We start from the raw sequence: 113079 nt of genomic DNA, 5'->3' as shown, positions 1-113079 counted from the left end.
ACCTATGTGTCGCTGCTGTTCGTGGCGATCGCGGTGGACCCCTTCCTGCGCTGACGCCCCCTGTGACGCCCGACGGGCGGGGTGCGTGGCCAAGGCCACGCACCCCGCCCGTCGCCGTTTGATCTACTCGTCGGTAGCATCCTGGCCATGGCAGACACGCAGCAGGTTGACGCGAAGGCCGAACGCAAGGTGGCGAGGCTCGCCAAGCGGATCGGCGCCTTCTCCAAGGCGCACGGCGGAGCCGAGGGGCAGGTGGCCCACATCGGCGAGCGCGGGGCGCGCATCGTCCTCGTCGGCGAGGACGGCGGCTGGGGCGACCTGGTGGCGCCCTCGTACGCACTCGCCGAGAAGGCCCTCCAGAAGGCCGGCATCACCGTCCACGAGGACTTCGACGGGGAGTTCGCGGCGAAGGTGCGCACCGGGCGGTACGAGTGGACGCGGATGGCGGGGATCCAGCTGGGCGGCCCCGCGAACGCCTGACCTCTTCCGGCGATTTCGCACGGGGTGTGTCGCACCAACACCTCTGACCGGTTCACCCGTTAGGACCTGTTAAGGAGCAACGGTCCAGTAAACGGAGATCCCGGATGATCGAAACGCCGTCCCTCGTGGACCAGTACTGCCACGGTGTACTGAGAACCGAACTGGGCCTCGGCACCTTCGAGGCCCAGCTGGCCCGAACCGAGGGCCCGCCCGCCCCGGGCACCACGCTCTTCGACACCCAGACGGGTTTCGCCGTACGGCGCTGGTGCCCGCCCCTGCTGGGCATGGAACCGCACTGCCATCCCGCCCGCTATCTCGCCCGCCGTCGTGAACTCGGCGTGCTGGAGGTGGGCCGCAGGCTCCTGCGCGGCAGCGGCATCACCACATATCTGGTCGACACGGGCCTGCCGGGCGACCTCACCGGGCCGGACGAACTGGCCTCCACGAGCGCGGCCGACGCGCGGGAGATCGTCCGGCTGGAATTACTGGCCGAGCAGGTCGCCGACACCTCCGGCACCGTCGAGTCCTTCCTCGCCAACCTCGCCGAGTCGGTGCACGGCGCCGCCGCGGGCGCGGTCGCCTTCACCTCCGTCGCCGGCACCCGCCACGGTCTGGCCCTGGCGCCCGAGCCGCCGGGACCGGGGGAGGTGCGGGGCGCGGCGGGCCGCTGGCTGTCCGGCCGCCGGGTCGGCGGCCAGCTGAGCGACCCCGTCCTGCTGCGGCACCTGCTGTGGATCGCGGTCGGCTCCGGCCTGCCGCTCCAGCTCCACGCGGGGCTCGGCGAACCGGGCCAGCGCATCGACCGCACCGACCCGGTGCTGCTCACCGACTTCGTCCGCGCCACGGCCGGCCTCGGCACGGACCTGGTCCTGCTGCACGGCTACCCCTACCACCGGCACGCCGCCCACCTGGCGGGCGCCTTCCCGCACGTCTACGCCGACTCGGGCGCCGCCCTGGTGCGCACCGGCGCCCGCGCGGCGACCGTGCTCGCCGAGATCCTGGAGCTGGCGCCCTTCGGCAAGATCCTCTTCTCCAGCGGGGCCCAGGGGCTGCCCGAGCTGCACGTGGTGGGCGCCCGCCTGTTCCGCGAGTCGCTCGGACGGGTGCTGGGCAGCTGGGTGGCCGAGGGGGCGTGGTCGCTGACGGACGCCCAGCGGGTCGCGGGGCTGGTGGCGGCGGGGAACGCCCGGCGGGTGTACGGGCTGGAGTGAGCGGTCCGGCCTAGGCGCGTGTGCCGACCGTCATCTCGGCCGAGGGCCCCGGCAGGTCGGCCACCACCTCCGGCCGCTCGCGCAGCGCCAGCAGCACCCGCAGCACGCCGATCCACACCAGGCAGGAGCCGAACATGTGCAGAGCGACCAGGGCCTCGGGGAGCTTGGTGAAGTACTGGACGTAACCGATGACGCCCTGGCCGAGCAGGATCAGGAAGAGCTCACGGGTGCGGGCGAGGGGGGCCGCGGGCGCGTCGACCGCCTTGAGGACGAACCACAGGGCGAACGTCAGCGTCACCACGATCCAGGCCAGCACGGCGTGCAGCTTGCTGACCGTCTCCCAGTCCAGCGGCATCCGCTCGACCTCGCGGCTGTCACCGGCGTGCGGGCCCGCGCCGGTGACCACCGTGCCGACCGCGATGAGCAGCACGGCGGCCAGCACCAGGAACCACACCATCTGCTGCACGGGCTTGCCGACCAGCGGCCGGGGCGCCCCGTCGCCCTCGCGGGTGCGCTGCCACATCACCACGGCCACGGCGATCAGGGCGGTGGAGAGCAGGAAGTGCGCCGCGACCGTGTACGGGTTGAGGCCGACGAGCACGACGATGCCGCCGAGGATCGCGTTGCCCATCACGATCCAGAACTGCGCCCAGCCCAGCCGGGTCAGACTGCGCCGGAACGGCTTCTGCGAGCGGGCGGCGACGATCGCCCAGCCGACGGCCGCGCACAGCACGTACGTCAGCATGCGGTTGCCGAACTCGATGACGCCGTGGAAGCCCATCGCACTGGTCGTGGTGAGCGAGTCGGCGGTGCACTTCGGCCAGGTCGGGCAACCGAGCCCGGAGCCGGTCAGGCGCACCGCGCCGCCGGTGACGACGATGACCACCGACATGACGAGCGCGGACAGGGCCGCCCGCCGGACCGTCCGGGGATCCGGGGTCCAGCGTGCGGCGATGAAGGCGAGCGGGTTGCGCACGGCCGCGAGGGCGTCGGCGGGGGTCACGTTTGGCACGGCACCCATGGTAGGCCGCCGCTTGTGCACGCTTTCACGAGGGTCCACGACCCCTCACCTTCCTGCTACTCCCAGCGGAAGAACGTCCCCGCCGCGGCCAGCCCCGCGACCGCCCACACGGCCAGGATCCCCAGGTCGCCCCACGGCATGCCGGCGCCGTGCTGCAGCACGTCCCGCAGGCCGTCCGACAGGGCGGAGATCGGCAGCAGGCCCAGCACGTCCTGCGCTCCCTGCGGGAACTTGTCGAGCGGCACGATCACCCCGCCGCCCACGAGCAACAGCAGGAAGACCAGGTTGGCGGCGGCCAGGGTCGCCTCGGCCTTCAGGGTGCCCGCCATGAGCAGCCCCAGGCCCGAGAAGGCCGCCGTGCCCAGGACGAGCAGGAGGACGACGGCGAGCGGGTTCCCGTGCGGGGACCAGCCGAGGGCGAAGGCGATCACCGTCAGCAGGATCACCTGCAGGACCTCCGTGACCAGCACCGACACCGTCTTCGCGGTCATCAGGCCCCAGCGAGGCAGCGGCGAGGAGGCGAGGCGCTTGAGGACGCCGTAGCGGCGCTCGAAGCCCGTGGCGATCGCCTGGCCGGTGAAGGCGGTGGACATGACCGCCAGCGCGAGGATGCCGGGGGTGAGGAAGTCCACGGCCTCGCCCGCGCCCGTGTCGACGATGTCGACGGAGCTGAACAGGACCAGCAGCAGGGTCGGGATCACCACGGTGAGCAGCAGCTGCTCGCCGTTGCGCAGGAGCATCTTCGTCTCCAGCGCCGCCTGCGCCGCGATCATGCGGGGCAGAGGGGCCGCGCCCGGCTTCGGGGTGTAGACACCAGTGCCCACGGTCGTCACGAGCGCAGCTCCTTGCCTGTGAGCTCAAGGCTGTGTCGTCCCGGGGGACAACCCCCGGACCCCCGGCAGGTCCTTGTGCGACCCGGAATCATGCGCGCAACTCCTTGCCCGTGAGCTCCAAGAAAACGTCTTCGAGGGTGTGCCGTTCCACCGAGATCCTGTCCGGCATCACGCCGTGCTGCGCGCACCAGGAGGCCACCGTCGCCAGCAGTTGCGGATCGACCTTGCCGACGACCCGGTAGGAACCCGGCGTCAGCTCGGCGGCGGAGCAGTCGGCCGGCAGCGCCTTGAGCAGCGAGCCCACGTCGAGGCCGGGGCGGCCGACGAAGCGCAGGGTGTTCTCCGCCCCGCCCCGGCACAGCTGCTCCGGGGAGCCGTGCGCGATGACCCGGCCCGCGTCGATGATCACGACGTCGTCGGCGAGCTCCTCGGCCTCCTCCATGTAGTGCGTGGTGAGGATCACGGAAACGCCGTCGGCGCGCAGGTCACGGACCAGGTCCCAGGTGGCGTGGCGGGCCTGCGGGTCGAGGCCGGCGGTCGGCTCGTCCAGGAACACCAGCTCGGGACGGCCGACCACGGCCATCGCCAGCGCCAGGCGCTGCTGCTGGCCGCCGGACAGCCGGCGGTACGCCGTTCGGCCGCAGGAGCCGAGGCCGAGGCGCTCGATCAGGGCGTCCACGTCCAGCGGATCGGCGTGCAGCCTGGCCACGTGGCGCAGCATCTCGTCGGCCCGCGCACCCGAGTACACGCCCCCCGACTGGAGCATCACGCCGATCCGGGGGTGCAGGTCACGGGCCTGGCGCACCGGGTCGAGACCGAGGACGCGCACCGTGCCGGAGTCCGGTCTGCGGTACCCCTCACAGGTCTCCACGGTCGTCGTCTTGCCCGCGCCGTTCGGACCGAGCACGGCGGTCACGCCCGCCTCGGCCACCAGGTCGAGGCCGTCCACGGCGGTTTTCGTGCCGTACCGCTTCACCAGGCCCTGAACCTGGACCACGGGCTCACTTCGCATGGGCCCGAGTCTAGGTACGCGGCGCCCGGCTCCGACGGGCGGGTGCGGGATCCGCACCCGTCGCCATCTCCTCCTCACGGGAGCGGTGCAGCGGCAGCCACCGTTCGGCGTACGCCACGGCGTCCGCCACGGGGAACAGCCGCACCTGCGCCGCGCCCGCCTTTCCCCGTACGACGGGACGGTCCCGTTCGAAGTCCTGGCCCAGCTCGTCGAAGCGGGCCGAGGTGATCGACACCTCGATCACCGTCTCCCAGCCGCCGCCCTGCACGGGCCGGCCCACGCCGACGAGCGGGGAGGGGATGCGGTACTCGGCGAGGTGGAAGCTCGTGCAGGAGGCGTAGCCGGCGCCCAGGAGCAGCACCCGGGCGCCCATCTCCTCCAGCCTGGCCAGCGGGCTCTGCTCACCCAGCCGGCAGTCCGTCGCGTGCCCGTCCACGATCCGCGCCGCCCGGGGGCCGAGCGCGGCGAAGGAGGTCTGGGGGTGCGCGCTGCGCAGGGCGCCCGGCCAGGTGCGCACGGTTTCCGGAATCACGCCGACCCCGCGGGTGGGGGTGATCAGGGGGTCGTAGGCGGGCATCGCGGCCCTGATCCGCGACCACCACTCCTCGGGCACCGGGGGGCTGTTCCACAGGGCCGGGTCCGAGATGTCCCCGGTCTGGGTGGGGACGACGATCGTGCCCTGCGGCCCGACGGCGTCCAGCAGTGCCTGGACCACCGCGACGGCGCCTCCGCAGACCCAGCCGAGACTGCGGAGGGAGGAGTGCACGAGGAGGGTCTCACCGCTGCGCACGCCGAGCTCGCGCAGCTGCGCGGCCAGGGTGTCGCGAGTGACGAGTGGGCCGGTGGGAGGGGGTGTCGCCATGCTCGGGAGTCTTCCCCACGGGCCCGCCGTGTACCACCTGTTTGATCGATCAAAGATCGTTTGCGCAGGTGGGATTAGGTGAGCCTAAGTGACGCAGGGCACCGTCGGGCCTTCCGGACGCCGCTTGCCCGGTCCTGAGGAATTACGCAACAATGGCGTTGTGAAAAACGTCGGCGAGGCTCGGGAGACCCCCACGGGGACCCCCCAGGAGGAGCTCGCGACCGGGGAGCGGTCCACCCGCAACCGGGTCGCGCGGTCCATCCTGGACCACGGGCCGTCGACCGTCACCGAGCTGGCGGGCCGGCTGGGCCTGACCCCGGCCGCCGTACGACGGCATCTGGACGCGCTCGTCGCCGACGACGTCGTCGAGGCGCGAGAGCAGCGGGTGTACGGCACGCGCACGCGTGGCCGTCCCGCGAAGGTCTTCGCGCTCACCGACTGCGGCCGCGACGCTTTCGACCAGTCCTACGACAAGCTCGCCGCGGACGCCCTGCGCTTCATCCAGGAGCGGTTCGGCGGGGACGAGGCGGTCGTCGCCTTCGCGCGCGCGAGGATCGCCGAGCAGGCCGACGCCTACCGCAGGGCGATCGAGGCCGCCGCCCCCGAGGAGCGCACAGAAGCCCTGGCCAAGGCCCTGAGCGCGGACGGGTACGCTGCTACGGCGCGCAGCGCACCGGTCGGCGAGCAGCTGTGCCAGCACCACTGCCCCGTCGCCCATGTCGCGGAAAAGTTCCCCCAGCTCTGCGAGGCGGAGACCGAGATCTTCTCCCAGCTGCTGGGTACTCACGTCCAGCGACTGGCGACCATCGCGCACGGCGACGGCGTCTGCACGACGTTCATCCCAAAGATTTCCGAGATCACTCACAACGCATCTGCAAGCACGGCCGGGAGGAACCCCGCATGACTCTCCCCATCGAGGAGACTGCCCACCCTGAGCTCGAAGGCCTGGGCAAGTACGAATACGGCTGGGCGGACTCCGACGAAGCCGGTGCCTCGGCGAAGCGCGGTCTGAGCGAGGAAGTCGTCCGGGACATCTCCGGCAAGAAGAACGAGCCGGAGTGGATGACCAAGCTCCGTCTCAAGGGCCTGCGCCTGTTCGACAAGAAGCCCATGCCGAACTGGGGCTCGGACCTGTCGGGCATCGACTTCGACAACATCAAGTACTTCGTGCGCTCCACGGAGAAGCAGGCGGAGTCCTGGGAGGACCTGCCCGAGGACATCAAGAACACGTACGACAAGCTCGGCATCCCCGAGGCGGAGAAGCAGCGCCTCGTCGCCGGTGTCGCGGCCCAGTACGAGTCCGAGGTCGTCTACCACCAGATCCGCGAGGACCTGGAGGAGCAGGGTGTCATCTTCCTGGACACCGACACCGCCCTGAAGGAGCACCCGGAGCTCTTCAAGGAGTACTTCGGCACGGTCATCCCGGTCGGCGACAACAAGTTCGCGTCGCTGAACACCGCGGTGTGGTCGGGCGGCTCCTTCATCTACGTGCCGCCGGGCGTCCACGTGGAGATCCCGCTCCAGGCCTACTTCCGGATCAACACGGAGAACATGGGCCAGTTCGAGCGGACCCTGATCATCGTCGACGAGGGTGCCTACGTGCACTACGTCGAGGGCTGCACCGCGCCGATCTACAAGTCGGACTCGCTGCACTCCGCGGTCGTCGAGATCATCGTCAAGAAGAACGCCCGCTGCCGCTACACGACCATCCAGAACTGGTCGAACAACGTCTACAACCTGGTCACCAAGCGCGCCGTCGCCTACGAGGGCGCCACCATGGAGTGGATCGACGGCAACATCGGCTCCAAGGTGACGATGAAGTACCCGGCCGTCTACCTGATGGGCGAGCACGCCAAGGGCGAGACCCTGTCCATCGCCTTCGCGGGCGAGGGCCAGCACCAGGACGCCGGCTCCAAGATGGTCCACATGGCGCCGAACACCTCCTCCAACATCGTCTCCAAGTCGGTGGCGCGCGGCGGCGGCCGCACCTCCTACCGCGGCCTGGTCGAGATCGGCGAGGGCGCCCACGGCTCCAAGTCGAACGTCCTGTGCGACGCACTGCTCGTCGACACCATCTCCCGCTCCGACACGTACCCCTACGTGGACGTCCGCGAGGACGACGTGTCCATGGGCCACGAGGCGACCGTCTCCAAGGTCTCCGAGGACCAGCTCTTCTACCTGATGAGCCGCGGCCTCAGCGAGTTCGAGGCGATGGCGATGATCGTGCGCGGCTTCGTCGAGCCCATCGCGAAGGAGCTGCCCATGGAGTACGCCCTCGAGCTCAACCGGCTGATCGAGCTGCAGATGGAGGGCGCGGTCGGTTAAGGCCCGTCCCCAGGTAAGCAGCCAGCAATTCTGACGTAGGAAGAGAGCAGACCGACAGCCATGGCTGAGGCTCAGAACATCCCGGTGGGCAGCACGACCGCCGGCCAGATCGCGGTGGCCGCCGAGTCGACCGTCGCCACGCGCATGAGCGCGCCCCCCTCCTTCGACGTGGCGGACTTCCCGGTCCCGCACGGCCGCGAGGAGGAGTGGCGGTTCACCCCGCTGGAGCGCCTGCGCGGCCTGCACGACGGCACCGCCGCCGTGACCGGCGAGGGCGTCACGGTCGCCGTCGAGGCACCCGAGGGCGTCACGGTCGAGACCGTCGACCGCGACGACGCCCGGATCGGCAAGGCGGGCACCCCCGTGGACCGCATCGCGGCCCAGGCGTACTCGGCGTTCGAGAAGGCCGGCGTGGTCACCGTCCCCAAGGAGACGGTCCTCACCGAGCCCATCCGGATCGCCGTGCACGGCGAGGGCGGCGTCCGCTTCGGCCACCAGGTGATCGAGCTCGGCGCCTTCGCCGAGGCCGTCGTCGTCATCGACCACACCGGTGACGCCGTGCTCGCCGCCAACGTCGACTACATCCTGGGCGACGGCGCCAAGCTGACCGTCGTCTCCGTCCAGGACTGGGACGACAAGGCCGTGCACGTGGCCCAGCACAACGCCCTCATCGGCCGGGACGCGAGCTTCAAGTCGGTCGTGGTGACCTTCGGCGGCGACCTCGTGCGCCTGCACCCGCGCGTCACCTACGCCGGTCCCGGCGGCGAGGCCGAGCTGCTCGGCCTGTACTTCACGGACGCCGGCCAGCACCAGGAGCACCGCCTCCTGGTCGACCACAACGTCCCGCACTGCAAGTCCAACGTCGTCTACAAGGGCGCGCTCCAGGGCGACAGCGCCCACGCGGTGTGGATCGGCGACGTGCTCATCGAGGCCGCGGCCGAGGGCACGGACACGTACGAGATGAACCGCAACCTGGTCCTCACGGACGGCGCCCGCGTCGACTCGGTGCCGAACCTGGAGATCGAGACCGGCGAGATCGTCGGCGCCGGGCACGCCTCCGCGACCGGCCGCTTCGACGACGAGCAGCTGTTCTACCTGATGGCCCGCGGCATCCCGGCCGACGAGGCCCGTCGCCTGGTGGTCCGCGGCTTCTTCGCCGAGCTCGTCCAGCAGATCGGCGTGGACGACATCGAGGCCCGCCTGCTGGAGAAGATCGACGAAGAGCTGGAGGCGTCGGTCTGATGTCAGCGTTCGTACGCGCCTGTGGACTGAGCGAGCTGGAGGAGGACACCCCGAAGCGGGTGGAACTCGACGGCACGCCGGTCTCGGTCGTGAAGACCGAGGGCGAGGTGTTCGCGATCCACGACATCTGCTCGCACGCGAACGTCTCCCTCTCCGAGGGCGAGGTGGAGGACTGCCAGATCGAGTGCTGGCTGCACGGCTCCAGCTTCGACCTGCGCACCGGCAAGCCGTCCGGCCTCCCCGCGACGCGCCCCGTCCCCGTATACCCCGTAAAGATCGAAGGGGACGACGTTCTCGTCTCCCTCAACCAGGAGTCCTGAGGCACCCATGGCAACGCTTGAAATCCGAGACCTGCGCGTCACCGTCGAGGCCGACAACGCCACGAAGGAGATCCTCAAGGGCGTCGACCTGACCGTGAAGCAGGGCGAGACGCACGCCATCATGGGCCCCAACGGCTCCGGCAAGTCGACGCTCGCCTACTCCCTCGCGGGCCACCCGAAGTACACGATCACCGGCGGCACCGTCACCCTCGACGGCGAGGACGTCCTGGAGATGTCCGTCGACGAGCGCGCCCGCGCCGGTCTGTTCCTGGCGATGCAGTACCCGGTCGAGGTCCCCGGCGTCTCGGTCTCCAACTTCCTGCGCACCTCCGCCACCGCGATCCGCGGCGAGGCCCCCAAGCTGCGCACCTGGGTGAAGGAGGTCAAGGAGGCCATGGAGCGCCTGCACATGGACTCCTCCTTCGCCGAGCGCAACGTCAACGAGGGCTTCTCCGGCGGTGAGAAGAAGCGCCACGAGATCCTCCAGCTCGAACTGCTCAAGCCGAAGATCGCCATCCTCGACGAGACGGACTCCGGCCTCGACGTCGACGCGCTGCGGGTCGTCTCCGAGGGCGTCAACCGCGTCCGCGAGTCCGGCGAGGTCGGCACCCTGCTGATCACGCACTACACGCGCATCCTGCGCTACATCAAGCCCGACTTCGTCCACGTCTTCTCCGGCGGCCGCATCGTCGAGTCCGGCGGCGCCGAGCTCGCCGACAAGCTGGAGAACGAGGGCTACGAGGCATACACGAAGGGTGGCGTATCCGCGTGACACAGCTGCCGGGCCTCCTCGACACCGAGGCGATCCGCAAGGACTTCCCCATCCTGGACCGCCAGGTCCACGACGGGCAGAAGCTCGTGTACCTGGACAACGCGGCGACCTCGCAGAAGCCGCGCCAGGTGCTGGACGCCCTCGCCGAGTACTACGAGCGCTACAACGCCAACGTCCACCGCGGTGTGCATGTGCTCGCCGAGGAGGCCACGGCGCTGTACGAGGGCGCGCGCGACAAGGTCGCCGCGTTCATCAACGCGCCGAGCCGCGACGAGGTGATCTTCACCAAGAACGCCTCCGAGTCGCTCAACCTCGTGGCGAACATGCTGGGCTGGGCCGACGAGCCCTACCGGGTGGACCACGAGACCGAGATCGTCATCACGGAGATGGAGCATCACTCCAACATCGTGCCGTGGCAGCTGCTCGCGCAGCGCACGGGCGCGAAGCTGAAGTGGTTCGGCCTGACCGACGACGGCCGCCTCGACCTGTCCAACATCGACGAGATCATCACCGAGAAGACGAAGATCGTCTCCTTCGTGCTGGTGTCGAACATCCTGGGCACGGTCAACCCGGTCGAGACGATCATCCGGCGCGCGCAGGAGGTCGGTGCCCTCGTCTGCATCGACGCCTCGCAGGCCGCTCCGCACATGCCGGTGGACGTGCAGGCCCTGCAGGCCGACTTCGTGGCCTTCACCGGCCACAAGATGTGCGGCCCGACCGGCATCGGCGTGCTCTGGGGCCGTCAGGAGCTGCTGGAGGACCTTCCTCCGTTCCTCGGCGGCGGCGAGATGATCGAGACGGTGTCGATGCACTCGTCGACCTACGCCCCGGCGCCGCACAAGTTCGAGGCGGGCACGCCGCCGATCGCGCAGGCCGTGGGCCTGGGCGCGGCGATCGACTACCTCGACGCGATCGGCATGGACAAGATCCTCGCCCATGAGCACGCGCTGACGGAGTACGCCGTCAAGCGGCTGGCGGAGGTCCCCGACCTCAGGATCATCGGCCCGACCACGGCCGAGGACCGGGGCGCGGCGATCTCCTTCACGCTCGGCGACATCCACCCGCACGACGTGGGCCAGGTACTGGACGAGCAGGGCATCGCGGTCCGCGTGGGTCACCACTGCGCCCGCCCCGTCTGCCTCCGGTACGGAATTCCCGCGACCACGCGAGCGTCGTTCTATCTGTACTCCACGCCGGCCGAGATCGACGCACTGGTCGAGGGGCTGGAGCACGTACGGAACTTCTTCGGCTGATGGGACGAGCGATCGCATGAAGCTGGACTCGATGTACCAGGAAGTCATCCTGGACCACTACAAGCACCCGCACGGGCGTGGTCTCCGGGACGGCGACGCCGAGGTGCACCACGTGAACCCGACGTGCGGCGACGAGATCACCCTTCGCGTGAAGTACGACGGCCACAGGATCGAGGACGTCAGTTACGAGGGCCAGGGCTGTTCGATCAGCCAGGCCTCGGCCTCGGTGCTGAACGACCTGCTGGTCGGCAAGGACCTGTCGGACGCGCAGAAGATCCAGGAGACCTTCCTGGAGCTGATGCAGTCCAAGGGCCGGATCGAGCCGGACGACGCGATGGAGGAGGTGCTGGAGGACGCGGTCGCGTTCGCCGGTGTCTCCAAGTACCCGGCCCGGGTCAAGTGCGCCCTCCTCAGCTGGATGGCGTGGAAGGACGCGACGGCCCAGGCGCTGGGCGCCGACGCCGAAAGGAAGACGGCATGAGCGAGACCGTTGAGATGAAGCCGGCCTCGGAGGAGGAGATCCGCGAGGCGTTGTACGACGTCGTCGACCCCGAGTTGGGCATCGACGTCGTCAACCTCGGCCTGATCTACGGCATCCACATCGACGACGCGAACATCGCGACGATCGACATGACCCTGACCTCGGCGGCCTGCCCGCTGACGGACGTCATCGAGGACCAGGCCAAGTCCGCCACGGACGGCCTCGTCAACGAGCTGCGCATCAACTGGGTCTGGATGCCGCCGTGGGGTCCGGACAAGATCACGGACGACGGGCGGGAGCAGCTGCGGGCGCTCGGGTTCAACGTCTGAGGCTCCCCCGGGACAGGAAGCGGCGGCACCCCTCGCGGGTGCCGCCGCTTCGTGCTGTGGTGCCGCCGTTTCGGGGCGTCAGGCGACTGGGCCCACCAGCCGGAACGCCGAATCGGCCAGGTAGAGCGAGCTGTTCTGGAACGGGTCGAGCTTCAGCTGGAAGTTCTGGTGGCGCAGGAAGCGGCCCGGGTAGTTGACCGACTCCAGCATGACCGCGCCCGAGTAGGCGGAGGCGCGGGGGCAGAAGGTCGCGTCCTGCCTAAACAGGGTCGAGCCGTCGTTCGGCTCGTCGCGCAGCAGGAAGTTGCGGTGGCGCAGATAGCCGCCGTCCTCCGTGGCGAAGGAGTAACAGGAGCTGTCCGCCAGGCCTTTGACCAGTCTGAACGTGGAGTCCTGGCGGGACTCGGAGCCGCCGAGCGGGTCGAGCTTCACGTAGCCGCCGCTCACGTGCCAGTAACGGTCGGGGTAGTTGACCGATTCGACGGACCGCCAGGTGGCCGACGGCTTCGGCTTGCTCGTCGAACCCGGGTGCGAGCCGGTCGACTTGGAGGGTTTCGCGCTCCGCGCCGCGGACGGCGAGCTGTTCTCCTGGGGTTCGGGGGAGGCGCTGGGACGCGTCGACGACATGCCGCTCTTGCCGTTCGGGGGCATCGACGCGCTCTTCACGGAGGGCGAGGCGAAGGAGATCAGGCCGGGGACGGTCTCGGCGGACGACGGCTCCTGCGACGCCTTCGAGTCACGGTCGGCGCCCGTGTCCATGACGGCCACCGCCATCACGCAGGTGATGACCGTGGCGATGGCGAGCCCGCCGGCCAGCCACAGCCTGCGGGTGCCCGGTGCCCGGGACGTGTCGGGGGCCCAGCCGTTCTCCCAGGGTTCGCGGGAGGGGTCGGGCGTGGTGTCTGGCATGCGCGGTTCCTCCAGCGGCGCCCATGGCGGCGGCCGGGGGTGTGAGGGTGGGGTGGTTGAGCGGTGAAACACTAGTGGAGCCAGGGCGAGTTGGGGGAGATGTTTCGGCAAGCGATTTCAGCGAATATCCAACGTCCCTGAAAAAACCTGCCTACAGGACAGTGAAGCCTCTCCCGTCGCGCACAAAACTTCACACCCTCTCCCCGGCGCCTTCCCGGTCCTGCCTCGAATCCGCCTGTGTACACCCGTACGCATCGTTGTGTACGCTCGTACACATGGGCTACCTCCTGCTCGGCGCGGCCATCGCCGCCGAGGTCGGCGCGACGACCGCCATGAAGTTCAGCGAAGGCTTCAGCCGGCTCGTGCCGTCGCTGGTGACCGTCGTCGGATACGTCGTCTCCTTCGCCCTGCTCGCGCAGACCCTGAAGACCGTCTCCGTCGGCACGGCCTACGCCATCTGGTCGGGCATCGGCACCGCCGCCATCGCCGTCATCGGCCTGCTCTTCTTCGGCGAGGGGATGACGGCGGCCAAGGTCGCCGGGATGGCCCTGATCATCGCCGGAGTCGTGGTGCTCAACCTCGGGGGCGCGCACTGATGCCCCGCCGCTACGACCCCGACCGGCGCCAGCGGATCATCGACGCCGCGATCCGGGTGGTCGGGGACAAGGGCCTCGCGGGACTGACCCACCGCACGGTCGCTGCCGAGGCGGATGTGCCGCTCGGCTCGACGACGTACCACTTCACGACCCTCGACGAGCTGATGGTGGCCGCGCTGCGCCAGGCCGACGAGGGCTTCGCCAAGGCCATCGCCTCCCGCGGCGGGCTGACGGACCCGGCCGCCGACCTGGCCGCCGAACTCGCCGGCCTGCTCGGCGACTGGCTCGCGGGCGACCGCACCGGGGTCGAGCTGGAGTACGAGCTCTACCTCGCCGCCCTGCGCCGCCCCGCCCTGCGCCCCGTCGTCGCCGAGCAGATGACCGCCCTCGCCGACCGCCTCGCAGGCCGCACGGACCCCGTCACCGCCCGCGCGCTGGTCGCGCTCATGGACGGCATCTGCCTGCAGGTGCTGCTGACGGGGACGCCGTACGACGAGGGGTACGCGCGCGAGGTGCTGGCACGGATGATTCCCTGACGCGCCGGCGCGAGGTCCTGGCGCGGGTGATTCCCTGACGGGCCGTCCTGTGCCGGAAGACCGTGAACTCTCCGCCGCCCACCGGGGAACAGGGGGTGACACGCACGCACCGACGAACCCAGGGGGAGCCTTGTGAGCGGACCACCGCCGTCCTGGCCGACGGCGTGGTCGCGGTGGCGGCCGGACGGCAGGCGGTCGCGCTGGAGTACGGCCGGACCGTCGACCCCAAGATCGGCAAGGTCATGCGGGACCAGTGGCTCATCGACCCGCGGACGTACCGGATCGTCGGCATGCGCCTGGTCTCCGGCGACCAGGCCCTCGGCGGCGACTCGCTCGTCGCGACGGCCGTGGTGGACGAGGCCGGCGAGCGCGGCTGACACCCCCGGCCCGGGCGGCCCGCACCACGAGGGGAGTGCGGGCCGCCCGGGCCGTTCACGCTTCGTCCCCGCGCACCGCCGTGAGGGCCGCCGCCACGCTGCCCGCGATGTCCGTCACCGGATACAGCACATGACGCACCGTGCGCTCCCGGTCCACGACCAGCGTGAGCCGCTTCAGCCGGCCGGCCCCCGCCGCACGGAAGGTGGGCAGCCGCAGCGCGGCGACGAGTGACAGCTCGGCGTCCGACAGCAGCGGGAACCGCAGGCCCTCCTTCTCGGCGAACGCCCGCTGCTCGTCCGGGCGTTGGGTGGAGACACCGTGCACGGCGGCGCCGGCCGCGGTGAACTCCTGAAGCCGGTCGCGGTAGGTGCAGGACTCCAGGGTGCAGCCCGCCGTGCCGGGGATGTCCGTCCAGCCCGGCGGATAGGAGTCGGCGCGGGCGTAGGCGCCGGGGAAGCAGTAGAGAACGGTGTACGGGCTGTCGGCGGCGACGGGATCGCGCAACTCGCCCCGGTCGTCGAGCAGTCGGAGCTCGGGCACCCGGGTGCCCACCAGCTCGTGCACCCGCCGCGCCTCCGCCGAGGCATCCTCGGCCGTGGCCGTCGTGCTGCCGTCGCCCAGGACCCAGGTGTCGCCCCAGTCCTGCAGCGCGACCAGGACGGGGAGCAGGGCGCGCCCGCGCGGGGTGAGGCGGTACTCGTAGCGCGGCGGGTGCTCCTGGTAGGGCACGCGGGTCAGCACGTCCGCCTCGACGAGAAGGCGCAGCCGCTCGGTCAACACCTTCCGGGAGACGCCGAGTTCGGCCTGCAGCGCGTCGAAGCGATGCACTCCGCGGGCGGTGTCGCGCACGATCAGCAGGGTCCACCAGTCGCCGACGACGTCCAGGGCCTGGGCGATGGCGCAGGTGGCGTCCTGAAGGCTCGTCCTGCGGGCCATGGCTCTCGTCCCTTCGCGCACCGGTCGTCGTTGACCTGAGGCTGTCATGCGTCCATAGTAAGTTCCCAAAAGGAACTGACCTAAGGGTCGGCCGGTGACGGGGGGACGCGTGCGAGGTCTGCGAGAAGTGCCGAGGCCGGTCTGGCTGCTGGCCTGCGGGACGTTCGTGAACATGGTCGTCAGCGTGAGCTTCGCCTACACGTTCCTGTACCTGACGGGGCCGCGCGGGCTGGGCGCGGGCGAGGCGGGGCTGCTGAGCGGCATCGCCGGGATGGGGCTCGTCGCGGGGAACTTCACCGGCGGCTGGTACGGCGACCGGTTCGGCCATCGCCGGGTCCTGCTCGCGGCCGCCGCGGCCTCGGGGCTGCTGCTGGCCGTCGTCCCCCTGCTGCCCACGCCCGCCCTCTTCGCCGCGCTGCCGGCGGCCCAGTACGCTTCCGGGGCGCAGCGCGCCTCGGCCTCCGCGCTGGTCGCGGCCGTCGTGCCGGAGGGGGCGCGGCGGCCGGCGTTCGCGGTGATGCGGGCCGCCTCCAACGGGGGCTTCACGCTGGGGCCGCTGCTCGGGGCGCTGGTCGCGACCCGGTTCTCCTACGACTGGCTGTACCTGGCGGAGGGGATCGGAAGCCTGGGGCTGGCCCTGTGGACGGCCCGGGTGGTGCCGCCGTCGGCCGTCCGGGGCGGTCGGCCGCGCGCCCACGGCGACCGGCGGAGCGGGGTGTGGGCGGCGCTGCGGGCACGGCCGGCGGTGCTGGTGCTGCTGCCGGCGATCGTCGTCGTCGACGTCGTGTACCGGCAGCAGTACTCCACCTTCCCCGTCTTCCTCGCCGACCACGGCATGGACGCGCGGGTGTACGGGGCGCTGCTCGCCGTCAACGGGGGCCTGCTGCTGTGCCTGGAGCTGCCGGCGGCGCTGGCGCTGCGCCGGAGGTCGCCGCTGCGGATCGTGGGGACCGGCCTGCTGCTGGTCGCCGCGGGGTACGCGGTGCTGCTGCTCGGGGCGGGCGTCGGCACGGCGGTGGTGATGATGGCGGCGCTGACGCTCGGGGAGGCGCTGTACAAGACGACCGCCACGGCGTACGTCGCCGACCAGGCGCCGGAGCATGTGCTCGGGCGGTTCCAGTCGCTGTACGCGGGGGCGTCGATCAGCGGGGTGGTGCTCGCGGCGCCGCTGGGCGGGGCGGTGTACGAGGCGGCGCCGGGGGCGTTGTGGCCGTTGTGCGCGGGGCTGGGGGCGCTGGCCGGCTGCGCGGTGCTGCTCGCCGCGGGTCCGCGCATCTCCCGCACCTCGCCCACGGAACCCTTGACGGCCCGGCCGTCGACGGTGAGCGCGTCCTGAACGCCGGCCGGCACAGTGGCCGACCGCCGTGGGGATGTCAGGTCGGAGGAGTGCGGCGCTCGCCACCTGAGACGTCGGTGGTGCTGGTTGGCCTGGGTGCCCTCCGGCCGGTTAGGTTGCCCTCATGACCGACACGACTGCTCCTCGTACCACCGGCGCCGTGGCCGCCGGGCTCGCCACCCTCGCCGCCGACGGCACCGTCCTCGACACCTGGTTCCCCGCGCCCGAGCTGATCGCCGAGCCCGGTCCGTCCGGGACCGCGCGGCTGACCGCGCAGCAGGCCGTGGAACTGCTGGGCGAGGGCGCGGCGAAGGCGATCGGTCCGGACGCCCGGCGCGGCGTCGAGGTCGTCGCGGTCCGTACGGTCATCTCCTCGCTGGAGGAGAAGCCGATCGACGCGCACGACGTCTACCTGCGGCTCCACCTCCTGTCGCACCGGCTCGTCAAGCCGCACGGCCAGAGCCTGGAGGGCATCTTCGGCTTCCTCGCCAACGTCGCCTGGACCTCCCTCGGTCCCGTCGCCGTCGACGACGTCGAGAAGGTGCGGCTCAACGCCCGCGCCGAGGGCCTGCACCTGCAGGTGACCTCGATCGACAAGTTCCCGCGCATGACCGACTACGTGGCCCCCAAGGGCGTCCGGATCGCCGACGCCGACCGGGTCCGCCTCGGCGCCCACCTCGCCGAGGGCACCACGGTCATGCACGAGGGCTTCGTCAACTTCAACGCCGGCACCCTCGGCACCTCCATGGTCGAGGGCCGTATCTCCGCGGGCGTCGTCATCGGCGACGGCTCCGACATCGGCGGCGGCGCCTCCACCATGGGCACCCTCTCCGGCGGCGGCAACGTCATCATCTCCATCGGCGAGCGCTGCCTGATCGGCGCCGAGGCCGGCGTCGGCATCGCGCTCGGCGACGAGTGCGTGGTCGAGGCGGGCCTGTACATCACCGCCGGCACCCGCGTCACCATGCCCGACGGCCAGATCGTCAAGGCACGCGAACTCTCCGGCGCCTCCAACATCCTCTTCCGCCGCAACTCGGTCACCGGCACGGTCGAGGCCCGCCCGAACAACGCGGTCTGGGGCGGCCTGAACGAGATCCTGCACAGCCACAACTGAGCACCGGCGACCGGCAACCCCGGTCACCCAGGGACAGCGCCCTCCCGCGGCCGACGCCGGCCCGGGAGGGCGTCCGTGCGAGCGGGACCGGCGCGGGCCGTCAGGTCTTCAGGCCCGTCGCGAAGTCCGCCAGGGTCGTGAAGTCCTTGTCGCGCAGGCCGATGCGGGGGTCGACGTGGTGCAGCAGGGCGGCGTTCGGGTGGGTGCGGCCGACGTACTCCTCGTCCGCCGGGCTCTGTTCGTCGTCCACCCAGGCGAAGGGGCGCCCGGCGGCGTACGCCACGATCGCCTCCGTCTTCCAGTGGACCCCGTCGGGGCGCAGGGCGAACAGGCCCGCGCCGAAGTCGACGTACGGCAGCTCGGGCAGGCCGACGACAGGGGCGATCCAGCGGTTGGCCGCGTCCATCCACGTCGTGGCCCAGCACAGGTCGTAGTCGAGGGCGAGGAGGGCCTCGCCGTGCCCGGGGTTCAGATACACGGGCAGGGCCCGGCCGGGCTGGAGGGCGACGACGATCGACGTGTAGCCCTCGGGGCGCCCGTACGGCTGGGCCGCCCACGGGTTGAGGGGGCCGTCGACGTCGAGGAACAGCAGCGGGCGGCGCACACGGACAACGTACGGCAGATCCCGGCGCGGGCGTCGGAGAATTCTCCGGAGCGCAGGCATAGCGCGCGGCGGCCGCACGCGTCACCCGGGGCAGGGGCGGACGGCCGGTCCGCCCGGGGGAAGGCGAAGGTGACGATGGATGCCGAGGCGCAGGACAGCTTCCGGGAGTTCGTGGAGCACCGGTCGTCCGCGCTGCTGAAGACGGCGGTGCTGCTGAGCGGCGGCGATCGGCACGCCGCCGAGGACCTGCTGCAGAACGCGCTGCTCAAGGCGGCGGGGCGGTGGCACCGGATCGAGGAACCGGAGGCGTACGTCCGGCAGGTGCTCTACCGGCAGCAGATCAGCCGCTGGCGGCTGAAGTGGCGCAGACGGGAGCTGACGGTCGCCGAACCGCCGGACAGCGGGGCCGGCCGGGACGGCGCCGCCGACGCCGATCTGCGCCTGCTGATGCGCGGCGCGCTCGCCCGGCTCACCGCCCGGCAGCGCACCGTCCTGGTGCTGCGCTACTTCGAGGACCTCCCGGAGGCCGACGTGGCCCGGATCCTCGGCTGCTCGGTCGGCACCGTACGGTCCACCACCCACCGCTCCCTCGCCCGGCTGCGCGCCCTCGCGCCGGAGCTGGCCGCGCTCGGCCGGCCGGACGCCGGGGAAGTGCCGTCCCGTGACCGCTCGCCCGTGGAGGTGCGTCCGTGAACGCCGAGGAACTGCTGCGCGACTCCCTGCGCGAACTCGCCGCCGAACAACCGCCGGCGGACGCCGGGTTCGCCGACCGGGTACTGGCCGCCCGCCGGCGCCGCCGCGCCCGCACCCTGGCCTCCGTCGCCGCGGCCACGGCCGCCGTGGTCGCCGTCGCGGTGGCGGTGCCGCTGCTGGAGTCCGGCAAGAGCGACGTGCGGCCGTCGGGCGTCGTGCGGAAGGACGGCATCATCGGCCACCCGGACCAGTCGCCGCCGCGCGAGCTGGTGGCGGCCGGGCAGACGGCGCTCGCCGCGTACTACACCTGGCGGACCGTGCCGCAGACCGCGAGCCGGGCCATCGGCGTCCGCACGTACTGGCTGCTCGACCCGGCGACCGGCAGGTATGTGAAGGACGCCCGGTGGTCCTTCGTCGCCGTCGCGCCGGGACTGCGCACGGCCGCGGTGCTGGAGCAGAACCAGCCCGTCGCCCGGATCGGCCTGCTCGACCTCGCGACGAGGAAGGTCGTGCGCTGGATCCCGGTCGCGCACCCGGTCGCCGGGCTGGCGTTCTCGTACGACGGCACCCGCCTGCTGGCGACCACCTACGACGACAACCCCGACGTGCGCGGCAAGGTGTACGACCTCAAGGGCGGCTGGGACTGGGGGCCGGCCTTCGGGACGTCCACCCGGACCGGTTTCTACGACCTCGACGTCGCGTCCGGCCGGGGCGCCTGGACGGCGGTCGCCTCCGACCGGAGCACCCCCGCGCGCGCCGACTTCTCCTTCAGCCGCACCGGCCACGCGGTGTACGCGCAGGTGATGGGCGACCGGGACGGCAAGCAGCAGTTCTACGACCTCGACGGGAACAGGATCGCGGCCCCGGCGGACGAGGCGTTCCTGCGGACGGACGTCGCCGCGCGGCTGTCCCCGAACGGCCGGCTCGCCGCCCTCGGCCTGACCAAGGAGGTCGCCCCCGGCAAGTCGTACTCCTCGATCCGCGATCCGCGCACCGGCCAGGAGATCACCAAGGTCCGCGGCGGTGATCTGCTCGCCTGGGCCGACGACCGGCGGCTCGTCGCCTGGGAGCGGGCGAGCGGCCTGGACGAGCCGTACCGGGCCCGGCTCGTGGTGGTGACGATCGGCAGCGACAAGGTCGTACCGCTGAGCGGTGTGCAGAAGCAGATGTTCGACCAGCTCAAGGCGTGGCAGCCGGTCTTCGCCCGCCGCTGACCGCCCGCCGCCGGCCGGCCGCCGCTTCAGTCGTCGGTCAGCTCCCGGTACGCCGCCAGCAGCCCGTCGACCGCCGCGCGGCCGGCGGGCCGCATCGGGGCGCGGACCGGGCCCGCGGGCAGGCCGAGTTCGCCCAGCAGGGCCTTGGCGGTGACCGCGCCGGGCAGACCCGCCGACATCATCGCCTCGATGAGCGGCGTGGCGCGTTGCTGGAGGCGGGCGGACACGGGGGTGTCGCCCGCCTCGAACGCGTCCAGGACCGCGCGGAGCCGGTCGGGCACGACGTTGGCGACCGTGCTGATGTATCCGGCGCCGCCCACCGCGTACAGCGCGAGGTTGTGCTCGTCGCAGCCCGCGTAGTACGCCAGGTCCGTGCGCGCCAGGACCTTCTGGGCGGCGAGGAAGTCGTAGGAGCAGTCCTTGACCGCCACGATCCGCGGGTGCTCGGCGAGCCGGAGCATCGTGTCCGGCTCGATACGGGTGCCGGTGCGGCCCGGGATGTCGTAGAGGACGACCGGCAGCCCCGAGGCGTCGGCGACTGTGCGGAAGTGGTCCTCCAGCGCGTCCTGCGGGGGCCTGCTGTAGTAGGGGCTGACCACCAGGACCCCGTCGGCTCCCGCCTTCTCGGCCGCCAGCGCGAGCTCCACGGTGTGCCGGGTGTCGAAGGTGCCGACCCCCGCCACGATCGACGCCCGGCCGCCCACCGCCTCCCGCACCGCCTCGACGAGCGCCGCCTTCTCGGCGTCCGTGGTGGTCGGTGACTCGCCCGTGGTGCCGGAGAGCACCAGGCCGTCGCAGCCGAGGGAGACCAGACGGTCGGCGAGCCGCTGGGCTCCGCCGAGGTCGAGCGCCCCGCCGTCGGTGAACGGGGTGATCATCGCGCAGAGGGCGCGGCCGAAGAGCGGGGCGGAGCGTGCGGTGGTCGTCATGGCAGCAGTCTTCGGCAGAACGACAGTGAAGCTCCACTTAAATCTTCTACGAGATAAAGATAAGGCTTCCTACGGCGTACTGCTTTGGGCCCTATGTCCATCGCGGCCCTCTTGAGTCACCATGGCAGGACGGTGACAGACCGCTGGTCATGGGAGGCGTCATGAAGCTCGGCAAGGCACTGGCGACCGGAGTGGCGGAGGAACGGCCGCAGATCCACGAGGAAGAGCCCGAACTGCCCGAGGAGATCACCCAGGAACCGAAGGCCCCCGAAGAGGTCCCGGCGGCCCGATGAGGCTGCGGCTTCCGGAGGAACGCCCGACGGAGCCGCCCACCGGATACAAGATCGCCCACCCGGTGCTGTCCCAGGACGGCACCCGGGCCGGGTTCACCGGTGTGTCGCTGGGCGGCGCGCTGCCGTACGGCGTCCTGGCCGACGCGTCCTGCGTCTACGGCCTGCGGCACGGCGCACCGCACCGCCGCTGCGACTGCGGCTTCCACTGCGTGCACGACCGCCGAACCGCCGAGGCGCTGCTGTGCACGGCCGAACACCGGGCCGCCGTCCTGCTGGAGGTGGTGGTCCTCGGCCGCTACATCCGCTTCGAGCGCGGCTTCCGCTACGCCCGCCAGCGGGTGCGCACCGCCACGGCAGGGCCCTGTGCCTGCGGCGCCGTCGCCGCGGCCCTGGCCGACGCGGGCTGGGGGCGCCCCGGCTGGCGCGTCCTCGCCCCCTCCTGCGCGGGCTGCATCCGCGCCCGTACGTCCGTCTCGCTCGCCGCGTTCGCCCGGCTGGCGGGGGAGGGCCTGCGCGTCGTCGCCGCGGCCGAGGGCGCCCGGCGGACGGCCGGTACCGATCCCACCGCCGCCGGTTCTCTCGGCGTGCCCGAACTGGTCGCGGAGGCGGCGCTGTTGCAGGCCCGTCTCGACTGGTTCCAGACCCAGCTGGCCAGGCTCGGCGAGCCCGGCGGCCGGGGAGGCCGGCAGGGGTAGCCGGGGAGGTGACGGGTACTCGGGGTGTTCCCAGCGTTTCGAACGACAGGAACACGAGAGGAGGCGGCCGTGACCGGGACCACCACCCCCCGGCCGGTGCGCGACGAGCACCACTCCGTGGGTGAACTCGTCAACAAGGCCACCGAACAGCTCTCCCGGCTCCTACGACAGGAAGTGGCCCTCGCCAAGGAAGAGCTCGCCGCCAAGGGGCGGCGCGCCGGACGCGGTGGCGGACTGCTCGGGGCCGCGGGCGCGTTCGCGTACGCCGGACTGCTCGCCGCGGCCGGGACGGCGATCGCCGCTCTCTCGCTGGTGCTGTCCGTGTGGGCCGCGGCGCTCATCGTCACAGCGGTGCTGTTCGTGATCGCCGCCGTCCTCGGCGCCACGGGCCGCGCCCAGCTGCGCAAGGCCACGCCCCCCACGCCGGAGGAGGCCCTCGGCAGCGTCAAGGCCGATGTCGAGGAGATCAAGGAAAGGGCACACCGATGACGGACAAGGCGGCCGGGGACACGGGCGTCGAGGGAGCCGAGGAACTGCGGCGGCAGATCGAGCAGACCCGCAGTGAACTCGGCGACACGGTTGAGGAGTTGGCAGGAAAGATGGACGTCAAGGGCCGCGCGCGGGCCCGCGCGGATGACCTCAGGGACAAGGCGGGCGCGATGAGCGTGCAGCTGCGCAGCTCGGCGGCCCACGCGGGTCACACCGTGCAGCAGCGCGCCACGCAGGCGGGCCACAAGGTTCAGGACACGGCCACCAAGGCCGGTCACCAGGCACACGACCGGGCGCTGAAGGCGGGCCACACCGCCCAGGACCGCACGGCACGCACCCGCCACACCCTGGAGGACAGGGCGGAGCACGGCATGCCGTGGCCGGCCGGTCCCGTCGTGAAGGCGGCGGTCCGCCACCCGCGGCCCGCGCTGCTCATCGGCGCGGCGGTGCTGGCGGTCGCGGTGGTGTCGTGGAGGTACCCCAAGAAGTAGCAGGCAGGTCAGGTGCGGGAGTGCGACCGCGGGGCGCGGGGCCGCAGTCGCGCACACGCCGGACGGGTGACGAACCCGTCCGGCGTCCGGCTGTTTCCAGCCGACTCACGAGCCCCCGGCAGGCTCACCACTCTCACGGCAGGCTGAGCGCAGGCTCAGCCTCGCGGCAGTCTCACGACCCTCACGGCCGCACCGGCGGCTTCGCGGCGGTGGCCCGCAGGGACGCCCGCAGCTTCGGCGGCCACTTCCGGGTGTCGCGGGGCTCGACGTACGGCTCCTGGGCCGGTGACTGCCCGTGGACGACCGCCCGCTCACGGGACAGCTCCGCGTCGAACTCCAGCCCCAGCAGGATCGCCAGGTTCGACAGCCACAGCCACACCAGGAACACGACGGCCCCGGACAGGGTGCCGTACGTCCTGTTGTAGGAGCCGAAGTTGGCCGCGTACAGCGCGAACCCCGCGGACGCCGCCAGCCAGATCAGGGTGGCCAGCACGCTCCCGGGGCTCACCCAACGAAAGCCCCGCCCCCGCACGTTGGGCGCCGCCCAGTACAACAGGCCGATCATGAGCACCACCAGCAACAGCAGCACCGGCCACTTCACGACACCCCACACCGCGATCGCGGCGCCGCCCAGTCCGACCGCCGTTCCCGCCCGCTCCGCGAGCGGCCCGGTGAACACCACGATCACCGCGCTCGCCGCCAGCAGCAGCATCAGTGCCACGGTCAGCGCCAGCCGCAGCGGCGTCAGCTTCCACACCGGGCGCCCCTCGGGCAGGTCGTACACCGCGTTGGAGGTCCGGATGAACGCGGCGACGTACCCCGACGCCGACCACAGCGCCACGAGCAGCCCCACCACGGCCAGCACGCCGCTCGTACCGCCGCTGTCGCTCAGCTGCGTCACGGAGTCCCGCAGGATGTCCCGCGCGGGGCCCGGCGCGAGCCCCCCGATGTTGTCGAGGATCTTGTCCGTGGCACTGCGCCCCACCACCCCGAGCAGGGACACCATCAGCAGCAGCGCCGGGAAGAGCGACAGCACGCCGTAGTACGTGAGCGCGGCGGCGCGGTCGGACAGCTCGTCGTCCAGCAGTTCCCTCGCCGTGCGCCGTACGACCGCCCGCCAGGATCGGGCGGGCAGCCGACGGGGACTGTCCCGTCGACCGGAGCTGTCGTTGTCGGCCATGACCAGTGAGTCTCCCGAATTCCCTTCCCGAATCGCCTACTTGAGTCGGACCTGGCCGTGGAGGTCGAGCCGGACCCGGCCGTGGCGGCACGCCGAACACTTGGATCGTCTGGACAAAAAAAGTTTTCGGTGAGACGGTGGACGCATGCTGGACGTCACCGTGATCGAGGACCCCGAGGCCGCCGCCGTCTCCCTGGACCCCATACGGGCCCGGCTGCTCGCCGAGCTGGCCGCCGGGCCCGCCTCCGCGGCCATGCTCGCCGGGCAGGTCGGGCTGCCGCGGCAGAAGGTGAACTACCACCTCAAGGCGCTGGAGCGGCACGGCCTGGTCGAGCTGGCCGGCGAGCGCCGCAAGGGAAACGTCACCGAGCGGCTGATGCGGGCGACCGCGGCGTCGTACGTCATCTCGCCGCTCGCCCTCGCCGCCGTGCAGCCGGACCCGGACCGCTTCCGCGACCAGCTCTCCGCCCGCTGGCTGCTGGCCCTCGGGGCCCGGCTGGTGCGCGACGTCGGGTCGTTGATCACCGGCGCGGCCAAGGCCCGCAAACGGCTGGCCACCTATGCCCTGGACGGCGAGGTCCGCTTCGCCTCTGCCGCCGAACGGGCCGCTTTCATCGAGGAGTTGACGGCCGGGGTCACCGCCCTGGTCCGCAAGTACGACGCCCCGGACGCCGAGGGCGGCCGTGACCACCGGATCGTCGTCGCCGTCCACCCCACCCTCAAGGCAACCGAGCCGCCACAGGTACCGCAGTAGTCAGGAGCCCACCATGTCCAAGGAATTCGAGATCGTCCGGGAGTTCGAGGTCGACGCCACCCCCGAGCAGGTCTGGGAGGCGATCACCACCGGAACCGGCGGCTACCTGTGGCCGATGGACCCGCCGGAGCCCAAGGTGGGCGGCGCCGGGCCCTTCGGGTCCACGGTCACCGCCTGGGACCCGCCGCACCGCTACACCAACCGCGTCGCGGACGTCCAGGGCATCTCCGAGCAGACGATGAACCAGCTCGACTACACCGTCGAACCCCGCGACGAGGGCCGCCGGGCCTGGGTCCGGTACGTGCACAGCGGCATCTTCGTCGACGACTGGGACAACCAGTACGACGGCGCCGCCAAGCACACCGACTTCTACCTGCACACCCTGCGCGAGTACCTGGTCCACTTCGCGCCCCGGCCGGCCGCGTTCGCCACCTTCGACGGGCCTGAGGCCTCGAAGGCCGCCGACGCCCTGGCCGTCGTGGGACGAGCCCTCGGCGTCGGCGAGGACGTCACGGCCGGCACCCGGGTGACGGTCCACGGACCGGACGCCTTCGACGCCGTGGTCGACTTCCGCAACCCGTACTTCATCGGGCTGCGCACCGACCGGGGCATGACCCGCGTCTTCGGACGCAACCACTGGGGCCACCCGGTCGGCATCTCGCTGCACGACTTCACCCCGGGCACCGACATCATGGAGTGCGAGAGCGCCTGGCAGGGCTGGCTGAACGGCGTGTTCGACCAGCCCTGACCGGGCGGGAGCGTCACGGACGGAAGCGCAGCACCTGCGGGTCGTGGTCGCTGATCTGGTCGTGGAACTCCGAGTTGATGTGCACGGAGTCGTAGTCCAGGTCGCAGCCGCGCCGGATCGACGGGCTCACCAGGATCTGGTCCAGGACCTGCTGGTTGCCCTGGTAGTCGTAGGTGTACCGCTCGCTCTTCGGCAGGGACTTGATCGCCGACCACAGCTCGCCGTCACCCTCGAGGATCTGGGCGGTGCCGGAGAAGTCGAAGTCGTTCATGTCGCCGAGCGCGATGACGTCCGCGTTCTTCTGGACGTCGAGGATGCTCTTGACGAAAGCGTTGACCAGCGTCGCCTGCGCGTGGCGCTGGGTCTCCGAGCTGCGCGTCGGGGGCTGGTACTGCGAGGTCAGACCCTGGTCGCCGCCCTTGGAGTTGAGGTGGTTGGCGATCACGAAGACCGTGCGGCCGCGGAAGACGAACTCGCCGGCCAGCGGCTTGCGGCTGGACTTCCAGGCGTCGTTCGCCGGCTCGATGCGGCCCGGGGAGGCCGTCAACTGCGCCTTGCCGCGCACCTTGGTGACACCGACGGCCGTCGTGGAGTCGCCGCCCGCGCGGTCGGTGAAGGACACCCGCTCCGGGTTGAACAGGAACACCTGGCGGATGTTGCCGCCGGGCTCGCCGCCGTCCTGGTCGTTGACCGGGTCGATCGAGCGCCAGTCGTACTTCGGGCCGCCCGCCGCGACGATCGCGTCGATCAGCTTGTTCACGGTCGCGCTCGCGTCGACGACGCCGTCGTCCTTCGCGCCGTCGTTGTCCTGGATCTCCTCCAGGGACACGATGTCCGGCGACTGCAGGTTGTTCACGATCGCGGCGGCGTGCGCGGCGAACGTGCTGTCGGACGGGTCGAGGTTCTCGACGTTGTACGTCGCCACCGCCAGCTCGCCCCGCGCCTGCTTGCGGGTGGTCTCGCGCTGCAGCCCCCCGCTCTCGAGGGTGCCCAGCTCGCTCGCGGCCAGGGTGTAGCCGCCGTACTGGTTGTAGTCCAGCGGGCCGGTCGTGGTGCCGGTCAGCGTGTCGCCGACGTTCGCCACCGGGAAGCCGGAGGTCGGGCCCAGCGACTGGATCTGCAGCCGGCCGGTGTTCTGGGAGTCGTAGGAGCCGTACAGCGCGCCGCCGCGGCGGGTGCGGTTCTCGTGCGGCTTCACCGTGACCCACAGCTCGCTGTAGGGGTCGGTGGCGGTGACCACGCGGGCGTCGGCGACCTGGACGTTCATGCCCTCCAGGGACTCGTAGTAGTCCAGGGCGTACGTCGAGGGCTCCAGCGGCAGGCCGTTGATCGAGCCGTTCGCGGCGCTGTCGCCGGCCGGGGCGTACTCACCGGGCACCGACTTTGCGTCGATCACCGTCGGCGCCGGGACCGCGTTGCCGGTGGAGACGGTGACGACCGTCGGCTTGGTGATCTCGGTGACCGACTGGTTGCCGGACGAGGTGCCGCCCGGGACGTACTCGGAGACCGTGCCGGAGACCGTCACCGAGTCGCCGACCGCGACCTTCGGGGTGGAGCTCGTGAAGACGAAGACGCCCTCGCTGGTGGCCGGGTCGTCGTCCGGGGTGGGGTCCTGCATCCAGAAACCTCTGGAGGAGCCGTAGGTGCGCGTGGCCGTGACGATGCCGGGCACGTCCGACACCTTCTGGCCTGCGTACGGGGATATTCGGGTCGTGCCCTGGACGTCGTGGATGCGCACGGAGTCGGCGTGCGCCGGCGAGGTCAGGGCGACGGCGGACGCCGCGGAGCACACGGCGGCGACGGTGAGCGCGGCGAGACGCGCGGAGGACTTGCTCGGCAACGGAATCCCTCCGGGGATGTTCGTGAGTGCCGGGACGAGGGTGGGTCGTGGGGGGAGGGTGACGCGCGTAGAAAACAGTGAACAGTTGTCCCCCGAGTTTCTACGCGCGTCAATCTCCTGCCTGCTCCGGCCAGTTGTCAAGGTTTCGGCCATGTCCGGGGGCCGACGAGGAGATGAACCGGGCGGCATAGGTGGAAATCCGTCTAGGCTGAGCCACTGAGTCGTACGCGTCCAGGTGGTCGTACGGTCTTCGAGGCGCCCGAGGAGAACCGAGCCGATGTCAGACAGCTCCCCCCTGCCGCCCGTGCGGCTGCACCCCGAAGCGGAGCTGGCGCGGGACGCGCTGTCCACGCCCCTGCTGTCCCGGGCCGCGAGGCTGGCCCGCTGGGCCGGTCCGGACACCCGCGTCGACGCCGGGGGAGAGCTCGCCGAGGAGCAGCTGCCGGCCGCCGCCGAGGTGCTGGGCCTGACCGGGGACGACGCCGCGGCCGACGCGGGCGAGGCCTGGCGGGCGGCCGTGGACACCGGGCTGGTGGAGATCGCCGACGAGGACGCCGGCACCGTCACGGCAGGTCAGGAGCTGGCGCGGCTCACCGCCGGCTCCCCGCACGACGTGCTCGCCGTGTGGCAGGGCGTCCTGGAGACGGTGCTCGCCGACGCCAGTGTCCCGGACATCGAGGGCTTGGAGGAGGCCCTGGCCGAGGACGGCGAACTCGACCTCTCCGGGCTGGAGTGGGACCCCGAGGCGGAGGCCGCGTTCCTCGACGGCGTCCTCGGCAACCTCTACCTGCTCACCGTCAGCGAGGACGGCCCCGGCGACGCGCCCGTGCCGCTGCCGGCGCTCGCCGCCTCGATGATCGTGCCCTCCGACATGGGGGAGCCCACCAACGACGTCCTGGAGCAGGTCTCCGACGCGATGATGCGGCTGGACGACCAGTTCCGGCTGCTGCAGCCGGTCGGGCTCGTCGAGTACCAGCCCGTCGACGAGGCCCTGATGGCCGACGCCGACGAGGAGCCCGCCGCACCCGTCGACGACACGGACGTCTCCCGCTACGGCATGGTCCGGCTGACCCCACTCGGGCTGTACGGGCTGCGGGCGCGGCTGCTGGAGGCCGGCTTCACCGCGCCGGCCGTGGGCGACCTCGCCGACAAGGGGGCCGACGCGCTGCTCGACGGCACGGCGACGTTCCCCGCCGGGGCCGCGCAGGCCGAGACCGAGCAGTGGCTCGCCCGGCGCGAACCCCTCACCGCCGCGCGGGAGTTGCTGGCGGCCGCGCGCGGCGCGGACGCCGGCGCCCCTTTGCGGCGGCTGCGCTGCCAGCAGGCCCTGTCACTGGTCGGCGTCGAGGCGGAGCCCGCGCTGCGTGAGGTCCTCGACGACGCCGAACTCGGCGGCCTGGCCCGCGTATGGCTGGCCGAGCGGGGCGTGCCGGACGTGCCCGCCCCGTCGGAGGCGATGATCTTCTGGCTCACCATCGACACGGTCGCCGCACAGCTGGCCGCCGAGGGCAACTCCGACGAACTGCGCGAGCTGGTGCAGGGGCTGGCCGCACAGCACGGCGAGTTCTTCGACACGGCCTGGCGGGTGGACCACCCGGCCACCGCGGACGTCCTGGAGGCGATGGGCCGGCTGCACCCGGACAAGCGGGTGGCCAAGGAGGCCCGCAAGGCGGCCTTCAAGGCGAGGTCGCAGCAGGGGGGTTGAGCGAGCGCTCTCAAGGCGCGCGCCAGACAAGGTCGTTGAGCGAGACCGCTCCCGGCGGGGCGGTTGAGAGTCCTTTCAAGTCGGGCTCCCGGCAGGGCGCTTGAACGCGCCGTGGCCCCACGCTCGGCGGGGGCCACGGACCGTCCCGTCCCGGCCTTCAGCAGTGGTGGACCGTCGTGTGCTTGAACGACGACGTCGCCCCGTTGAAGCCGTACGTCCCCCGGTAGGCCGGCGGGTTCTGGAACTCGCCGGGACCCCGGCTACTCCTGCGCGGACACCTCGCCGATCGCGAGCACGCGCACGGGTACGCCGTCGAGTTCCTCCGGAACCACGTCCTCGTCCCTGAGCCGGTCCCTGGGCACCTTGCGGGCCACGAAGGCGACGATGACGTCCCGGCCCGTGGCCTCGTCCCTCCCGGTCCCGACCCCCGTCACATTGGGCAGGCCCATCAGCCGGCCCTCATGGAGGCTGCGCGCACGACGTGCGTCCACTTCGGCTCGCCTCCCCCGGGTTCTCCAGGCAAGAGGGTGTCTATTCCCCGAGCACCGCCGGTCAAGATGGTCTGCGGTAAATCATGTGATTGGCGAGGTTTGGTACCGGTCGACCTTGTTTACGAAGATTCGTCCGACCGATTACCCGGGCGCGAGGGACTTTTGCTTTCCGTGGGCCGCCGCGTACGGATTCATGGAACTGCGTCCGGTGGCGTCGCCCGGTGTTCAACTCCCGTTCAGGCGTGGGCGGGACGGTGTCGCCGACCCGAGGTCCGCCACCCTCCACGGCACACCCACCGTCACAGGAGACACCATGTCGCTCACCCGCAGGGACTTCGCCAGGAAATCCGCGATCACCGGTGCCGGTGTCGCGCTGGCGGGCAGCGTCGGCGCCCTCGCCACCGCTCCCAACGCCCTCGCGTCCACCGACACCGAGACCGCCGAGGAGGGGACGGCGCACGGCCACGGCGGCGTCGGCTACGGACCGCTGCTCCCCGACCCCGACGGCATCCTCGCCCTGCCGGCCGGCTTCAAGTACCGCATCATCACCTACAGCGGCCGCACCAAGCTGGAGTCGGGTGAGTTCACCCCGTCCAACCACGACGGCACCTCCACCTTCGACGGCCCCCGCGGCGCGACCCTCCTCGTCAACAACCACGAGCTCAAGGGCCCCCGTTCGAGCTGGACGTACCCGGTCCCGCTCACCGAGGGCCTGGTCTACGACCCCGCCGCCTCCGGCGGCTGCACGGTCGTCGAGGTCCGCCGCGACCACGTCGCCGAGTGGGTCGGCATCGCCGGCACCTCCACCAACTGCGCGGGCGGCAACACTCCTTGGGGCACCTGGCTGACCTGCGAGGAGACCGAGGACAAGGCCGGCCAGAACGGCATGACCAAGGACCACGGCTACGTCTTCGAGGTCGATCCCGCCGACCGCCGGGCCAACCGCGACCCCAAGCCGATCAAAGCACTGGGCCGTTACGCCCACGAGGCCGTCGTCGTCGACCCCAAGCGCGGCCACCTCTACCTGACCGAGGACGCCTCCAACCCCAACGGGCTGCTGTACCGCTGGACCCCGCCGGCCGGCTTCCACCACGGCCGCGGCAGGCTGCGCACCCTCGCCGCCGACGCGGGCGTCCTGCAGGCCTTCAAGTGCTTCGACTCCGGCGGCAAGTTCGTCGACGACCTCTCCCGCGCAACGAAGATCGGCACGGTCTACGGCGTCGACTGGGTGGACGTACCCGACCGCGACGCGAGGACCACCTCGGTCCGCAAGCAGTTCACCGAAGGCCAGATCACCCGTGCCCGCAAGCTGGAGGGCATGTGGTGGGGCGACGGCGGCGCCTACATCGTCTCCTCCTACGCCCGTGACGAGAGCCCCGTCCAGCACGACGGCGCGGTCTGGTTCTACGACCCCAAGCGCCGCACCCTGACCCTCAAGGTCCTGCTCGGCGTCAACCCCGACCCCGCGCAGGAAGGCCGCTTCGACGGCCCCGACAACATCACCGTCTCCCCGTACGGCGGCCTCGTCATCGCCGAGGACGGCGAGGGCCTGCAGCACCTGTTCGGCGCCACCGACAGCGGCCGCACCTACCCCATCGCCCGCAACGAACTGAACATCGGCACCGAAGAGGAGCCGGAGTACAGCGAGTTCACCGGCGTCACCTTCTCGCCCGACGGCGCCACCCTGTTCGCCAACATCCAGGAACCGGGCATCATGCTCGCCATCACGGGGCCGTGGAAGCGGCAGAAGCGCGGCTGAATACCCTTCCTGAATTAATTCGTTGGCTCACCCCGCGGCCCCCTCCTAGAGTGATGAACGTCCAGGTGCGAAGGCAGGACCTACTTCCACTGATAATGGGGCGGTCGCGGGTTCGAGTCCCGTCACCGGTACAACGCGCCGGTGTAGCTCAGGGGTTGGAGCACCTACGTCGGTTCCGCCGACCTTGTTCTCTGGACACCACAACTTCATGCACCTCCCGGTGCGCAGGCTGCGGCTACTTCCCTTTCTCAGAGAATCAGTGCCGCCGCCGACCTTGATCTCGGGAGGCGCAGCTCATGGTGGGTGCCCGGTGCGCAGGCAGCGGTTACTTCATTGGATCGGGCGGTTGCGGGTTCGAATCCCGTCATCGACTTCGGGTCGGTGTAGCTCAAAGGGAAGAGCACCTGGCTGAATCCGTCGCCGACCCCTGATCTCGGGCGCCCTCCTTCTGCCGCGCCTCCCTCCGAAACCTGTTCAGAATTCGGGGGAATTCACCATGGCGCGATTCAACACCAAGGGCGCGAAGGCGCAGCCCACTTCGCGCGTCACCTCCACGGGCCGAGTGCTCCGCACCTACGAGGGCGGCCGCGGCCGCGAGCGGGACGCGCGCTCCGAACTCTTCCTGCTGGCGGTGTCCCATTTCGCGGCGGACACCTTCTACGAGACCGGTGCCGACCGCGACGACCGCTACGCGCATCTCGTACGCCGGCTCGCCGTCGAGGACCCGGCGTGGACCGCGGGACTCCTGGGCTGGCTGCGCGGCGAGGGAAACCTGCGTACCGCCTCCGTGGTGGGCGCCGCCGAGTACGTGAAGGCGCGCCTCGACGCGGGCGCCACCGACGGCCCGTCCAACCGCCAGGTCGTGGCCTCCGTGCTGCGGCGCCCGGACGAGCCCGGCGAACTGCTCGGGTACTGGACGGCGATGTACGGCCGTAGCGTTCCCAAGCCCGTCAAGCGCGGTGTCGCCGACGCCGTGCGGCGTCTCTACAGCGGCAAGTCGCTGCTGAAGTACGACACCGCGTCCAAGGGCTACCGCTTCGGCGACATCCTCAACCTGGTGCACGCGGCGCCCGACCCGGACAAGCCGTGGCAGGGCGCGCTGTTCCAGTACGCCCTGGACCGCCGGCACCACCCGGACACGGCGGTGCCGCCCGCGTCCGACCGTGTCCTGACCGCGCACCGCGAGCTGATGGCGCTGCCGGTGGCCGAGCGGCGCGCGCTCGTCACCGCACCCGACGGCGCCGAACGGCTGGCAGCGGCCGGCATCACGTGGGAGGCGCTGGCGGGCTGGCTGCAGGGCCCGATGGACAAGGCGGCCTGGGAGGCCGTGATCCCGTCCATGGGTCCGATGGCGCTGGTGCGCAACCTGCGCAACTTCGACCAGGCCGGTGTGTCCGACGAGGTCGCGGCGCAGGTGGCGGCGAGGATCAGCGACCCGGCGGAGGTCGCGCGCTCGCGGCAGTTCCCCTTCCGGTACCTCGCCGCGTACCAGCACGCGCCGTCGCTGCGCTGGTCGTACCCGTTGGAGCAGGCGCTCGGCCACTCGCTGGCCAATGTGCCGGCGCTGCCGGGCCGCACGCTGGTCCTCGTCGACCGCTCGGGTTCGATGTGGGCGCGGCTGTCGGACCGTTCGGAGCTGAACCGGGCGGACGCGGCGGCGATCTTCGGCACGGCGCTCGCGCTGCGGGCGCAGAAGTCGGACCTGGTGCAGTTCGGCAGCACGAGCCGGCGGCTGTCCTTCCGTAAGGGGGAGTCGGTGCTGAAGATCCTGGAGCGCTTCGGCGACCTGGGCGGCACCGACACCACCGGGGCGATCCGGGCGCACTACCGAGGCCAGGACCGGGTGCTGATCGTCACGGACGAGCAGTACGCGTTCAGCCAGTACGGCGACCCGACCGAGCAGGTTCCGGCGGATGTGCCGGTCTACACCTGGAACCTGGCCGGGTACCGGGCGGGTCACGGCCCGTCGGGCCGGGCGAACCGGCACACCTTCGGCGGCCTGAGCGACGCGGCCTTCCGGATGGTGCCGCTGCTCGAGGCGGCCCGGGACGCCGACTGGCCCTGGATCGCCTGAGCCATCTGATCGTGGCCCGCACTTCTACGGGGGGTGCGGGCCACACCCTTGCCCGCACCCTGACTGACATCTAACATTTCAGTTGTGGAAGCCATCCGGCCGGTCGGCCGCACCCTGCTGAGGGACCGTGCCTACGAGGCCATCCGGGACGCCATCGTGACGGGGGAGATCGAGCCGGGCGCCGTCGTGCGGGACGCCGAGCTCGCCGAGCGGCTCGGGCTGTCCCGGGCCCCGGTGCGGGAGGCGTTCTCTCGGCTGGTGGACGAGGGGCTGCTGGAGAGCAAGCCGCAGAGCTACACCCGCGTCACGCCGCTGGTCGCCGCCGACGTCCGGGACGCCGCCGCCGTGGTCGGTGCCATGCACGAGCTGGTCACCCGCACGGCCGTGCCCCGTCTCTTCGCCGCCGACGTCGAGGCGATGCGCACCGCCAACGAACGGTTCGCCGCGGCCGTCGGCGCGGGCGACGTCGACGGAGCCCTGGAGGCCGACGACGCCCTGCACGACGTCCTGGTCCGGGTCGCCGGCAACCGCGCGGCCGCCGCCACCATCGTCCGCTACACCCCGCTCGTCCGCCGTCTCGAACGCCGTCGCTTCGGCGAGAGCACCTGCCGTTCGGCCGGACTGCACGAGCAGCTGATCGAGGCTTGCGCGTCCGGTGACGCGGAGGCGGCGGTGCGCGTCACCGCCGAGATCTGGCGCAGCCTCGCCGACCTCGTCGACCGCACCGACGGCGACTGATCCCGACCCCTCCGGGAGGACCCGTGTCCCTGTCCCTCTCCTCGTACGACCGCTACCCGCTCCTTTTCGGCCCCTCCCCGGTACACCCGCTCGAGCGCCTCACCGCCCACCTCGGCGGCGCGTCCCTGTGGGCCAAGCGGGAGGACTGCAACTCCGGGATCGCCTACGGCGGCAACAAGACCCGCAAGCTGGAGTATCTCGTCGCCGACGCGCTCGCCCAGGGCTGCGACACCCTGGTGTCGATCGGCGGCGTGCAGTCCAACCACACCCGCCAGGTGGCCGCCGTGGCCGCCCGGGCCGGCCTCAAGTGCGTGCTGATCCAGGAGAGCTGGGTGGACTGGCCCGACTCCGTCTACGACAAGGTCGGCAACATCCTCCTCAGCCGCCTCGCCGGGGCCGACGTCCGCCTGGTCAGGGCGGGCTTCGGCATCGGCTTCAAGGAGAGCTGGGAGCAGGCGCTCCGGGAGGTCGAGGAGTCGGGCGGCAAGCCGTACGCCATTCCGGCCGGCGCCTCCGACCATCCCCTCGGCGGCCTCGGCTTCGCCGGCTGGGCCCACGAGGTGGCCGAGCAGGAGCGCGAACTCGGCGTCTTCTTCGACACGGTGGTCGTCTGCTCGGTGACCGGGTCCACCCAGGCGGGCATGGTCGCCGGTTTCACCGCCCTGGAGGAGGCCGGGGGACGCCCGCGCCGGGTGCTCGGCATCGACGCCTCGGCCAAACCCGCCACCACCCGCGAGCAGATCGCCCGCATCGCCCGGAACACCGCCCAACTCATCGGCGTCAAGCGGGAGTTGACCGAGACGGACGTGGAGCTGGACGAGCGGTACCACGCGGGCACGTACGGCATCCCCGACGACACCACCCTGGAGGCGATGCGCCTCGCGGCCCGCACGGAGGGGATGGTCACCGACCCCGTCTACGAGGGCAAGTCCATGGCCGGCATGATCGACCTGGTCTCCCGCGGCGAGATCCCCTCCGACTCCACGGTCCTCTACGCCCACCTGGGCGGCCAGCCGGCCCTGAACGCCTACAGCGCGCTGTTCTGACAGGGCGGACCATCACCCTCAGCCGCAGGGACTCCGCCCAGTCACCCGCGCGCAGAGCCCGCCGGCTCGCGAAGGCCCCCTCGTCGTACCCCTGCATCCGCTCCAGCTTCCAGAACCCCTCGGCACCGATGCGCCAGAAGCGACGCTCGAAATCGGCGACATACGCCTGCTGATCGAGACGCGTGGTCGCGGAGGTGGGTGAAGTCCGGCACAGGGGCGCCTTTCGGCTCGGGGTGCGGACGGGGCCGCCTCGGCGGTATCGGCGCCCGAGGCGGCATTCCCGTCCGCCCCTTTCACAGCGCCTCGGCCGACGGCTTCACCATTCCTCTTACCGTGCGGGCCTTCACGAAGGCGCCCATGGCCGTCATCTCCCATTCGCCGGAGAACTGGCGGATGAGCTTGGCCATCATCACGCCTGTCTGGGGTTCGGCGTTGGTGAGGTCGAAGCGGACCAGTTCCTCGCCGGTGGCGGCGTCCAGGAGACGGCAGTAGGCCTTGGCGACCTCGGTGAACTTCTGGCCGGAGAAGGAGTTGACGGTGAAGACCAGACCGGTGGCCTCCTGGGGGATGCGGCCGAGGTCGACCACGATCACCTCGTCGTCGCCGCCGCCCTCGCCCGTGAGGTTGTCGCCGGAGTGCTTGATCGCGCCGTTCAGGATCGACAGCTTGCCGAAGTAGCAGCTGTCGATGTGGTTGCGCTGCGGGCCGTAGGCGATGACCGACGCGTCCAGGTCGATGTCCTTGCCGCGGTAGGCCGGCTCCCAGCCGAGGCCCATCTTGACCTGGGAGAGCAGCGGGCGGCCGCCCTTGACCAGGGAGACGGTCTGGTTCTTCTGCAGGCTGACCCGGCCCTTGTCGAGGTTGATCTTCCCGGTGCCGGGCGCGGGGGCGGGCGGTGCGGCCGGGGGAGGCGGGGCCGCCGCCGGCTGCGGGACGGACATGGGCGGGGCGAGGGGCGCGGCGGGAGCAGCGGCCGCGGCCGGCTCCTCCACCGTGACGCCGAAGTCGGTGGCGATGCCCGCCAGTCCGTTGGCGTACCCCTGGCCGACCGCGCGGGCCTTCCACTGGCCGTTGCGCAGGTAGATCTCGACGACCACCAGAGCCGTCTCGGTGCCGAGCTGCGGGGGTGTGAACGTCGCCAGGACCGCGCCGCTGTCGGCGTCCCTGACGGTGGCGGTCGGCTCGATGCCCTGGAAGGTCTGGCCCGCGGCGTCGGGGCTCGCGGTGACGACGATCTTCTCGATGCCGGGCGGGACGGCGGCGGTGTCGACGGTGATCGCGTCCGGGGACGTACCGCCGCCGGACCGGTACGTCACGCCCGGTCCGGCCGGCTGGTTGTAGAAGATGAAGTCGTCGTCGGAGCGCACCTTGCCGTCGCCGGTGAGCAGCAGGCCCGACACGTCGAGCCGCACGGGGGCGGCGACGTCGACCGCCACGCGTGAGACGGACAGAGGGATGTTCGAGCCCGGGGTCATAGCTGTCATGCCGGGTGAACGAACGGACCCGCTTTACCGTTCCCTTAAACTTCCGCGGCCCACCGGATCGCTCAGGGCACCACGACGATCTTCCGGCCGACCCCGGCGGCGAACTGCTCCAGCGCCTGCGGGTACCGCTCCAGCGGGATGCGGTCGCTGATGAAGACGTCGGGGTCGAGGACGCCGTTGCCGAACAGTTCCGCCGCCCGCTCGAAGCTGTGCAGGACCGCCATGGAGCCGGTGATCGTGATCTCCTGGTTGTAGATGCGGTACGGGTCGATCGTCACCCGGGTCGCGTAGTCCGCCACCCCGAATTGCAGGAACGTTCCGGCCTTGGCCACCCGCCCCAGGCCGTCCTGGATCGCCGCCGCGTTGCCCGTCGCGTCGATGACCAGGTCCCAGCCCTGGGGGCGGTCCAGCTCGTCGGGGTTCGCGGCGGACGCCGAGACCCCGAGGCGCCGCGCGGTCTCGAGCCGCTCCGCGTTCAGGTCGACGACGTCGACGCTCGCCGCGCCGGTGCGCTTGGCGAGCTCCAGCATCATCAGTCCCATCGTGCCCGAGCCGTAGATCAGCACGTGGGCGCCCAGGCGCGAGCGCAGGACGTCGTAGCCGCGGATCGCGCAGGACAGCGGCTCGACCAGGGCGGCATCCTGGGTGCGCACATGGTCGGGGAGCTTCACACAGTTCGCGACGGGCGCGACGGCGTACTGGGCCGCGCCGCCGCCGGTGGTGACGCCGATGGCGGCCCACCGCTCGCAGAGGTTGCTGTGGCCCGTACGGCAGTACCGGCACTCGTGGCAGTACAGGGAGGGGTCGACCGCCACCCGGTCGCCGATCGCGACCTCCGTGACCTGGGCGCCCACGCCGACGACCTCGCCGGCGAACTCGTGCCCCGGCACGATCGGCAGCTCGGGCGCGAACTCGCCCTGGAGGATGTGCAGGTCGGTGCCGCACAGTCCGCAGGCGGCGACCTCCACGACGACCTCGCGGGGTCCGGGCGTCGGGTCCGGGACCTCGGTGACGACGGCGCGGCCCACGGACTCGATGACGGCGGCCTTCATTTGACGGCTCCAAGCGACAGGCCCTGGACCAGCTTGTCCTGGGCGGCGAACCCCGCGGCGAGCACCGGCAGGGAGATGACGAGCGACGCGGCGCACACCTTGGCCAGGAACAGGCCCTGGCTGGTGATGAAGCCGGTCAGGAAGACGGGGGCGGTCTCGGCGACCACGCCGGTCAGGACCCGCGCGAAGAGCAGTTCGTTCCAGCTGAAGATGAAGCAGATCAGGGCGGTCGCGGCGATGCCCGGGAGGGCGATGGGGGCGACCACGCGCGCGAGGATCGTCGGCAGCCGGGCGCCGTCGATCTGCGCGGCCTCGATGACCGCCACCGGGACCTCGGCGAGGAAGGACTGCATCATCCACACCGCGATCGGCAGGTTCATGGCGGTGTAGAGCAGGACCAGCAGCCAGATGTTGTCCAGCAGCCCGGCGTTCTTGGCGAACAGGTAGATCGGCAGCAGGCCCGCCACCGCGGGCATCATCTTCGTCGACAGGAAGAAGAACAGGACGTCCGTCCACTTCCTCACCGGCCGTACGGACAGCGCGTACGCCGCCGGCAGGGCGAGGAGCAGGACGCAGAGCGTCGACGCGACGGACGCCACGGTGGAGTTGATCAGCGCCGGCCAGGGGCTCGCGCCGCCGCCGGTGCCGAAGAACTCGCGGTAGCCGTCCAGGGTGAGGGAGGCCGCGAAGGACGGCGGGTTGGTGGCCGCGTCCGACTCGGAGTGGAAGGACGTCAGCGCCATCCACGCGATGGGCAGGAAGAACGCGATCCCGACCAGCCAGGCCAGCAGCCCCAGGCCGGCTCCCCGGCGGCGCGGGCGGGTTCGTACGGCGACGGTGCTCATGCGCGGGACACCTCCTCGCGGAACAGGGACGACACCACGCGCAGCGCGAAGGTGGCGATGACGATGGAACCGATGACCACCAGGACGCCCGCGGCGGAGGCGAGGCCGTTCTCGTGGGCCTGGTAGAAGCTCTGGTAGACGGTGTAGGGGAGATTGGCGGTGCCCAGGCCGCCGGAGGTGATCGTGAAGACGGCGTCGAAGTTCTGGACGATGTAGATCGAGCCCAGCAGAGCGCCGAGTTCGAGGTACCGGCGCAGGTGGGGGAGCGTCAGGTGGCGGAAGATCTGCCAGTCGCTCGCGCCGTCGACGCGGGCCGCCTCGATCTGCTGGTGGTCGCGGCTCTGCAGGCCGGCGAGCAGGATCAGCATCATGAACGGCGTCCACTGCCAGACGAGCGAGGCCTCCACCGCCATCAGCGGGGTGCGGGAGATCCAGTCCGGCTGGGGGCCGCCCACGTAGTGGAACAGGCCGTTGAACAGGCCGTATTCGGGGTTGTAGAGCACGTGTTTCCACAGCAGGGCCGCGGCCACCGGGACCACCAGGAAGGGGGCGATCAGCAGGGTGCGGACCACCCCGCGGCCCTTGAACCTGCGGTCCAGGAGCAGGGCCAGGAGCAGGCCCAGGATCAGGCTGACCAGGACCACGGTGACGGTCAGCAGGACGGTCGTCCACACCGAGTGGCGCAGGTCGGCGTCGGTGAGGACCTGCCGGTAGTTGTCGAGGCCGGTGAAGTGGCGGGCCTTGGGGTAGAGGGCGTTCCAGTCGAAGAACGAGATCACCAGCGTGGCCACGAAGGGGAGCTGGGTCACCGCGATCATGAACACCAGGGCGGGCAGCAGCGGGGCGCGGGTGGCCCAGGCGCGCAGCCGGGTCGAGGGTGCGTTCCGGGTGCGTACGGGAGTTGCGGCGATCGGTGCCGTGGTCGTGGCGGTCATCGTCCCTCGTACTCCTTCGAGATCTTCTCGGCGAGCTGCTGGGACCTCTTCAGCGCCGCGTCGACGGACTGGCGTCCGGCGATGGCGGCACTGATCTCCTGGGAGACCTTGGTGCCGAGATCGGTGAACTCGGGGATGCCGACGAACTGGATGCCGGGCGCGGGGCGCGGCTGCACCCCCGGGTCGTCGGGCCGGGCGCCCTCGATGGCCTGCTTGGTCATCTCCTGGAAGGCGGCGGCCGACTTGACGTACTCGGCGTTGGTGTAGGTCGAGGCGCGTTTGCCGGCCGGTACGTTGGGCCAGCCGCTGGTCTCGCCGACCAGCTGCTCGTAGCCCTTGCTCGACGCCCAGGAGACGAACTTCCAGGCCTTGTCGGGGTTGCGGGAGGCCTTCTGGATGCCCCAGGCCCAGGTGTAGAGCCAGCCGGAGCCGGCGGTCTTCTCCACCGGGGCCGGGGCGTAGCCGAGTTTGCCCTTCACGGGGGAGCCCTCGGCCTCCAGGGAGCCGGCCGCGGAGGTGGCGTCGTACCACATGGCGACCTTGCTCTGGGTCATGTTGTTCAGGCACTCGGCGAAGCCGGACTGGGCGGCGCCGGACTCACCGTGTCGGCGGACCAGGTCGACGTAGAACCTGGTCGCCTTCTCGAAGGCGGGGGAGTCCAGCCGCGCCTTCCAGTCCTTGGTGAACCAGGTGCCGCCGAAGGTGTTGACGACGGTGGTCAGCGGGGCCATCACCTCGCCCCAGCCGGGCAGTCCGCGCAGGCAGATGCCCCTCAGGCCGGGCTTCGCGCCGTCCGCCTTCGCGGCGAGGCCGGCCACCTGCGTCCAGGTGGGGTGCGCGGGCATGGTGAGGCCCTTCGCCGCGAAGACGTCCTTGCGGTACATCAGGAACGACGACTCGCCGTAGAAGGGCTGCCCGTAGAGCCTGCCGTCGTCGGCCGTCAGGGACTGGCGCATCGGTTTGAGGACGTCCTGCTCGTCGTAGGAGGGGTCCTTCGCCACGTACGAGTCCATCTCGCGCAGCCAGCCGTTCTTGGCGTAGATGGGGATCTCGTAGTTGGAGAGCGTCGCCACGTCGTACTGGCCCGCCTGGTTGGCGAAGTCCTGGCTGATCTTGTCGCGGACGTCGTTCTCGGGCAGGACGGTGAAGTTGACCTTGATGCCGGTGTCCTTGGTGAAGTGCGCCTTGGTGAGTTTCTGCAGCTCCACCATCTGCGGGTTGTTCACCATCAGGACGTTGATGGAGTCGCCGCCGGAACCGGACCCGCCCGCCCCGGCCCAACAGCCGGAGAGCAGCGGGGCGAGCAGCGTCCCTGCGGCGGCCAGGGCGAGCGTTGCTCGCGGTGGCCTTCGTCGGCTCGGGGTGCGCATGGATCGCTCCTGGACATAGGGGGTAGAAGGGGCGCCGCTCGGCACGGCGTCCCCCGGTGTCGCGTGCAGGCCGGGCTGTCAGACGCGGATGACCTGTGGCCCTTGCAGTGAGTACCGGTGGGCCTCGGCGGACGGCAGCAGGGTGCTGGTGACGATGGTCTCCAGCGCGCCGATCTCCGCGAACCGGCAGAAGCTGACCGCGCCGAACTTGGTGTGCACGCCGGCGAACACCGTGCGGCGCGCGGCCCGCATCGCCTGCGCCTTGACCTCGCTGACGGCCGGGTCGGGGGTGGTCAGGCCGTGTTCGCGGGAGATGCCGTTGGCGCCGATGTAGGCCAGGTCGAGGACGAAGCCGGCCAGCATCTTCGTCGTCCAGTGGTCGACGGTCGCCAGGGTGCCGGGCCGGACCCGGCCGCCGAGCAGCAGGACGGAGGTGTTCTCCGCCTCCGCGAGGGCTCCGGCGACGGGCAGGGACGCGGTGACGACGGTGAGCGCCCGGTCCCTGGGCAGCGCCTCGGCGATGAGCTGTGGGGTGAAGCCCTCGTCGACGAAGACGGTCTCGGCGTCCCCGAGCAGCTCGGCCGCGGCGGCCGCGATCCTGCGTTTCTCGGGCACATGGCTGGTGGCCCGGAACGCGAGCGTCGTCTCGAAGCCGGCGCTCTCCACGGGATAGGCCCCGCCATGGGTGCGGCGGATCAGGCCGTGGTCCTCCAGGGCGCGCAGATCCCGTCGTACGGTCTCCTTGGCCACGCCCAGCTGTGCGGCGAGCGCCGTGACGTCGACCGAGCCGGTGGCGCGCGCGACGCGCACGATCTCGCGCTGGCGCTCCTCCGCCGTCCTCGCGGTGTTCGCCGTCATCGCCGTCACCTGCTTTCCTGCCGTGTCCGCGGGCTGCCCGTTCGGGCCCGGTGGGACCCATGCAGGAAGTTCTACAACCGGCGCTCGGCGCTGACCAGGCTTGTTGCCGGCCCGATGCTGCCCGGGTGTGCCCGTTCCACCAAGCGGAGCGTCCGCCTCGGACCTGCGCGGCTGTGCACGCGCGCGTGGGAGCGGGCAGCGTCCGTGCCCGAACACGGCGGCGGGCGGGCCCGTTCGGTGCCCGCCCGCCGTGCGAACGATCTGTTCCGGTCAGGTCAGTACGGCCAGACCGGCGGGTCGCTGACGAAGGCGCCGCCCAGGTACGCGTGCGCGATGTTGCCCTCTTCCAGCTCGCCCTGCTCGGCGATCAGCTTCTGCGCGAACTCCTCCGAGTCGTCCCGCGGCTCGTAGCCGAGCGCCCGGGCGGTGGACAGGTCCCACCACAGGCGGGTGTTGGCGGAGGAGCCGTAGACGACCGTGTGCCCGACGTTCTCGGCGGACAGGGCCGCGTGGAAGAGGCGGGCGCCGTCGGCCGGGCTCATCCACACCGACAGCATGCGCACGCTGGTCGGCTCCGGGAAGCAGGAGCCGATGCGGACCGACACCGTCTCCAGGCCGTGCTTGTCCCAGTACAGCTGCGCCAGGTCCTCGCCGAAGCACTTGGACAGACCGTAGAAGGTGTCCGGGCGGCGCGGGGTGTCGATCGGGATCAGTGGGTCCTCGCCCTGCGGGCGGGGGTGAAGCCGACCGCGTGGTTGGAGGAGGCGAACACGATCCGGGCCACGCCCTCCTCGCGGGCGGCCTCGTACAGGTTGTACGTGCCCTCGATGTTGGCCTTGAGGATCTTCTCGAACGGGGCTTCCAGGGAGATGCCCGCGAGGTGGATGATCGCGTCGACGCCCCGGACGGCCTCGCGCAGGGCGGCACGGTCGGAGAGGTCGGCGGTGACGGCGTCGGGGTCGCCCTCGATCGGGCGCACGTCGAGCAGGCGCAGTTCGTAGCCGAAGGCCGGGAGCAGGTTCCGCATCAGGGTGCCGACCCCACCGGCGGCGCCGGTGAGCAGAACGGTGCGGGGAGCGGGCATCCTCGGTCTCCTTGAAGGCACATGCATGGACAGTATTCACATTCATGGACACGCTAGGGAGCGGTGCCGCGCCCCGTCAAGTGTCCCGCGCGGCCGCCGTATTCACCTCTTTTACAGCGCCTTTCGGTCGACCTCCCGCCGCATTGCGCGCTTGACCGGCCCGGAGAGGGCTCTTTAGGGTGGCGATGTTCAGAAATATAGACGCCGATCACAAGAACGTACGCGCCTGCCTCAGGGAGAGCCCGTGACGCCTGCCCCCCTCGCCGCTCGCCTCAGCATCCCGAGCGGGCCGCTGTTCTTCCCGGTCACCGCCTTCGGCCCGGACGGCGCGCTCGACCTCGCCGCCTACCGCACCCATGTGCGCCGGGGCGTCGAGGCCGGGGCCGCCGCGGTGTTCGCCTGCTGCGGCACCGGCGAGTTCCACGCGCTCACGCCGGAGGAGTTCCAGACGTGCGTGCGGGCGGCGGTCGAGGAGACGGCGGGCCGGGTGCCGGTCGTCGCGGGCGCCGGGTACGGCACCGCCCTCGCCGTGCGCTACGCCCGCCTGGCCGAGGCCGCCGGCGCCGACGGACTGCTCGCCATGCCGCCGTACCTGGTGGTCGCCGGACAGGAGGGGCTGCTGCGGCACTACCGGGAGGTGGCCGCCGCGACCGCGCTGCCGGTGATCGTCTACCAGCGCGACAACGCCGTGTTCACCCCCGCGACCGTGGTCGAACTGGCCCGCACGGACGGGATCGTCGGCTTCAAGGACGGCCTCGGCGACCTCGACCTCATGCAGCGCGTCGTCAGCGCCGTCCGCACCGAGACGACCGGCGACTTCCTCTACTTCAACGGCCTGCCGACCGCCGAGCAGACCCAGCTCGCCTACCGCGCCATCGGCGTCCCGCTCTACTCCTCCGCCGTGTTCTGCTTCGCCCCGGAGCTGGCCCTCGCCTTCCACGCGGCCCTGAACTCCGGCGACGACAGCACCGTCCGCCGGCTCCTCGACGGCTTCTACCGCCCCTTCGTCGAACTGCGCGCCCAGGGCCGCGGATACGCGGTGTCGCTGGTGAAGGCCGGTGTACGGCTGCGCGGACTGGACGTCGGCGAGGTCCGCCCGCCGCTGCACGAGCCGGCCGAGGACCATGTGAAGCACCTCGCGGCGCTGATCGAGCGCGGCTACGCGCTGCTGGAGGAAGGCAAGTGAAGGCGTCGACGTTCGTCTACCCCTGGGACGTCAACGGAGACCCCGGGGCCGCGCACCGCATCGCCGGCCTCGGCGTACGGCAGGTGACGCTGGCCGCCGCCTACCACTCCACGCGCGCCCTGACCCCCCGCCACCCGCGCCACCGCATCGTCACCGCCGAGCACGCGGCCGTGCTGTACCCCACGGACGGGCGCTGGGAGGGGCGGGAGCTGCGCCCCTACCCGGCCGGCGACTGGGCGCCCGGCGACGCGTACGGGGAGGCCGCGGCGGCCCTCGCGGACGCCGGCCTGGAGGTGCACACCTGGGTCGTCCTCGCCCACAACTCCCGCATGGGCGCCGAGCACCCGGACACCTCCGTCGTCAACGCCTACGGCGACCGCTACCCCTGGGCCCCCTGCATCGCCCAGCCCGCCACGCGCGCGTACCTCACCGACCTCGCGGCCGAGGCCGCCGTACGGCCCGGGGCGCACGGCACCGAGCTGGAGTCCCTCGGCTGGTACGGCCTGCAGCACCTGCACGCCCACGACAAGACCGGGGCGGTCGGCCTCGGGGACGCCGGGTACTACCTGATGGCCCTCTGCTTCTGCCCCACCTGCCGCACGGGCTACGGCACCCAGGGCCTCGACCCCGACGAACTGGCGGCCGCCGTACGCGACGCGCTGGAGCCGCTGTGGCGGGGCGCGCCCGACGACGCGGGCTGGGCCGGGGTGGAGAAGCTGCTGGGCGAGGAGAGGGCGGCCGCCACGCGCGCGTGGCGCGACGAGACCGCCCGCACGCTCCAGGAGGCGGCCGTACGGGCGGTGCGCGAGGCCGCCCCCGACGGCTTCCAGGTGCTGCTGCACGCCGACCCGGCGACGTACCGCGTCGGCGCCAACCCGGGCGTCGACCCCGCGCACATCCTCGCCGTCGCGGACGGCCTGGTCGTGCCCTGCGCGGGCGGCCCGGGCCTGCTCACGCCGTTCGCCGAGCAGGGCCGCGCGGGCGCCGTCCTCGCCGCCAACCTGCCCGTGGTGGCGGGCATGGGCGGCAGCCCCGAGACGCTGGCCGCGGACGCGGCGGCGGCCCGCGAGCACGGCGCCACCGAACTGCGGCTCTATCACGCCGGGTTGGCGTCGGACGGCGACCTGGAGGCGGTGCGCTCGGCATTGGGGTCCCTCTGAGGGACGGGCCTCGCGGCGTCGCGACGGCTGACACGTCGCATGCCGATCGCAGCCACCGGACGCCGTTCCGTCTCGCCCGCAGCTCCGTCAGGACGGGCCGGCCGGGGGAAGCGGGCGCCCTCCTCCGCGGTCCGCGCCCGTGGGTCCGAGGAGGGCACGTCCGGATCGGGCGGGTGCCGTAGGAATGCGCCGTCGCAGAACTCCGCCCGCACCGGGCGATGAGTTTCGCGGCCCGCGCCGGTCTGCCTCTTCGACACGACTGTGAGGAGCGGTGAATGACCGACACGATCCTGGATCTCGGACCCCAGGCACGGATCATGGCGCGGCTCGCGGAGGGCGTGCGGGACGAGCAGCTGGCGGCGCCGACGCCCTGCCCCGGCTCCGCGGTGCGCAACATGCTGGGCCACGTGCTGCATCTGTCCGTCGCCTTCCGCGACGCCGCCCGCAAGGAGCTGGGCGTGACGACCGACGGCAACCCGGGCGCCGCCGCCCCCGACCTCACCCCGGGGTGGCGCGAGGAACTGCCCAAGGCCCTCGACGAACTGGCCGACGCCTGGCGCGACCCGGCGGCCTGGACCGGCATGACCAGGGCGGGCGGACTGGACATGCCCGGCGCGGTCGCCGCAGCCGTCGCCGTCGACGAACTGGTGATCCACGGCTGGGACCTGGCCCGCGCCACCGGCCTGCCCTACGCGCCCGACCCGGGGGCGCTGCGGATGTCGTACGACTTCCTGTTCGCGGCGGCCGAGGACCCGAGCCGGGGCGGCGGCATCTTCGGGCCCGTCGTCGCGGTGCCGGCGGACGCGCCGCTGCTCGACCGGGCGGTGGGGCTGAGCGGGCGCGACCCGGGCTGGACGCCGTAGCCGGCGGTACGCGGAGGACGTAGACGCCCGGGAAACGACCGCGGGCGCCGGGGCCGGACCCTACCCTGCCCACCATGCCCCTCAGCCTCACCGTCCTCGGCACCGCCTCCCCGCACCCCGGCCCCGGACGTCCCTGCTCCGGCTATCTGGTGCGCGGCGGCGGTGCCGAGGTCTGGGTGGACGCGGGCCCCGGAACGTTCGCGGAGTTGCAGCGGCACACCGATCCGGCGCGGCTGACGGCGATCTGGATCTCGCACCTGCACGCCGATCACACCGCCGATCTGCTCGCCGCCTGCTACGCCTTCGCCTTCGGCGGACTCACCCCGCCCGCCCCCGTCCCGGTGTACGCGCCCGCGGGCTGCGCCCACCGGCTCGCGGGCTTCCTCGGCCGGCCGGACACCGGGTTCTTGAACGGTGTCTTCGCCTTTCACCCCCTGTACGACGGACACACCGTCCGGCACTGGAACCTGCGGCTGACCTCGCGCGCGGTCGTCCACGACGTCGAGGCGTACGGGCTGCGGGCCGAGTGCCAGGGCAGCGTCCTCGCCTACTCCGGCGACAGCGGGCCGTGCGACGCGCTCGCCGAACTCGCCACCGGCGCGGACGTCTTCCTGTGCGAGGCCGACATCGACCGGCATCGCGATGGCGAACAGCCCGTCCATCTCACCCCGGAGGACGCCGGCGCCTGGGCGTCCGGGGCCCGGGAGCTGCTCGTCACGCACGTGGGGCCCACGCTCAGCCGCGAGTCGGCCGTCAAGCGCGCCGCCGCCGTCTTCCGCGGGCGGACCTCCGCCGCCGTCGAGGGCGACACCAGGGACTTCTGAGCCCGCCACCTCGGCAACCTCGACTTCCTCTGTCGGAAGCATTGACGAAACCTTCGCCCCCTCCTACCTTCAACGCGTCGTACTTCGTACGTCATATATGAGACGCGATACGCGAGATCAGATACGCGACACCGAGAGGGCCGCATGACCTCTGTGCCCACGCCGATCCCGTCCCGCACGCAGTACGTGCTGGACGCGATCAAACACCGCATCCTCACCGGGCAGTTGACGCCGGGACAGGCCCTGGTCGAGACCGAGCTCGCCGCACAGTTCGGGGTGTCCAAGACCCCGGTGCGGGAGGCGCTCAAGACCCTCGCCGGTACCGGGCTCGTCGTGATGAGCCAGTACAAGGGCGTCACGGTGCGCATGGTGGACGCGGACATGGCGCGCGAGGTCTACGACGTCCGGCTGCTCCTGGAGCCCGAGGCGCTGAAGCGCGCCGTACGCCGCAAAGCCTCCCTGAACGCCGCCCGCGATGCCCTCACCAGGGCCGACGCGGCGACCGACACCGCCGAACGGTCCCTCGCCAACCGGGAGTTCCACCGCGCCCTCTACCTTCCCTGCGGCAATCCGCTGCTCGGCCGGATGCTCGACGAGGTCCGCGACCAGGCCGCCCTGGTCTCCGCGGTCGCCTGGGCGGCCTCGCCCTCCTGGGAGCGGGAGGCCGGCGAGCACCGGGAGATCCTGCGGCTCGCCCTGGACGGCGACGCCGACGGCGCCGCGCGCGCCCTGCACGACCACATCGCGTCGTTCGTGCGGCGGGCGTTCCCGCAGGCGGCGGAACCGCCCACGGCAACCGACGAGGAAGGTCAGGAATGAGCAGCGTGACGTTCGAGGCCCAGCGGGCGGCCCTGGCCGACGTGGTGGCGATCCCGGTGACCCCGTTCGCCGAGGACGGCTCCGTCGACACCGTCGCCCACCGGGCCCTGCTGCGTCGGCTGGTCGACGGCGGCGTCCGCATCCTCACGCCCAACGGCAACACCGGCGAGTTCTACGCCCTCACCCCCGAGGAGCGCCGCCTGGTCACCGAGCTGACGATCGACGAGGCGGGCGACGGCGCCGCGATCCTCGTCGGTGTCGGCCACGACGTGCCCACCGCCGTCGCCTCCGCGCGGCACGCCCGCGAGCGCGGCGCCCAGATGGTGATGGTCCACCAGCCCGTCCACCCCTACGTCTCCCAGGCCGGCTGGGTCGACTACCACCGTGCCATCGCCGAGGCCGTCCCCGAGCTGGGCGTCGTGCCGTACATCCGCAACGCCCAGCTGTCCGGCGCCCGGCTCGCCCAGCTCGGCGAGGCCTGCCCGAATGTCATCGGCGTCAAGTACGCCGTCCCGGACGCCGCCAAGTTCGCCGCCTTCGCGCGGGACGCGGGCCTCGACCGCTTCGTGTGGGTGGCCGGACTCGCCGAGCCGTACGCGCCCTCCTACTTCTCCGCGGGCGCCACCGGCTTCACCTCCGGCCTGGTCAACGTCGCCCCCTCCGTCTCGCTGAACATGATCGAAGCGCTGCGCTCCGGCGACTACCCGGCCGCCATGAAGGTCTGGGAACAGATCCGCCGCTTCGAGGAACTGCGCGCCGCGCACGGCTCCGCCGACAACGTCACCGTCGTCAAGGAGGCCCTCGCCTCCCTCGGACTGTGCCGCCACGACGTCCGGCCGCCGAGCCGGACGCTGCCCGAGGAGCAGCGCGCCGAGGTCGCCGTCATAGCCGCCGGATGGTCGATATGACCGGCGGCGAGCGCAAGACCCCCGAGGAGCTGCGCAGCCACCAGTGGTACGGCACCGAGGGCCAGTTGCGCACCTGGTCGCACAACGCCCGGATGCGCCAGCTCGGTTACGAGGCGGAGGAGTACCGGGGCCGCCCGGTGATCGCCGTCCTGAACACCTGGTCCGACATCAACCCCTGCCACGTCCATCTGCGCGAGCGCGCCGAGGCGGTCAAGCGGGGGGTGTGGCAGGCCGGCGGCTTCCCGCTGGAGTTCCCGGTCGCCACGCTCTCCGAGACCTATCAGAAGCCGACCCCCATGCTCTACCGCAACCTGCTCGCGATGGAGACGGAGGAGCTGCTGCGGTCGTATCCGATCGACGCGGCGGTGCTGCTCGGCGGCTGCGACAAGTCGACTCCGGCGCTGCTGATGGGCGCGGCCTCGGCCGACGTGCCGTCGCTCTTCGTGCCGGCCGGGCCGATGCTGCCCGGGCACTGGCGCGGGGAGACCCTCGGCTCCGGCACCGACATGTGGAAGTACTGGGACGAGCACCGCGCCGGCAACCTGACGGACTGCGAACTGCGCGAACTGCAGGGCGGGTTGGCGCGTTCCCCCGGCCACTGCATGACCATGGGCACCGCGTCGACGATGACCGCGGCCGCCGAGGCCCTCGGCATGACCCTGCCGGGCGCCTCCTCGATCCCGGCGGTCGACTCCGGGCACGAGCGGATGGCCGCCGCCTCCGGGCGCCGCGCCGTGGAGCTGGCCTGGACCGGTCTCAGGCCGTCGCAGATCCTCACCCGCGACGCCTTCGAGGACGCCGTCACCACGGTGCTCGGGCTCGGCGGCTCCACCAACGCCGTCATCCACCTGATCGCCATGGCCGGCCGGGCGGGCGTCGAGCTCACCCTCGACGACTTCGACCGCATCGCGCGCACCGTGCCGGTGCTGGCGAACGTCCGGCCCGGCGGACAGACGTACCTGATGGAGGACTTCCACTTCGCAGGCGGCCTGCCCGCCTTCCTCTCCCGCATCACCGACCTGCTGCATCTGAACCGGCCGACCGTCAACGGCACCCTGGGCGAGCAGTTGGAGGGCGCCGCCGTCCACGACGACGACGTCATCCGCACCCGCGAGAACCCGGTCGCCCCCGAGGGCGGAGTCGCGGTCCTGCGCGGCAACCTCTGTCCCGACGGCGCCGTCATCAAGCACATCGCCGCCGAGAAGCACCTGCTGAAGCACACGGGTCCCGCGGTCGTCTTCGACGACTACAAGACCATGCAACGCACCATCGACGACCCGGAGCTGCACATCACCGCCGACAGCGTGCTGGTGCTGCGCAACGCCGGACCCAAGGGCGGCCCCGGCATGCCCGAGTACGGCATGCTGCCCATCCCCGGCCACCTGCTCAAGCAGGGCGTGCGCGACATGGTGCGGATCTCCGACGCCCGGATGAGCGGCACGAGTTACGGCACCTGCGTGCTCCACGTGGCCCCGGAGTCGTACGTCGGCGGCCCGCTCGCCCTCGTCCGCACCGGGGACGGCATCACCCTCGACGTCGAGGCGCGCTCCCTCCAGCTCAACGTGGACGAGGAGGAGTTGGAGCGTCGCCGCACGCGGTGGACGCCTCCGCCCACCCGCTACGAGCGCGGCTACGGCGCCCTCTACAACGAGCAGATCACCCAGGCGGACACCGGCTGCGACTTCGAGTTCCTGGCCGGGCAAGGCAAGGCCCCAGATCCCTACGCCGGTTGACCGGTCCCACCCAGGGGCGCGGGGAACTGCGCGACAAGCCACAACGCACCCGCACCCGCCCCTCAAACAGCAATGGCACCCCACGCGCAGCGAGAAAGCGCTTTCCGCTCCACGAACGCAAGACGTACCGAGAACGGAGACCCTGTCATGGCCCAAGCCGCAGCCGTGGCGAAACCGCCCGCGCCACCCCGGCGGCGCCGTGCCTCCGCCACCCCGCGCAGGCTCCCGTACCTGCTGATCGCGCCGGCGGGGCTGCTGATGCTGGGCTTCATCGCCTACCCCGTCATCAGCGTCTTCTACTACAGCCTGCAGAACTACAACCCCACCAAGCCGTGGCGCAACGGCTACGCGGGCTTCGACAACTTCGTCCAGATCTTCACCAAGGACACCCAGTTCTGGGACACGCTGACCTTCAGCGCCAAGTGGGTCGTCGTCGAGGTCGGTCTGCAGCTGCTCTTCGGTCTCGCGCTCGCGCTGATCGTCAACCAGACCTTCGTGGGCCGCGCGGTGGGCCGGGCCCTGGTCTTCTCCCCGTGGGCCGTCTCCGGCGTGCTGACCTCCGCGATCTGGGTGCTGCTCTACAACTCCCAGACGGGAATCACCCGTTACCTCGCCGACCTCGGCATCGGCTCCTACGGCACCAGCTGGCTGTCGGACACCTCGACCGTCTTCCCCGCGGCGATCGTCGCCGACCTGTGGCGCGGCGTCCCCTTCTTCGCCATCCTCATCCTCGCCGACCTCCAGTCAGTCTCCAAGGACCTCTACGAGGCCGCCGAGGTCGACGGCGCCAGCCGCCTCAAGCAGTTCTGGCACATCACCCTGCCCCACCTGAAGGACGCCATCGTCCTGTCGACGTTGCTGCGCGCGGTGTGGGAGTTCAACAACGTCGACCTCCTCTACACCCTCACCGGCGGGGGACCGGCCGGCGAGACCACGACCCTGCCCCTCTACATCGCCAACACCAGCGTGGACGCCCACAACTTCGGCTACGCGTCCGCCCTGACCACGGTGGCGTTCGTGATCCTGCTCTTCTGCTCGATCGTCTATCTGCGGCTGAGCAAGTTCGGAGGCGACCAGAAATGATCACCGAGATCGCCCCCGCGCCGGAGCGCATAGCCTCCGAGCCCGCACGCCGGCCGCGCGGAAAGCGCCCCGCCTGGGACGAGGTGCCCCGATGGCACATCTACCTCCCGCTCTCGATCTACCTGCTCTTCACCCTGATCCCGTTCTACTGGATCCTCCTGTTCGCCCTGCGCCCGGCCGGCTCGACCTCGCTGGTGCCCTGGCCGATGACCTTCGACCACTTCGAGAAGGTCTGGAACGAGCGGGCGTTCGGCACGTACTTCCAGAACAGCGTCCTCGTCGGCGTCGCGACCCTCGTGATGACGACCCTGGTCGCCCTGGCCGGCGGATACGCCCTCGCCCGGTTCGACTTCAAAATCAAGAAGGCCTTCATGCTGGCCCTGCTGTGCACGCAGTTCGTGCCCGGTGCCCTGCTGCTGGTCCCGCTCTTCGAGATCTTCGCCAACCTGCGGATGATCAACTCGCTCGCCAGTGTCGTCATCGCCGAGACGGTCTTCCAGCTGCCCCTGTCGATGATCCTGATCAGCGGCTTCATCCGGAACGTGCCTTTCTCCCTGGAGGAGGCCGCCTGGGTCGACGGCTGCAACCGCTTCACCGCCTTCCGGATCGTCGTCCTGCCGCTGCTGCGGCCCGGGTTGATCGCCGTCGGTTCCTTCGCCTTCGTGCACGCCTGGAACCACTTCCTGTTCGCCCTCATGTTCCTGTCCGACCAGGGCAAGCAGACCATCCCGGTCGGCCTCAACACGCTGATGAGCGCGGACAGCGTCGACCTCGGCGCGCTCGCCGCGGGCGGCATCATCGCGGCCGTACCCGTCGTGATCGTCTTCGCCTTCATCCAGAAGTGGCTGATCACCGGCTTCAGCGCGGGGGCGGTGAAGGGATGAGGGCCCGTCCGTTGCCTACCCTGCACGCACGAACCAGCGCGGGGAGGATCCCATGAGCACCGTAGACATCGTCCTGGCGGGCGCGCGCGGCCACGGCCGCTGGCACCTCGACAACATCCGGCGCCTCCAGGACAAGGGCATCGTCCGGCTGGCGGGCATCTGCGAGCTGACGCCGCTCGGCGCCGACGAGATCCCCGACGGCCTCGGCACGCCCGAGCAGTCCGCCGACTTCGGCGCCCTCCTCGACTCCACCGGCGCCCGGGTCGCGGTGATCTGCACGCCGATCCCCACGCACACGGACCTCGCGCTGACCGCCGCAGCCCGGGGCGTGCACGTGCTGCTGGAGAAGCCGCCCGCGCCGTCGTACGCGGAGTTCCGCCGGATGGCCGACGGGGTCGCCGCGGCCGGGGTCGTCTGCCAGATCGGCTTCCAGTCGCTGGGCTCGCACGCCGTGCCGGCGATCCGCGAGATGATCGCCGAGGGTGCCGTCGGAGACATCGTCGGGATCGGCGGAGCCGGCGCCTGGGCGCGGCCGGAGTCGTACTACCGGCGGGCGCCCTGGGCTGGGAAGCGGCGGCTGAACGGCGTCGACGTCGTCGACGGCGTACTGACCAACCCGCTCGCCCACGCCGTCGCCACCGGCCTCGCGCTCAACGGCTCCGCGCGCGCCGAGGACGTCACCGACGTCGAGCTGGAGCTGCTGCGCGCCAACGCCATCGAGTCCGACGACACCTCCTGCGTCCGCGTCACCACCGCGCAGGGCCGCCAGGTCACCGTCGCCGCGACGCTGTGCGCCGAGGAGCCCGGCGAGCCGTACGTCCTGATCCACGGCACCCGCGGCCGGATCACCTTCTGGTACAAGCAGGACCGGGTCCTGCTCCAGCGCGCGGACCACGGTCCCGAGGAGTACGAGTACGGCCGCACCGACCTGCTGCAGAACCTCGTCGACCACCTCACCGACGGCGACGACCTGCTGGTCACCCCGGACGCGACGGGCGCCTTCATGAAGGTCGTCGAGGCCATCCGGCTGGCCCCCGATCCCACCCCGCTGCCGGACACGGCCTGGCGGCTGCTGCCCGAGGAGGAGCGCCGGGTCGTCCCCGGCATCGACGCCCTGGTCGTGGCCGCCGCCGACACCCTCGCCCTCTACTCCGAACTCGGCGCCGGCTGGGCCCCACCGAGAGAGGTGAGCACCTGATGACGACCAACGAATCCACGGTCCTGCGGGTCTCGGGCCGCCCGGTCGGCCGCTACGTCACCCGGCCCGAACTCCCCGCCAGGCTCTCCCCGCGCCCCTATCTGCACCCCGTCACCACCCTGGCCGGCACGGCGGTCACCGAGCTCAGCCCCGCCGACCACACCCACCACCTCGGCGTCGGTGTCGCCGTTCCCGACGTCGAGGGGCACAACTTCTGGGGCGGCCGGACCTACGTCCGCGACCAGGGCCCCACCGAGCTGGACAACCACGGCGCCCAGCGCCACATCTCCTTCCAGCTGCGCGACCCCGACGGCTTCGTGGAGGAGCTGCGCTGGGTGGCGTCCGGGGCGGAGCTGCTGCGCGAGCGCCGCACGGTGGCCGCTACCGAACTCACCGACACCGCCTGGGCGCTGGACTTCACCTTCTCCCTCACCAATGTGACCTCGGGTCCGCTCTCCTTCGGCAGCCCCGCCACCAACGGCCGCCCGGGCGCCGCGTACGGCGGCTTCTTCTGGCGGGCCCGCAAGGAGGAGGACGCCCCGCACGTCTTCACCCCGGACCGCGAGGGCGAGCCGGCGGTGCACGGCAGCCGCGCCGACTGGCTCGCCCTCGCGGGATCCACCTGGACCCTCGTCCTCGCCGGTGCCACCGACGCCACCCGCCGCGACCCGTGGTTCGTGCGCACCGCCGAATACCCGGGCGCGGGACCGTCGTTGGCGTCCGAGGAGCGGCTCCCGGTCGAGCCGGGCGGCACCGTCGTACGCCGTGTCGTCACCGTCGTCGCCGACGGGCGGCTGGGCCGGGACGAGGCGGCGGCGCTGGTCCGCAAGGCGGTGAGCCGGTGACGACGTACACCAACCCCGTCCTGAACGCCGACTGGTCCGACCCGGACGTCCTGCGCGTCGGCGACGACTTCTACCTCACCGCCTCCAGCTTCGGCCGCGCCCCGGGCCTGCCCCTGCTGCACTCGCGCGACCTGGTCAACTGGACGCTGGTCGGCCACGCCCTCGAACGCCTCGAACCCGAGGCGGAGTTCAGGACGCCACGGCATGACTGCGGTGTGTGGGCACCGGCGTTCCGGTACCACGACGAACGCTTCTGGATCTTCTGGGGAGACCCCGACCAGGGCGTCTTCCAGGTCAACGCCCCGGCGGTGCGCGGCCCGTGGACCCGGCCGCACCTGGTCAAGGCCGGGAAGGGCCTCATCGACCCCTGCCCGCTGTGGGACGAGGAGACGGGAGACGCCTATCTGGTGCACGCCTGGGCCAAGTCCCGTTCCGGGGTGAAGAACCGCCTCACCGGCCACCGGATGCGTCCCGACGGCACCGAGGTCCTCGACGAGGGCAAGGTGATCGTCGACGGGGACCGGATACCGGGCTGGTTCACCCTGGAAGGCCCCAAGCTCTACCGGCACGACGGCTGGTTCTGGATCCTGGCTCCCGCGGGCGGGGTGGAGACCGGCTGGCAGGGCGCCTTCCGCTCACGGGGCTTCTTCGGGCCGTACGAGGAGCGGATCGTCCTGGAGCAGGGGGACACCGACGTCAACGGGCCGCACCAGGGCGGCTGGGTCCGCACCCGGACCGGCCAGGACTGGTTCCTGCACTTCCAGCAGCGCGGCGCGTACGGCCGGGTCGTCCACCTGCAGCCGATGCGCTGGGGGAGTGACGGCTGGCCGGTGATCGGCGACGAGGGCGCCCCCGTCGCCGTGCACGAGGCGCCCGCGCTGCCGGCCCAGCCGCCCGCCGCGCCCGCCACCGACGACGACTTCCCCGGCGGGCGCTTCGGCCGCCAGTGGAGCTGGACCGCCAACCCCCGGGACGGCTGGGCCACCCAGCACTCCGGCGACGGCCTGCGGCTGTCCTGCGTCCGCTCGGCCGACGTCCATGACCTGCGCAGACTCCCGAACGTCCTCACCCAGCGGCTGCCGGGGACCCCGTCGGCCGTCGAGGTGGAGCTGGCCCTGCACAGCGAGGAGCCGGGGGCGCGGGCGGGACTCGCGGTGCTCGGGGACGCGTTCGGCTGGATCGGCCTGCAGCGGGGCGGCGACGGGGCGGTGCACGTGGTGCACCGGTTCGCCGAGGCCGTCGCCGACCACGAACGGGACGCGGACCATCCGCGGCTCGCCCCCGAGGGACGGGTCCGGCTGCGGATCGAGAGCGGGGCGGGAGCCCGCTGCCGCTTCCTCTACGACACCGGTCGGGGCCCGCGCCCGTCGGGACCCGTCTTCTCCGCCACCCCCTGGCGCTGGGTCGGCGCCGTGCTGGGCCTGTTCGCCGTAGCGCCCGCCGGAACGGGACACGCGGGCGCGGCAACCTTCACGCGCTTCAGGATCGACTCCCCGTAACCCCCCGCCCCACCGCTGCAACGCCGCACCGCACAGCACCACCCTGGCAGCAAGCGCTTGCCCCGAGCGGGTGGCGCCGCACCCCGCACCGTCCCCCCACAACCTCACATCTCCGTAGGAACCAGAAGAGAGAGCCGGCCAATGAAGACCAGCATCCGCAGAAACAGGCGCGCCGCCGTTGCCGTCGCCCTGGGCTCCGTACTCGCCCTGACCGCCACCGCCTGCGGTGACGACGGCAGCGGCAGCGCGGGGGACAAGGGCAACGAGGGGTCCGGCAAGGGGGAGATCACCTTCTGGGACAACAACGGCGGTGTCCGCACCGACATCTGGAAGCAGATCATCTCCGACTTCGAGAAGAAGTACCCGAACATCAAGGTCAACTACGTCGGCATCCCGGCCGCGAGCGCCCAGTCGAAGTACGACACCGCCATCCAGGGCGGCGGCCTGCCCGACGTCGGCGGTGTCGGCACCGCGATGCTCGCCGAGGTCGCCGTCCAGGGTGCGCTGGAGCCGCTGGACGGCCGGCTGGCGAAGAGCCCGCTGAACGGCAAGCTCAGCCAGAACCTGCTGGCGAGCAGCAAGGCGGCCGGCGGCGGCGACCAGCTGTACCAGATCCCGACCTCGTCGAACAACGGCACGCTGTGGTACCGGACGGACCTGTTCAAGAAGGCCGGCCTGGACGCGCCGACGACGTGGGACAAGTTCTACACGGCGGCCGACAAGCTCACCGACAAGGGCAAGAACCGGTTCGGGTTCACCATCCGCGGCGGCGAGGGGTCCATCGCCCCGGCGCTGGACGCGGCGTACAGCCAGAGCGGCATCACCTCGTTCTGGAACGGTGACAGGACGACGGTCAACGACCCCAAGAACGTCGCCGCGCTGGAGAAGTACGTCGCCCTGTACAAGAAGGACACCCCGTCCGCCGACGTCAACAACGACTTCACGAAGATGGTCGCCCAGTGGGACAGCGGCACCATCGGCATGCTCAGCCACAACCTCGGCTCGTACCAGGACCACTTGAAGGCGCTGGGCGCGGACACGTTCCGGGGCCTGCCGAACCCGACGCAGGCCGACGGCACGCGCGTGCAGATATCGAACCCCGTCGACGGACTGAGCCTGTTCAAGTCCAGCAAGAACAAGGCGGCCGCCTGGAAGTTCGTCGAGTTCGCCCTCTCGCACGAGGAGAACTCGAAGTTCAACCAGTCCGCCGGGCAGATCCCGGCGAACACCGACGCCGCCAAGGACGCGTGGATCCAGAAGGCCGAGCCCACCAAGCTGGCGGCCGAGGCGCTCAACGGCGCCGGCACGAAGATCGTGCAGCTGCCGTACTACCTGCCGGACTGGAACACGATCTCCAAGGCCGACAACGAGCCGAACTTCCAGAAGGTGCTGCTCGGCAAGATGAGCGCGAAGGACTTCCTGAACACGCTGGCCGACCAGCTGAACAAGGCGCAGGCGGACTGGAAGCAGAACCACTGACGGTGCCGGGTTCGGGCGTGGGGGACCGCGGGTCCGTCGTGGCTGGTCGCGCAGTCCCCCGCGCCCCTGGACGTGGGAAAGGTGAACGGTCTTGTCGCTTACCCGTAGACAGGTCGCCGCGGCCGCGGTGGGTGTCGTTCCGATCGTCGGGCGGTCCCGCGCGAAGAAGCAGCGCACCCTCTACATCGCCGGTGATTCCACCGCCGCCCAGAAGTACGCCGACGCGGCCCCCGAGACGGGGTGGGGGATGGCGCTCCCCTTCTTCCTGCGGAAGGACGTCGTCGTCTCCAACCAGGCCGTGAACGGGCGCAGTTCGAAGAGTTTCGTGGACGAGGGACGGCTCGACGCCATCCTCGGCACGATACGGCCGCACGATCTGCTGGTCGTCCAGTTCGCGCACAACGACGAGAAGAGCGGGGACCCGACCCGGTACACCGAGCCGTGGACGACGTACCAGGAGCATCTGCGGCTGTACATCGAGGGCGCCCGTGCCCACGGCGCCCGCCCGGTGCTCGCCACCCCCGTCGAGCGGCGCCGTTTCGACGCCGACGGCAACGCCGTGCCCACCCACGGCGACTACCCGGCGGCGATGCGCGCGCTCGCCGCGGAGGCGCGGGTGCCGCTGCTCGACATCGAGGCGCTGTCGCTCGCCCTGTGGCAGCGGCTCGGGGTGGAGGCGACGAAGACGTACTTCAACTGGACGGACACCGAGCAGGACAACACGCACTTCAACCCGCCGGGGGCCATCGCCGTGGCCCGGCTCGTGGCGCAGGAGCTGCTGCGCACCCGGGTTCTGGCCCGGCACGACGTCATCCGGCTGCACGAGGAGATCCCGACCTCGTGGATCACCTGGCCACCCGCAAGCTGAGGAGAACCGCACCGTGCGTACACAGAAATGTCATGGACGTGTCATAGGAACCGTCGTGGGCTGCACCGCCCTCGTACTGGCGGTCACCGGGACCGCCCAGGCCGCCCACCGGCCCTCCTTGGACCGGCAGGTGCTGCCCGCGAGCGACGGCTGGGCCTCCTACGGCACCGGCACCACCGGTGGCGCCGCCGCCGACGCCGCCCACGTCCGCACCGTCACCGACTGGGCCGGCTTCAAGGCCGCCCTGGCCGACGGCGGCACCGCACCGAAGATCATCAAGGTGAAGGGCACCATCGACGCGGACGGGCCCGGCTGCGCCTCCTTCGAGGTGCCGGGGTACGACTTCGACACCTACCTGAAGACGTACGACCCCGCCGTCTGGGGCCGCGACAAGAACCTGGACGGCGAGCCGGACGCCAGCCCCGAGGGCCTGCGCCGCGCCTCACAGGCCAACCAGGACGCCTACATCAAGGCGTACGTCCCGGCCAACACCACGATCATCGGCATCGGCGAGAACGCCGGCTTCCGGGGCGCCAGCCTGCAGATCAAGGGCGTCGACAACGTCATCGTCCGCAACCTCAGCCTGGAGAGCCCGCTCGACTGCTTCCCGCAGTGGGACCCCACCGACACCGCCGACGGCAACTGGAACTCCGAGTACGACAGCGCGGTGATCTACGGCTCCACCCACGTGTGGATGGACCACGACACCTTCACCGACGGCGACCACCCGGACAGCACCCTGCCGTACTACTACGGCCGGATCTTCGAGCAGCACGACGGCGAGCTCGACATCGTCAAGGGCGCCGACTACGTGACCGCCTCCTGGAACGTCTTCGAGGACCACGACAAGACGATCCTCATCGGCAACAGCGACAGCGCCTCGACGGCCGCCGTGGACCGGGGCCATCTGAAGGTCACCTTCCACCACAACCTGTTCGCGAACCTCGTCGAGCGCGCGCCCCGGGTGCGGTTCGGCCAAGTCGACTCCTACAACAACCACTTCGTCGCGGGCGACGGCTACGCCTACAGCTACGGCATCGGCATGGAGTCCCAACTCGTCTCCGAGCACAACGCGTTCACGCTGCCCGACGGGGTCAGGGCCGGTTCGATCCTGAAGAAGTGGAAGGAGGCGCCGCTGACCGCCGACGACAACTACGTCAACGGCGAGCTCACCGACCTGATCGCCGTCCACAACGCCCAAGTGCCCACGGAGGTCCTCCAGTCGGGCGCCGGCTGGACGCCGACCCTGCGCACCGGGGTCGACCCGGCCCGGGCCGTCCCCGGGATCGTCGACCACTGCGCGGGCGCGGGCAAGCTGCGCTGACGCCCCGGGCCGGGGCGCATGGCGCCCCGGCCCCCTTCCCCCAGAGCCGCACTGCGAAGGACCACTCGTATGCCCTCGCCGCACCTTCCCCCGTCCCGGAGGGGCTTCCTCCGCGCCGGCGCCGGGCTGGCCGCCTCGCTCGGCCTCGCCACCGCCACCGCCCCGGCACGAGCCGCCGAGCGGGCCTGCCCCTTCGGCCGCCACGGCTCGCCCGAGCGCCGTCTGACCCCGCAGACCCTGTACGTCGACCCGCACGGGCGGGGCGACTTCACCTCCGTCCAGGCCGCCTTGACCGCCGCGACCGGCAGCGGCCGGACGCTGGTCATCGCGCCCGGCACCTACCGGGAGACCGTCCTCCTGGACGCCGCCCGCACGGAGGCCACCTGGATCGGCGCCTCGGAGGACCCCCGGGACGTCGTGATCGTCTACGACCACGCCAACGGCACCCCCAAGCCCGGCGGCGGCACCTACGGCACCACCGGGTCCGCCACCGCCACCCTCCAGGCCGACGGCTTCACCGCCCGCTGGATCACCTTCGCCAACGACTGGCTGCGCGCCGACCACCCCGACATCACCGGCACCCAGGCGGTCGCCGTCAAGGTGCAGGGCGACCGGAGTTCCTTCACCCGCTGCCGCTTCCTCGGCCACCAGGACACCCTGTACGCCGACTCGATGGCGCTCGGCACCTTCGCCCGCCAGTACTACGCGCACTGCTATGTCGAGGGCGACGTCGACTTCGTCTTCGGGCGGGCCACGGCCGTCTACGACCGCTGTCACTTCCGCACCCTCGACCGCACCGACCTGGCGGCCGCCCCCTTCGGGTTCGTCTTCGCGCCCTCCACGGCGGCCGCCAACCCGCGCGGCTACCTGGTGACCGGCAGCCGGGTGAGCAGCGAGGCACCGGACGGCTTCTACAAGCTGGCCCGCCCCTGGGTGCCCGGCTCCGACACCACCGCCCGCCCGATGCTCACCGTCCGCGACACCCACCTCGGCCCCGGCATCGACGCGGTCGCGCCCTACACCAACATGTCGGACACCTACCCGTGGCAGCTCCAGCGGTTCGCCGAGTACCGCAACACGGGCCCCGGCGCCGTCGTCAGCGTGCCGGCCAACCGCCCCCAACTCACCCCCGAACAGGCCGCGTCGGCGACCCGCGAGGTCCACCTCGGCGACTGGACGCCCTGGAAGGAGGGCCGCTGAGATGCGCCGGCGCGCCCTTCTCACCGGCATCGCCGCCGGCCTTGTGACCGCGGGCACCACGCCCGTCTTCGCCGGCGGCCACCGGACCCTGCACGTTCGCCCCGGCGACAGCGTCCAGGCGGCCGTGGACGCGGTGGACGGACCCGGCGGGACGATCGTCGTGCACCCGGGGACGTACCGCGAGACCGTCGCCGTCCCCGCCGAGACGACGGACCTGACGATCCGCGGGGCCACCGGCGACCCGCGCGACACCGTCATCGTCTTCGACCGCGCGAACGGCACGAAGAAGCCCGACGGCACGACCTACGGCACCGCGGGCTCCGCCACCTTCACCTCGGCGGCCGCCGGACTGACCGTCCGCGACCTCACCCTCGCCAACGACTGGCTGCGCGCCGACCACCCGGACATCACCGGCACGCAAGCGGTGGCGGCCTATGTCCACGGCGACCGCACCCACTTCGACAACGTCCGGCTGCTCGCCCACCAGGACACCCTGTTCGTCGACACGACCGCGCTGGACGCCTTCGACCGGCAGTACTTCTCGCGCTGCCACATCGAGGGCGACGTCGACTTCGTCTTCGGGCGGGCGACGGCGGTGTTCGACCGCTGCCGCTTCCACACGCTGGCACGGGACGTCGACTTCACCCCGAAGGGCATGGTCTTCGCCCCGTCCACCGCCCGCGCCAACCCGCACGGCATCCTCGCGGTCCGCTCCCGGATCACCTCCGGCGCGCAGGACGGGGCGTACAAGCTGGCCCGGCCCTGGGTGCCGTCGTACGAGACGACCGCCTGGCCGTCCCTGGTCGTCCGGGACACCTGGATCGGGCCCGGCATCGATCCGGTCGCCCCCTACACCAACATGCGCGACGCCTATCCCTGGCAGTCCATGCGTTTCCACGAGTACGACAACTCCGGTCCCGGCGCGGTGATCCCGGTCCCGGAGAACCGGCCTCAGCTCACCCCGGAAGAGGCACGGGCGCACACCCCGCGGACCTGTCTCGGCGACTGGTGCCCCGATGTCCGGGGCTGAGCGGCTGAACCGCCGGACCTTCGTCACCGGGGCCGCCGCCGCGGCCTTCCTCGGCGCGGCCCCGGGCTCCGCCGAGGCCGCCGACCTCGTCGACGGCACCCTCCCCGACTTCCACCAGGCCCTCAAGGACGAGCTGAACTTCCCCCTGGCCTGGGGCACTTCGCCCGTCCGTGACGTCCGGGCCTGGCGGCGGGCCGCCCGCGCCACCGTCGAGGAGCACCTCCTCGTCCCACGGCAGGACGGGACGCCGTACGCGCCCGACCACCAGGAGCCCTCCCGCGGCGACGGCTACACACGGGAACTGGTCACGCTCTCCCTCACCCGCTACGAGCGGGTCCGCGCCGCCCTCCTCACCCCGGACGGGCCCGGCCCGTTCCCCGCCGTGCTCCTCCTGCACGACCACGGCGCCAGGTTCGACATCGGCAAGGAGAAACTCGTCCGGCCCTGGTACGACGACACCCGGCTCGCCTCCGCCGAGGCCTGGGCGCAGAAGTACTTCAGCGGGCGGTTCGTCGGCGACGAACTGGCCCGGCGCGGCTACGTCGTGCTGTGCGCGGACGCGCTCGGCTGGGGCGACCGCGGTCCCGTCACCTATGACCAGCAGCAGGCCCTCGCCTCCAACTTCTACAACCTCGGCTCCTCGCTCGCCGGGCTCATGGCCCGCGAGGACGCCCGCGCCGCAGGGTTCCTCGCCGGTCTCGACCGGGTCGACGCCCGGCGCGTGGCGGCCGTCGGCTTCTCCATGGGCGGCTACCGCGCCTGGCAGACGGCCGCGCTCAGCGACCATGTCGCGGCCGGCGCCGCCGTCTGCTGGATGACCGGCCTGAAGGAAATGATGGTGCCCGGCAACAACACGCTGCGCGGGCAGTCGTCGTACTACATGCTCCACCCCGGGCTCGCCCGGCACCTCGACATCCCCGACGTGGCGAGCATCGCCGCCCCCAGGCCGATGTTCTTCCTCGACGGCGCGCAGGACCCGCTCTTCCCCGCCGACGGCGTCCGGGCCGCCTACGCCAGGCTGCGCGCCGTCTGGGACTCGGCCCACGCCGGGCAGCGGCTGCGCACCAAAACCTGGCCGGGCCTCGGCCACGTCTTCACGCAGCCCATGCAGGACGAGGTCTTCGACTGGCTCGACACCGTCCTGTGAACCGTCCCCCGACCCGCACGAGCAAAGGACCGCTCTCCATGTCTCGTCGTACCGCACTCGCCACCGTCGCCGCCCTCGCCCTGGGCACGGGCCTCGCCGTCCTGCCCGGTCAGGCGCAGGCCGCCACGGTGGTCGTCAGCAACTCCACCGACCTGTCCAACGCCATCAAGAACGCCACCGCCGGCACGGTCATCCAGGTCCGCGGCGGCACCTACCACCCGACGGCCACCCTCCAGTCCACGGCCAACGGCACCTCCTCCGCGCCCGTCACGCTCACCGCGTACGGCTCGGAGACCGTGAAGATCGACGGCTCGTCCCTGCCCTCGGGCTCCTGGATCTTCAAGCTGACCGCGGACTACTGGAACGTCTCGAACATCACCTTCCAGAACTCCCCGGACAGCGCGGTCGTCTGCCAGTCCTGCACCGGCACCAACTGGAACAACGTCAAGACCATCAACGGCGGCGACTCCGGCTTCACCCTGACCGGCGACGGCACTGTCAACAACACCGTGAAGAACCTGGACAGTTACGGCAACTACGACGCCGCCACCCACGGCCAGAACGCCGACGGCGTCGCCATCAAGTTCGGCTCCGGCACCGGCAACCTGGTCACCGGGGCCCGCCTGTACAACAATTCGGACGACGGCATCGACCTGTGGTCGTTCTCCTCGCCGGTCACCATCGAGCACACCTGGTCCTTCGGCAACGGCAAGAACCGCTGGGGCGACAGCGCCTTCGAGGGCAACGGCAACGGCTACAAGCTGGGCGGCAACGGCCCCACGGTCGCCCACGTCGTCAACAACTCCGCCGCCTGGGACAACGCCGGCAACGGCTTCACCGAGAACTCCAACACCGGCGCGATCGTCATCAACCGCACCACGGCCTACGCCAACGCCAAGTGGGGCTACTACTTCGCCACGGGCGCGGCGAAGCTCGGCAAGAACCTGGCGGTGAGCAACGCGGGCGGCGCGGTGAGCAAGGGCTCCTCGGTCACCTCGGCCGGCAACAACTGGGACTCCGGCATCTCCACCCCCGCGTTCAAGTCCACGGACGCATCGACCGTCTACAACGCCCGCCAGTCCGACGGCTCCCTGCCCGCGACGACCTTCCTGACGACGGGCAGCTCCACCATCGGCGCGACGATGAACTGAACCGGAACCTTCCCGTCCAGGGCGCTTGACCCGTTTTTTGCCTCCGATCGAGGTATCGATCGGGCAACGGGTCTCGCGCCCGCGGGGGTGACGCGCGTAGAAACCTGTCATGCATAAGCCACTGCGTATCGCGGCGATCGCCGCAGCGTGTGCCCTCTCCGGCGGCGCCCTCTACGGCGCCGGTGCGGCGACGGCCGGACAGTCCACGGCCAACTCCACCCACGAGCCCTACAACATCGGGCTCCTGGTGAAGGACATCGACACCTACTACGGCACTACGGCGGACGCCAACGGCGTGTACCAGGCGTCCCCGGACAGCCCGTACGCCCAGGACCTGGCGCACATCGACGCCGCCGCCCACAAGTACATCGACCAGGCGGCCCGCAAGGCCCACCACCGCGGCGAGAAGCCGGCCGTCGTCTTCGACATCGACGACACGCTGCTGCTCAGCCTGGACTACGAGAAGCGCTACAACTACACGTACAACTCGACCACCTGGGCCGACTACGTGAACAAGGCGGACCGCCCGGGCGTCTTCGGCTCCGCCGAGCTGGTCCGCTACGCCGAGTCCAAGGGCGTCGAGGTCTTCTACAACTCCGGTCTGAGCGAGGCCCAGCGCTCCGCCGCCGTGGAGAACCTGAAGAAGATCGGCGCCGATGTGAACCTCGACGCCGACCACATGTTCCTCAAGGACAAGGCCAACCCGCCGGCCTACCTGTCCTCCTGCGCCACGCCCGGCACCTGGACCTGCACCACCGTGCAGTACAAGTCCGGTACGCGCGAGCACATCGAGGACGACCTCGGCTACGAGATCGTCGCCAACTTCGGCGACCAGTACTCGGACCTGGACGGCGGCTACGCCGACCGCACGTACAAGCTGCCGAACCCGACGTACTTCGTCAGCTAGTCCCTCACGGGCCTGATCGACTCCAGGGTCGGCACGACCGGCTGAAGGGTACCGTCCGCGGCGAACCACAGCCGGTCGGCGGTCGTCTCCCGGTGCATCCCGTCACCGCCGGGCCCTCCCGGCCCGGCGAGGGCGAACCGGTGGTAGACGATGTACCAGTCGTCGGTGCCGGGCACGTTCACCACGGAGTGGTGGCCGGTGCCCAGGATCCCGTACTCGGGACGCTTCGACAGGATCGTCCCCCGCTCGGTCCACGGGCCGAGCGGGGACGGTCCCGTCGCGTAGGCGACGTGGTAGTTCTCGCTGCGCGTGTCGTCCTCGGACCACATGAAGTAGTACGTGCCCTTGCGCTTGACCACGAAGGACCCCTCGCGGAATCCGGACGGGGTGATGTCCTTCACCCGCGCCGGGTCGTACGACGTCATGTCGTCGTTCAGCGGGACCACGTACCCGTGTCCGTTGCCCCAGTAGAGATACGACGTCCCGTCGTCGTCGGTGAAGACGGCCGGGTCGATCATCTGGCCCTTGAGTGAACCGCCCTTCGCCACCAGGGGTTTGCCGAGGGCGTCCTTGAACGGGCCGGCCGGGGAGTCGGCGACCGCGACGCCTATCTGCTGCTCGGCGCAGAAGTAGAGGTAGTACTTGCCGTCGCGCTCGGCGATCGCGGGCGCCCAGGCGTATGTGTCCGCCCAGGAGACGTCGGGCCCGAGGTCCAGGACGACGCCGTGGTCCTTCCAGTGGACGAGGTCGCGTGAGGAGTACGCCTTGAAACTCGTGCTGCCCCAGCCCTGGTTGCCGTCCGTCGTCGGGTAGATCCAGTACCGGCCGTCCAGATACGCCACGTCCGGGTCGGCGTTCAGGCCGGGCAGGATCGGGCTGCGGGTGCGGACGGCCTCGACCGTCCAGGTCCGGTTCGTGCCGTCGGCGGCGGTCACGGTGTACGTCCGAGGGGTGCGGAAGTCGCGGTGCGTACCGGACCTGGGGGTGACGGTCGCTCCCTGGGCGACGGCGATCCGCGGCGCGAGGTGCGCGAGGTCGGCGTCGGGCTCCATGGGCAGCACGACCTTCGACGCGCTGTCGGTGACGACGGCGTACCCCTTCTGGCCCTTCGCCGTGGCGTCCATGACCGAGGTGGGAGTGCTCGGGTAGGCGGCCAGCAGCCGGTCGTACTCCGCCTGCGTCACCGGCATGACCGTGCCGTGCCGGGGGCTTGCCGGCAGCTGGTAGTCCTTCGACATCGTCCACTTGCCCGAGTCGAGGTCGGTGGTCTCGAACGGGACGTAGCCGCGCTCGCCGTACTCGTCGATGAACAGGTACCACTTCTTCTCGGTGTTGGACCGGAAGACCGTCGGCCCCTCGCCCCGGGCGATCGACCCGCTGCCGATGCAGTCGGAGACGAAGTCGTACCTGGCGGAGGTCAGACTCGTCGACTTCTCCGCCGTGATGAACTTCGAGCAGGGGGAGTCGGAGGACGGGTTCCGCTCGTCCTTGGTGTAGCGGTAGTACGTGTCCTTGTACTTGACCACCGTCGAGTCGATCACCGAGTAGCCCGGGTCGTCCCAGACCTTCGGCGCGCTGAAGGTGCGGAAGTCCTTGGTGGTCGCGTACATCATGCGGTTGTACTGGTCCCCGGTGTGCTCGGGGTCGTCGTCGGCGTACAGCTTCGACGCCCAGAAGACGACGTACTCGCCGAGCGAGTCGTCCCAGTAGGCCTCCGGCGCCCAGGTGTTGCCCGCGTTGTCGGGGGCCACCTTCACCAGGCGCTGGTCGCTCCAGTGGACCAGGTCCGTGGACTCCCAGATCATGATCGACTTGCTGCCGTGCCGCTGGACCTGGTCCCAACTGCCGCTGCTGTTCCGGTACATCCTGAGGTCGGTGGCGATCAGGTAGAACTTGTCGCCTTCGGGGGAGCGGATGACGAACGGGTCGCGCAGCCCCTTCTCGCCGATCGTCGACGTAAGGACGGGCTTGCCCTGGTTCAGCTCACGCCAGTGCAGCGGGTCGTTGCCCCGGCTGAGGGCGTACCGGATCTGTTCGCCGTCGGCGCTGCCCTCGCCCGTGAAGTAGGCGAAGAGATAGCCGGCGTACTGGGAGTGCTTCACGGGCGGGGCTCCTGAGTGGGCGGTACCGGGGGGTGCGGCGAACAGGCCGAGGAGGAGGGCGAGGCAGACGACGAGCACGGCTCTGGGGCGCATCGGCGATCCTGTCGGAGTGTGGGGGTTTCTGTTGGGTGTTGCGCGCCTTCGGAGTGTTCCCAGGGGGAAACTGCGCGTCAACAGGCAGAGGCGGGCAGGACGCGGGCGAAACTTTCGATGGACCGGGCCCGGAAACGACGAACGCCCCGCCGGTCGTCACCGGCGGGGCGTCCCTGTCGCCGACGAGGGGGGCTCTGTCGGCGGCTGCTGACCGAGGGGGGCTCAGGTCAGCAGGTCCACTGAGGACGTCATACCGTCCTCCGTCCGTCTTTACGCACTACTAGGGACGTCGAAAGGGGAGGTGAGGTTGTGTCACGTTGGGAAACCGTGGCGCCGTCACGAGCCGTCCGCGCCGCTGGTGTGCGCCGCGAAGTCGCCCCCCACGGCGCGCTGCCGGCCTTCCGCCGTCGCCCGGATCGTGTAGCCGTCGTCCTTGGCGTCCCGGCCGCCGCGCTGATGGTTGTACTGACCGGCGAACACCCACGCGCCCGTGGGGACCGTACGGCCCGCCTTGAGCGTCCAGGTGTACACCAGGAAGCCGTCCCGCTCGCCGACGGCGAGGTCGAAGTCCTGTTCCGGCAGCGAGCGCCAGGCCCCGGTGTCGCTCACCCCACCGGTCTGCGCGACCTTCAACTGCACCACCAAAGAAGTGAGTCGGGCGCTGGTCTTGAGGGTGATGTCGCTCTGCGCCCAGAAGTCGTTGCTGTGCGGGTCCACCGAGCCGTCCGCCCACAGAGGGCCGTCGCTCTCGCCGCCGGCGGACGGCAGCACGGTGACGGGGGGCTTCGTGGGGGACGGGGTGCCACTCGGCCGGTGGGTGCCCGGAGTTCGGCTCGGGGCCGGTTCCACCGGCGGTACGGGTGCCCGGCTCGTCGCGTCCGGCGAGGGCGTGGGCGTCGGGGAGACCGCCACCGTCTGCTGCCGCGGGGCGGCGTCGCCCTTCACCGCGGACGCCACCGCGTACCCGCCGACCGCGAGCATGCCCGCGACCGCGGTCGTGGCGCCCACGACCCGCACCCAGCTCCACACCGGCGTCCGCGTAGCCCGGTGTCCGGCACGGCCGGCCTCGGAGCCCATGCCCCGCTCGATCCTGGCCAGCATGCGGGCCCGGTCCGGCTCGTGCGCCTCGACCGCCTCGTGCAGCCGGGCGCGCAGCTCGTCGTGCACGTCCTGCTGCCTCATCGCGCCGTTCCTCCGGTCTCGCCGCCGCGCGCCATCGCCGCGTGCACCTTCTGTGGGCCGCCCGCGGAGCCGAGGACCTTCTGCAGCTCGGCCATCCCCTTGGACGTCTGGGACTTCACCGTACCCACGGACACCCCCAGGGCGAGCGCGGTGTCCTTCTCCGACAGGTCGAACGCGTGCCGCAGGACCACGCACGCCCGTTTCCTGAACGGCAGCCTGCGCAGGGCCTCCTGGACGTCGACGACACCCGCTATGTCGGGGTTCTCCGTCCGCTCCTCGCGCTGTGACCAGAACAGCGAGACGCGCCGGCGTTCGCGGACGGCGCTGCGGATGCGGGTGCGGGCGAGGTTGGCGACGACTCCGCGGGCGTAGGCGACCGGATGGTCCGCGGCGCGCACCCGGTCCCAGCGGTGCCACAGGGCGAGCAGCGCGTCCGCGGCCAGGTCGTCCGCGGCGTCCGCCTCGCCGGTCAGCAGGTGGGCGAGCCGGGAGAGTTCGGCGTAGTGCCTCTCGAAGAAGGCATGGAACTCCATGGAGGCTGCGTCGTCGACGACAGTGCCCACGGGCGACCTCTCTGCGTGGGTGTCATGTGAATGACATGTGATCATCCGGAGTGCCCCGGTCGAGATCCGGAAGCGTAGCAGCGGCCGACCAATCGCTCTCGTACGGGCCTTCGAACAGGGTGTGACGGGCCGGTCGATTCCGTAACACGGAGAAAACCTGAAACGCGTTCATCGTGGGAACAATCCAGCCAGCATCCGCACTCGTCCGATCAGGCACCGAGGAGCACCCGCCCATGTCCGACACGAAGGACCCCCAGCAGGCCGCCGACCGGCCGACATCAGCGCCACCAGCGGCGAACGGCGTCGACCGGTTCTTCCGGATCTCCGAGCGGGGATCCGGCTTCGGCCGGGAGATACGCGGCGGCTTCGCCACGTTCTTCACCATGGCCTACATCCTTGTCCTGAATCCCATCATCCTCGGCAGCGCGAAGGACAAGTTCGGCCACCAGCTCGACACCGGCCAACTCGTCACCGCCACCGCCCTGGTGGCCTGCGTGATGACGATCATCATGGGCGTCGGCGGCAACCTTCCGCTCGCCATCGCGGCGGGCCTCGGCCTCAACGCCGTCGTGGCCTTCCAGCTGGCGCCGCTGATGAGCTGGCCCGACGCGATGGGCCTGGTCGTCCTCGAAGGCGTCCTGATCTGCGTCCTGGTCCTCACCGGGCTCCGGGAAGCGATCATGAACGCGATCCCGCAGCAGCTGAAGCAGGCCATCGGTGTCGGCATCGGCCTGTTCATCGCCTTCATCGGCTTCGTCGACGCCGGGTTCGTCAGCCGCATCCCTGACGCCGCGAACACCACCGTGCCGGTGCAGCTCGGCGCCGTCGGCCGGCTCACCGGCTGGCCCGTGCTGGTCTTCTGCGTCGGCGTGCTGCTCACCATCGCGCTGCTCGCGCGCAAGGTGAAGGGCGCGATCCTGATCAGCATCGTCACCATGACGGTCGTCGCAATCGTCATCAACGCCATCGCCGACGTCAAGAGCTGGGGTCTGACCACACCGAAGCTGCCCGACAAGATCGTCGCCGCCCCCGACTTCGGGCTGATCGGCCACTTCAGCCTGTTCGGCGGCTTCGCGAAGGCCGGTATCCTCACCGCCGTCCTGCTGGTCTTCACCCTGATCCTGTCGGACTTCTTCGACGCCATGGGCACCATCGTCGGCATCAGCGCGGAGGCCGGACTGCTCGACGACCGGGGCCAGGTGCCGGGGATCGGGCGTGTGCTGTTCATCGACGGCGCGGCGGCCGTGGCCGGCGGTCTGGGCTCGGCCTCCTCCAACACCGCCTACATCGAGTCGGCGGCGGGCGTCGGCGAGGGGGCGCGCACCGGGTTCGCGAACCTGATCACCGGCGGCCTGTTCGGACTGGCGCTGTTCCTCACGCCGCTGCTGACCATCGTCCCGCTGCAGGCCGCGGCGCCCGCCCTGATCGCGGTCGGCTTCCTGATGATGACCCACGTCAAGCACATCGACTGGGACCGGTACGAGATCGCCATCCCGGCGTTCCTCACCATCGCCGTCATGCCGTTCACCTACTCCATCACCGACGGCATCGGCGCGGGCTTCCTCGCCTACGTCCTCATCAAGGCGGTGCTGGGCAAGGCGCGGGACGTGCACTGGCTGCTGTGGGGCGTGTCGGCGCTGTTCCTGGTGTACTTCGCGATCGATCCGGTGGAGCAGATCCTCGGGGTCAAGTGAAGTCACGTGACTGCAGCGCCCCGTAAGGGGCGCGGGGAACTGCGCGACCAGCCACGGACGGCCCGCAGCCGATCGCGCAGTCCCGGTCAGTTCTTCAACGCCGCCTGCATCATGGCCTTCGCGACCGGCGCAGCCAGCCCGTTGCCGCTCACCTCGGACCGCGCCGCGTTCGACTGCTCGACCACGACCGCCACGGCGACCTCCTTGCCGCCGGCCTTGCCGTAGGACGTGAACCAGGCGTACGGCGTCTGGCTGTTGTTCTCGCCGTGCTGGGCCGTGCCCGTCTTGCCGCCGACCGTCACCCCGGAGATCCGCGCGTTGGTGCCGGTGCCCTTCTCCACGACCGTCTGCATGGCCGACTGCAGCTGCTCGGCGGTCGAGGAGCTGACGATCTCCTCGGTGCCCGCGCTGTCGTCGTAGTTCTTCAGCACGTCACCGCCGCCGTCGGTGATCTGCGCGACCATGTGCGGCGAGACCAGCTTGCCGCCGTTGGCGATCGCGGCGGACACCATCGCCATCTGCAGCGGGGTGGCGGTGACGTCGAACTGGCCGATGCCGGTCAGGGCGGTGGAGGACTCGTTCATGCCGGAGGGGTAGACGCTGGTGTACGCCCGCACCGGCACGTCCTGGGCGTCGTCGTTGAAGCCGAACTTCTCGGCCATCGCCCGCACCTTGTCCTGGCCCAGCTGCACGGCCATCCGGGCGAAGACGTTGTTGCAGGAGTACTCCAGCGCGGTGCGGATCGAGGCGTTCTCGCACGGCGCGTTCGGGTTCTCGTTGGACAGCGCGCGGGTGGTGCCCGGCAGCGTGTACGGATCGGGGCTGGCCGTGTGCTGGTCCACGGAGGAGTACAGGCCGTCCTCCAGCGCGGCCGCCGCCACGACCAGCTTGAACGTCGAACCCGGCGGCAGCGGCTGGCGCAGCGCCCGGTTGGTCAGCGGCTTGTCCGGGTCGGCGTTGAGCTTCTTCCAGGCCGATCCCGCCGTGTTGGCGTCCGTCAGGGACGTCGGGTCGTACGACGGCGTGGAGACGACCGCCAGGATCTTCCCCGTCTTCGGGTCGATCGCGACGGCCGCGCCCTTCTTGGCGCCGAGCGCGTCGTACGCCGCCTTCTGCACGGCCGGGTCGATCGTCGTGACCACGTCTCCCGGCTCGGCACGCTTGCCGGTGACCGTGTCCATCACGGTCTTCAGGCGGTTGTCCGTGCCGTTGAGCAGGTCCTGGTAGATGCCCTCCAGCTGGGTGGGGGCGTACGCCTGCGAGGCGTAGCCCGTCACCGCCGCGTACAGCTCGCCGTTCCTGTACGTGCGCTTGTACGCCAGATCACCGCTCTTCGTCCGCGCCGAACCGGTGACCGAGCGTCCGGCCACGATGATGTTGCCGAGCGGCTCCGCGTACGTCTGGATCACGTTGCGCCGGTTGTACTTGTCGTCCGCTAGGGCCTTGCCGTCGTAGTACTGCACCCAGGTCGCCCGGATCAGCAGGGCGAACACGAGCAGCAGCACGAAGACGGAGGTCCGCCTGATCGTCTTGTTCATCGCGATCGTGAAGACGAGCGGGAAGGGGCGGAACGTTCCCTTCCCGCCGGATTCTCATCGGGCGCTCATGAACCTCACGCCTCCAGCGTGAGCACGACCTCGTCGATCTCCGCGCCCCGCGCGTTCGCGAAGCCCGTCGCATGCGCAGTCAGCCGGAACCCGCACTTCTCCAGCACCCGCCGCGAGGCGGCGTTGTCCGCAGCGGCCCGCGCGTACAGCGGCCGCTCCGGCACCTCGGCCAGCAGCGCCCGCAGCGCGGCCGTGGCCACGCCCCGCCCCCAGTACGCCCGGTCCACCCAGTAGGTGACCTCACGCTCGCCCGGGTCCCCGTACACGGCCGCGCTGCCCACCACGTCACCCTCCAGCAGGACCGTGCGCAGCAGGTTTCCGCCGGCCCGGATCCGTTTCCAGTGCGCGTCGAAGGCGTCCCGGTCGGCGGGATCCTTCGCGGTGAAGGCGGCCATGTGCAGGGCCTCGGGATCGTTCATCTGCCGGTAGAAGACGGGCAGATCGCTGTCGTGCACTTCACGCAGTACGACGTCCATGGACGAAGAGGCTAGTGCCTGTCGTTTGGATCAGGTCGGCGACAGGGGACGGTGCGTCACGGCCGACCCGAGCGGGGTCTGGTGCGCGTGCCAGGGCCCGCGACGCCGAGCTGATCCCAACGGCAGGCACTGGGGGTCACAGCCGCCGGGTCGCCAGGGTGAGTCGGTCGCGCGCGTCGAACAGGGCGTCCTTGACCAGCTGTTCGTGCGCCGGCGTGAGCCGGGCCACCGGCACCGAGCAGCTGATCGCGTCGCGCGCGGGTGTGCGGTAGGGGATGGCGACGCCGAAGCAGCGCAGGCCCAGCGTGTTCTCCTCGCGGTCGACGGCGAAGCCCTGCTCGCGCACCTGGTGCAGCTCCTCGATGAGCTTCTCCCGGTCGGTGATCGTGTTCTCGGTCAGCGCGGGGAGCGTCTCCGGGAGCATCTTGCGGACCTGCTCGTCGGAGTACGTGGCGAGGATCGCCTTGCCGAGCGAGGTCGAGTGCGCCGGGAGGCGGCGGCCGACGCGGGTGAAGGGGCGCAGGTAGTGCTGGGACTGGCGGGTGGCGAGGTAGACGACGTTGGTGCCGTCCAGCCGGGCCAGGTGGATGGTCTCGGTGGTGTCGTCCGAGAGGCGGTCCAGCGTCGGGCGGGCCGCGGCGACCACCTCGTCGCCGTCGATGTAGGAGGTGCCCACCAGCAGCGCCCGTACCCCGATGCCGTACCGCGTGCCGGTCGCGTCGGTCTCCACCCAGCCCAGCTCCACCAGCGTGCGCAGGAGCATGTAGAGGCTGGACTTGGGGTATCCGACGGCCTCCTGGACCGATGCGAGGGAGTGCATGCCGGGGCTGCCGGCGAAGTACTCGAGCAATTCGACGGTTCGCACCGCGGATTTGACCTGCGCCCCGCCGCCTGTCTCGGCTACCGACATCGCCCTGGACCCCTTCGTTGGACGAGAAACCGAAGTTATAGTCTCCAACAGCATATTCATCATCAGAGACAGCGTTCAGTATATCGAACGACCCTGGTGAATGACCCTGATACACCTGGAGGGATCCGCGGTGGCAGCAGCACCAGTCTGGAGTGTCGACCCCCGAACCGGGAAGCAGCGGGAACAGGTTGCGGTGGAGGCCACAGCCCAGGAGGTCGACGCCACCGTCCGCGCCGCCCACGCGGCCCGCGCCTCCCTCGCCGACCGCGCCGTCCGCGCGGCCTTCCTGCGCACCGCCGCCGAGCAGCTGGAGGCGGCCAGGGAATGGCTCGTGGAGACCGCCGACGCGGAGACCGCGCTCGGCCCGGTCCGGCTCACCGGCGAGCTCGCCCGCACCTGCTTCCAGCTGCGGGCCTTCGCCGACATCGTCGACGAGGGCGCCTTCCTCGACGTGATCATCAACCACCCCGACGACACCGCGACGCCCCCGATCCCGGACCTGCGCCGCTACAAGGTGCCCCTCGGCGTGGTGGCCGTCTACTCGGCCTCCAACTTCCCCTTCGCCTTCTCCGTGGCCGGCGGCGACACCGCGAGCGCGCTCGGCGCGGGCTGCCCGGTCGTCGTCAAGGCCCACCCCGACCACCCGGCCCTGTCCGAGCTGGTAGCCAAGGTGCTGCGCCGGGCCGCCGCCGCGCACGGCATCCCCGAGGGCGTCGTCGGCCTGGTGCACGGCTTCGAGGCGGGCATCGAGCTGGTCCGGCACCCGCTGGTCTCGGCGGCCGGCTTCACCGGTTCCGTCAAGGGCGGCCGCGCCCTGTTCGACGCGGCGGCCGCGCGGCCGGTGCCGATCCCCTTCCACGGCGAGCTCGGCTCCCTGAACCCCGTCGTCGTCACGGAGGCCGCGGCCGCCGAGCGCGCCGAGGCCATCGGTGCGGGCCTGGCCGGCTCCATGACCCTCGGCGTCGGGCAGTTCTGCGTGAAGCCCGGCCTGGTGCTGGCCCCGGCGAGCGCGGCGGGCGACCGCTTCCTGAAGTCGCTGACCGACGCCGTGAGCGACACGGACGCCGGGGTGCTCCTCGACCACCGCATGCGCGACAACTTCATCGCCGGGGTCGCCGAGCGCACCAAGCTGCCGGACGTGGAGTCGCCGGTGACGCCCGGCTCGGGCGGCGAGCACACGGTGAGCGCCGGCTTCCTGACCGTCGCGGCCGACAAGCTCACCGAGGAGGGCGCGTACGACCTCCTGCTGGAGGAGTGCTTCGGCCCGGTCACGGTCGTCGTCCGCTACGACGACGACGCCCAGGTGCAGAGCGTGCTCTCGCGCCTGCCCGGCAACCTCACCGCGACGGTCCACCTGTCGGCCGAGGAGGCCGCGGGCGAGGGGCGCGGCGCGCAGATCCTGGCGGAGCTGACACCGCTGGCCGGCCGCGTGCTGGTCAACGGCTGGCCGACCGGCGTCGCCGTGGCCCCGGCCCAGCACCACGGCGGCCCGTACCCGGCGACGACGTCGACCTCGACGTCCGTCGGCGGTACGGCCATCGAGCGGTGGATGCGGCCGGTGGCGTACCAGGGCGCGCCCGAGGCGCTGCTTCCGCCCGAGTTGCGGGACGACAACCCGCTCGGTCTGCCGCGTCGGTTCAACGGCCGGCTGGAACGCTGACCGGACCCACCTGACACAATCGCCCGATGGACGTCGAACTCCCCGAACTCCCCTTCGCCCTGCGCACATACGGCCCCGAGGGCAACTGGTCCTACGAGGACGGTGTGCTCACCGGCTGGGCCGGCCCTCGGCAGGACCGGTTCGTGCCGCCCACCGGTGAGGCCCTCGAACCGGCCTCGGACGCCCCGCGGCTGCTGGGCTGGCCCGAGGGGGACTTCCAGCTGATCGCCCGCGTCACGGTCGGCTTCGCGGGGGCGTTCGACGCGGGGGTCCTCTACGTCCATGTCGGCGAGCGGGCCTGGGCCAAGCTGTGTCTGGAGTACTCCCCGGACGTGCCCACCGTCTGCACGGTGGTCACCCGGGGGCACTCCGACGACGCCAACTCCTTCACCGTGGACGGCAGTTCGGTGTGGCTCCGGGTCAGCCGCACCGGCCGCGCCTTCGCCTTCCACGCCTCCCGCGACGGCGAACGCTGGACTTTCGTCCGCCTGTTCACCCTGGGCGCCGAGAAGGAGACGGACGCGGCCCTGGTCGGCTTCATGACCCAGTCCCCGATGGGCGAGGGCTGCGTCGTCACCTACGACCACATACAGTTCCGCCCCCACTGGCCCGAAGACCTGAGAGACGGCAGCTGAGCACACCCAGCCCGTCCGGCGTTTGAGGACAAGGCCCCTTCAGGGCCGAAGGGGGGTCCGGGGGCACAGCCCCCGGCACTCACCGCAACCGCAAGGCAGCCGCCCAGGTCAGCGCCAGCGCCCCCGCACTGATCAGCAACGCCACCCGCATCCCGTCCACGAACCCACCCTCCACCAGCGACCCGAACACCGCGATTCCCAGCCCCCCGGCCACCTGCCGCGCAGCGTTCAGCACGCCCGCCGCGAGCCCCGCCCGCTCCACCGGCACCGCGTCCATCATGGCCGCCGTCAGCGGCGGCACCGTCAGCGCGCACCCCAGCGCCAGCGGCACGAGGAGCACGGCCGTCAGGACGGAGGACGTGCCGGCGTCGACGTACAGCAGGACGATCAGGCCAGCGACGGCGAGCGCCTGCCCCACCAGCATCGGCGGCTTCGCCCCGTACCGCCCCGCGAGCTTGCCCGCGACGACGTTCGTCACCGCGATCAGGCCGGTCATGGGCAGGAACGCCAGCCCGGCGCGCAGCGCGGACAGCCCCGCTTCCGCGCCGAGAGCGGGGTCAGCCCCCTGCAGTGGCTGCTCCACCAGCGCATCGAGCGCGCCAGGGAACTCCTGGAGACCACCACCCTTCCCGTGGACCAGGTGGCCCGCGCCAGCGGCCTGGGCACCGCCGACTCGCTGCGCGCCCATGTCGTCCGCCGCACCGGCCTGACGCCGAGCGCCTACCGCACGCAGTTCAGCCGGCTGGGAACCGCGGCCTCCGCGGACACGTCCTCCGCTGCATGATCAGTGACCGAGTCAGGGGAGCCCGGGTGATCCGCACGGTGCTGCCCGCCGAGGCCGAGGCCGTCACCGCCCTGCACGCGCGCGCCCGGGCGACCTACTACCCGGACGGCGTCCCCGAGGACGGCACCGACTGGCTCGCCGCCTGGCACGGAGCCATCACGCGGCCGGACGGCGAGGTGCTGTGCCTCGTGGAGCAGGGCCGCATCGTCGCCGTCGCCTCCTTCCGCACCCCGCCGGACGCCGACGCGGACACGGTCAAGCTGTACCAGTTCCACGTCGACCCGGACGCCTGGCGCCGCGGCGTCGGCACGGCCCTGCACACCGCCTGCGCCGAACAGTGGCAGGCCGACGGCCGCCGCGTCGCCGTCCTCGACGTCCACGTCGACAACCGGCGCGCCCAGGCCTTCTACGCCAGCCAGGGCTGGGTCCCCGACCCGGAGAACCCGCCCGTCGAGGACGACCACCACCTGTTCCTGCGGTATGCGGTGACGGGGGAATGATCCCCGCTGCTTGAACGTTCACCCACTCGGCGGAGGCGGCCTCCGTACCCGTACGAGCTGGAGAGAACATGAAGGTCGAGATCTGGTCGGACATAGCGTGCCCCTGGTGCTACGTGGGCAAGGCGCGCTTCGAGAAGGCGCTCGCCGCCTTCCCGCACCGCGACCGGGTCGAGGTGGTGCACCGCTCCTTCGAGCTGGACCCGGGCCGCGCCAAGGGCGACGTCCAGCCGGTGATCACCATGCTCACCAGGAAGTACGGCATGAGCGAGGCCCAGGCGCAGGCCGGCGAGGAGAACCTGGGCGCGCAGGCGGCCGCCGAGGGCCTGGAGTACCGCACCCGCGACCGCGACCACGGCAACACCTTCGACATGCACCGCCTGCTGCACCTCGCCAAGGAGCGGGGCCGGCAGGACGAGCTGATCCAGGTCCTGTACCGGGCGAACTTCGCCGAGGAGCGCTCCGTGTTCTCCGAGGGCGACGAGCGGCTGGTCGAGCTCGCCGTCGCCGCCGGGCTGGACGCGGAGGACGCCCGCGAGATCCTCGCCGACCCCACCGCCTACGCCGACGACGTCCGCGCCGACGAGCGCGAGGCCGCCGAGCTGGGCGCCAACGGCGTCCCCTTCTTCGTCCTGGACCGCAAGTACGGCGTCTCCGGCGCCCAGCCCGCCGAGGTCTTCACCCAGGCGCTGACCCAGGCCTGGGGCGAGCACTCCCCGCTGCAGCTCCTCGACCAGGGTGACGCGGACGCCTGCGGTCCCGAGGGATGCGCGGTGCCGCAGAGCTGAACACGCAGGTCGGGGCCCATTCATAAGTCCTGCTTAGGGAAACCACGCAGAAAACGGCAATGGACTATGAGTTCCGTGGGGCCCACAGTGGACTCATGGAGACCTTCGAGAGCCTCGTCCGCGCCGAGTTCGCCCCGGAGAGCACCTACCTCAACACCGCGAGCAACGGCCTGCTGCCCGCCCGCACGGTGACCGCCCTGCACCAGGCGGCGCTGCTGCGGGCCCAGGGCCGTCCGCTGACCCCGCTGCACGAGGACGTGGAGGCCTGCCGGGCCGGGTACGCCCGGCTCGCGGGTGTTCCCGCCACCCGGGTGGCGGCGGGTGCCTCCGTTGCCGCGCACACCGCGGTGATCGCCGCCTCACTGCCGTCCGGTGCCGAAGTCCTCACCGCCGAGGACGACTTCACCTCCGTCCTCAACCCCTTCCACGTCCGCGGCGACCTCAAGGTGCGCGCGGTGCCGCTGGAGGGGATCGCCGAGGCCGTCCGCCCGGGCACCGCGCTGGTCGCAGTCAGCGCCGCGCAGTCCGCGGACGGGCGCGTCGCCGACCTGCCCGCCCTGCGCGAGGCCGCCCGCACCCACGGGGCGCGTACCTACGTGGACTTCTCCCAGGCCGCCGGCTGGCTGCCGATGGACGCCGACGCCTACGACTTCAGCGCCACGGTCTCCTTCAAGTGGCTGCTCGGCCCGCACGGCGCGGCCTTCCTCGTGGTGCCGGAGGACTTCGGGGGGCTGACCCCGGTGCTCGCCGGCTGGGTCGCGGGCGAGCGGCCGTGGGACAGCTGCTACGGCCCGGTCGCCGAACTCGCCCACTCCGCCAGGCGGTTCGACCTCACCCCGGCCCTCTTCACCTTCGCCGGACTGCGCCGCTCGCTCGACCTGATCGAGGAACTCGGCGTGGCCGCCGTCCACGCGCACGACGTGGCCCTCGCCGACCGGTTCCGCGCGGGGCTCGCGCGTCTCGGGCACGAGGCCGTGCCCGCGCCGGGCTCGGCGATCGTCTCGGTCCCTGGGCTCGGCGACCGCCAGCCCGCCCTGAGCCGGGCCGGCATCGAGGTGTCGGACCGCGCCGGCAATCTGCGCGCCTCCTTCCACCTCTACAACACGCCCGCCGACGTGGACCGTCTGCTGGACGCGCTCTCCGGGTGACGGACGCGACCGGGCCGGGGCCTCCCGTCCCACACGAGGAGGCCTCGGCCCGGTGCTTTCAGGGGGTCACTTCACCGGGGTGAAGTCCCGGGCGCCGATGAACTCGGGGCGCCGGATCGGTGCCGCGAACGGCTCCGCCGCCTTGTTCTCCACGCTGTTGAAGACGATGAAGACGTTGCTGCGCGGGAACGGCGTGATGTTGTCGCCGGAGCCGTGCATGGCGTTGCAGTCGAACCAGGTCGCCGAACCGGCCTTGCCCGTGAACAGCTTGATGCCGTACTGGCTCGCCATCTCGGTCAGCGCCTCGTCCGAGGGCGTGCCCGCGTCCTGCATCTGCAGCGACTTCTTGTAGTTGTCCTTCGGGGTGGCGCCGGCGCAGCCCAGGAACGTCCGGTGCGAGCCGGGCATGATCATCAGCCCGCCGTTGGTGTCGTAGTTCTCGGTCAGTGCGATCGAGACGGACACCGTGCGCATGTTGGGCAGGCCGTCCTCGGCGTGCCAGGTCTCGAAGTCCGAGTGCCAGTAGAAGCCGCTGGCCCCGAAACCGGGCTTGACGTTGATCCGCGACTGGTGGACGTACACGTCCGAGCCGAGGATCTGCCGGGCCCGGCCGACGACCCGCTCGTCGCGCACCAGCTTCGCGAACACCTCGCTGATCCGGTGCACCTCGAAGACCGAGCGGATCTCCTTCGACTTCGGCTCGACGATCGACCGCTCGTCGGCCCGGATCTCCGGGTCGGTGACGAGCCGCTCCAACTCACGCTGGTAGACGCCCACTTCGTCCGGGGCGATGAGCTGGTCGACGGCGAGGAAGCCATCCCGCTCGAACGACTGCAGATCGCCGGCCGAGATCGGGCCCGGGGCGTCGGGGGCGCCCCACAGGACGGGGTCCTGGCGCGGGACCGACACCTCGGTGGTGCCGCGGGTGGGGTAGAGATCGGTGACGGTGGTCATGGGGTTCTCACACCTCCTCGGGCTCGGTGAGCAGCGGGTAGACGCCGTTCTCGTCGTGGTCCTCCCGGCCGGTGACGGGCGGGTTGAAGACACAGATGCAGTGGAAGTCCTCCTTGACCTTGAGCGTGTGCCGCTCGTGGCCGTTGAGGAGGTACATGGTGCCGGGCGTGATGTGGTAACTCTGCCCGGTCTCGCGGTCGGTCAGCTCGGCGTCGCCCTGGGTGCAGACGACGGCCTCGATGTGGTTGGCGTACCACATGTGGGTCTCCGTGCCCGCGTAGAGGATCGTCTCGTGCACCGAGAATCCGACCCTCTCCTTGGCCAGGACGATGCGCTTGCTCTCCCAGGTGCCGGACGCGGATTTCACATGCCGGTCGGTGCCTTCGATCTCCTTGAACGAACGGACGATCACTGTGCTGCACTTCTCCTTTGTCGGCGGGTTTCTCAGTGGGTCTCGCGCACGGACCGGGCGAGGACGCTCAGCCCCTCGTCGAGCTCGTCGGCCGTGACGGTCAGGGCCGGCAGCAGCTTGACGACCTCGCTCTCCGGGCCCGACGTCTCGATGAGCAGGCCGAGTTCGAAGGCGCGCCGCGCGATCCGGCCGGCGCGCTCCTTGTCGTGGAACTCCATGCCCCACACGAGCCCGCGGCCGCGGTACTCCTTGACCTCGCCGCGGTTCTCCTCGGCGATGGCGGCCAGCGCCCGCTCGACCTGCTCGCCGCGCGTGCGGGTCTGCTTCTCCATCGCCGAGCCGTCCGCCCAGTACGCCTCCAGCGCGGCGGTGGCCGTGACGAAGGCCGGGTTGTTGCCGCGGAAGGTGCCGTTGTGCTCGCCCGGCTCCCAGATGTCCAGCTCCGGCTTGAACAGGCACAGCGACATGGGCAGTCCGTAGCCGCTGATGGACTTGGAGACGGTGACGATGTCGGGCGTGATGCCGGCCTCCTCGAAGGAGAAGAAGGCGCCGGTGCGGCCGCAGCCCATCTGGATGTCGTCGACGATGAGCAGCATGTCCTGCCGCTCGCACAGGTCGGCGAGCGCGCGCAGCCACTCGGGGCGTGCCACGTTGATGCCGCCCTCGCCCTGCACGGTCTCCACGATCACCGCGGCGGGCTTGTTCAGACCGGAGCCCTGGTCCTCCAGGAGCCGCTCGAACCACAGGAAGTCCGGGACCTTGCCCTCGAAGTAGTTGTCGAACGGCATCGGCGTGCCGTGGACCAGCGGGATGCCGGCGCCGGCCCGCTTGAAGGCGTTGCCGGTGACGGCGAGGGAGCCGAGCGACATGCCGTGGAAGGCGTTGGTGAAGGACACGATGGCCTCGCGGCCCTTGACCTTGCGGGCGAGCTTCAGCGCCGACTCGACGGCGTTGGTGCCCGTCGGCCCGGGGAACATGACCTTGTACGGCAGGTCGCGCGGACGCAGCACCAGGTCCTGGAAGGTCTGCAGGAAGGACCGCTTGGCGGTGGTCGACATGTCGAGCCCGTGCGTGACGCCGTCCCGCTCCAGGTAGTCGATCAACGCCCGTTTCAGGACCGGGTTGTTGTGGCCGTAGTTGAGTGAACCGGCGCCGGCGAAGAAGTCCAGGTACTCGTGGCCGTCCTCGTCGTACATACGGCTGCCGTGCGCACGGTCGAAGACGGTGGGCCAGCCGCGGCAGTAGCTGCGCACCTCGGACTCGAGGGTCTCGAAGACGCTGAGGTCGGGCTGGGTGATGGTCACGACGAATCGCTCCTCGTTGCGTGGGGGAGTGCGTGGGGTCGTCAGCTGCGAGTGAGGGAGTGAGGGGAGGCCGGCGTCAGAGGGCGAGCGGGCCGATGCGGTACAGGACTTCCGGGTCGTGCGGACCGTCGGGGAACAGGCCGGTGTCGAACAGCACCTCGCGCTCCACCCCGGCGCCGTGCCGCTCGGCGAAGGAGGTGAACAGGCGCTCGGAGGCGGTGTTGCCGGGCGTGATGGTGGTCTCGATCGCGGTGATCCGGTGTTCGCCGGTCAACCGGGCGACGAGCCCGTCCAGCAGTGCGGCCGCCAGTCCCCGCCCGCGCTGGGCCTCGTCCACCGCCACCTGCCAGATCAGCAGGGTGCGCGGACGGTCGGGCCGCACGTAGCCGGTGACGAAGCCGACGGCGTCGCCGTGCTCGTCGCGCGCCACGGCCGAGGTGGCGGCGAAGTCGCGGCACCACAGCAGATAGCTGTACGACGAGTTCAGGTCGAGCACCTTCGAGTCGCGCGCTATCCGCCACAGCGCTGCGCCGTCCCTCACCGAGGGACGGTCGATTTGCAACTGTGCTGAATCTGCTTGTGCGGCGGTCATGCGAATTGAACTTACCGAGAGGAATTTAAAAATGCATGGCCGATCGGGGTTACGTATGGGCGGTGCGTATGTTATCGCGCGGGCGCGAGCCGACTCCGGAGTCGCGGCCGAAAAGGCCCGTTTTGGCCGGTAAATACCACACAAAACGGGCCGCTTGTGTAACGTGTCACACCCGTGTAACCCTCACGAGATCTACCCGAATTACCCCCGCCGGTGTTCGCGAAATCTTTGCGTTTAGGACCGGGGAGAGCGGGCAGGAGAAGACGGGAAGCTGCCCCGGAATTGTATTGAGTAAATGCTGCCGAATTCAGGCGCCGGTAACTCCGTCGATACGCTCGCGCAGAATATCCGCGTGCCCGTTGTGCCGGGCGTACTCCTCGATCATGTGAAGGAACACCCAGCGCAGGCTCACCTCGGCACCCGCCATCGGACCGTCGGCCAGGCGCCCGGTCTGCTCCAGCGGCCGTCCGGCGCACAGCTCCCGGCCCCGGGCGATCTCCCGGCGCCACACGTCCAGCGCCTCCTGCAAACCCCGCGCGGGATCGAGCCCGTACCCGCTCTCGTTCCCCTCGCCGTACACCGGCGGGACGTCCAGCCCCGCCACCGTCCGCTGGAACCAGTTCCGCTCCACCTCGGCCATGTGCTGCACCAGCCCGAGCAGCGTGAGCACCGACGGCTCGGCCGCGGCGGCCCGCACCTGGGCGTCGTCCAGCTCCTTGCACTTCAGCTCCAGCGTGGCGCGATGGAAGTCGAGCCAGTCGTCGAGCATGGGGCGTTCGTCGCCGGTGAGTCGGGGGACGGGGCGGCCGTCGGGAAGAACGGGGCGCGTCTCGATGGTCATGCGGGCAGCATGGCACGCGGGTTCGGCGGCGCCGTCTCGAATCGGCCGCGGTCAGCGCCAGGCGTTCTCCGCCGCCCGGCGCGCACCCTCCAGGTCCACGGTCAGCCCCTGCTCCGCAAGTGCGGCACCCAGCGCCGCCAGGCATCCCTGCACGGTCCCCGCCGTCGCGTCCGAGCCGTAGTCGTTGACCCGGATCATCTCCTTGGCCAGCGCGCCCCCGCCCGCCGCCAGCGGCAGTGCCGGGTGCGCCGCCAGGGCCCGCGCCACCAGCTCCGAGGCCACCACACCGGCCGGCGTCCGCAGCGTCGTGGCGACGGGCGCCGCCTCCCGGGCGTCGTGGACGTACGGCTCCAGACCTCCGCCCAGGGCCAGGGCCCCCGCCCGGGTGGCCGCGGCCGCCGCCCGGTGGCGGCCCATCACCGCGTCCAGGCCCTGTGCCTCGATCCGCTCCAGGCACGCCTCCAGCGCGAGCATCTCCAGCTGCGCCGGAGCGTGCGGCAGCACCTTCCGGCCCCCGTCGAGCCACCGCTCCTTCCAGTCAAGGAGCGAGAGGTAGGACCGGCGCGGCGCCCCGGGGTTCGCCGCCATCCGGGCCCACGCCCGCGCGCTCACCGACACCGCCGACACCCCGGCCGGGCCGCCCATCGCCTTCTGCGCCCCGATCACGCACAGGTCCACGCCCCACGCGTCCACCAGCACCGGCTCGGCCCCGACGGAGGCGACCGCGTCGACGTAGAACAGCGCGCCCCGCTCCCGTACCACCTCGCCGATCTCGGCGACCGGGTTGGTGTTGCCGGTCGCCGCCTCGGCGTGGACCAGGGAGACGAAGTCGATCTCCGGGTGCTCGGCGAAGGCCTCCCGGATCTGCTCGGCGCTCACCGCCGTGTGGAAGGGCACCGACAGGTCGATCACCGTCGCCCCGCAGTCCCGCAGCCAGTCCCCGAACGTCTGCCCGTACGGCCCTGTGATCACGTTCAGGGCGGTGGTCCCGGGAGCCGCCGCCCCGCGGATCGCCCCCTCCAGCGGCAGCAGCGCCTCGCCCTGCATGATCACGACGTCCTGCTCGGTGCCGAGCAGCCGGGCCACCCGGTCCTCGACGGAGGCGAACCGCGCGGCGCTCAGCGGGGGCAGGTCGAGGAAGGGGTGGGTCACGGCGATGCTCTCCTCGCTCACGAGTGGTCGGCTCAGTCGAGGGTATCCGCCCCTCGCGACCCTCCTGTCGACTCCCCGCGCTTGCGACTTCTTAGGCCGGGCGACCTCGTCACCATCGGTTTGATTTGAGAGACCCAAACTTCTCCTTATAATCGGAACCCACAGTTCCCACACAGGAGGCCACCCCGTGACAACGTTCTCCGGCCGCCGGACCCGCGTCCTGGCCGCCACCACCGCCACGGCCGGGCTGGTGCTCGTGGCCGCCTGCACCTCCAGCGGGAGCGGCGGCAGCGGCACCAAGACCGCCGCCGGCGGGGTCCAGCTCGTCAAGGCCGGTCAGCTCACCACCTGCACCCACCTGCCCTACCCGCCGTTCCAGTCGGAGATCGACGGCAAGGTGCAGGGCTTCGACGTGTCGATGATCGACCTCGTCGCCAAGGACCTCGGCGTCAAGCAGCAGATCCTCGACACGCCCTTCGAGAACTTCAAGACCGGCGCCTTCCTCAACTCCGGTCAGTGCGACCTGGCCGCGGCCGGCATGACCATCACCGCCGAGCGCAAGAAGAACGTCGACTTCTCCGACCCGTACTTCGACGCCACCCAGGCCCTGCTCGTCGACAAGAACAGCGGCATCACCTCGCTCGCCGACGCGAAGGCGAAGAAGGTCAAGCTCGGCGCCCAGGCGCAGACCACGGGCGAGGACTACGCCAAGAAGCAGGGCTTCGACCCGGTCTCCTTCGAGTCCTCCGACGCCGTCCTCAACGGTCTGCGCGCCGGCCAGGTCAAGGCCGTCGTCATCGACTACCCCGTCGTCCAGGGCTGGCTCAAGGACAAGGCCAACGCGGACGCCTTCAAGCTCGCCGGCCAGATCAACACCGGTGAGCAGTACGGCTTCACGGTGAAGAAGGGCAACACCAAGCTGCTCGCCGCCGTCAACAAGGCGATCAAGAACGCCAAGGCCGACGGCACGTACAAGAAGCTGTACGAGAAGTGGATCGGCCCCTACGACGCCGCCGCGGCCTCCCCGTCCGCCTCATGACCGCCACCGACGTACGCCTCCAGCCGAAGAAGAAGGGGCTGACCCGGCGTCAGAAGCGCAGCCTGTCGCGGGGAGTGCAGTACGTCGTCTTCGTCGCCGCCGTGATCGCCTTCGCGGTCTCGGCGGACTGGGGGCGGCTGAAGAACCAGTTCGCGCAAGGCAGTATCGCCCGGCAGATGTTCCCGGACGTCATCACGCTGGCGCTGAAGAACACCGTGCTGTACACGCTGTCCGGGTTCGTGGTGGGACTGGCGCTGGGCATGGTCATCGCCCTGATGCGGCTGTCGTCGGTCGGGCCGTACCGCTGGCTCGCCGGCGTCTACATCGAGATCTTCCGCGGCCTGCCCGCTCTGCTGATCTTCATCTTCATCGGCGTCGCCGTCCCCCTCGCCTTCCCGGGTACGGAGATCGTCGGCGGCACCTACGGCAAGGTGGCCCTGGCGCTCGGCCTGGTCGCCGCCGCCTACATGGCCGAGACCATCCGCGCCGGCATCCAGGCGGTGCCCAAGGGGCAGATGGAGGCGGCCCGTTCGCTGGGCTTCTCGCCCGCCCGCGCGATGACCTCGATCATCGTCCCGCAGGCGTTCCGCATCATCCTCCCGCCGCTGACCAACGAACTCGTCCTGCTCTTCAAGGACTCCTCACTGGTCCTCTTCCTCGGCGTCACCCTGGAGGAGCGCGAACTGTCCAAGTACGGCCGCGACCTGGCCAGTACGACCGCCAACTCCACGCCCATCCTCGTCGCCGGCTTGTGCTACCTGCTGGTGACCATCCCGCTCGGCTTCGTCGTGCGCCGCATGGAGGCGAAGGCCCAGGAGGCCGTCAAATGAGCGAGCAGCCCGCCCCGGCAGGCCCGGAGATCGAGGTCCGCGGCCTGCGCAAGTCCTTCGGCGACAACGAGGTGCTGCGCGGCATCGACCTGGAGATCCGTCAGGGCGAGGTCGTGTGCGTCATCGGCCCCTCCGGCTCCGGCAAGTCGACGCTGCTGCGGTGCGTGAACCTCCTGGAGGAGCCTACGAAGGGGCAGGTCTTCGTCGGCGGCACCGAACTCACCGACCCGGACGTCGACATCGACGCCGTACGCCGCCGTATCGGCATGGTCTTCCAGCAGTTCAACCTCTTCCCGCACCTGACGGTCACCGAGAACCTCACGCTGCCCCAGCGCCGGGTGCTGCGCCGGGACAAGGCGACGGCTGCGAAGGTCGCCGCCGAGAACCTGGAGCGGGTGGGACTGTTGGAGAAGGCGGACGCCTATCCCGCCTCCCTCTCCGGCGGTCAGCAGCAGCGGGTGGCGATCGCGCGCTCGCTGTCGATGGGCCCCGAGGTGATGCTCTTCGACGAGCCGACCTCGGCGCTCGACCCCGAACTCGTCGGCGACGTCCTCGCGGTGATGCGCGTGCTCGCCGACGAAGGCATGACCATGATGGTCGTCACGCACGAGATGACGTTCGCCCGCGAGGTCGCCGACCGGGTCGTCTTCATGGACGGCGGGGTGATCGTCGAGGACGGCACCCCCGAGCAGGTCATCGGCGCCCCGCGCCACGAGCGCACCCGGCACTTCCTCGCCAGGCTGCTCGATCCCGCGATGGCGCAGGTCGAGGAGGAGACCTCGGACCAGGTGGGCGGCAGCGGCTGACACGGGCATACGAAACGGGGACATACATTCCCCTGTCGCCCACACGGCCGGAACCGTCATCATTCGGGCCATGACGACTCACGACGAGCCGGCCGGCTTCGGCCCCGGCACGCCCCTGCCCGCCCTGCCGGAGGACTGGGAGCGCTGCCTGGCCGTGGCCGCCCACCCGGACGACATCGAGTACGGAACGGCCTCGGCCGTGGCCCGCTGGACGGCGCAGGGCAAGCGGGTGACGTACCTGCTGGCCACCCGCGGCGAGGCGGGCATCGACGCACTCCACCCCGACGAGGCCGGGCCGCTGCGCGAGGCGGAGGAGCGGGCCGGAGCCCGCGAGGTGGGCGTGGAGACGGTCGAGTTCCTCGACCACCGGGACGGGACCGTCGAGTACGGCCCCGCCCTGCGCCGCGACATCGTCCGGTCGATCCGCCGGCACCGGCCCGAGGCGCTGGTCACCGGCGCTCGTACCGTGCGCATGATCGGCGGCATGGTCAACCAGGCCGACCACCGCGCGGTGGGCCTCGCCGCGCTCGACGCGGCCCGGGACGCGGGCAACCGCTGGATCTTCCCCGAACTCGCCGACGAGGGCCTCGAACCCTGGGGCGGCGTCCGCTTCGTGTGCTTCGCCGGCGCCGAGCGCCCCACCCACGGCGTGGACGTCTCCGGCGAGCCGCTGGAGCGGGGCATCGCCTCCCTGGCCGCCCACGCCGAGTACACGAAGGGCCTCGGCGCGGCGGGCTTCGAGCCCCGGCCCTTCCTGACCTGGGTGGCCCGCCAGGGTGGCCCCGCGCTCGGCGTCGAGGCCGCCGTCCTGTTCGACGTGTACACCCTGGCCTTCGAGGGGTCGCCGCCCTGGGAGCGGTGACGGCCACCGCCTAAGGTGCGGGACATGAGCGAACACGCGGTGCTGCACGTGAAGGGCCGGATCCTGGCCGGGGCCGAGGACGTCCGGGACGAACTGTGGGTGATCGACGGCCTGATCTCCTACGACCGTCCCGCGGGCGCCCGTGACGTGAGGACCGTCGAGGGCTGGGCCCTGCCCGGCCTCGTCGACGCCCACTGCCATGTCGGGCTCGGACCGCACGGCCCGGTGCCCGAGGACGTGGCCGAGAAGCAGGCCCTGACCGACCGGGACGCGGGCACCCTGCTCATCCGCGACGCCGGCTCCCCCTCGGACACCCGCTGGGTCGACGACCGCGAGGACCTGCCGAAGATCGTCCGGGCCGGCCGGCACATCGCCCGCACCGGCCGCTACATGCGCGGCTACGCCCACGAGATCGAGCCGGAGGACCTGGTCGAGTACGTCGCCCGGGAGGCCCGGCGCGGCGACGGCTGGGTCAAACTGGTCGGCGACTGGATCGACCGCGGCCTCGGCGACCTGGCGCCCAGCTGGCCGCGGGACGCCGTCGAGGCCGCCATCGCCGAGGCCCACCGGCTCGGCGCCCGCGTCACCGCGCACTGCTTCGCCGAGAACTCCCTGAAGGACCTGGTCGAGGCCGGCATCGACTGCATCGAGCACGCCACCGGACTGACCGACGACCTGATCCCGCTCTTCGCCGAGCGCGGCGTCGCCATCGTCCCCACCCTCGTCAACATCGCCACGTTCCCCGAGCTCGCGGCGGGCGGCGAGCGCAAGTACCCCGAGTGGGCCGAGCACATGCGCCGGCTGCACGAGCGCCGCTACGACACCGTGCGGGCCGCCTATGACGCCGGTATCCCGGTGTTCGTCGGCACCGACGCGGGCGGCCACCTCGCCCACGGTCTGGTGGCGGGCGAGGTCGCCGAGCTGGTCACCGCGGGCATCCCCGCCGTCGAGGCCCTGTCGGCCACCACCTGGGGGGCGCGGAAGTGGCTCGGCCGGCCGGGGCTGGAGGAGGGCGCGGCGGCGGACCTCGTCGTGTACGAGGACGATCCGCGGGCCGACGTACGGGTACTGGCGGCACCACGCCGGATCGTGCTGAACGGGCGGGTCGTCGGCTGACGCGTGCAACGCCTGTGCCCGGTGATTCGAAAACATTCACGTCGAATGCACGATGGGGTGAACTGGCGGCGGACGGCCGCCAGTTCACCCGTAGTGCGTAATTCTTGGCGGGTCCCGAGCAAGTCTCTCTGAGGGGTCCCCACCTTGAACGGCAAGAACTTCCGCATGCCCGCACGCCGTCTCGCGACCGTCGCGACGGCGACGGCCCTGGCCGCCGGTCCCGCGGCCCTCGCCGCCGCGGGCACCGCGCACGCCACCGGCGACCAGGGGCGCGCGAGCGCCGTCGTCCTGCGCACCGGGCTCGACGTGTCGCTGCTCGACAAGACCGTGAACGTCCCCCTCGCGGTCTCGCTCAACGAGGTCCAGGCGCCGCAGAGCGCGGAGAAGACCGCGCTCACCGCGACCCTGGACGGCGTGAACGGCGGCAAGCCGTTCAACGTCCTGGCCGCCGAGGTGGCGACCGCGAAGGCGACCGTCACCAACGCCAAGACCGAGGGCTACACCCGCCTCGCCCACGCCAGACTGCACGTCCCCGGGCTGCCCCTGCTGTCCCTCGTCGAGATCGGCCAGGTCACCTCGAAGGCGACCTGCGCGGCCGGCAGGGCCCCGGTCGCCGAGTCCAACCTGCTCGGCGGGGTCACCGTCCTCGGCAAGAAGGTCACCGTCACCACCGGCGGCACGACCGACGTCAAGGTGCCCGGCATCGGCGAGGTCCGCCTGGACCTGTCCCAGAGGGAGACCACCTCGCGCACGGCCGCGGCCACCGCCCTGGAACTGAAGGTCTCCGTCAACCCGTTGAAGCTCAACGTGGCCGAGGTCGAGGGCACCCTCACCCTGGCGAAGGCGACCTGCGAGGCCCCCGCCGCAGCGGCCGCGCAACCGAGCACGGCACCCTCCGGCGACGTCGAGCCGCAGGGCGCACCCGGCGAGGAGGCCGACCTCGCGGAGACCGGCGGCAACTCCGTGACGCCGTACCTCGCGGGCGGCGCGCTCGCCCTGGTCCTGGCGGGCGGCGGCGCGCTGGCACTGGCCCGCCGAGGCCGCAACTGACCCTGCGTCCGTCCCTCAACGGGCCCACGGGGCACGGCCACCGGTGACGCCGGCGGTGCCCCCCGGGTTCGGCGGGCGCCGGCGTCGGAGCGCATCGTGGCCCGGTCCCGCCCCGCAGACCGCGGCCACTCCCGCCCGGTTCGCCGGAGCCGTCCGCCGGGACCTTCCCCACAACCGGCCCGTGCGGCACGCCTGCCGTGCCCCGTGGGTCTCAGGGAGTCGCCAGGGTCATCGCGCGGTCCAGGGCCTGGAGGAAGGAGTTGACCGTGGTCCGGTCGCGTACCGCCAGGCGCAGCCACTCCTCGTCGAGTCCCGGGAAGGTGTCGCCCCGTCGCACGGCGAAGCCCAGGTCGCGCAGGTGGCCGCGGACGGCCCGCGCCCGCGGCAGCCGGACGAGGACGAAGGGGCCCTCGGCGGGCTCCGCCACCCGCAGCCCGTCCGCGGCGAACTCGCGCAGTCCCGCGACGAGATGAGCCCGGTCGGCGGCGATCCGGTGGGCGGCGTGGGCGGCTTCCGCGAGGGCCTGCGAGCCCACGCAGGCCTCGGCGGCGGCCAGCGCCGGGGTGGAGACCGGCCACAGCGGCTGCGCCCGCTCCAGGTCGGCGATCGTCTGCGGCGCGGCGAGGACGTAGCCGATGCGCAGCCCCGCCAGACCCCAGGTCTTGGTGAGGCTGCGCAGAACGACGAGGCCGGGCACGTCCGTCCGGCCCGCCAGCGTCTCCCGCTCGCCCGGCACCGCGTCCATGAACGCCTCGTCCACCACCAGCGTCCGCCCCGGGCGGGCAAGTGCGGCGACGGAGGCGGCCGGGTGGAGGACCGACGTGGGGTTGGTCGGGTTGCCGATCACGACCAGCTCGGCGTCCTCCGGGACGGCGGCCGGATCGAGCCGGAAGCCGTCCTCCTCGCGCAGCAGCACCCGGTCCACCGTGTGTCCGGCGTCCCGCAGCGCCGCCTCCGGCTCGGTGAACTGCGGGTGCACCACGACGGGCCGGCGCACCTTCAGGGCGCGCGCCAGCAGCACGAACGCCTCCGCGGCGCCCGCGGTGAGCAGCACCCGCTCCACCGGCAGCCCGTGCCGGGCCGCCACCGCCGCCCGGGCGGCCCGCCCGTCGGGGTAGGCCGCGAGCGAGTCCAGCGACCCGGCGATCCGCTCCCGCAGCCAGGCCGGGGGAGTGTCCGCGCGGACGTTGACGGCGAGGTCGACCAGTGCGGCCCCGTCGTCGCGCACCTCGGCGTCGCCGTGGTGCCGCAGATCGTGCCCGGCGCCGTCCTCAGTGCGCATGGGCGTGTCCGCCGTGAGGGTGCCCGTGGTGGTGATGGTGGCCGTCGTCGTCCGGGTGGAAGTGCGGCTGCTGCGGCTGCCCTACCTTGTCCTCGAAGCCGGGCAGCGCGATGCGGTACACGCACGAGTCGCAGTTCATGCGCAGATCGCCCCGCACGGCCTCCCGGTACCGCTCCATGACGAGGTCGAGGAGCTCCGGCTCCGGGCCGATGACCTCGGCCGAGAGCACCTCCGTCTCCGGGTGCGCGGCCGCCCAGGCCCCGGTCTGCTCCTTCACCCGGTCCGGCAGGATGCCGGTGAACAGGAAGTAGGGCAGCACGACGATCCGGCGGGCCCCGAGCTTCAGGCACCGGTCGAGACCGCCGGGCACGTCCGGCGCCGCCAGCGACACGAACGCCGTCTCCACGCCCGCGTAGCCGCGGCCCTCCCACAGCAGCCGGGCCGCCTTGTGCACCTCGGCGTTGGCGTCGGGGTCGGTGGAGCCGCGCCCGACCAGCAGCACGGTGACGTCCGCCCGCTCCTCGGGGGTGCTCGGGCCGCCCAGCGCCTCGTCCAGCCGCCGCTCCAGGATCGACAGCAGCGCCGGGTGCGGGCCCAGGGGCCGGCCGTAGGTGTACGAGATCCCCGGGTGCCGTTCCTTCTCGCGGGACAGCGCCGCCGGGATGTCCCCCTTGGCGTGACCGGCGGACACCAGCATCAGCGGGACGGCGGCGAACCGGCGCACACCGCGCTCCACCAGGTCGGCGACCGCGTCGCCCAGCGGCGGCGGCGACAGCTCGATGAAGCCGCCGGCGACGGGCAGTTCGGGGTGGCGGCGGCCGAGCTCCCGCACGAAGTCGCGGAACGCCTCGGCCCCGGCCTCGTCCCGGGTGCCGTGGCCGGCGATGAGCAGGGCGGGCGGCGGGGTGGTCACGATGTCTCCTCGGACGGTGAAGTGGGGTGGTACAGCAGGGCGTTGAGCGCGGCGGAGGCGACCGCCGAACCGCCCTTCTCGGACACGTTGCTCACGGCGGGCAGCCCGCTCGCGCGCAGGGCGGCCTTGGACTCGACCGCGCCGACGAAGCCGACGGGCAGTCCGATGACGAGCGCCGGGTCGGCGTCCAGGGTCAGCAGCTCCTCCAGCGCGGTCGGCGCGTTGCCGATCACCCAGATCGCGCCCGGGCCGACCTGCTCGTGGGCGAGCCGGATCGCGTGCGCCGAGCGGGTCAGCCCCGGCCCGGCGACGGCGTCCTTCAGCCGGCACACGGTCGCGCGCCGGGTGATCCCGGCCGCCACCATCTCGACGTCGACGACCACCGGAGCGCCGGCGTGCAGGGCCGCGTGGGCCTTCGTCAACTCGCCCTCGTCCATGACGAGATCGCCGGCGTAGTCGAGGTCGGCGGCGGAGTGGACGACCCGCTCGACCACGGCCCGGGTCAGCGGCGGGAAGTGCGAGGTGTCCAGGCGGGCCCGCATCCGCCGGTAGGACTCCACCTCGATCGGGTGGATCACACGGTTCACTTCGGCTCCTCCTGCCAGCGGTAGCCGCGCGGCGTCACCATGCGTCCCGCGATCTCGCGGGTCGCCGTGTTGCCCACGGTCACGACCGTCATCATGTCGACCGTGGCCGGGTCGAGTCCGGCGAGCGTCGTCACCCGCGCGGCCTCGTCGGGGCGGGAGGCGTTGCGCACGACGCCGACCGGCGTCGCCGGCTCGCGGTGCCCGGCGAGGATCGCCAGCGCCTTCGGCAGCTGCCAGTCCCGGCCGCGCGAGCGCGGGTTGTAGAAGGTGACCACCAGGTCCGCCTCGGCCGCCGCCCGCACCCGCCGCTCGATGACCTCCCAGGGGGTGTGCAGGTCGGAGAGGCTGATGGACACGTGGTCGTGGCCGAGGGGCGCCCCGAGGAGCGCGCCGGCCGCGAGCGCGGCGGTGACGCCGGGCACGCCGACCACGTCGATGTCGTCCGACGCCTCGGCCAGCGCGGGCGAGGCCATGGCGTAGACGCCGGCGTCCCCGCTGCCGATCAGCGCGACGGCCTGCCCCTTGCGGGCCTCGGCGACCGCGGTACGCGCCCGCTCCTCCTCGGCGCCCAGCCCCGACTCCAGGATCCGGGTGCCGGGCCGCAGCAGGTCGCGGATCTGGTCGACGTACTGGTCGAGCCCGACGAGCACGGAGGCGCGCCGCAGCTCGGCCTCGGCCCGCGGGGTGAGCAGGTCGCGGGCGCCGGGGCCGAGCCCCACGACCGCGAGCCGGCCGCGCGCGGGCCGCCGTACGACCGCGCAGGTCGCCATCGCCGGGCTCGCCGCGGACTTCCGCTTGGGGACGAGGAGTTCGCCGCCCCGGACGAGGGCCGCCGCCTCGGCGACCGACGGCGTGCCGACGGCGGCGAGGGGCGCCTCGGAGGGGTTGGGCACGTCGACCGCCGCCAACTCCTCGGCCGGGTACGTCACCAGGGGCACGCCCAGCCGCTCGGCCGCCCGCACGATCCCCGGCTCGTCGGCCTTGGCGTCGACGGTGGCCAGTTCGGCGAGCGAGGCGGGGGAGAGGCCCGCGTCCCGCAACGCGCCCTCCACGAGCTCCAGGACCTCCTCGACCGGCGCTCCCTTGGAGGCGCCGACGCCGACGACCAGGGAGGGCGGACGCAGGACGACCTCGCGCTCGCCGGGCTCGACGGCCCGGTCGGTCACCCGGATCGTGTACGCGCCCTGCGCAGCGACCGGCAGCGCGGGCAGCGGCCAGCCCAACTCGGCGTCCAGGGCGACGGGTTCGCCGTCGAGCAGGGCCCGCGACACGGCCGCGACGGCTCCCTCGACCGGCAGTCCGAGCGTGTCCAGACCCGCGAGCCCGACCGCGTCCGTCGCCGTGGTCACCACCGGCTCGGCACCCAGCAACTCGCCCACCTCGCGGGCGAGTTCGTTGGCGCCGCCGCCGTGGCCGCCGACCAGCGACACGGCGAACCGGCCGCCCTCGTCGACGCACACCACACCGGGGTCGGCGTTCTTGTCGCCCAGCAGCGGTGCGATCAGCCGGACGACCGCTCCGGTGGCCAGGAAGCACACGAGCTGCTCGCACTCCGCGAACGCGGCCCGTACGGCGTCCCCGACGGGACCCTCGTACACGCGCGTGCGGTCCGGCCAGGCAGCGGCCAGCCGGTCGCGTGCCGCCGCCCCCGCCGCGGTGGCGGAAATGAGGCCGATCACTGGGCAACTCCTTCGTCAGACACGGGGGTTCTGGACCCCCACAGCAGAAACACGGGGTTGGTCGCCGCGAGCCGGGTGACGTCTCCCGGCAACGGGGCGAGCCGCGACGACTGCAGCAGCACGCCGTCGCAGGCGAACCCGGCGCCGGTCAGCGCCGCGCGCGCGGCAGGTACGCGGTCCAGCGCGGCCATGGCGACCACGACCGTCCGCCGGGCGCGCCGGGCGCAGGCGGCGACGACGGCGGGCAGGCCGGCTCCACCACCCCCGACGAACACGGCGTCCGGGTCGTCGAGTCCGGACAGGGCGTCCGGCGCCGTGCCGTGCACGACCTGGACGTCCACGCCGTGGGCGGCGGCGTTGGCCCGGATCCGCTCCACGCCGTCCGGGGTCTTCTCCACCGCGGTGACGGCGGCCCCGAACCGGGCGCACTCGACGGCCACCGAGCCGGAGCCCGCGCCGACGTCCCACACCAGGTCGCCGAGGCGCGGCCCGAGCCGGGCGAGCGCCAGGGCCCGTACCTCGAACTTGGTGATCATCGAGTCCCGGTGCGCGAACGCGTTCTCGTCCAGGGCCCACGACGCGGGCCCGGCCGGTGCACCGGCAACCGTCCGCACCTCGCCCGTCGCGCGTGTCTCGTCGAGGCACAGCACCACGCTGACGTCCGGTCCCCAGTCGCGGTCCGCGGCCTCGGCGGGCGTCACCCGCTCCACCCGCTCGGCCCCGGAGCCGAGCGCGGAGGCGACGACCAGGACCCGGGCGGTACCGCGCAGTCCGGCCCCCAGCTCGGCGGGCCCGCCGCCCGGACCGGTCAGCACCGCCACCTTCGGCCGCGCCCGGCACACGTTCACCGCCGTCCGCACGTCCCGGCCGTGCGCGCTGACGACGACCGCGTCGTCCCACGTCAGCCCGGCCCGCGCGAACGCGGCGGCGACGGACGACACCCCCGGCCGCACGTCCAGCCGCCCGGACCCGAACCGCTCGGCCAGCACCCGCACGATCCCGAAGAACCCGGGGTCGCCGGAGGCCAGCACCACCACCCGGGCCCCCTTCTCCAGATGCCGCTCGACGGCGTCCAGGGCGGGCGCCAGGGGACCGAGGACGACCTGCTCGGCGTCCGGCGGCACCAAGGCGGCGGCCAGATGGCGCCGCCCGCCGACGACCAGCCCGGCGCCGGCCAGCGCCTCGGCGGGGACCGGCGCGCCCGTCCCCGTGCCGACGACCGTGATCGGGCCGCTCATGTACTCGCCCCGCGCTCGCGCAGGGCCCGGCGGGCCTCCGGGTCGGCCTTGCGGAAGCCGTGGAAGTGACCGGGGTGGTACAGGTGCGAGCGGGTGCCCTCGGCGTCCAGTGCCGGGCCGACCAGGAACAGGGTGTGCTTCCAGAGCTTGTGCTCCTTGACCGTCTCCTCCAGGGTGCCGATGGTGCAGCGCACCAGCAGCTCCTCCGGCCAGGTCGCCTGGTAGGCGACGACGACCGGCGTGGACGTCGGGTAGCCGCCCTCCAGCAGCTCCCGCACCAGCTGCCCGCTGCGGGCGGCCGACAGGAACAGCGCCATGGTGGTGCCGTGCCGGGCGAACTCCCGGACCTCCTCGCCGGGCGGCATCGGCGTCTTGCCGCCGCCGAGCCGGGTGAGGATCACCGACTGCGCCACCTCGGGGATGGTCAGCTCGCGCTGCGCGAGGGCGGCGACGGCGGAGAACGCCGAGACGCCGGGGACGACCTCGGTGGCGATGCCGAGCGCGGCGCACCGGTCGAGCTGCTCCTGCGTGCCGCCCCACAGGGCCGGGTCGCCGGAGTGGATACGGGCCACGCGCAGCCCCTCGGCCCGCGCCCGCTCGTAGACGGCGACGACGTCCTCCAGGGACATGGTCGCCGAGTCCAGGATCTGCGCGCCCTCGCGCGCGTGCTCGAGGACCTCCGCCTGCACCAGGCTCGCCGCCCAGATCACGACGTCGGCCTCGGCGATGGCGCGCGCGGCACGGAACGTCAGCAGGTCGGCGGCGCCGGGGCCGGCACCGACGAAGGTCACCTTGCCGGTGGAGGCATCGGCCATGAAAATCGGTCCTCTCATGAACAACTCGTACAAAACGTCTTACGTGAGGGGTCGTCGAGGCCACACGATGTGCGCAAACGACGGTTGATCGGATAACAAGGCCCCATGGCGGTCTTCGTCGCGCTGTGCGCGTTCCTGATGACGCTGGTCGGCGGATGGACGGCACAGCGGGTCACCGACCGTCGCCATCTCGTCCTGGGACTGGCCGGTGGACTGATGCTGGGCGTGGTCGGCCTGGACCTGCTGCCGGAGGCGCTGCGGGCGGCGGGCGACGAGGTCTTCGGCGTGCCCGCGGCCCTGCTGCTGTTCGTGGCCGGCTTCCTGCTGGCCCATCTGGTGGAGCGCACCCTCGCCCACCGCCAGGCGTCCCACGGCGGCGACGAGGCGCACGACCACCGGGCGCCCGAGGTGGGCCTGACGGCGGCGGCCGCCATGGTCGGCCACAGCGCGATGGACGGTGTCGCGATCGGCGCGGCCTTCCAGGTCGGCGGCGGCATGGGCGCGGCGGTCGCGCTCGCCGTGATCGCCCACGACTTCGCGGACGGCTTCAACACGTACACGATCACGAGCCTGTACGGGAACGACCGCCGCAAGGCGCTGACCATGCTGTTCGCGGACGCGGCGGCCCCGGTGGTCGGCGCGGCCTCCACGGCCTACGTGTCCATTCCCGAGAGCCTGCTCGGCGGCTATCTGGGCCTGTTCGGCGGCGTGCTGCTCTACCTCGCCGCCGCCGAGATCCTCCCCGAGGCGCACCACGAACACCCCGCCCGCTCCACCCTGCTGTTCACGGTGGCGGGCGCGCTGTTCATCTGGCTGGTGGTCGGGCTCGCCGGCTGAGCCGGGCCCCGGGCGCGGTCTCACAGCTTGCCGCCCCGCCCGCCCTCGCGCCGGGCGGGCGCGATGAGCGTCGACAGGTACGGCAGCGGGGCCCCGTCGAGGTCGGCGGCCGCCCGGATCGACTCGCTCTCCAGCCCGAGCGCCGCCCCCCACACCGCGCCCTCCAGCCGCCCGGTCTCCCGCAGCACCTCGGCGACCTCGGCGGCGTGCCGGCCGAACTTGTAGGCGACGACGGTTCCGGGCCCGTTCAGGGCGTCCTTGAGGACGGCCGCCCCCGCGGTGACGGGGACCAGGGTCAGCGGCTCGGTGCCCTCGGTCAGCACGGCCCCCGACCGGGCCGCCAGGTCCTGCATGGCGGTGATCCCGGGCACGGTCTCCACCACGGTCCCCGGAACCAGCGCGGCGACGGTCTGCGCGAGGTAGGTGAAGGTGGAGTACACGTTGGGGTCGCCGATGGTGGCGAAGGCGACGCTCCCGCGCTCCCGCAGGAGCCGGGCGACCCGCTCCCCGGCCGCGTCCCAGGCGGCCTCCCGCCGTCCCCGGTCGCTGCGCTCGTTCAGTGCGAACACGACCCGTACGACCTTCTCCTCGGGCACGTAGTGCAGCACGGTCGCCTCGGCGCGCCCGCGCTCCCCGGTGTCCATGACGGGCACGACGACCACACCGGCGGCCCGCAGCGCGTTGACGCCCTTGACGGTCACCAGCTCGGGGTCGCCGGGCCCCACTCCCACTCCGGTCAGCTTCCTGCTCATGACGTCCGGCACCTCTCCACGAACCGACGGGCGACACCGGGCCGCGACGCCCAGTGCGTGTGCAGATAACTGGCGTGCACACCTTGTTGTACGAAACCCTCGACGCGCCGCTCCGGGGCGCGCACCCCCCACGCCGGAGCCGCCCCCGCGCCCGGCTCCACGACGGTCCGGTGGAACTCGTGCCCCCGCATCCGCGTCCCGGCGACGGCCAGCGCACTGTCGCTCACGGCCACGGCGTCGCGGTAGCCGAGGGTCAGCCGCTCGCTCATCCGCGCGGTCGCGTCCAGCACCCCGCACATCGGCAGCCCGTCCAGCTCCCGGGACAGATACAGCAACCCGGCACACTCGGCGGCGACGGGCGCCCCGCTCACGGCGAGGTCGGCGACGGCCTTCCGCAAGGGTTCGTTGGCGGACAGCTCGGCGGCGTACACCTCGGGGAACCCGCCCCCGATGACCAACCCGCTCGTTCCGTCAGGCAGTTGCTCGTCCCGCAGCGGGTCGAACGTGACGACCTCGGCACCGGCGGCGGCGAGCAACTCGGTGTGCTCGGCGTAGGAGAACGTGAAAGCACTACCGCCGGCCACGGCAACCCTCAGCCCGTCTGGGGGCACCCCCTCCGGGGGAGATTGAGGACGAGCCCCTTCGGGCCGATGGGGGCCTGGGGGCGCAGCCCCCAGAACCTCAGCCGCATCCCACGCCGCACACGACAAGGCACCCGCACCGCGCGCCAGCGCCAACAGCGCGTCGAGGTCGCACCCGGCTGTCACCTGCGCCCCCATCGCCGTCACGGCCTCCACCGCGGCCGCACCCCGCTCGGCGACCGGCACCAGCCCCAGGTGCCGTGACGGCGTCTCCACCTGCGCGGCCCGCCGCAGCACCCCCAGCACCGGCACCCCGGCCGAGTCCAGGGCCTCCCGCAGCAGGGCCTCGTGCCGGTCGGAGGCCACCTTGTTCAGGATCACGCCGCCGATCCGCACCTGCGGGTCCCACGACGCGAACCCGTGCACCAGGGCCGCCACCGACCGCGACTGCGAGGACGCGTCGACCACCAGCACCACCGGCGCCCGCAGCAGCTTGGCGACATGGGCCGTGGACGCCAACTCGCCTTCGCCCGCGGCCCCGTCGAACATTCCCATGACACCCTCGACGACCGCGAGGTCGCACCCCTGGGCGCCGTGCGCGAACAGCGGGCCGACCAGCTCGGGCCCGCACAGGTACGCGTCCAGGTTCCGCCCCACCCGCCCGGTCGCGAGCGCGTGGTACCCGGGGTCGATGTAGTCTGGCCCGACCTTGTGCGGGGACACGGCGAGCCCCCGCGCGGCGAACGCGGCCATCAACCCCGTGGCGACGGTGGTCTTGCCGCTGCCCGAGGAGGGCGCGGCAATGACCAGCCGCGGAACGGAACCTGTCACCACTCGATGCCCCTCTGGCCCTTCTGGCCCGCGTCCATCGGGTGCTTGACCTTCGACATGTCGGTCACGAGATCGGCGAACCCGACCAGCTTCTCCGGCGCGTTGCGCCCGGTGATCACGACGTGCTGGATCCCGGGCCGCTCCCGCAGCACCTCGATCACCTCGTCGGTGTCGACCCACCCCCAGTGCATGGGGTAGGCGAACTCGTCGAGCACGTACAGCCGGTACGTCTCGGCGGCCAGGTCCCGTTTGACCTGCTCCCAGCCCTCGCGGGCCTTCTCCTCGTTGTCCATCTGGGCGTCCCGCTGGACCCAGGACCAGCCCTCGCCCATCTTGTGCCAGTCGACGGTTCCGCCCTCGCCGCTGGCGCCGAGCACCCGCAGCGCGTTCTCCTCGCCGACCTTCCACTTGGCCGACTTCACGAACTGGAACACCCCGATCGGCCAGCCCTGGTTCCAGGCGCGCAGCGCGAGCCCGAACGCGGCGGTCGACTTGCCCTTGCCGATCCCCGTGTGCACGACGACCAGCGGCCGGTTGCGGCGCTGACGTGTAGTCAGCCCGTCGTCCGGTACCACACTCGGCTGTCCCTGCGGCATTACGCGGCCCTCCTCTGTACGTCCTTCACCAGCCCGGCGATGCTGTCCGCCCGCAGTTCGTCGAGCGTCACCGCCGTCCCGCCCAGCTCGCCCGCGAGCTGACCGGCGAGCCCCAGCCGCACCGGCCCGGACTCGCAGTCGACGACCACGGAGGCCACCCCGTCGGCGGCGAACAGCCGCGCGGCCCGCCCGGCGAGGGCGACCGGCTCGGGGCCGCCCGTGGCCCGCCCGTCGGTGACCAGGACCACCAGCGGCCGGCGCGCGGGGTCCCGCAGCCGCTCCACCCGCAGCACGTCATGGGCCTTCAGCAGCCCCGCGGCGAGCGGCGTCCGCCCGCCGGTGGGCAGCGACTCCAGCCGGGCCGCCGCCGCGTCCACCGACGAGGTCGGCGGCAGCGCCACGTCCGCGGCCGCCCCGCGGAACGTCACCAGCCCCACCTTGTCGCGCCGCTGGTAGGCGTCCAGCAGCAGCGACAGCACGGCGCCCTTCACGGCGCTCATCCGCGCCCGCGCCGCCATCGACCCGGAGGCGTCGACCACGAACAGCACCAGGTTGCCCTCGCGCCCCTCCCGCGTCGCCTGCCGCAGATCGTCCCGCCGGACCACGAGACCCGGCCCGGACCGCCCCCGCGCCCGCTGGTGCGGCGCCGCGGCCTGCACGGTCGCCGCCAGGTGCAGCTTGGTGAGCGCCCCTCGGGGCCGCCGGGCCCCGGTCGTACGCCCGTGCTCGGTCCGCGCCCGCGACCGCCGCCCCGCTGCGCCCTCACCGATCCCGGGCACGCTCAGCACCTTGGTGCGAAAAGGCTCCGCGGCCCGCACGGCGGACTGCTCGCCGCCCCCGGAGGCCTGCGGCGCGCCCTCCTCCTCACCGGACTCCGGGCGGGCGCCCGTGTCCCCGTCCTGCGGTCCGGCGTCCGGCGACGGCTGCCCGCCGCCCCCGCCGGGTCCGCCGCCCTCGGGGTCGGGATCGTCGTCCTCCTCGCCGAACTCCTCCAGCGTCTGGTCCAGCTTGTCCTCGTCCAGGCCGGGCGCGTCGAAGGGGTTGCGGCGCCTGCGGTGCGGCAGCGCGAGCAGCGCCGCCTGCCGCACGTCCTCGGCCAGCACGTCCGTCCGCCCCGCCCACGCGGCGAGCGCGGACGCGGTGCGCGCCATCACGATGTCGGCCCGCATGCCGTCCACCTCGAAGGCGGCACAGGTCGCCGCGATCTGCCGCAGCGCCCCGTCGCCCAGCCGCACCGACGGCAGCAACTCGCGCGCTGCGACGATCCGCTGACGTACGGAGGACTCCTCGTCCGCCCAGCGCGCGGCGAAGTCGGCCGGGTCGTCGTCGTAGGCGAGCCTGCGCCGGACCACCTCCACCCGCTGGTCCGGCTCCCGCGAGGCCGCGACCTCGACGGTCAGCCCGAAGCGGTCGAGCAACTGCGGCCGCAGCTCGCCCTCTTCGGGGTTCATGGTGCCCACGAGGAGGAAGCGGGCGGCGTGCCGGACCGACACACCCTCGCGCTCCACGTACGACGCGCCCATCGCGGCCGCGTCCAGCAGCAGGTCGACCAGGTGGTCGTGGAGGAGGTTGACCTCGTCGACGTAGAGGATCCCGCGGTGGGCGTCGGCGAGCAGGCCGGGCTCGAAGGCCTTCACGCCCTCCGCGAGCGCCCGTTCGATGTCGAGGGCGCCGACGAGACGGTCCTCGGAGGCGCCGACCGGCAGCTCCACCATCCGGGCCGGGCGCCGGGTCCCCGCACCCGGCTCGTGCGGTCCGTCCGGGCAGGACGGGTCCGGCGCCGCCGGGTCGCAGGAGAAACGGCAGCCGGGCACGACGGCCACCTCGGGCAGCAGCGCCGAAAGGGCCCGCACGGCCGTCGACTTGGCGGTGCCCTTCTCACCGCGCACCAGCACACCGCCGACCGCCGGGGAGACGGCGTTCAGCAGCAGCGCCAGGCGCAGGTCGTCCTGACCGACGACGGCGGTAAAGGGAAAGGGGGTGGTCACTGGTCGCCCTCCAGGTCGCCTTCCAGCTCCAGATAGGTCGCGCGCAGCCGCTCCAGCGTCTCGGCGTCCGGCTCGGCCCACAGCCCGCGCTCGGCCGCCTCCAGGAGCCGTTCCGTGATGCCGCGCAGCGCCCACGGGTTGGACTGCTTCATGAACTCCCGGTTCTCCGGGGCGAAGACGTACTCGGCGCTGAGCTTCTCGTACATCCAGTCGTCGACGACCCCGGCCGTGGCGTCGTACCCGAAGAGGTAGTCCACGGTCGCCGCCATCTCGAAGGCGCCCTTGTAGCCGTGCCGGCGCATGGCCGCCATCCAGCGCGGGTTGACCACGCGGGCGCGGAAGACGCGGTGGGTCTCCTCACCGAGCGTGCGCGTCTTGACCTGGTCGGGGGTGGCGGAGTCGCCGACGTACGCCTCGGGGCTCTCGCCGGTCAGATGGCGCACCATGGCGACCATGCCGCCGTGGTACTGGAAGTAGTCGTCGGCGTCGACGAGGTCGTGCTCGCGGGTGTCGACGTTCTTCGCGGCGACGTTGATCCGCCGGAACGCCGTCTCCATGTCGCCGCGCGCGGCCCGCCCGTCGAGCCCGCGTCCGTAGGCGTAGCCGCCCCACACCGCGTACACCTCGGCGAGGTCGGCGTCCGAGCGCCAGTTGCGGGCGTCGATGAGCGGCAGCAGACCGGCGCCGTACGCGCCCGGCTTGGAGCCGAAGATGCGAGCGGTGGCCCGGCGCCGGTCGCCGTGCGCGGCGGTGTCCTCGTCGGCGTGCGCCTTCACGAAGTTGTGCTCGGCGCTCTCGTCCAGCTCGGCGACCGTGCGCACGGCGTCGTCGATCAGCCCGACCACGTGCGGGAAGGCGTCCCGGAAGAACCCGGAGATGCGGACGGTGACGTCGACGCGCGGCCTGCCGAGTTCGGCGAGGGGGACCACCTCGAAGCCGGTCACCCGGCGCGAGGCGTCGTCCCACACCGGCCGGCAGCCCAGCAGCGCCAGGATCTCGGCGATGTCGTCGCCCTGGGTGCGCATCGCGGACGTGCCCCACACCGTCAGCCCGACCGACTTCGGGTACTCGCCGGTGTCCTGCAGATAGCGCTGGACGAGCGAGTCGGCGAGCGACTGCCCGACCTCCCAACTCAGCCTGGAGGGAATGGCCTTGGGGTCGACGGAGTAGAAGTTCCGGCCGGTCGGCAGGACGTTGACCAGACCGCGGGTGGGGGAGCCGGAGGGACCGGCGGGGACGTAACCGCCGTCGAGCGCCTTGAGGATGTGGCCGATCTCGTCGGTGGTGCGGGCCAGCCGCGGCACCACCTCGGTACACGCGAACTCCAACACGGCCACCGCCTCGGGCAGTTCGGTGCGCAGCACCTCGCGCACCAGCGGGCCGCTCTCGGCGGCCGCCCAGCCGCGCTCCTCCATGCCCTCCGCGATCCGCCGGCACAGCTGCTCCAGCAGGTCGATCGCGTCCGCGGCCGAACGGGAGGGCCCCTCGACGAGATCCGTCAGCTCGACCGGCACCTTCACCGGCGCACCCGGCTCGGCGAGCAGCTCCTTCTCGCCGAGCCCGAAGTGGGCCGCGAGGCAGGACCTCAGCCCCGGCAGCGCGTTCGCCCGACCGCCCCACACCTGCGAGGCGCGCAGCACGGCGAGCACCAGGTTCACGCGCGGCTCACCGACGGGACCGCCGCCGAGGATGTGCAGACCGTCCCTGATCTGCACGTCCTTGATCTCGCACAGGTAGCCGTCGATGTGCATGACGAACTCGTCGAACGCCGCGTCGTCCGGCTGCTCGTCCACGTGCAGGTCGTGGTGGAGCTCGGCCGCCTTCACCAGCGTCCAGATCTGGGCCCGTACGGCGGGCGCCTTGGTCGGGTCCAGGTCGGAGACGAGCGCGTACTCGTCGAGCAGCTGCTCCAGCTTGGCCAGGTCGCCGTAGGTGTCCGCGCGGGCCATCGGCGGCACGAGGTGGTCGACGACCGTGGCGTGCCCGCGCCGCTTGGCCTGGGTGCCCTCGCCCGGGTCGTTGACGATGAACGGGTAGACCAGCGGCAGTTCGCCGAGGACGGCGTCCGGCGCGCAGCCCCCGCTGAGCCCGAGCCCCTTGCCGGGCAGCCACTCCATCGTGCCGTGCTTGCCCATGTGGACGATGGCGTCGGCGCCGAACGAGTTCTCCAGCCACCGGTAGGCGGCCATGTAGTGGTGCGACGGCGGCATGTCGGGGTCGTGGTAGATCGCGATCGGGTTCTCGCCGAAGCCGCGCGGCGGCTGGATCATCACGACGACGTTCCCGAACTGCAAGCACGCCAGCACGATGTCGTCCCCGTCGACGTACAGCGAGCCCGGCGGCTCGCCCCACGCCTGAAGCATCCCGTCCCGCAGCTCCGGGTCGAGCTTGTCGAACCAGGCCCGGTAGTCGGCGAGCGGCACCCGCGCGGGCGCGGCGGCCAGCTGCTCCTCGGTCAGCCACTCCACGTCGTGACCGCCGGCCTCGATCAGCCGGTGGATCAACTCGTCGCCGCCGGCGGGGTATTCGGTGAGCGAGTACCCGGCCTCCCGCAGCGCGTCCAGCACCCGCACCGCCGAGGCGGGCGTGTCCAGCCCCACCGCGTTGCCGACCCGTGAGTGCTTCGTCGGGTACGCCGTGAAGACCAGCGCCAGCTTCTTGTCGGCGTTCGGCTTGTGCTGCAGCGCCGCGTGCCGTAGGGCGATCCCAGCGACCCGCGCGGCCCGCTCGGGGTCGGCGACGTACACGGGTACGTCGTCCGGTCCCTGCTCCTTGAAGGAGAACGGCACGGTGATCAGCCGTCCGTCGAACTCCGGGATCGCGACCTGCATCGCCGCGTCCATGGGGGAGAGGGCCGCGTCGGACTCCTCCCAGGCGGCCCTGGACGACGTGAGGCACAGCCCCTGCAGCACGGGTACGTCGAGGTCGGCGAGCGCGCCGATGTCCCAGGCCTCCTCGTCGCCGCCCGCCGAGGCCTGCGAGGCGTGCGTGCCGCCGGCGGCCAGGACGGTGGCCACGAGCGCGTCGGCCCCGCCGAGGATCTCGTACAGCCCCGGGTCCGCGTCGCGCAGCGAACCGCAGTACACGGGAAGGGCGTTGGCGCCGCGCGCCTCGATCGCCTGGCACAGGGTGTCCACGAAGGCGGTGTTGCCGCTGAGTTCGTGGGCCCGGTAGAACAGCACGCCCACCGTCGGGCGGCCGTCGACGCGCTCGTACGAGCCGTGGACGCCGTACTCCGGCATCTTCTGCGGCTCGACGAAGCCCTCGCCGGTCAGCAGCACGGTGTCGGACAGGAACCGCGCCAGCTCGGTCAGGTTGTCCGGCCCGCCCTCGACGAGGTACTTCAGCGCCTCGGCGACCACACCCGCCGGCACGGACGACTCGGCCATCAGCTCCGCGTCCGGCACGGCCTCGCCGCCGAGCAGCACGGTCGGAACGCCGGACGCCTTCAGCGCGGCGAGCCCGTCCTGCCACGCCCGCTTGCCGCCGAGCAGCCGTACGACGGCGATGCCGGCGCCGTCGAGGAGCGCGGGCAGTTCCTCCGCCACGTCCACCCGCATCGGGTTGCCGATCCGGTAGTCGGCGCCGGTCGCGGCCCGCGCCGCCAACAGGTCCGTGTCGGCGGTGGACAACAACAACACAGTGCTCATGCGGGCGCTCCCGGTGGAATGAAAGGCAGTCCTTGCGGCGCGCCGGACTCGATGAGCCGCCACAGCGCGTCCGTGTCCGCGTGCTGTTCGATCAGGTCGCCGAGCCGGTCGAGCTGCTCCTCGCGCAGCGCGGCGAACGAGGTGTCGCCGGCCGGCACGAAACGGCGGCCCGCGGCGGCCGCCACCTCGCGCAGGAAGGCGCGCCGGAAGCCGTCCGACTCCAGTGAACCGTGCCAGTGGGTGCCCCAGGTCTGGCCGACCCGGCAGCCGTCGAGGCTGTGTCCTTCGTCATCGGAGATGAACGCCTCCCCTCCGCTCAGGGAGGCGACCCCGTGATGGATCTCGTACCCCTCGACCCGCTCGCCGAGGGCTTCGCCCACCGGCCGGGTGAGGGTCTTCTCACGGGCGAACCGCACCCGCACGGGCAGGATTCCGAGGCCCGTCACCTGCCCGCGCCGGCTCTCCACCTCGTCCTCGATGTGCTCGCCGAGGACCTGGAAGCCGCCGCAGACACCGAGGATCGGGCGCTGTTCGGCGGCCCGTCGGCGCAGCGCGTCGGCGAGTCCCCGCTCGTGCAGCCACTCCAGGGCCCGGACGGTCCCGCGGGTCCCCGGGATGACGACCAGGTCCGCGTCGGCCAGTTCCTCGGGCCGGTCCACGAACCGCACGACGACGCCCGGTTCGGCGGCCAGTGCGTCGACGTCCGTGAAGTTGGACATCAGCGGGATCGCGCAGACCGCGACCCGCAGCACGTCCTCGCCCACCGGCGGGGCGGTGTTCGACTCCCGCACGGTCCCGCGCAGGGACACGCGCAGTCCGTCCTCCTCGTCGATGCCGAGCCCGTGCCGGAAGGGCAGGACGCCGTACGTCCGCCGCCCGGTGAGCCCGTGCAGCATGTCGAGGCCGGGCTCCAGGAGGCCGACGTCGCCGCGGAACTTGTTGACGAGGAACCCGGCGACGAGCGCCTGGTCCTCGGGGGACAGGAGCGCGACCGTCCCGAAGAAGGAGGCGAAGACACCCCCGCGGTCGATGTCCCCGACCACCAGCACGGGCAGCCCGGCATTGCGGGCGATGCCCATGTTCACGATGTCCGTGCGCCTGAGGTTGATCTCGGCAGGACTGCCCGCCCCCTCGCAGATCACCGCGTCATACGTGCCCCGCAGTTCGGCGAGACAGTCCAGCACGGTCCCCAGCAGCTTCTGCTGCCTGCCGCCGTGGTACCCCCGCGCGCTCAACTCGCCCACGGGCCGGCCCATCAGCACGACCTGGCTGCTCTGCTCGCCGCCCGGCTTCAGCAGCACGGGGTTCATCAGCGCGGTCGGCTCGATCCGGCAGGCCTGGGCCTGCATGGCCTGCGCCCGCCCGATCTCGGCGCCCTCGCGCGTCACGAACGAGTTCAGCGACATGTTCTGCGCCTTGAACGGCGCGACCTTGACGCCCTGTCGCACCAGCCAGCGGCAGATCCCCGCGGTGACGACGCTCTTGCCCGCGTCGGAGGTGGTCCCGGCGACCAGCAGCCCGCCGCCGCTCATGACGCACGCCCCTTCAGCAGGGCGCGCGCCGCAACGCTCACGCCGAGCGCGAGCAGTCCCACGCGCCGCGACAGCCGCACGGCCCGCTCGATGTCCCCGACCTCCACCGGCCGCCCCTCCCTGTTCAGCACGGGCCGGTGCTCGACCCGCCCTCCGTACGACAAGGTCCCGCCCAGGCGCACCCCGAGCGCTCCCGCGAACGAGGCCTCCACGGGCCCGGCGTTGGGGCTCGGGTGCCGTCCGGCGTCGGCGCGCCAGGCCCGCACCGCGCCCGCCGGATCGCCCCCGGCGACCGTCGCGAGCCCGGCCGTCAACCGGGCACCCGGCCATCCGGCCACGTCGTCCAGGCGCGCCGAGGCCCAGCCGTAGCGCCGGTAACGGGCCGACCTGTGCCCGACCATGGCGTCCAGCGTGTTGACGGCCCGGAAGCCCAGCAGCCCCGGCACCCCGCCGACGGCTCCCCACACCAGCGCCCCCACCACCGCGTCGGAGGTGTTCTCGGCGACCGACTCCACCACGGCCCGCGCGATCCCGGCGGCGTCCAGCGCCTGCGGGTCCCGCCCGCACAGATGCGGCAGCCGCGCCCGGGCCGCCTCGACGTCCCCCGCCTCCAGGGCCCGCCCGACGGTCCGTGCCTCGCGCGCGAGCGAAGTACCGCCGACCACGGCCCAGGTGGCGGCGGCGGTCAGCGCGACGGAGGCGGCACGGGAGGGACGTACGAGCGACTGCGCCGCGGCACCGAGGGCCACGGCGCCGCCCACGCACACGGCGGTGTGCAGCGCGCCCCACCCGCGGTGGTCGCGCCACAGCACTCTCTCGACGGCGCCGGCGGCACGTCCGAACACGGCGACCGGATGCCCGCGGCGGGGATCGCCGAGGAGCTGGTCACCGAGGAGTCCGGCGGCGGCGCCGTACGCGAAGACGCGATCGGCCCGCACCGGGTCAGCCCGCCGAAGGGTCGGGCGGGACGGGGGTGGTGAACCTCAACAGGCAGCCGCGCATGGCGATATGTCCTCACTCAGGGTGTCCGCGCCCTGGTTCGACGAGACCGGCGGTGGGAGTTCCTGGCTCCCGGGGCTACCTACCCCGGTGACAGTGGCGGGACCGCGCCGGAATCGCACCGGCTTCCTCCCTTGCCGCCGTACATGGCTCCGGCAGTCCACCATGCGCCCGAACGGCAGTCAACTTGCCGTTGACCTGCGGCGCGGGAGTGTGCTGAGGCCCACACGCAGGGGGTCGCCGGGGTCACCGGAACGCGTGATGCCGGGACGGATCACCGTCCCGGCATCACAGGTGCGTTCGAGGCTCTCAGGCCTTGTTCATGATGAGCGAGATTCCGTACGCGACGGCCGCCGCGCATCCCGCGAAGGCCACGTAGGCCCCGGTCGCCGCGAGGGTCGCGGAGTTGCCCTCGGCCACGGCCCGCTCCTTGCGGGACAGGCCCATCACGCCGAGGGTGAACAGGGCGACGAGACCTACGGTGACCGCGAGGCTGACGCCGAAGACGGAGCCCAGAGCTGCCCAGTCGATCTTCATGCTGCTGATTCCTTCGTTACCTGATGCTCGGGACTCAGACGGCGGCCGGCGGGGCCGCCGGCTCCGTGGTCGGGGTCGTGGCCGGCGCCGAGATGGTGGCCGTCAGCTCCTCGGTGACCGGGCTCGCGGGCGGCGGGGTCACGGCGGCGATGGCGGTGGTCACCACGCCGGGCGGTTCCTCGGTCTCGTTGACGTTGGACGCGTCGACGACCTCGCGGCGCGAGAGCTTCCAGATCGCGGCACTCGCGGCGACCAGGAAGACGGCGACGACGGCGGTGCCCCAGTCACCGAGGTCCGTGACGGACTCGGCGCCCGCGCCGACGAGCGCGGCGGCCGGGAGGGTGAGGACCCAGGCGACCAGCATGCGGGTCGCGGTCGACCAGCGCACCACACCGCCCTTGCGGCCCAGACCCGCGCCCATCACCGAGCCGGAGACGACGTGCGTGGTGGACAGGGAGAAGCCGAGGTGCGAGGAGGCCAGGATCGCCGTGGCGGCGCTGGTCTGGGCGGCGAAGCCCTGCTGCGGCCGCAGCTCGGTCAGGCCCTTGCCCATGGTGCGGATGATGCGCCAGCCGCCGATGTAGGTGCCGAGCGCGATGGCCAGACCGGCGGAGAGGATGACCCAGGTGGGCGGGTCGGCGTCGGGGGCGACGACACCGCCGGCGACCAGGGCGAGGGTGATGATGCCCATCGTCTTCTGCGCGTCGTTCGTGCCGTGCGCCAGGGAGACCAGGCCGGCCGAGGCGACCTGCCCGGCGCGGTAGCCCTTGGCCGCCGCCTTGCCGTCGGCCTTCTTGTCCAGGGTGTAGGAGAAGCGCGTCGCGAGGAACGCGGCCAGACCGGCCACGATCGGGGCGGCGAGCGCCGGGAGGAGAACCTTGGTCGCGAGCACGTCGCCGTGGACCGCGCCGAAGCCGGCCGAGGCGACGGTGGCGCCGATCAGACCGCCCATGAGGGCGTGCGAGGAGCTGGAGGGCAGGCCCACCAGCCAGGTCAGCAGGTTCCAGAGGATCGCGCCGACCAGGGCGGCGAAGATGACCTCGGGACGGATGCCGGTCTCGTCGACGAGACCCTTGGAGATCGTGTTGGCGACCTCCACCGAGAGGAAAGCGCCCACAAGGTTCAGCACGGCGGACATGGCCACCGCGACCTTGGGCTTGAGTGCACCGGTCGAGATGGTGGTGGCCATCGCGTTGGCGGTGTCGTGAAAACCGTTCGTGAAATCGAACGCGAGTGCGGTTACCACCACAATCGCGAGGATCAGCGAGAAGTTTTCCATTTACCCAGGCAATCGTTCGAAGTCATCGGACGGTTGACCGTAAATAACCTGGGTGAACGGAAGATGAACTGAGGTGGGCATCAGAGTGTCGGAAACGGGGCCTCACGGGTCGTGCGGTCACGCTCGGCCTGGCACCGGTGCCGGAGCGGTAGGGGTTGTATGCGACCGCACGTTTCGGACGAGCGGTTTCCGCCCTGAAGCGCACGCGCCCGGAGACGTCCGGCACCCTCTTTGGCAGGATCGCCGTATGGCTGAGCAGCGGCGGGACCAGGGCGACGGGCGGGATCTCCGGGAGGACGCGCGGGACGTGCCGCGGAGACAGGGGAGGGCCGCCCTCCCCGAGGAGGCGCGTGCCTGGGAGGCGCTCGTCGCCACGGCCCGCCGTACCGTCGCCGACGGCCTGGTCGTCGGCACCTCCGGCAACGTCTCGGTGCGGGTCGGCGACACCGTCCTGGTCACCCCGTCCGGAGTGCCGTACGACCGCCTCACCCCGGACGACATCACGGGGGTCGCCCTCGACGGCCGTCAAGTCCTCGGCTCGCTGGTCCCGACCAGCGAGCTGCCCATGCACCTCGCGATCCACCGCTCCACCGACGCCCGCGCCGTCGTGCACACCCACGCCGTGCACGCGACGGCAGTCTCGACCCTCGTCCCCGAGCTCCCGACGATCCATTACATGTCCGCCGCCCTCGGCGGACCCGTCCGGGTCGCCCCTTATGCGACGTACGGCAGCGACGAGTTGGCCCAGAACATGCTCGACGCCCTCGCCGGCCGCACCGCGTGCCTGCTGCAGAACCACGGCACGATGGCCCACGGCGCCACCCTCGACCAGGCCTACGACCGCACGGCCCAACTGGAGTGGATGTGCCGTCTGTGGCTCACCGCGTCCTCGGTGCCGGGCCTGTCGCCGCACCTCCTGACCCGCGAACAGCTGGACGAGGTGGGGGAGAAGCTGAAGGGGTACGGGCAGCGCTGACGCGGGCGTCACGGGGTAACCGGGATGGCGTGAGCACACCACATCGCCGCCGTACGACGTCACCCCGCCCCCGCCTTCCGCTGGCCGGTCACCCCCACCGCCAGGACACTGGACAGGTGCGTACTGCCAAAGCGACGGCCGCCGCCGTCACCGTAGCCCTCGCCGCCGGCGCGGCCTCCGTGGCCGCCGGCCGCTTCGCCAGCGGCGCCGCGCTCAAGACGGCACCCGGCAGGCCCCTGCCCACCGAGCCCCGCCTCACCGTGCATGCCACCGCGGCCGGCCGCATCACCCTCACCCGCCACCTGGCGGCGCTGCGCCCCGGCACCTACGGTCTCGCGGGCGACTCCAGCCACGCGGTCGTCGGCCCCGTCCTCGACTCCGCCGAACACTCCGCCGACACCGTCGTGCGCCGGCTGGAGCGCGTCACGCACGGCACCCTCGAACGCCGCGACAAGGTCTGGTTCACCCCCAGCCTCCACGTCGGCAACCCCCGCGACGCCCTCGGCCTGGACCACACCGACGTCGACATCCCCGGCGAACTCGGCTCCCTGCCCGCCTGGTTCGTCCCCGGCGTGCGCGACACCTGGATCATCGCGGTGCACGGCCTCGGCACCACCCGCGAACTCCCCATGAACGTCATGGAGTTCCTGCACCGCCAGCGCTTTCCGGTGCTCGCCCCCGCCTACCGCGGCGACCTCGGCGCCCCCCGCTCCCCGGACGGCCTGAACCACCTCGGCGAGACCGAGTGGCGCGACCTGGACGCGGCCATCCGCTACGCCCTGAGCCACGGCGCCGGACGCGTCGTCCTGCACGGCTGGTCCACCGGCGCCGCCATGGCCCTGCGCGCCGCCGCGGACTCCGGTCTGCGCGGGCGGATCTCCGGGCTGATCCTGGACTCCCCGGTGCTCGACTGGCCGACGACCCTGCGCGCCCTCGCCGCGGCCCACCGCACCCCCGGCGCCCTGCTGCCGCTCGCCGTGCGCGCCGCCCAGGGCCGCACCGGACTCGACCGCGACCGCACCGCCGAGACCGTCCGGCTCACCGTCCCGACCCTGCTCTTCCACGGCCCCGACGACACCCTGGCCCCCTGGGAGCACTCCCGCCGCCTCGCCGACGCCCACCCGAACCTGGTCGCCCTGCACACCGTCCGGGACGCCCCGCACTCGGCCATGTGGAACGCCGACCCGAAGGCCTACGAGGAGGCGCTGCGCCGCTTCCTGACCCCGCTGATGTGACCTCCCCGACCCCTCGGCCCGAACCGTTGGCCCCGGTTCCGTTTAACGTCGAACCGCTGGCCTGAACTCGGTCCCGGGCCGTCCTCGGAGGCCCGCCCTTGGCCAGTCCCGTCGCCGCCCGTGACCTTCCGTTTGGGTTTTCGGACCGTCAACCGGAAGACTGCACCCGTGACGTCCCGTATCCCGCGCGACTCCAGGCTTCGACTCGTCCGCCCGCGACCCCTGGCCGCCGCCCCCACAGCTGTGAACC

Annotated in this window: 109 protein-coding genes, 3 pseudogenes and 1 riboswitch (2 of these 113 cut by a window edge); of the genes and pseudogenes, 66 read left to right on the top strand and 46 right to left on the bottom strand. The window is 71.8% G+C overall.

The features are described from left to right. The 3 genes from LN251_RS03755 to LN251_RS03745 all read left to right on the top strand — a co-directional run. Positions 1–54 carry the final stretch of a heme o synthase gene (locus LN251_RS03755; protein ID WP_362991076.1) on the top strand. 900 nt of this gene lie to the left of the window's left edge, so the window shows 54 of its 954 coding nt (coding positions 901–954); its start codon lies beyond the left edge, outside the window; the stop codon is at positions 52–54. Positions 55–147: 93 nt separating this feature from the next. Further along, positions 148–480: a hypothetical protein gene (locus tag LN251_RS03750; protein WP_458243067.1), complete on the top strand. Its 333-nt coding sequence runs from the start codon at positions 148–150 to the stop codon at positions 478–480. Positions 481–584: 104 nt separating this feature from the next. Next, entirely contained in the window at positions 585–1691 is a 1107-nt protein-coding gene (locus LN251_RS03745; RefSeq protein WP_458243066.1) for an amidohydrolase family protein, read from the top strand. Positions 1692–1701: 10 nt separating this feature from the next. Here the strand turns inward: LN251_RS03745 and LN251_RS03740 are convergent, their stop codons facing one another. From LN251_RS03740 to LN251_RS03725, 4 genes are all read right to left on the bottom strand, one after another. Continuing rightward, positions 1702–2712: a COX15/CtaA family protein gene (locus LN251_RS03740; protein ID WP_458243065.1), complete on the bottom strand. Its 1011-nt coding sequence runs from the start codon at positions 2710–2712 to the stop codon at positions 1702–1704. Between the two features lie 56 nt (positions 2713–2768). Then, complete coding sequence (locus LN251_RS03735; RefSeq protein ID WP_458243263.1) at positions 2769–3485, bottom strand: ABC transporter permease; 717 nt, start codon at positions 3483–3485, stop codon at positions 2769–2771. A gap of 148 nt (positions 3486–3633) precedes the next feature. After that, positions 3634–4557: an ABC transporter ATP-binding protein gene (locus LN251_RS03730; RefSeq protein ID WP_458243064.1), complete on the bottom strand. Its 924-nt coding sequence runs from the start codon at positions 4555–4557 to the stop codon at positions 3634–3636. A gap of 10 nt (positions 4558–4567) precedes the next feature. Beyond that, on the bottom strand, positions 4568–5419 hold the full coding sequence (locus LN251_RS03725) for an aminoglycoside N(3)-acetyltransferase (RefSeq protein ID WP_458243063.1): 852 nt from the start codon (positions 5417–5419) through the stop codon (positions 4568–4570). A 160-nt stretch (positions 5420–5579) separates the two neighbouring features. Between LN251_RS03725 and LN251_RS03720 the strand changes: the two genes are divergently transcribed. The 8 genes from LN251_RS03720 to LN251_RS03685 are packed head-to-tail and all read left to right on the top strand — an operon-like array spanning position 5580 to position 12141. Beyond that, positions 5580–6323 carry a helix-turn-helix transcriptional regulator gene (locus tag LN251_RS03720; protein ID WP_058926028.1) on the top strand — a complete coding sequence of 248 codons (744 nt, stop codon included), beginning with the start codon at positions 5580–5582 and terminating at the stop codon, positions 6321–6323. Further along, positions 6320–7744 carry a Fe-S cluster assembly protein SufB gene (sufB, locus tag LN251_RS03715; RefSeq protein ID WP_458243062.1) on the top strand — a complete coding sequence of 475 codons (1425 nt, stop codon included), beginning with the start codon at positions 6320–6322 and terminating at the stop codon, positions 7742–7744. Before LN251_RS03720 ends, sufB begins: the two co-directional genes overlap by 4 nt. Before the next feature lie 60 nt (positions 7745–7804). Continuing rightward, a complete protein-coding gene (sufD, locus tag LN251_RS03710) occupies positions 7805–8986 on the top strand; it encodes a Fe-S cluster assembly protein SufD (RefSeq protein WP_403953293.1) in 1182 nt (393 codons plus the stop codon). Further along, positions 8986–9306 carry a non-heme iron oxygenase ferredoxin subunit gene (locus tag LN251_RS03705; RefSeq protein WP_058926031.1) on the top strand — a complete coding sequence of 107 codons (321 nt, stop codon included), beginning with the start codon at positions 8986–8988 and terminating at the stop codon, positions 9304–9306. Before sufD ends, LN251_RS03705 begins: the two co-directional genes overlap by 1 nt. Before the next feature lie 7 nt (positions 9307–9313). Continuing rightward, positions 9314–10078, top strand: a complete 765-nt coding sequence (gene sufC / locus LN251_RS03700; protein ID WP_142151202.1) for a Fe-S cluster assembly ATPase SufC — start codon at positions 9314–9316, stop codon at positions 10076–10078. Beyond that, positions 10075–11331: a cysteine desulfurase gene (locus tag LN251_RS03695; RefSeq protein WP_362991059.1), complete on the top strand. Its 1257-nt coding sequence runs from the start codon at positions 10075–10077 to the stop codon at positions 11329–11331. The genes sufC and LN251_RS03695 overlap by 4 nt, the downstream gene beginning before the upstream one ends. A gap of 16 nt (positions 11332–11347) precedes the next feature. After that, a complete protein-coding gene (sufU, locus tag LN251_RS03690; protein WP_058926034.1) occupies positions 11348–11812 on the top strand; it encodes a Fe-S cluster assembly sulfur transfer protein SufU in 465 nt (154 codons plus the stop codon). After that, positions 11809–12141, top strand: coding sequence for a metal-sulfur cluster assembly factor (locus LN251_RS03685; RefSeq protein WP_058926035.1), 333 nt, complete (start codon positions 11809–11811; stop codon positions 12139–12141). Before sufU ends, LN251_RS03685 begins: the two co-directional genes overlap by 4 nt. Before the next feature lie 78 nt (positions 12142–12219). Here the strand turns inward: LN251_RS03685 and LN251_RS03680 are convergent, their stop codons facing one another. Beyond that, positions 12220–13050, bottom strand: coding sequence for an AbfB domain-containing protein (locus LN251_RS03680; protein ID WP_458243061.1), 831 nt, complete (start codon positions 13048–13050; stop codon positions 12220–12222). Between the two features lie 275 nt (positions 13051–13325). Between LN251_RS03680 and LN251_RS03675 the strand changes: the two genes are divergently transcribed. The 3 genes from LN251_RS03675 to LN251_RS03665 all read left to right on the top strand — a co-directional run bounded on the left by LN251_RS03675 (position 13326) and on the right by LN251_RS03665 (position 14559). Beyond that, complete coding sequence (locus tag LN251_RS03675) at positions 13326–13646, top strand: DMT family transporter (RefSeq protein ID WP_458243060.1); 321 nt, start codon at positions 13326–13328, stop codon at positions 13644–13646. After that, positions 13646–14182 carry a TetR/AcrR family transcriptional regulator gene (locus LN251_RS03670; RefSeq protein ID WP_249841128.1) on the top strand — a complete coding sequence of 179 codons (537 nt, stop codon included), beginning with the start codon at positions 13646–13648 and terminating at the stop codon, positions 14180–14182. The genes LN251_RS03675 and LN251_RS03670 overlap by 1 nt, the downstream gene beginning before the upstream one ends. 95 nt (positions 14183–14277) lie before the next feature. After that, the gene (locus LN251_RS03665) at positions 14278–14559 is read left to right on the top strand and encodes a hypothetical protein (protein ID WP_458243059.1); all 282 of its coding nucleotides are present in this window, start codon (positions 14278–14280) and stop codon (positions 14557–14559) included. A 55-nt stretch (positions 14560–14614) separates the two neighbouring features. Here LN251_RS03665 and LN251_RS03660 read toward each other — a convergent pair whose 3' ends face one another. After that, positions 14615–15496 carry a winged helix-turn-helix transcriptional regulator gene (locus LN251_RS03660; protein ID WP_458243058.1) on the bottom strand — a complete coding sequence of 294 codons (882 nt, stop codon included), beginning with the start codon at positions 15494–15496 and terminating at the stop codon, positions 14615–14617. Between the two features lie 118 nt (positions 15497–15614). On the opposite strand from LN251_RS03660, the gene LN251_RS03655 reads away from it, so the two are divergent. Both LN251_RS03655 and dapD read left to right on the top strand, forming a co-directional pair. Beyond that, on the top strand, positions 15615–16832 hold the full coding sequence (locus LN251_RS03655) for an MFS transporter (protein WP_458243262.1): 1218 nt from the start codon (positions 15615–15617) through the stop codon (positions 16830–16832). Between the two features lie 124 nt (positions 16833–16956). Continuing rightward, positions 16957–17946 (top strand): 2,3,4,5-tetrahydropyridine-2,6-dicarboxylate N-succinyltransferase, encoded by a 990-nt coding sequence (dapD, locus tag LN251_RS03650; RefSeq protein ID WP_458243057.1) that lies wholly within the window; start codon positions 16957–16959, stop codon positions 17944–17946. A gap of 100 nt (positions 17947–18046) precedes the next feature. Here dapD and LN251_RS03645 read toward each other — a convergent pair whose 3' ends face one another. Further along, positions 18047–18550: a hypothetical protein gene (locus tag LN251_RS03645; protein WP_458243056.1), complete on the bottom strand. Its 504-nt coding sequence runs from the start codon at positions 18548–18550 to the stop codon at positions 18047–18049. A gap of 135 nt (positions 18551–18685) precedes the next feature. On the opposite strand from LN251_RS03645, the gene LN251_RS03640 reads away from it, so the two are divergent. Further along, positions 18686–19243, top strand: a complete 558-nt coding sequence (locus tag LN251_RS03640) for a SigE family RNA polymerase sigma factor (protein WP_458243261.1) — start codon at positions 18686–18688, stop codon at positions 19241–19243. Then, positions 19240–20457, top strand: coding sequence for a WD40 repeat domain-containing protein (locus tag LN251_RS03635; protein WP_458243055.1), 1218 nt, complete (start codon positions 19240–19242; stop codon positions 20455–20457). Before LN251_RS03640 ends, LN251_RS03635 begins: the two co-directional genes overlap by 4 nt. Before the next feature lie 26 nt (positions 20458–20483). Here the strand turns inward: LN251_RS03635 and dapA are convergent, their stop codons facing one another. Further along, positions 20484–21386: a 4-hydroxy-tetrahydrodipicolinate synthase gene (gene dapA, locus LN251_RS03630; RefSeq protein ID WP_458243054.1), complete on the bottom strand. Its 903-nt coding sequence runs from the start codon at positions 21384–21386 to the stop codon at positions 20484–20486. Between the two features lie 161 nt (positions 21387–21547). Here dapA and LN251_RS03625 point away from each other — a divergent pair, with 161 nt between their 5' ends. The 4 genes from LN251_RS03625 (at position 21548) to LN251_RS03610 (ending at position 23354) form a co-directional block, all read left to right on the top strand. Beyond that, complete coding sequence (locus tag LN251_RS03625; protein ID WP_458243053.1) at positions 21548–21679, top strand: hypothetical protein; 132 nt, start codon at positions 21548–21550, stop codon at positions 21677–21679. Next, positions 21676–22374: a hypothetical protein gene (locus tag LN251_RS03620; protein ID WP_458243052.1), complete on the top strand. Its 699-nt coding sequence runs from the start codon at positions 21676–21678 to the stop codon at positions 22372–22374. Before LN251_RS03625 ends, LN251_RS03620 begins: the two co-directional genes overlap by 4 nt. Before the next feature lie 69 nt (positions 22375–22443). Beyond that, on the top strand, positions 22444–22863 hold the full coding sequence (locus LN251_RS03615) for a phage holin family protein (RefSeq protein WP_058926047.1): 420 nt from the start codon (positions 22444–22446) through the stop codon (positions 22861–22863). Then, positions 22860–23354, top strand: a complete 495-nt coding sequence (locus LN251_RS03610; protein ID WP_458243051.1) for a DUF3618 domain-containing protein — start codon at positions 22860–22862, stop codon at positions 23352–23354. The genes LN251_RS03615 and LN251_RS03610 overlap by 4 nt, the downstream gene beginning before the upstream one ends. Before the next feature lie 181 nt (positions 23355–23535). Here the strand turns inward: LN251_RS03610 and LN251_RS03605 are convergent, their stop codons facing one another. Continuing rightward, entirely contained in the window at positions 23536–24534 is a 999-nt protein-coding gene (locus tag LN251_RS03605) for a YihY/virulence factor BrkB family protein (protein WP_458243050.1), read from the bottom strand. 145 nt (positions 24535–24679) lie between these two features. Between LN251_RS03605 and LN251_RS03600 the strand changes: the two genes are divergently transcribed. Both LN251_RS03600 and LN251_RS03595 read left to right on the top strand, forming a co-directional pair. Beyond that, complete coding sequence (locus LN251_RS03600) at positions 24680–25288, top strand: ArsR/SmtB family transcription factor (RefSeq protein WP_058926050.1); 609 nt, start codon at positions 24680–24682, stop codon at positions 25286–25288. 13 nt (positions 25289–25301) lie between these two features. Continuing rightward, a complete protein-coding gene (locus LN251_RS03595; RefSeq protein ID WP_458243049.1) occupies positions 25302–26036 on the top strand; it encodes an SRPBCC family protein in 735 nt (244 codons plus the stop codon). Positions 26037–26049: 13 nt separating this feature from the next. On the opposite strand, the gene LN251_RS03590 is transcribed toward LN251_RS03595, so the two are convergent. Continuing rightward, complete coding sequence (locus LN251_RS03590) at positions 26050–27876, bottom strand: endonuclease/exonuclease/phosphatase family protein (RefSeq protein ID WP_458243048.1); 1827 nt, start codon at positions 27874–27876, stop codon at positions 26050–26052. A gap of 277 nt (positions 27877–28153) precedes the next feature. On the opposite strand from LN251_RS03590, the gene LN251_RS03585 reads away from it, so the two are divergent. After that, the gene (locus LN251_RS03585; RefSeq protein ID WP_458243047.1) at positions 28154–29581 is read left to right on the top strand and encodes a hypothetical protein; all 1428 of its coding nucleotides are present in this window, start codon (positions 28154–28156) and stop codon (positions 29579–29581) included. Positions 29582–29841: 260 nt separating this feature from the next. On the opposite strand, the gene LN251_RS03580 is transcribed toward LN251_RS03585, so the two are convergent. Beyond that, positions 29842–30072 (bottom strand): hypothetical protein, encoded by a 231-nt coding sequence (locus tag LN251_RS03580; protein WP_458243046.1) that lies wholly within the window; start codon positions 30070–30072, stop codon positions 29842–29844. Between the two features lie 313 nt (positions 30073–30385). Between LN251_RS03580 and LN251_RS03575 the strand changes: the two genes are divergently transcribed. From LN251_RS03575 to LN251_RS03560, 4 genes are all read left to right on the top strand, one after another. Further along, the gene (locus LN251_RS03575; protein ID WP_458243045.1) at positions 30386–31831 is read left to right on the top strand and encodes an alkaline phosphatase PhoX; all 1446 of its coding nucleotides are present in this window, start codon (positions 30386–30388) and stop codon (positions 31829–31831) included. A gap of 496 nt (positions 31832–32327) precedes the next feature. After that, positions 32328–33905, top strand: coding sequence for a TROVE domain-containing protein (locus LN251_RS03570; RefSeq protein ID WP_458243044.1), 1578 nt, complete (start codon positions 32328–32330; stop codon positions 33903–33905). Between the two features lie 84 nt (positions 33906–33989). Continuing rightward, positions 33990–34643, top strand: coding sequence for a GntR family transcriptional regulator (locus LN251_RS03565; protein WP_458243043.1), 654 nt, complete (start codon positions 33990–33992; stop codon positions 34641–34643). 29 nt (positions 34644–34672) lie between these two features. Then, entirely contained in the window at positions 34673–35689 is a 1017-nt protein-coding gene (locus LN251_RS03560) for a 1-aminocyclopropane-1-carboxylate deaminase (protein ID WP_458243260.1), read from the top strand. Between the two features lie 293 nt (positions 35690–35982). Here LN251_RS03560 and LN251_RS03555 read toward each other — a convergent pair whose 3' ends face one another. The 7 genes and pseudogenes from LN251_RS03555 to LN251_RS03525 all read right to left on the bottom strand — a co-directional run bounded on the left by LN251_RS03555 (position 35983) and on the right by LN251_RS03525 (position 43317). Further along, positions 35983–37164, bottom strand: coding sequence for a TerD family protein (locus LN251_RS03555; protein WP_458243259.1), 1182 nt, complete (start codon positions 37162–37164; stop codon positions 35983–35985). A gap of 71 nt (positions 37165–37235) precedes the next feature. After that, positions 37236–38225: a zinc-dependent alcohol dehydrogenase family protein gene (locus LN251_RS03550; protein ID WP_458243042.1), complete on the bottom strand. Its 990-nt coding sequence runs from the start codon at positions 38223–38225 to the stop codon at positions 37236–37238. Further along, entirely contained in the window at positions 38222–39070 is an 849-nt protein-coding gene (locus LN251_RS03545; protein WP_458243041.1) for a carbohydrate ABC transporter permease, read from the bottom strand. The genes LN251_RS03550 and LN251_RS03545 overlap by 4 nt, the downstream gene beginning before the upstream one ends. Beyond that, entirely contained in the window at positions 39067–40005 is a 939-nt protein-coding gene (locus LN251_RS03540; RefSeq protein ID WP_458243040.1) for a carbohydrate ABC transporter permease, read from the bottom strand. The genes LN251_RS03545 and LN251_RS03540 overlap by 4 nt, the downstream gene beginning before the upstream one ends. Next, on the bottom strand, positions 40002–41375 hold the full coding sequence (locus LN251_RS03535; RefSeq protein WP_458243039.1) for an ABC transporter substrate-binding protein: 1374 nt from the start codon (positions 41373–41375) through the stop codon (positions 40002–40004). Before LN251_RS03535 ends, LN251_RS03540 begins: the two co-directional genes overlap by 4 nt. Before the next feature lie 78 nt (positions 41376–41453). Further along, positions 41454–42233, bottom strand: coding sequence for a DeoR/GlpR family DNA-binding transcription regulator (locus tag LN251_RS03530; protein WP_058928485.1), 780 nt, complete (start codon positions 42231–42233; stop codon positions 41454–41456). Positions 42234–42508: 275 nt separating this feature from the next. Next, positions 42509–43317: pseudogene (locus tag LN251_RS03525) on the bottom strand (NAD-dependent epimerase/dehydratase family protein). A gap of 244 nt (positions 43318–43561) precedes the next feature. Here LN251_RS03525 and LN251_RS03520 point away from each other — a divergent pair. The 20 genes from LN251_RS03520 to LN251_RS03425 all read left to right on the top strand — a co-directional run bounded on the left by LN251_RS03520 (position 43562) and on the right by LN251_RS03425 (position 65425). Beyond that, positions 43562–44503 (top strand): 5-dehydro-4-deoxyglucarate dehydratase, encoded by a 942-nt coding sequence (locus tag LN251_RS03520; RefSeq protein WP_458243038.1) that lies wholly within the window; start codon positions 43562–43564, stop codon positions 44501–44503. Next, positions 44500–45663, top strand: a complete 1164-nt coding sequence (locus tag LN251_RS03515) for a hypothetical protein (protein WP_458243037.1) — start codon at positions 44500–44502, stop codon at positions 45661–45663. Before LN251_RS03520 ends, LN251_RS03515 begins: the two co-directional genes overlap by 4 nt. Before the next feature lie 275 nt (positions 45664–45938). Then, positions 45939–46526 (top strand): TIGR03086 family metal-binding protein, encoded by a 588-nt coding sequence (locus tag LN251_RS03510; protein ID WP_458243036.1) that lies wholly within the window; start codon positions 45939–45941, stop codon positions 46524–46526. 74 nt (positions 46527–46600) lie between these two features. Continuing rightward, positions 46601–47350: an MBL fold metallo-hydrolase gene (locus LN251_RS03505; RefSeq protein WP_458243035.1), complete on the top strand. Its 750-nt coding sequence runs from the start codon at positions 46601–46603 to the stop codon at positions 47348–47350. 144 nt (positions 47351–47494) lie between these two features. Further along, positions 47495–48169: a GntR family transcriptional regulator gene (locus LN251_RS03500; protein WP_458243034.1), complete on the top strand. Its 675-nt coding sequence runs from the start codon at positions 47495–47497 to the stop codon at positions 48167–48169. Further along, a complete protein-coding gene (locus tag LN251_RS03495; RefSeq protein ID WP_458243033.1) occupies positions 48166–49077 on the top strand; it encodes a dihydrodipicolinate synthase family protein in 912 nt (303 codons plus the stop codon). Before LN251_RS03500 ends, LN251_RS03495 begins: the two co-directional genes overlap by 4 nt. Further along, positions 49074–50810, top strand: coding sequence for an L-arabinonate dehydratase (gene araD, locus LN251_RS03490; RefSeq protein WP_458243258.1), 1737 nt, complete (start codon positions 49074–49076; stop codon positions 50808–50810). The genes LN251_RS03495 and araD overlap by 4 nt, the downstream gene beginning before the upstream one ends. A gap of 147 nt (positions 50811–50957) precedes the next feature. Beyond that, positions 50958–51893, top strand: a complete 936-nt coding sequence (locus tag LN251_RS03485) for a carbohydrate ABC transporter permease (RefSeq protein ID WP_249836869.1) — start codon at positions 50958–50960, stop codon at positions 51891–51893. Continuing rightward, positions 51890–52777 carry a carbohydrate ABC transporter permease gene (locus LN251_RS03480; RefSeq protein ID WP_458243032.1) on the top strand — a complete coding sequence of 296 codons (888 nt, stop codon included), beginning with the start codon at positions 51890–51892 and terminating at the stop codon, positions 52775–52777. The genes LN251_RS03485 and LN251_RS03480 overlap by 4 nt, the downstream gene beginning before the upstream one ends. A 52-nt stretch (positions 52778–52829) precedes the next feature. Further along, positions 52830–53975 (top strand): Gfo/Idh/MocA family protein, encoded by a 1146-nt coding sequence (locus tag LN251_RS03475; protein ID WP_458243031.1) that lies wholly within the window; start codon positions 52830–52832, stop codon positions 53973–53975. Then, complete coding sequence (locus LN251_RS03470) at positions 53975–54820, top strand: DUF6807 domain-containing protein (RefSeq protein ID WP_458243030.1); 846 nt, start codon at positions 53975–53977, stop codon at positions 54818–54820. Before LN251_RS03475 ends, LN251_RS03470 begins: the two co-directional genes overlap by 1 nt. Beyond that, positions 54817–56319, top strand: coding sequence for a family 43 glycosylhydrolase (locus tag LN251_RS03465; RefSeq protein ID WP_458243029.1), 1503 nt, complete (start codon positions 54817–54819; stop codon positions 56317–56319). Before LN251_RS03470 ends, LN251_RS03465 begins: the two co-directional genes overlap by 4 nt. 141 nt (positions 56320–56460) lie before the next feature. Next, the gene (locus tag LN251_RS03460; protein WP_458243028.1) at positions 56461–57798 is read left to right on the top strand and encodes an ABC transporter substrate-binding protein; all 1338 of its coding nucleotides are present in this window, start codon (positions 56461–56463) and stop codon (positions 57796–57798) included. 91 nt (positions 57799–57889) lie between these two features. Further along, positions 57890–58666 (top strand): rhamnogalacturonan acetylesterase, encoded by a 777-nt coding sequence (locus tag LN251_RS03455; RefSeq protein ID WP_458243027.1) that lies wholly within the window; start codon positions 57890–57892, stop codon positions 58664–58666. Between the two features lie 13 nt (positions 58667–58679). Beyond that, positions 58680–59990 carry a pectate lyase family protein gene (locus LN251_RS03450; RefSeq protein ID WP_458243026.1) on the top strand — a complete coding sequence of 437 codons (1311 nt, stop codon included), beginning with the start codon at positions 58680–58682 and terminating at the stop codon, positions 59988–59990. 69 nt (positions 59991–60059) lie between these two features. Further along, entirely contained in the window at positions 60060–61190 is a 1131-nt protein-coding gene (locus LN251_RS03445) for a pectinesterase family protein (RefSeq protein WP_458243025.1), read from the top strand. A gap of 1 nt (position 61191) precedes the next feature. Beyond that, positions 61192–62220: a pectinesterase family protein gene (locus LN251_RS03440; RefSeq protein ID WP_458243024.1), complete on the top strand. Its 1029-nt coding sequence runs from the start codon at positions 61192–61194 to the stop codon at positions 62218–62220. Beyond that, a complete protein-coding gene (locus LN251_RS03435; RefSeq protein ID WP_458243023.1) occupies positions 62207–63367 on the top strand; it encodes a dienelactone hydrolase family protein in 1161 nt (386 codons plus the stop codon). Before LN251_RS03440 ends, LN251_RS03435 begins: the two co-directional genes overlap by 14 nt. A gap of 38 nt (positions 63368–63405) precedes the next feature. Further along, positions 63406–64518 carry a right-handed parallel beta-helix repeat-containing protein gene (locus LN251_RS03430; protein WP_458243022.1) on the top strand — a complete coding sequence of 371 codons (1113 nt, stop codon included), beginning with the start codon at positions 63406–63408 and terminating at the stop codon, positions 64516–64518. A 109-nt stretch (positions 64519–64627) separates the two neighbouring features. Beyond that, positions 64628–65425 (top strand): HAD family acid phosphatase, encoded by a 798-nt coding sequence (locus tag LN251_RS03425; RefSeq protein ID WP_403953389.1) that lies wholly within the window; start codon positions 64628–64630, stop codon positions 65423–65425. On the opposite strand, the gene LN251_RS03420 is transcribed toward LN251_RS03425, so the two are convergent. The 3 genes from LN251_RS03420 to LN251_RS03410 form a co-directional block, all read right to left on the bottom strand. Continuing rightward, positions 65422–67620 (bottom strand): family 43 glycosylhydrolase, encoded by a 2199-nt coding sequence (locus LN251_RS03420; protein WP_458243021.1) that lies wholly within the window; start codon positions 67618–67620, stop codon positions 65422–65424. The genes LN251_RS03425 and LN251_RS03420 overlap by 4 nt on opposite strands. Positions 67621–67956: 336 nt before the next feature. After that, positions 67957–68802, bottom strand: a complete 846-nt coding sequence (locus tag LN251_RS03415; protein ID WP_458243020.1) for a hypothetical protein — start codon at positions 68800–68802, stop codon at positions 67957–67959. Then, positions 68799–69365 carry a SigE family RNA polymerase sigma factor gene (locus LN251_RS03410; RefSeq protein ID WP_458243019.1) on the bottom strand — a complete coding sequence of 189 codons (567 nt, stop codon included), beginning with the start codon at positions 69363–69365 and terminating at the stop codon, positions 68799–68801. The genes LN251_RS03415 and LN251_RS03410 overlap by 4 nt, the downstream gene beginning before the upstream one ends. Before the next feature lie 233 nt (positions 69366–69598). Here LN251_RS03410 and LN251_RS03405 point away from each other — a divergent pair, with 233 nt between their 5' ends. Further along, positions 69599–71059 carry an NCS2 family permease gene (locus LN251_RS03405; protein ID WP_458243018.1) on the top strand — a complete coding sequence of 487 codons (1461 nt, stop codon included), beginning with the start codon at positions 69599–69601 and terminating at the stop codon, positions 71057–71059. Positions 71060–71145: 86 nt separating this feature from the next. Here the strand turns inward: LN251_RS03405 and LN251_RS03400 are convergent, their stop codons facing one another. The 3 genes from LN251_RS03400 to LN251_RS03390 form a co-directional block, all read right to left on the bottom strand. Next, the gene (locus LN251_RS03400) at positions 71146–72597 is read right to left on the bottom strand and encodes a peptidoglycan D,D-transpeptidase FtsI family protein (protein WP_458243017.1); all 1452 of its coding nucleotides are present in this window, start codon (positions 72595–72597) and stop codon (positions 71146–71148) included. Between the two features lie 74 nt (positions 72598–72671). Next, positions 72672–73142 (bottom strand): GNAT family N-acetyltransferase, encoded by a 471-nt coding sequence (locus tag LN251_RS03395; protein ID WP_458243016.1) that lies wholly within the window; start codon positions 73140–73142, stop codon positions 72672–72674. A 136-nt stretch (positions 73143–73278) separates the two neighbouring features. After that, positions 73279–74052: an IclR family transcriptional regulator gene (locus LN251_RS03390; protein WP_458243015.1), complete on the bottom strand. Its 774-nt coding sequence runs from the start codon at positions 74050–74052 to the stop codon at positions 73279–73281. Between the two features lie 130 nt (positions 74053–74182). On the opposite strand from LN251_RS03390, the gene LN251_RS03385 reads away from it, so the two are divergent. Continuing rightward, the gene (locus LN251_RS03385; RefSeq protein WP_458243014.1) at positions 74183–75712 is read left to right on the top strand and encodes an aldehyde dehydrogenase (NADP(+)); all 1530 of its coding nucleotides are present in this window, start codon (positions 74183–74185) and stop codon (positions 75710–75712) included. 26 nt (positions 75713–75738) lie between these two features. Next, the gene (locus LN251_RS03380) at positions 75739–76347 is read left to right on the top strand and encodes a DUF1349 domain-containing protein (RefSeq protein ID WP_458243013.1); all 609 of its coding nucleotides are present in this window, start codon (positions 75739–75741) and stop codon (positions 76345–76347) included. A gap of 79 nt (positions 76348–76426) precedes the next feature. Here the strand turns inward: LN251_RS03380 and LN251_RS03375 are convergent. Then, positions 76427–76882, bottom strand: a pseudogene (locus tag LN251_RS03375) (MFS transporter); the annotation flags it as partial. Between LN251_RS03375 and LN251_RS03370 the strand changes: the two are divergent. The 4 genes and pseudogenes from LN251_RS03370 to LN251_RS03355 all read left to right on the top strand — a co-directional run. Next, positions 76883–77131: pseudogene (locus tag LN251_RS03370) on the top strand (helix-turn-helix domain-containing protein); the annotation flags it as partial. Beyond that, positions 77128–77631, top strand: coding sequence for an N-acetyltransferase family protein (locus tag LN251_RS03365; RefSeq protein WP_458243012.1), 504 nt, complete (start codon positions 77128–77130; stop codon positions 77629–77631). The pseudogene LN251_RS03370 and the gene LN251_RS03365, both read left to right, overlap by 4 nt. Positions 77632–77699: 68 nt before the next feature. Continuing rightward, on the top strand, positions 77700–78416 hold the full coding sequence (locus LN251_RS03360; RefSeq protein WP_458243011.1) for a DsbA family oxidoreductase: 717 nt from the start codon (positions 77700–77702) through the stop codon (positions 78414–78416). A gap of 95 nt (positions 78417–78511) precedes the next feature. Then, entirely contained in the window at positions 78512–79564 is a 1053-nt protein-coding gene (locus tag LN251_RS03355) for an aminotransferase class V-fold PLP-dependent enzyme (protein WP_458243010.1), read from the top strand. A 66-nt stretch (positions 79565–79630) separates the two neighbouring features. Here LN251_RS03355 and thpD read toward each other — a convergent pair whose 3' ends face one another. The 6 genes from thpD to LN251_RS03325 all read right to left on the bottom strand — a co-directional run bounded on the left by thpD (position 79631) and on the right by LN251_RS03325 (position 84819). Next, on the bottom strand, positions 79631–80518 hold the full coding sequence (gene thpD / locus LN251_RS03350) for an ectoine hydroxylase (RefSeq protein ID WP_458243009.1): 888 nt from the start codon (positions 80516–80518) through the stop codon (positions 79631–79633). Positions 80519–80525: 7 nt separating this feature from the next. Further along, positions 80526–80930, bottom strand: coding sequence for an ectoine synthase (locus tag LN251_RS03345; protein WP_458243008.1), 405 nt, complete (start codon positions 80928–80930; stop codon positions 80526–80528). A 32-nt stretch (positions 80931–80962) separates the two neighbouring features. Further along, positions 80963–82234 (bottom strand): diaminobutyrate--2-oxoglutarate transaminase, encoded by a 1272-nt coding sequence (gene ectB, locus LN251_RS03340; RefSeq protein ID WP_458243007.1) that lies wholly within the window; start codon positions 82232–82234, stop codon positions 80963–80965. A gap of 76 nt (positions 82235–82310) precedes the next feature. Beyond that, a complete protein-coding gene (gene ectA, locus LN251_RS03335; protein WP_458243006.1) occupies positions 82311–82826 on the bottom strand; it encodes a diaminobutyrate acetyltransferase in 516 nt (171 codons plus the stop codon). A 307-nt stretch (positions 82827–83133) separates the two neighbouring features. Continuing rightward, complete coding sequence (locus LN251_RS03330) at positions 83134–83667, bottom strand: DinB family protein (protein ID WP_458243005.1); 534 nt, start codon at positions 83665–83667, stop codon at positions 83134–83136. Positions 83668–83718: 51 nt separating this feature from the next. Next, positions 83719–84819 (bottom strand): pyridoxal-phosphate-dependent aminotransferase family protein, encoded by a 1101-nt coding sequence (locus LN251_RS03325; RefSeq protein WP_458243257.1) that lies wholly within the window; start codon positions 84817–84819, stop codon positions 83719–83721. Positions 84820–85006: 187 nt separating this feature from the next. Between LN251_RS03325 and LN251_RS03320 the strand changes: the two genes are divergently transcribed. The 6 genes from LN251_RS03320 (at position 85007) to LN251_RS03295 (ending at position 90522) form a co-directional block, all read left to right on the top strand. Continuing rightward, a complete protein-coding gene (locus LN251_RS03320; RefSeq protein ID WP_458243004.1) occupies positions 85007–85858 on the top strand; it encodes a transporter substrate-binding domain-containing protein in 852 nt (283 codons plus the stop codon). Continuing rightward, entirely contained in the window at positions 85855–86688 is an 834-nt protein-coding gene (locus LN251_RS03315; RefSeq protein WP_458243003.1) for an amino acid ABC transporter permease, read from the top strand. Before LN251_RS03320 ends, LN251_RS03315 begins: the two co-directional genes overlap by 4 nt. Next, positions 86685–87494 (top strand): amino acid ABC transporter ATP-binding protein, encoded by an 810-nt coding sequence (locus LN251_RS03310; RefSeq protein WP_458243002.1) that lies wholly within the window; start codon positions 86685–86687, stop codon positions 87492–87494. The genes LN251_RS03315 and LN251_RS03310 overlap by 4 nt, the downstream gene beginning before the upstream one ends. 70 nt (positions 87495–87564) lie before the next feature. Then, complete coding sequence (locus tag LN251_RS03305) at positions 87565–88356, top strand: PIG-L deacetylase family protein (RefSeq protein ID WP_458243001.1); 792 nt, start codon at positions 87565–87567, stop codon at positions 88354–88356. Positions 88357–88380: 24 nt separating this feature from the next. Continuing rightward, the gene (locus tag LN251_RS03300) at positions 88381–89472 is read left to right on the top strand and encodes an amidohydrolase family protein (RefSeq protein ID WP_458243000.1); all 1092 of its coding nucleotides are present in this window, start codon (positions 88381–88383) and stop codon (positions 89470–89472) included. A gap of 144 nt (positions 89473–89616) precedes the next feature. Continuing rightward, positions 89617–90522 (top strand): SCO1860 family LAETG-anchored protein, encoded by a 906-nt coding sequence (locus LN251_RS03295; RefSeq protein WP_458242999.1) that lies wholly within the window; start codon positions 89617–89619, stop codon positions 90520–90522. Between the two features lie 211 nt (positions 90523–90733). Here the strand turns inward: LN251_RS03295 and cobC are convergent, their stop codons facing one another. Genes cobC through cobM form a run of 6 tightly spaced genes read right to left on the bottom strand, consistent with a single transcriptional unit; the run spans position 90734 to position 97036 of the window. Continuing rightward, entirely contained in the window at positions 90734–91804 is a 1071-nt protein-coding gene (cobC, locus tag LN251_RS03290; RefSeq protein WP_458242998.1) for an Rv2231c family pyridoxal phosphate-dependent protein CobC, read from the bottom strand. Then, on the bottom strand, positions 91794–92717 hold the full coding sequence (locus tag LN251_RS03285) for a sirohydrochlorin chelatase (RefSeq protein WP_458242997.1): 924 nt from the start codon (positions 92715–92717) through the stop codon (positions 91794–91796). Before LN251_RS03285 ends, cobC begins: the two co-directional genes overlap by 11 nt. Beyond that, positions 92714–93304, bottom strand: coding sequence for a precorrin-8X methylmutase (locus LN251_RS03280; protein WP_458242996.1), 591 nt, complete (start codon positions 93302–93304; stop codon positions 92714–92716). The genes LN251_RS03285 and LN251_RS03280 overlap by 4 nt, the downstream gene beginning before the upstream one ends. Beyond that, positions 93301–94983, bottom strand: coding sequence for a precorrin-3B C(17)-methyltransferase (cobJ, locus tag LN251_RS03275; RefSeq protein WP_458242995.1), 1683 nt, complete (start codon positions 94981–94983; stop codon positions 93301–93303). Before cobJ ends, LN251_RS03280 begins: the two co-directional genes overlap by 4 nt. Further along, entirely contained in the window at positions 94980–96221 is a 1242-nt protein-coding gene (gene cbiE / locus LN251_RS03270; RefSeq protein ID WP_458242994.1) for a precorrin-6y C5,15-methyltransferase (decarboxylating) subunit CbiE, read from the bottom strand. The genes cobJ and cbiE overlap by 4 nt, the downstream gene beginning before the upstream one ends. Continuing rightward, positions 96218–97036, bottom strand: a complete 819-nt coding sequence (cobM, locus tag LN251_RS03265; RefSeq protein ID WP_458243256.1) for a precorrin-4 C(11)-methyltransferase — start codon at positions 97034–97036, stop codon at positions 96218–96220. Before cobM ends, cbiE begins: the two co-directional genes overlap by 4 nt. 105 nt (positions 97037–97141) lie before the next feature. Here cobM and LN251_RS03260 point away from each other — a divergent pair, with 105 nt between their 5' ends. After that, entirely contained in the window at positions 97142–97873 is a 732-nt protein-coding gene (locus LN251_RS03260) for a ZIP family metal transporter (RefSeq protein ID WP_058926113.1), read from the top strand. A 20-nt stretch (positions 97874–97893) separates the two neighbouring features. On the opposite strand, the gene cobI is transcribed toward LN251_RS03260, so the two are convergent. The 9 genes from cobI to LN251_RS03215 form a co-directional block, all read right to left on the bottom strand. Beyond that, positions 97894–98625 carry a precorrin-2 C(20)-methyltransferase gene (gene cobI / locus LN251_RS03255; RefSeq protein ID WP_458242993.1) on the bottom strand — a complete coding sequence of 244 codons (732 nt, stop codon included), beginning with the start codon at positions 98623–98625 and terminating at the stop codon, positions 97894–97896. Beyond that, complete coding sequence (locus LN251_RS03250) at positions 98622–100037, bottom strand: cobyrinate a,c-diamide synthase (RefSeq protein ID WP_458242992.1); 1416 nt, start codon at positions 100035–100037, stop codon at positions 98622–98624. The genes cobI and LN251_RS03250 overlap by 4 nt, the downstream gene beginning before the upstream one ends. Continuing rightward, on the bottom strand, positions 100034–100633 hold the full coding sequence (gene cobO / locus LN251_RS03245; protein ID WP_458242991.1) for a cob(I)yrinic acid a,c-diamide adenosyltransferase: 600 nt from the start codon (positions 100631–100633) through the stop codon (positions 100034–100036). Before cobO ends, LN251_RS03250 begins: the two co-directional genes overlap by 4 nt. Beyond that, a complete protein-coding gene (locus LN251_RS03240; RefSeq protein WP_458242990.1) occupies positions 100633–102621 on the bottom strand; it encodes a putative cobaltochelatase in 1989 nt (662 codons plus the stop codon). Before LN251_RS03240 ends, cobO begins: the two co-directional genes overlap by 1 nt. Beyond that, positions 102618–106271 carry a cobaltochelatase subunit CobN gene (cobN, locus tag LN251_RS03235; RefSeq protein ID WP_458242989.1) on the bottom strand — a complete coding sequence of 1218 codons (3654 nt, stop codon included), beginning with the start codon at positions 106269–106271 and terminating at the stop codon, positions 102618–102620. Before cobN ends, LN251_RS03240 begins: the two co-directional genes overlap by 4 nt. Next, positions 106268–107803: a cobyric acid synthase gene (locus LN251_RS03230; RefSeq protein ID WP_458242988.1), complete on the bottom strand. Its 1536-nt coding sequence runs from the start codon at positions 107801–107803 to the stop codon at positions 106268–106270. Before LN251_RS03230 ends, cobN begins: the two co-directional genes overlap by 4 nt. After that, entirely contained in the window at positions 107800–108741 is a 942-nt protein-coding gene (locus tag LN251_RS03225; RefSeq protein ID WP_458242987.1) for a cobalamin biosynthesis protein, read from the bottom strand. Before LN251_RS03225 ends, LN251_RS03230 begins: the two co-directional genes overlap by 4 nt. A 101-nt stretch (positions 108742–108842) precedes the next feature. Beyond that, positions 108843–108982: riboswitch (cobalamin riboswitch) on the bottom strand. A 129-nt stretch (positions 108983–109111) separates the two neighbouring features. Then, on the bottom strand, positions 109112–109339 hold the full coding sequence (locus LN251_RS03220) for a hypothetical protein (protein ID WP_383672158.1): 228 nt from the start codon (positions 109337–109339) through the stop codon (positions 109112–109114). 34 nt (positions 109340–109373) lie between these two features. Next, entirely contained in the window at positions 109374–110618 is a 1245-nt protein-coding gene (locus tag LN251_RS03215; protein ID WP_458242986.1) for an anion permease, read from the bottom strand. A 247-nt stretch (positions 110619–110865) separates the two neighbouring features. On the opposite strand from LN251_RS03215, the gene LN251_RS03210 reads away from it, so the two are divergent. The 3 genes from LN251_RS03210 to LN251_RS03200 all read left to right on the top strand — a co-directional run. Next, positions 110866–111594: a class II aldolase/adducin family protein gene (locus LN251_RS03210; RefSeq protein WP_458242985.1), complete on the top strand. Its 729-nt coding sequence runs from the start codon at positions 110866–110868 to the stop codon at positions 111592–111594. A 116-nt stretch (positions 111595–111710) separates the two neighbouring features. Continuing rightward, the gene (locus LN251_RS03205) at positions 111711–112829 is read left to right on the top strand and encodes an alpha/beta hydrolase (RefSeq protein ID WP_458242984.1); all 1119 of its coding nucleotides are present in this window, start codon (positions 111711–111713) and stop codon (positions 112827–112829) included. A 168-nt stretch (positions 112830–112997) separates the two neighbouring features. Further along, positions 112998–113079, top strand: the start of a protein-coding gene (locus LN251_RS03200; protein WP_458242983.1) for a hypothetical protein. It continues 1316 nt past the right edge of the window; the window shows 82 of its 1398 coding nt (coding positions 1–82); it begins with the start codon at positions 112998–113000; its stop codon lies beyond the right edge, outside the window.

It is taken from the genome of Streptomyces sp. MAI_2237 (assembly GCF_054189285.1).
Note: the sequence above shows the minus strand (reverse complement) of the source record. Positions and strands in the feature narration are given on the sequence as shown.

Coding starts and splice junctions, on each gene's coding strand:
- LN251_RS03460 (WP_458243028.1), top strand. CDS start 56,461: ATGAAGACCAGCATCCGCAGAAACAGGCGCGCCGCCGTTGCCGTCGCC.
- araD (WP_458243258.1), top strand. CDS start 49,074: ATGACCGGCGGCGAGCGCAAGACCCCCGAGGAGCTGCGCAGCCACCAG.
- LN251_RS03330 (WP_458243005.1), bottom strand. CDS start 83,667: ATGACCATCGAGACGCGCCCCGTTCTTCCCGACGGCCGCCCCGTCCCC.
- ectA (WP_458243006.1), bottom strand. CDS start 82,826: ATGACCGCCGCACAAGCAGATTCAGCACAGTTGCAAATCGACCGTCCC.
- LN251_RS03440 (WP_458243024.1), top strand. CDS start 61,192: ATGCGCCGGCGCGCCCTTCTCACCGGCATCGCCGCCGGCCTTGTGACC.
- LN251_RS03430 (WP_458243022.1), top strand. CDS start 63,406: ATGTCTCGTCGTACCGCACTCGCCACCGTCGCCGCCCTCGCCCTGGGC.
- LN251_RS03475 (WP_458243031.1), top strand. CDS start 52,830: ATGAGCACCGTAGACATCGTCCTGGCGGGCGCGCGCGGCCACGGCCGC.
- LN251_RS03600 (WP_058926050.1), top strand. CDS start 24,680: ATGCTGGACGTCACCGTGATCGAGGACCCCGAGGCCGCCGCCGTCTCC.
- LN251_RS03505 (WP_458243035.1), top strand. CDS start 46,601: ATGCCCCTCAGCCTCACCGTCCTCGGCACCGCCTCCCCGCACCCCGGC.
- LN251_RS03405 (WP_458243018.1), top strand. CDS start 69,599: ATGTCCGACACGAAGGACCCCCAGCAGGCCGCCGACCGGCCGACATCA.
- LN251_RS03680 (WP_458243061.1), bottom strand. CDS start 13,050: ATGCCAGACACCACGCCCGACCCCTCCCGCGAACCCTGGGAGAACGGC.
- LN251_RS03315 (WP_458243003.1), top strand. CDS start 85,855: ATGACCGCCACCGACGTACGCCTCCAGCCGAAGAAGAAGGGGCTGACC.
- LN251_RS03705 (WP_058926031.1), top strand. CDS start 8,986: ATGTCAGCGTTCGTACGCGCCTGTGGACTGAGCGAGCTGGAGGAGGAC.
- LN251_RS03390 (WP_458243015.1), bottom strand. CDS start 74,052: ATGTCGGTAGCCGAGACAGGCGGCGGGGCGCAGGTCAAATCCGCGGTG.
- LN251_RS03685 (WP_058926035.1), top strand. CDS start 11,809: ATGAGCGAGACCGTTGAGATGAAGCCGGCCTCGGAGGAGGAGATCCGC.
- LN251_RS03575 (WP_458243045.1), top strand. CDS start 30,386: ATGTCGCTCACCCGCAGGGACTTCGCCAGGAAATCCGCGATCACCGGT.
- dapD (WP_458243057.1), top strand. CDS start 16,957: ATGACCGACACGACTGCTCCTCGTACCACCGGCGCCGTGGCCGCCGGG.
- LN251_RS03435 (WP_458243023.1), top strand. CDS start 62,207: ATGTCCGGGGCTGAGCGGCTGAACCGCCGGACCTTCGTCACCGGGGCC.
- LN251_RS03750 (WP_458243067.1), top strand. CDS start 148: ATGGCAGACACGCAGCAGGTTGACGCGAAGGCCGAACGCAAGGTGGCG.
- LN251_RS03725 (WP_458243063.1), bottom strand. CDS start 5,419: ATGGCGACACCCCCTCCCACCGGCCCACTCGTCACTCGCGACACCCTG.
- LN251_RS03355 (WP_458243010.1), top strand. CDS start 78,512: ATGGAGACCTTCGAGAGCCTCGTCCGCGCCGAGTTCGCCCCGGAGAGC.
- cobC (WP_458242998.1), bottom strand. CDS start 91,804: ATGCGCACTGAGGACGGCGCCGGGCACGATCTGCGGCACCACGGCGAC.
- LN251_RS03510 (WP_458243036.1), top strand. CDS start 45,939: ATGACCGACACGATCCTGGATCTCGGACCCCAGGCACGGATCATGGCG.
- LN251_RS03570 (WP_458243044.1), top strand. CDS start 32,328: ATGGCGCGATTCAACACCAAGGGCGCGAAGGCGCAGCCCACTTCGCGC.
- LN251_RS03360 (WP_458243011.1), top strand. CDS start 77,700: ATGAAGGTCGAGATCTGGTCGGACATAGCGTGCCCCTGGTGCTACGTG.
- LN251_RS03260 (WP_058926113.1), top strand. CDS start 97,142: ATGGCGGTCTTCGTCGCGCTGTGCGCGTTCCTGATGACGCTGGTCGGC.
- LN251_RS03675 (WP_458243060.1), top strand. CDS start 13,326: ATGGGCTACCTCCTGCTCGGCGCGGCCATCGCCGCCGAGGTCGGCGCG.
- cobI (WP_458242993.1), bottom strand. CDS start 98,625: ATGAGCAGGAAGCTGACCGGAGTGGGAGTGGGGCCCGGCGACCCCGAG.
- LN251_RS03445 (WP_458243025.1), top strand. CDS start 60,060: ATGCCCTCGCCGCACCTTCCCCCGTCCCGGAGGGGCTTCCTCCGCGCC.
- LN251_RS03300 (WP_458243000.1), top strand. CDS start 88,381: ATGAGCGAACACGCGGTGCTGCACGTGAAGGGCCGGATCCTGGCCGGG.
- cbiE (WP_458242994.1), bottom strand. CDS start 96,221: ATGAGCGGCCCGATCACGGTCGTCGGCACGGGGACGGGCGCGCCGGTC.
- LN251_RS03485 (WP_249836869.1), top strand. CDS start 50,958: ATGGCCCAAGCCGCAGCCGTGGCGAAACCGCCCGCGCCACCCCGGCGG.
- LN251_RS03605 (WP_458243050.1), bottom strand. CDS start 24,534: ATGGCCGACAACGACAGCTCCGGTCGACGGGACAGTCCCCGTCGGCTG.
- LN251_RS03395 (WP_458243016.1), bottom strand. CDS start 73,142: ATGGACGTCGTACTGCGTGAAGTGCACGACAGCGATCTGCCCGTCTTC.
- LN251_RS03400 (WP_458243017.1), bottom strand. CDS start 72,597: ATGAACAAGACGATCAGGCGGACCTCCGTCTTCGTGCTGCTGCTCGTG.
- LN251_RS03595 (WP_458243049.1), top strand. CDS start 25,302: ATGTCCAAGGAATTCGAGATCGTCCGGGAGTTCGAGGTCGACGCCACC.
- LN251_RS03215 (WP_458242986.1), bottom strand. CDS start 110,618: ATGGAAAACTTCTCGCTGATCCTCGCGATTGTGGTGGTAACCGCACTC.
- LN251_RS03555 (WP_458243259.1), bottom strand. CDS start 37,164: ATGACCCCGGGCTCGAACATCCCTCTGTCCGTCTCACGCGTGGCGGTC.
- LN251_RS03380 (WP_458243013.1), top strand. CDS start 75,739: ATGGACGTCGAACTCCCCGAACTCCCCTTCGCCCTGCGCACATACGGC.
- LN251_RS03305 (WP_458243001.1), top strand. CDS start 87,565: ATGACGACTCACGACGAGCCGGCCGGCTTCGGCCCCGGCACGCCCCTG.
- LN251_RS03745 (WP_458243066.1), top strand. CDS start 585: ATGATCGAAACGCCGTCCCTCGTGGACCAGTACTGCCACGGTGTACTG.
- sufC (WP_142151202.1), top strand. CDS start 9,314: ATGGCAACGCTTGAAATCCGAGACCTGCGCGTCACCGTCGAGGCCGAC.
- LN251_RS03495 (WP_458243033.1), top strand. CDS start 48,166: ATGAGCAGCGTGACGTTCGAGGCCCAGCGGGCGGCCCTGGCCGACGTG.
- LN251_RS03425 (WP_403953389.1), top strand. CDS start 64,628: ATGCATAAGCCACTGCGTATCGCGGCGATCGCCGCAGCGTGTGCCCTC.
- LN251_RS03670 (WP_249841128.1), top strand. CDS start 13,646: ATGCCCCGCCGCTACGACCCCGACCGGCGCCAGCGGATCATCGACGCC.
- LN251_RS03220 (WP_383672158.1), bottom strand. CDS start 109,339: ATGAAGATCGACTGGGCAGCTCTGGGCTCCGTCTTCGGCGTCAGCCTC.
- LN251_RS03730 (WP_458243064.1), bottom strand. CDS start 4,557: ATGCGAAGTGAGCCCGTGGTCCAGGTTCAGGGCCTGGTGAAGCGGTAC.
- LN251_RS03415 (WP_458243020.1), bottom strand. CDS start 68,802: ATGAGGCAGCAGGACGTGCACGACGAGCTGCGCGCCCGGCTGCACGAG.
- sufB (WP_458243062.1), top strand. CDS start 6,320: ATGACTCTCCCCATCGAGGAGACTGCCCACCCTGAGCTCGAAGGCCTG.
- LN251_RS03640 (WP_458243261.1), top strand. CDS start 18,686: ATGGATGCCGAGGCGCAGGACAGCTTCCGGGAGTTCGTGGAGCACCGG.
- LN251_RS03420 (WP_458243021.1), bottom strand. CDS start 67,620: ATGCGCCCCAGAGCCGTGCTCGTCGTCTGCCTCGCCCTCCTCCTCGGC.
- LN251_RS03480 (WP_458243032.1), top strand. CDS start 51,890: ATGATCACCGAGATCGCCCCCGCGCCGGAGCGCATAGCCTCCGAGCCC.
- LN251_RS03735 (WP_458243263.1), bottom strand. CDS start 3,485: ATGATCGCGGCGCAGGCGGCGCTGGAGACGAAGATGCTCCTGCGCAAC.
- cobN (WP_458242989.1), bottom strand. CDS start 106,271: ATGAGCACTGTGTTGTTGTTGTCCACCGCCGACACGGACCTGTTGGCG.
- LN251_RS03535 (WP_458243039.1), bottom strand. CDS start 41,375: ATGCGCACCCCGAGCCGACGAAGGCCACCGCGAGCAACGCTCGCCCTG.
- LN251_RS03310 (WP_458243002.1), top strand. CDS start 86,685: ATGAGCGAGCAGCCCGCCCCGGCAGGCCCGGAGATCGAGGTCCGCGGC.
- LN251_RS03540 (WP_458243040.1), bottom strand. CDS start 40,005: ATGACCGCCACGACCACGGCACCGATCGCCGCAACTCCCGTACGCACC.
- sufD (WP_403953293.1), top strand. CDS start 7,805: ATGGCTGAGGCTCAGAACATCCCGGTGGGCAGCACGACCGCCGGCCAG.
- LN251_RS03530 (WP_058928485.1), bottom strand. CDS start 42,233: ATGACGGCGAACACCGCGAGGACGGCGGAGGAGCGCCAGCGCGAGATC.
- sufU (WP_058926034.1), top strand. CDS start 11,348: ATGAAGCTGGACTCGATGTACCAGGAAGTCATCCTGGACCACTACAAG.
- LN251_RS03620 (WP_458243052.1), top strand. CDS start 21,676: ATGAGGCTGCGGCTTCCGGAGGAACGCCCGACGGAGCCGCCCACCGGA.
- LN251_RS03610 (WP_458243051.1), top strand. CDS start 22,860: ATGACGGACAAGGCGGCCGGGGACACGGGCGTCGAGGGAGCCGAGGAA.
- LN251_RS03740 (WP_458243065.1), bottom strand. CDS start 2,712: ATGGGTGCCGTGCCAAACGTGACCCCCGCCGACGCCCTCGCGGCCGTG.
- LN251_RS03625 (WP_458243053.1), top strand. CDS start 21,548: ATGAAGCTCGGCAAGGCACTGGCGACCGGAGTGGCGGAGGAACGGCCG.
- LN251_RS03500 (WP_458243034.1), top strand. CDS start 47,495: ATGACCTCTGTGCCCACGCCGATCCCGTCCCGCACGCAGTACGTGCTG.
- LN251_RS03470 (WP_458243030.1), top strand. CDS start 53,975: ATGACGACCAACGAATCCACGGTCCTGCGGGTCTCGGGCCGCCCGGTC.
- LN251_RS03210 (WP_458242985.1), top strand. CDS start 110,866: ATGGCTGAGCAGCGGCGGGACCAGGGCGACGGGCGGGATCTCCGGGAG.
- cobO (WP_458242991.1), bottom strand. CDS start 100,633: ATGCCGCAGGGACAGCCGAGTGTGGTACCGGACGACGGGCTGACTACA.
- LN251_RS03545 (WP_458243041.1), bottom strand. CDS start 39,070: ATGAGCACCGTCGCCGTACGAACCCGCCCGCGCCGCCGGGGAGCCGGC.
- LN251_RS03365 (WP_458243012.1), top strand. CDS start 77,128: ATGATCAGTGACCGAGTCAGGGGAGCCCGGGTGATCCGCACGGTGCTG.
- cobM (WP_458243256.1), bottom strand. CDS start 97,036: ATGGCCGATGCCTCCACCGGCAAGGTGACCTTCGTCGGTGCCGGCCCC.
- LN251_RS03585 (WP_458243047.1), top strand. CDS start 28,154: ATGTCAGACAGCTCCCCCCTGCCGCCCGTGCGGCTGCACCCCGAAGCG.
- LN251_RS03660 (WP_458243058.1), bottom strand. CDS start 15,496: ATGGCCCGCAGGACGAGCCTTCAGGACGCCACCTGCGCCATCGCCCAG.
- dapA (WP_458243054.1), bottom strand. CDS start 21,386: ATGACGACCACCGCACGCTCCGCCCCGCTCTTCGGCCGCGCCCTCTGC.
- LN251_RS03550 (WP_458243042.1), bottom strand. CDS start 38,225: ATGAAGGCCGCCGTCATCGAGTCCGTGGGCCGCGCCGTCGTCACCGAG.
- LN251_RS03230 (WP_458242988.1), bottom strand. CDS start 107,803: ATGAGCGGCGGCGGGCTGCTGGTCGCCGGGACCACCTCCGACGCGGGC.
- thpD (WP_458243009.1), bottom strand. CDS start 80,518: ATGACCACCGTCACCGATCTCTACCCCACCCGCGGCACCACCGAGGTG.